This is a genomic window from Reticulibacter mediterranei (genome assembly GCF_016587455.1).
Map to the genome: position 1 here is coordinate 1 of NZ_BNJK01000001.1, position 115,343 is coordinate 115,343.

Annotated in this window: 103 protein-coding genes and 12 pseudogenes; 69 read left to right on the forward strand and 46 right to left on the reverse strand. The window is 52.6% G+C overall.

The genetic code is table 11. The features are described from left to right. The 3 genes from K3T83_RS00005 to K3T83_RS00015 all read right to left on the reverse strand — a co-directional run. A partial coding sequence (locus K3T83_RS00005) for a recombinase family protein (protein WP_220200971.1) occupies positions 1 to 290 on the reverse strand: 290 nt, incomplete at its 3' end. Between the two features lie 517 nt (positions 291 to 807). Continuing rightward, positions 808 to 1,164, reverse strand: coding sequence for a hypothetical protein (locus K3T83_RS00010; RefSeq protein ID WP_220200972.1), 357 nt, complete (start codon positions 1,162 to 1,164; stop codon positions 808 to 810). Between the two features lie 388 nt (positions 1,165 to 1,552). Next, positions 1,553 to 2,140 (reverse strand): DUF3841 domain-containing protein, encoded by a 588-nt coding sequence (locus tag K3T83_RS00015; RefSeq protein WP_220200973.1) that lies wholly within the window; start codon positions 2,138 to 2,140, stop codon positions 1,553 to 1,555. Positions 2,141 to 2,481: 341 nt separating this feature from the next. Between K3T83_RS00015 and K3T83_RS00020 the strand changes: the two genes are divergently transcribed. Further along, positions 2,482 to 4,242 carry a DDE-type integrase/transposase/recombinase gene (locus K3T83_RS00020; RefSeq protein WP_220200974.1) on the forward strand — a complete coding sequence of 587 codons (1,761 nt, stop codon included), beginning with the start codon at positions 2,482 to 2,484 and terminating at the stop codon, positions 4,240 to 4,242. An 89-nt stretch (positions 4,243 to 4,331) separates the two neighbouring features. Here K3T83_RS00020 and K3T83_RS00025 read toward each other — a convergent pair whose 3' ends face one another. Continuing rightward, positions 4,332 to 4,469 carry a hypothetical protein gene (locus K3T83_RS00025; RefSeq protein ID WP_220200975.1) on the reverse strand — a complete coding sequence of 46 codons (138 nt, stop codon included), beginning with the start codon at positions 4,467 to 4,469 and terminating at the stop codon, positions 4,332 to 4,334. Between the two features lie 41 nt (positions 4,470 to 4,510). Here K3T83_RS00025 and K3T83_RS00030 point away from each other — a divergent pair, with 41 nt between their 5' ends. The 3 genes and pseudogenes from K3T83_RS00030 (at position 4,511) to K3T83_RS00040 (ending at position 6,551) form a co-directional block, all read left to right on the forward strand. Then, positions 4,511 to 4,957 carry an RrF2 family transcriptional regulator gene (locus K3T83_RS00030; RefSeq protein WP_220200976.1) on the forward strand — a complete coding sequence of 149 codons (447 nt, stop codon included), beginning with the start codon at positions 4,511 to 4,513 and terminating at the stop codon, positions 4,955 to 4,957. Between the two features lie 222 nt (positions 4,958 to 5,179). Further along, positions 5,180 to 5,515, forward strand: a pseudogene (locus K3T83_RS00035) (pyridoxamine 5'-phosphate oxidase family protein); the annotation flags it as partial. 91 nt (positions 5,516 to 5,606) lie between these two features. After that, positions 5,607 to 6,551 carry a TIGR03621 family F420-dependent LLM class oxidoreductase gene (locus tag K3T83_RS00040; RefSeq protein ID WP_220200977.1) on the forward strand — a complete coding sequence of 315 codons (945 nt, stop codon included), beginning with the start codon at positions 5,607 to 5,609 and terminating at the stop codon, positions 6,549 to 6,551. Positions 6,552 to 7,106: 555 nt separating this feature from the next. Here the strand turns inward: K3T83_RS00040 and K3T83_RS00045 are convergent. The 4 genes from K3T83_RS00045 to K3T83_RS00060 all read right to left on the reverse strand — a co-directional run bounded on the left by K3T83_RS00045 (position 7,107) and on the right by K3T83_RS00060 (position 12,759). Continuing rightward, entirely contained in the window at positions 7,107 to 7,457 is a 351-nt protein-coding gene (locus tag K3T83_RS00045; RefSeq protein ID WP_220200978.1) for a hypothetical protein, read from the reverse strand. Positions 7,458 to 7,921: 464 nt separating this feature from the next. After that, entirely contained in the window at positions 7,922 to 9,091 is a 1,170-nt protein-coding gene (locus tag K3T83_RS00050; protein ID WP_308441704.1) for a TnsB C-terminal domain-containing protein, read from the reverse strand. Next, positions 9,003 to 9,398, reverse strand: coding sequence for a helix-turn-helix domain containing protein (locus tag K3T83_RS00055; protein ID WP_220200980.1), 396 nt, complete (start codon positions 9,396 to 9,398; stop codon positions 9,003 to 9,005). The genes K3T83_RS00050 and K3T83_RS00055 overlap by 89 nt, the downstream gene beginning before the upstream one ends. 139 nt (positions 9,399 to 9,537) lie before the next feature. Then, positions 9,538 to 12,759: a DUF6788 family protein gene (locus K3T83_RS00060; protein WP_220200981.1), complete on the reverse strand. Its 3,222-nt coding sequence runs from the start codon at positions 12,757 to 12,759 to the stop codon at positions 9,538 to 9,540. Positions 12,760 to 13,060: 301 nt separating this feature from the next. Between K3T83_RS00060 and K3T83_RS00065 the strand changes: the two genes are divergently transcribed. From K3T83_RS00065 to K3T83_RS00110, 10 genes and pseudogenes are all read left to right on the forward strand, one after another. Then, a complete protein-coding gene (locus K3T83_RS00065; protein ID WP_220200982.1) occupies positions 13,061 to 13,276 on the forward strand; it encodes a DUF8691 family protein in 216 nt (71 codons plus the stop codon). Between the two features lie 112 nt (positions 13,277 to 13,388). Further along, complete coding sequence (locus K3T83_RS00070) at positions 13,389 to 13,826, forward strand: hypothetical protein (RefSeq protein ID WP_220200983.1); 438 nt, start codon at positions 13,389 to 13,391, stop codon at positions 13,824 to 13,826. A 220-nt stretch (positions 13,827 to 14,046) separates the two neighbouring features. After that, positions 14,047 to 14,613, forward strand: a complete 567-nt coding sequence (locus K3T83_RS00075; protein ID WP_220200984.1) for a dihydrofolate reductase family protein — start codon at positions 14,047 to 14,049, stop codon at positions 14,611 to 14,613. A 1,032-nt stretch (positions 14,614 to 15,645) separates the two neighbouring features. Then, positions 15,646 to 16,360, forward strand: a pseudogene (locus tag K3T83_RS00080) (IS6 family transposase). Positions 16,361 to 16,760: 400 nt separating this feature from the next. Further along, positions 16,761 to 17,930 carry a WD40 repeat domain-containing protein gene (locus tag K3T83_RS00085; protein ID WP_220200985.1) on the forward strand — a complete coding sequence of 390 codons (1,170 nt, stop codon included), beginning with the start codon at positions 16,761 to 16,763 and terminating at the stop codon, positions 17,928 to 17,930. Positions 17,931 to 18,005: 75 nt separating this feature from the next. Then, positions 18,006 to 18,321 (forward strand): annotated as a pseudogene (locus tag K3T83_RS00090) (IS6 family transposase); the annotation flags it as partial. Positions 18,322 to 18,513: 192 nt separating this feature from the next. Then, a complete protein-coding gene (locus K3T83_RS00095) occupies positions 18,514 to 19,836 on the forward strand; it encodes a PQQ-binding-like beta-propeller repeat protein (protein WP_220200986.1) in 1,323 nt (440 codons plus the stop codon). Positions 19,837 to 19,927: 91 nt separating this feature from the next. Continuing rightward, a pseudogene (locus tag K3T83_RS00100) lies at positions 19,928 to 20,276 on the forward strand (IS6 family transposase); the annotation flags it as partial. Between the two features lie 350 nt (positions 20,277 to 20,626). After that, on the forward strand, positions 20,627 to 21,268 hold the full coding sequence (locus K3T83_RS00105; RefSeq protein ID WP_220200987.1) for a hypothetical protein: 642 nt from the start codon (positions 20,627 to 20,629) through the stop codon (positions 21,266 to 21,268). 240 nt (positions 21,269 to 21,508) lie between these two features. Then, positions 21,509 to 22,924: a hypothetical protein gene (locus tag K3T83_RS00110; protein WP_220200988.1), complete on the forward strand. Its 1,416-nt coding sequence runs from the start codon at positions 21,509 to 21,511 to the stop codon at positions 22,922 to 22,924. Positions 22,925 to 23,357: 433 nt separating this feature from the next. Here K3T83_RS00110 and K3T83_RS00115 read toward each other — a convergent pair whose 3' ends face one another. Then, positions 23,358 to 24,617 (reverse strand): beta-ketoacyl-[acyl-carrier-protein] synthase family protein, encoded by a 1,260-nt coding sequence (locus K3T83_RS00115; RefSeq protein ID WP_220200989.1) that lies wholly within the window; start codon positions 24,615 to 24,617, stop codon positions 23,358 to 23,360. 162 nt (positions 24,618 to 24,779) lie between these two features. On the opposite strand from K3T83_RS00115, the gene K3T83_RS00120 reads away from it, so the two are divergent. Next, a complete protein-coding gene (locus tag K3T83_RS00120; protein WP_220200990.1) occupies positions 24,780 to 25,835 on the forward strand; it encodes a hypothetical protein in 1,056 nt (351 codons plus the stop codon). 599 nt (positions 25,836 to 26,434) lie between these two features. Here K3T83_RS00120 and K3T83_RS00125 read toward each other — a convergent pair. The 6 genes from K3T83_RS00125 to K3T83_RS00150 form a co-directional block, all read right to left on the reverse strand. Next, complete coding sequence (locus tag K3T83_RS00125) at positions 26,435 to 27,961, reverse strand: hypothetical protein (protein ID WP_220200991.1); 1,527 nt, start codon at positions 27,959 to 27,961, stop codon at positions 26,435 to 26,437. Positions 27,962 to 27,966: 5 nt separating this feature from the next. Next, positions 27,967 to 28,512 (reverse strand): RNA polymerase sigma factor, encoded by a 546-nt coding sequence (locus K3T83_RS00130; protein WP_220200992.1) that lies wholly within the window; start codon positions 28,510 to 28,512, stop codon positions 27,967 to 27,969. An 807-nt stretch (positions 28,513 to 29,319) separates the two neighbouring features. Next, a complete protein-coding gene (locus tag K3T83_RS00135) occupies positions 29,320 to 29,619 on the reverse strand; it encodes a transposase (RefSeq protein WP_220200993.1) in 300 nt (99 codons plus the stop codon). 42 nt (positions 29,620 to 29,661) lie between these two features. Continuing rightward, a complete protein-coding gene (locus tag K3T83_RS00140) occupies positions 29,662 to 31,488 on the reverse strand; it encodes a reverse transcriptase/maturase family protein (RefSeq protein WP_220208132.1) in 1,827 nt (608 codons plus the stop codon). 392 nt (positions 31,489 to 31,880) lie between these two features. After that, a complete protein-coding gene (locus tag K3T83_RS00145) occupies positions 31,881 to 32,537 on the reverse strand; it encodes an IS110 family transposase (protein WP_308441705.1) in 657 nt (218 codons plus the stop codon). Between the two features lie 29 nt (positions 32,538 to 32,566). Beyond that, positions 32,567 to 32,872: a hypothetical protein gene (locus K3T83_RS00150; protein WP_220200995.1), complete on the reverse strand. Its 306-nt coding sequence runs from the start codon at positions 32,870 to 32,872 to the stop codon at positions 32,567 to 32,569. Positions 32,873 to 33,434: 562 nt separating this feature from the next. Here K3T83_RS00150 and K3T83_RS00155 point away from each other — a divergent pair. From K3T83_RS00155 to K3T83_RS00165, 3 genes are all read left to right on the forward strand, one after another. Next, positions 33,435 to 36,146: a winged helix-turn-helix domain-containing protein gene (locus tag K3T83_RS00155; protein WP_220200996.1), complete on the forward strand. Its 2,712-nt coding sequence runs from the start codon at positions 33,435 to 33,437 to the stop codon at positions 36,144 to 36,146. A gap of 217 nt (positions 36,147 to 36,363) precedes the next feature. Further along, positions 36,364 to 36,570: a DUF8691 family protein gene (locus K3T83_RS00160; RefSeq protein ID WP_220200997.1), complete on the forward strand. Its 207-nt coding sequence runs from the start codon at positions 36,364 to 36,366 to the stop codon at positions 36,568 to 36,570. A gap of 22 nt (positions 36,571 to 36,592) precedes the next feature. Further along, the gene (locus tag K3T83_RS00165) at positions 36,593 to 38,188 is read left to right on the forward strand and encodes a nitrilase-related carbon-nitrogen hydrolase (protein ID WP_220200998.1); all 1,596 of its coding nucleotides are present in this window, start codon (positions 36,593 to 36,595) and stop codon (positions 38,186 to 38,188) included. A gap of 170 nt (positions 38,189 to 38,358) precedes the next feature. Here the strand turns inward: K3T83_RS00165 and K3T83_RS00170 are convergent, their stop codons facing one another. Further along, entirely contained in the window at positions 38,359 to 38,775 is a 417-nt protein-coding gene (locus K3T83_RS00170) for a hypothetical protein (protein ID WP_220200999.1), read from the reverse strand. 88 nt (positions 38,776 to 38,863) lie between these two features. Between K3T83_RS00170 and K3T83_RS00175 the strand changes: the two genes are divergently transcribed. Next, on the forward strand, positions 38,864 to 39,103 hold the full coding sequence (locus K3T83_RS00175; RefSeq protein ID WP_220201000.1) for a hypothetical protein: 240 nt from the start codon (positions 38,864 to 38,866) through the stop codon (positions 39,101 to 39,103). Between the two features lie 24 nt (positions 39,104 to 39,127). Here the strand turns inward: K3T83_RS00175 and K3T83_RS00180 are convergent, their stop codons facing one another. The 5 genes from K3T83_RS00180 to K3T83_RS00200 all read right to left on the reverse strand — a co-directional run bounded on the left by K3T83_RS00180 (position 39,128) and on the right by K3T83_RS00200 (position 42,939). Further along, positions 39,128 to 39,394: a hypothetical protein gene (locus tag K3T83_RS00180; RefSeq protein WP_220201001.1), complete on the reverse strand. Its 267-nt coding sequence runs from the start codon at positions 39,392 to 39,394 to the stop codon at positions 39,128 to 39,130. Between the two features lie 487 nt (positions 39,395 to 39,881). Next, complete coding sequence (locus K3T83_RS00185; RefSeq protein ID WP_220201002.1) at positions 39,882 to 40,259, reverse strand: hypothetical protein; 378 nt, start codon at positions 40,257 to 40,259, stop codon at positions 39,882 to 39,884. Between the two features lie 13 nt (positions 40,260 to 40,272). Then, positions 40,273 to 40,584, reverse strand: a complete 312-nt coding sequence (locus K3T83_RS00190; protein ID WP_220201003.1) for a hypothetical protein — start codon at positions 40,582 to 40,584, stop codon at positions 40,273 to 40,275. Positions 40,585 to 40,842: 258 nt separating this feature from the next. Further along, on the reverse strand, positions 40,843 to 41,685 hold the full coding sequence (locus K3T83_RS00195; protein WP_220201004.1) for an alpha/beta fold hydrolase: 843 nt from the start codon (positions 41,683 to 41,685) through the stop codon (positions 40,843 to 40,845). A 3-nt stretch (positions 41,686 to 41,688) separates the two neighbouring features. Further along, positions 41,689 to 42,939: an MFS transporter gene (locus K3T83_RS00200; protein ID WP_236064756.1), complete on the reverse strand. Its 1,251-nt coding sequence runs from the start codon at positions 42,937 to 42,939 to the stop codon at positions 41,689 to 41,691. 138 nt (positions 42,940 to 43,077) lie between these two features. Between K3T83_RS00200 and K3T83_RS00205 the strand changes: the two are divergent. The 4 genes and pseudogenes from K3T83_RS00205 to K3T83_RS00220 form a co-directional block, all read left to right on the forward strand. After that, positions 43,078 to 43,620, forward strand: a pseudogene (locus K3T83_RS00205) (outer membrane protein assembly factor BamB family protein); the annotation flags it as partial. Positions 43,621 to 43,727: 107 nt separating this feature from the next. Then, complete coding sequence (locus K3T83_RS00210; RefSeq protein ID WP_220201006.1) at positions 43,728 to 43,892, forward strand: hypothetical protein; 165 nt, start codon at positions 43,728 to 43,730, stop codon at positions 43,890 to 43,892. Between the two features lie 74 nt (positions 43,893 to 43,966). Further along, positions 43,967 to 44,251 (forward strand): hypothetical protein, encoded by a 285-nt coding sequence (locus K3T83_RS00215; RefSeq protein WP_220201007.1) that lies wholly within the window; start codon positions 43,967 to 43,969, stop codon positions 44,249 to 44,251. Positions 44,252 to 45,456: 1,205 nt separating this feature from the next. Then, positions 45,457 to 46,146 (forward strand): hypothetical protein, encoded by a 690-nt coding sequence (locus K3T83_RS00220; RefSeq protein ID WP_220201008.1) that lies wholly within the window; start codon positions 45,457 to 45,459, stop codon positions 46,144 to 46,146. A gap of 776 nt (positions 46,147 to 46,922) precedes the next feature. On the opposite strand, the gene K3T83_RS00225 is transcribed toward K3T83_RS00220, so the two are convergent. Then, positions 46,923 to 47,303 (reverse strand): hypothetical protein, encoded by a 381-nt coding sequence (locus K3T83_RS00225; protein ID WP_220201009.1) that lies wholly within the window; start codon positions 47,301 to 47,303, stop codon positions 46,923 to 46,925. Positions 47,304 to 47,472: 169 nt separating this feature from the next. Here K3T83_RS00225 and K3T83_RS00230 point away from each other — a divergent pair, with 169 nt between their 5' ends. Continuing rightward, a complete protein-coding gene (locus K3T83_RS00230; RefSeq protein WP_220201010.1) occupies positions 47,473 to 47,916 on the forward strand; it encodes a ClbS/DfsB family four-helix bundle protein in 444 nt (147 codons plus the stop codon). Between the two features lie 50 nt (positions 47,917 to 47,966). On the opposite strand, the gene K3T83_RS00235 is transcribed toward K3T83_RS00230, so the two are convergent. The 3 genes from K3T83_RS00235 to K3T83_RS00245 all read right to left on the reverse strand — a co-directional run bounded on the left by K3T83_RS00235 (position 47,967) and on the right by K3T83_RS00245 (position 51,983). After that, positions 47,967 to 48,788, reverse strand: a complete 822-nt coding sequence (locus K3T83_RS00235) for a DUF6585 family protein (RefSeq protein ID WP_220201011.1) — start codon at positions 48,786 to 48,788, stop codon at positions 47,967 to 47,969. A 123-nt stretch (positions 48,789 to 48,911) separates the two neighbouring features. Then, a complete protein-coding gene (locus K3T83_RS00240; protein WP_220201012.1) occupies positions 48,912 to 50,690 on the reverse strand; it encodes a S53 family peptidase in 1,779 nt (592 codons plus the stop codon). 87 nt (positions 50,691 to 50,777) lie between these two features. Further along, entirely contained in the window at positions 50,778 to 51,983 is a 1,206-nt protein-coding gene (locus K3T83_RS00245; RefSeq protein ID WP_220201013.1) for an FHA domain-containing protein, read from the reverse strand. A 320-nt stretch (positions 51,984 to 52,303) separates the two neighbouring features. On the opposite strand from K3T83_RS00245, the gene K3T83_RS00250 reads away from it, so the two are divergent. Genes K3T83_RS00250 through K3T83_RS55995 form a run of 3 tightly spaced genes read left to right on the forward strand, consistent with a single transcriptional unit; the run spans position 52,304 to position 55,634 of the window. Continuing rightward, entirely contained in the window at positions 52,304 to 52,837 is a 534-nt protein-coding gene (locus tag K3T83_RS00250; protein ID WP_220201014.1) for a redoxin domain-containing protein, read from the forward strand. Between the two features lie 51 nt (positions 52,838 to 52,888). Continuing rightward, the gene (locus K3T83_RS55990) at positions 52,889 to 54,202 is read left to right on the forward strand and encodes an ATP-binding cassette domain-containing protein (protein WP_236064758.1); all 1,314 of its coding nucleotides are present in this window, start codon (positions 52,889 to 52,891) and stop codon (positions 54,200 to 54,202) included. Beyond that, on the forward strand, positions 54,162 to 55,634 hold the full coding sequence (locus K3T83_RS55995) for an ABC transporter permease (RefSeq protein WP_236064759.1): 1,473 nt from the start codon (positions 54,162 to 54,164) through the stop codon (positions 55,632 to 55,634). Before K3T83_RS55990 ends, K3T83_RS55995 begins: the two co-directional genes overlap by 41 nt. A gap of 47 nt (positions 55,635 to 55,681) precedes the next feature. On the opposite strand, the gene K3T83_RS00260 is transcribed toward K3T83_RS55995, so the two are convergent. Continuing rightward, the gene (locus K3T83_RS00260) at positions 55,682 to 58,054 is read right to left on the reverse strand and encodes a LuxR C-terminal-related transcriptional regulator (RefSeq protein WP_236065089.1); all 2,373 of its coding nucleotides are present in this window, start codon (positions 58,052 to 58,054) and stop codon (positions 55,682 to 55,684) included. An 82-nt stretch (positions 58,055 to 58,136) separates the two neighbouring features. Continuing rightward, complete coding sequence (locus K3T83_RS00265) at positions 58,137 to 60,584, reverse strand: LuxR C-terminal-related transcriptional regulator (protein WP_220201016.1); 2,448 nt, start codon at positions 60,582 to 60,584, stop codon at positions 58,137 to 58,139. Positions 60,585 to 61,108: 524 nt separating this feature from the next. Between K3T83_RS00265 and K3T83_RS00270 the strand changes: the two genes are divergently transcribed. The 3 genes from K3T83_RS00270 to K3T83_RS56000 all read left to right on the forward strand — a co-directional run bounded on the left by K3T83_RS00270 (position 61,109) and on the right by K3T83_RS56000 (position 63,305). Next, a complete protein-coding gene (locus K3T83_RS00270) occupies positions 61,109 to 61,678 on the forward strand; it encodes a hypothetical protein (protein ID WP_220201017.1) in 570 nt (189 codons plus the stop codon). A gap of 19 nt (positions 61,679 to 61,697) precedes the next feature. Next, a complete protein-coding gene (locus K3T83_RS00275) occupies positions 61,698 to 61,898 on the forward strand; it encodes a hypothetical protein (protein WP_220201018.1) in 201 nt (66 codons plus the stop codon). Between the two features lie 336 nt (positions 61,899 to 62,234). Next, positions 62,235 to 63,305, forward strand: a complete 1,071-nt coding sequence (locus tag K3T83_RS56000) for an IS110 family transposase (RefSeq protein ID WP_236064760.1) — start codon at positions 62,235 to 62,237, stop codon at positions 63,303 to 63,305. On the opposite strand, the pseudogene K3T83_RS57580 reads toward K3T83_RS56000, so the two are convergent. The 6 genes and pseudogenes from K3T83_RS57580 to K3T83_RS00305 form a co-directional block, all read right to left on the reverse strand. Then, positions 63,254 to 65,884 (reverse strand): annotated as a pseudogene (locus K3T83_RS57580) (winged helix-turn-helix domain-containing protein); the annotation flags it as partial. The gene K3T83_RS56000 and the pseudogene K3T83_RS57580 sit on opposite strands and share 52 nt — an antisense overlap. 416 nt (positions 65,885 to 66,300) lie before the next feature. Further along, on the reverse strand, positions 66,301 to 66,984 hold the full coding sequence (locus K3T83_RS00285) for a DUF998 domain-containing protein (protein ID WP_220201020.1): 684 nt from the start codon (positions 66,982 to 66,984) through the stop codon (positions 66,301 to 66,303). Positions 66,985 to 66,995: 11 nt separating this feature from the next. Next, a complete protein-coding gene (locus K3T83_RS00290) occupies positions 66,996 to 67,832 on the reverse strand; it encodes an alpha/beta fold hydrolase (RefSeq protein ID WP_220201021.1) in 837 nt (278 codons plus the stop codon). Positions 67,833 to 67,910: 78 nt separating this feature from the next. After that, positions 67,911 to 68,444: a dihydrofolate reductase family protein gene (locus K3T83_RS00295; protein ID WP_220201022.1), complete on the reverse strand. Its 534-nt coding sequence runs from the start codon at positions 68,442 to 68,444 to the stop codon at positions 67,911 to 67,913. A 94-nt stretch (positions 68,445 to 68,538) separates the two neighbouring features. Further along, positions 68,539 to 68,754 (reverse strand): DUF8691 family protein, encoded by a 216-nt coding sequence (locus K3T83_RS00300; RefSeq protein WP_220201023.1) that lies wholly within the window; start codon positions 68,752 to 68,754, stop codon positions 68,539 to 68,541. Positions 68,755 to 69,098: 344 nt separating this feature from the next. After that, positions 69,099 to 72,254, reverse strand: a complete 3,156-nt coding sequence (locus K3T83_RS00305; RefSeq protein ID WP_220201024.1) for a winged helix-turn-helix domain-containing protein — start codon at positions 72,252 to 72,254, stop codon at positions 69,099 to 69,101. A 12-nt stretch (positions 72,255 to 72,266) separates the two neighbouring features. Between K3T83_RS00305 and K3T83_RS00310 the strand changes: the two genes are divergently transcribed. Further along, positions 72,267 to 72,881 (forward strand): recombinase family protein, encoded by a 615-nt coding sequence (locus tag K3T83_RS00310; protein WP_236064761.1) that lies wholly within the window; start codon positions 72,267 to 72,269, stop codon positions 72,879 to 72,881. A gap of 197 nt (positions 72,882 to 73,078) precedes the next feature. Here K3T83_RS00310 and K3T83_RS00315 read toward each other — a convergent pair whose 3' ends face one another. Further along, positions 73,079 to 73,237 carry a hypothetical protein gene (locus K3T83_RS00315; protein WP_220201025.1) on the reverse strand — a complete coding sequence of 53 codons (159 nt, stop codon included), beginning with the start codon at positions 73,235 to 73,237 and terminating at the stop codon, positions 73,079 to 73,081. 610 nt (positions 73,238 to 73,847) lie between these two features. Between K3T83_RS00315 and K3T83_RS00320 the strand changes: the two genes are divergently transcribed. Next, positions 73,848 to 74,153, forward strand: coding sequence for a hypothetical protein (locus K3T83_RS00320; RefSeq protein ID WP_220201026.1), 306 nt, complete (start codon positions 73,848 to 73,850; stop codon positions 74,151 to 74,153). A gap of 333 nt (positions 74,154 to 74,486) precedes the next feature. Here K3T83_RS00320 and K3T83_RS00325 read toward each other — a convergent pair whose 3' ends face one another. Further along, positions 74,487 to 75,008: a beta clamp domain-containing protein gene (locus K3T83_RS00325; protein WP_220201027.1), complete on the reverse strand. Its 522-nt coding sequence runs from the start codon at positions 75,006 to 75,008 to the stop codon at positions 74,487 to 74,489. A gap of 38 nt (positions 75,009 to 75,046) precedes the next feature. On the opposite strand from K3T83_RS00325, the gene K3T83_RS00330 reads away from it, so the two are divergent. The 10 genes from K3T83_RS00330 (at position 75,047) to K3T83_RS00370 (ending at position 82,303) form a co-directional block, all read left to right on the forward strand. Further along, a complete protein-coding gene (locus tag K3T83_RS00330) occupies positions 75,047 to 75,208 on the forward strand; it encodes a hypothetical protein (RefSeq protein ID WP_220201028.1) in 162 nt (53 codons plus the stop codon). A 221-nt stretch (positions 75,209 to 75,429) separates the two neighbouring features. Then, complete coding sequence (locus K3T83_RS00335) at positions 75,430 to 76,008, forward strand: YfbR-like 5'-deoxynucleotidase (RefSeq protein ID WP_220201029.1); 579 nt, start codon at positions 75,430 to 75,432, stop codon at positions 76,006 to 76,008. 90 nt (positions 76,009 to 76,098) lie between these two features. After that, positions 76,099 to 76,221 (forward strand): hypothetical protein, encoded by a 123-nt coding sequence (locus K3T83_RS57050; RefSeq protein WP_268963410.1) that lies wholly within the window; start codon positions 76,099 to 76,101, stop codon positions 76,219 to 76,221. 155 nt (positions 76,222 to 76,376) lie between these two features. Next, entirely contained in the window at positions 76,377 to 77,489 is a 1,113-nt protein-coding gene (locus K3T83_RS00340) for a DSD1 family PLP-dependent enzyme (protein ID WP_220201030.1), read from the forward strand. A 667-nt stretch (positions 77,490 to 78,156) separates the two neighbouring features. Beyond that, positions 78,157 to 78,483, forward strand: a complete 327-nt coding sequence (locus K3T83_RS00345; RefSeq protein ID WP_220201031.1) for a hypothetical protein — start codon at positions 78,157 to 78,159, stop codon at positions 78,481 to 78,483. A gap of 143 nt (positions 78,484 to 78,626) precedes the next feature. Then, positions 78,627 to 78,878, forward strand: coding sequence for a helix-turn-helix domain-containing protein (locus tag K3T83_RS00350; RefSeq protein WP_220201032.1), 252 nt, complete (start codon positions 78,627 to 78,629; stop codon positions 78,876 to 78,878). A 201-nt stretch (positions 78,879 to 79,079) separates the two neighbouring features. Beyond that, positions 79,080 to 79,574: a hypothetical protein gene (locus K3T83_RS00355; RefSeq protein WP_220201033.1), complete on the forward strand. Its 495-nt coding sequence runs from the start codon at positions 79,080 to 79,082 to the stop codon at positions 79,572 to 79,574. After that, a complete protein-coding gene (locus K3T83_RS00360) occupies positions 79,498 to 80,910 on the forward strand; it encodes a hypothetical protein (protein WP_220201034.1) in 1,413 nt (470 codons plus the stop codon). Before K3T83_RS00355 ends, K3T83_RS00360 begins: the two co-directional genes overlap by 77 nt. Continuing rightward, a complete protein-coding gene (locus tag K3T83_RS00365) occupies positions 80,907 to 81,689 on the forward strand; it encodes an alpha/beta hydrolase (protein WP_220201035.1) in 783 nt (260 codons plus the stop codon). Before K3T83_RS00360 ends, K3T83_RS00365 begins: the two co-directional genes overlap by 4 nt. Positions 81,690 to 82,024: 335 nt before the next feature. Beyond that, positions 82,025 to 82,303 (forward strand): hypothetical protein, encoded by a 279-nt coding sequence (locus K3T83_RS00370; protein WP_220201036.1) that lies wholly within the window; start codon positions 82,025 to 82,027, stop codon positions 82,301 to 82,303. 85 nt (positions 82,304 to 82,388) lie between these two features. Here the strand turns inward: K3T83_RS00370 and K3T83_RS00375 are convergent, their stop codons facing one another. After that, positions 82,389 to 83,816, reverse strand: coding sequence for a transposase (locus K3T83_RS00375; protein ID WP_220201037.1), 1,428 nt, complete (start codon positions 83,814 to 83,816; stop codon positions 82,389 to 82,391). A gap of 138 nt (positions 83,817 to 83,954) precedes the next feature. On the opposite strand from K3T83_RS00375, the pseudogene K3T83_RS00380 reads away from it, so the two are divergent. The 10 genes and pseudogenes from K3T83_RS00380 to K3T83_RS00430 form a co-directional block, all read left to right on the forward strand. Beyond that, positions 83,955 to 84,483: pseudogene (locus K3T83_RS00380) on the forward strand (IS630 family transposase); the annotation flags it as partial. Between the two features lie 41 nt (positions 84,484 to 84,524). Next, the gene (locus K3T83_RS00390) at positions 84,525 to 85,019 is read left to right on the forward strand and encodes a TetR/AcrR family transcriptional regulator (RefSeq protein ID WP_220208134.1); all 495 of its coding nucleotides are present in this window, start codon (positions 84,525 to 84,527) and stop codon (positions 85,017 to 85,019) included. Next, positions 85,016 to 85,936: an LLM class flavin-dependent oxidoreductase gene (locus tag K3T83_RS00395; RefSeq protein WP_220201040.1), complete on the forward strand. Its 921-nt coding sequence runs from the start codon at positions 85,016 to 85,018 to the stop codon at positions 85,934 to 85,936. Before K3T83_RS00390 ends, K3T83_RS00395 begins: the two co-directional genes overlap by 4 nt. 200 nt (positions 85,937 to 86,136) lie before the next feature. Then, positions 86,137 to 86,832: a TetR/AcrR family transcriptional regulator gene (locus K3T83_RS00400; protein ID WP_220201041.1), complete on the forward strand. Its 696-nt coding sequence runs from the start codon at positions 86,137 to 86,139 to the stop codon at positions 86,830 to 86,832. 36 nt (positions 86,833 to 86,868) lie between these two features. Beyond that, the gene (locus K3T83_RS00405; RefSeq protein ID WP_220201042.1) at positions 86,869 to 87,789 is read left to right on the forward strand and encodes an SGNH/GDSL hydrolase family protein; all 921 of its coding nucleotides are present in this window, start codon (positions 86,869 to 86,871) and stop codon (positions 87,787 to 87,789) included. Between the two features lie 465 nt (positions 87,790 to 88,254). After that, positions 88,255 to 89,154 (forward strand): hypothetical protein, encoded by a 900-nt coding sequence (locus K3T83_RS00410; protein ID WP_220201043.1) that lies wholly within the window; start codon positions 88,255 to 88,257, stop codon positions 89,152 to 89,154. Between the two features lie 137 nt (positions 89,155 to 89,291). Next, positions 89,292 to 89,531: a hypothetical protein gene (locus tag K3T83_RS00415; RefSeq protein ID WP_220201044.1), complete on the forward strand. Its 240-nt coding sequence runs from the start codon at positions 89,292 to 89,294 to the stop codon at positions 89,529 to 89,531. 776 nt (positions 89,532 to 90,307) lie between these two features. Next, positions 90,308 to 90,739: a hypothetical protein gene (locus tag K3T83_RS00420; protein WP_373324378.1), complete on the forward strand. Its 432-nt coding sequence runs from the start codon at positions 90,308 to 90,310 to the stop codon at positions 90,737 to 90,739. A gap of 313 nt (positions 90,740 to 91,052) precedes the next feature. Then, positions 91,053 to 92,146 (forward strand): annotated as a pseudogene (locus tag K3T83_RS58565) (IS256 family transposase); the annotation flags it as partial. Positions 92,147 to 92,817: 671 nt separating this feature from the next. Then, positions 92,818 to 94,281 carry a hypothetical protein gene (locus tag K3T83_RS00430; protein ID WP_220201046.1) on the forward strand — a complete coding sequence of 488 codons (1,464 nt, stop codon included), beginning with the start codon at positions 92,818 to 92,820 and terminating at the stop codon, positions 94,279 to 94,281. 95 nt (positions 94,282 to 94,376) lie between these two features. Here K3T83_RS00430 and K3T83_RS00435 read toward each other — a convergent pair. Next, positions 94,377 to 95,904 (reverse strand): annotated as a pseudogene (locus K3T83_RS00435) (ISNCY family transposase). A gap of 127 nt (positions 95,905 to 96,031) precedes the next feature. Then, entirely contained in the window at positions 96,032 to 96,862 is an 831-nt protein-coding gene (locus K3T83_RS00440; RefSeq protein ID WP_220201047.1) for an SDR family NAD(P)-dependent oxidoreductase, read from the reverse strand. Between the two features lie 104 nt (positions 96,863 to 96,966). Between K3T83_RS00440 and K3T83_RS00445 the strand changes: the two genes are divergently transcribed. The 3 genes from K3T83_RS00445 (at position 96,967) to K3T83_RS00455 (ending at position 98,349) form a co-directional block, all read left to right on the forward strand. Next, positions 96,967 to 97,356, forward strand: coding sequence for a MerR family transcriptional regulator (locus tag K3T83_RS00445; protein ID WP_220201048.1), 390 nt, complete (start codon positions 96,967 to 96,969; stop codon positions 97,354 to 97,356). 307 nt (positions 97,357 to 97,663) lie between these two features. After that, positions 97,664 to 97,924, forward strand: a complete 261-nt coding sequence (locus tag K3T83_RS57645) for a hypothetical protein (protein WP_373324565.1) — start codon at positions 97,664 to 97,666, stop codon at positions 97,922 to 97,924. Beyond that, positions 97,843 to 98,349, forward strand: a complete 507-nt coding sequence (locus K3T83_RS00455; protein ID WP_268963416.1) for a DesA/ISL3 alpha bundle tail domain-containing protein — start codon at positions 97,843 to 97,845, stop codon at positions 98,347 to 98,349. Before K3T83_RS57645 ends, K3T83_RS00455 begins: the two co-directional genes overlap by 82 nt. Here the strand turns inward: K3T83_RS00455 and K3T83_RS00460 are convergent. Next, positions 98,282 to 98,815, reverse strand: a complete 534-nt coding sequence (locus tag K3T83_RS00460; RefSeq protein ID WP_220201050.1) for a DUF4240 domain-containing protein — start codon at positions 98,813 to 98,815, stop codon at positions 98,282 to 98,284. The genes K3T83_RS00455 and K3T83_RS00460 overlap by 68 nt on opposite strands. A gap of 618 nt (positions 98,816 to 99,433) precedes the next feature. Between K3T83_RS00460 and K3T83_RS00465 the strand changes: the two genes are divergently transcribed. The 8 genes and pseudogenes from K3T83_RS00465 to K3T83_RS57655 all read left to right on the forward strand — a co-directional run. Further along, the gene (locus tag K3T83_RS00465) at positions 99,434 to 99,643 is read left to right on the forward strand and encodes a hypothetical protein (protein ID WP_220201051.1); all 210 of its coding nucleotides are present in this window, start codon (positions 99,434 to 99,436) and stop codon (positions 99,641 to 99,643) included. Between the two features lie 121 nt (positions 99,644 to 99,764). After that, complete coding sequence (locus K3T83_RS00470; RefSeq protein WP_220201052.1) at positions 99,765 to 99,959, forward strand: hypothetical protein; 195 nt, start codon at positions 99,765 to 99,767, stop codon at positions 99,957 to 99,959. Between the two features lie 100 nt (positions 99,960 to 100,059). Next, complete coding sequence (locus K3T83_RS00475; protein ID WP_220201053.1) at positions 100,060 to 102,264, forward strand: TOMM precursor leader peptide-binding protein; 2,205 nt, start codon at positions 100,060 to 100,062, stop codon at positions 102,262 to 102,264. Between the two features lie 41 nt (positions 102,265 to 102,305). Next, complete coding sequence (locus K3T83_RS57650; protein WP_220201054.1) at positions 102,306 to 102,509, forward strand: thiopeptide-type bacteriocin; 204 nt, start codon at positions 102,306 to 102,308, stop codon at positions 102,507 to 102,509. Positions 102,510 to 102,563: 54 nt separating this feature from the next. After that, positions 102,564 to 102,794: a thiopeptide-type bacteriocin gene (locus K3T83_RS58770; protein ID WP_505912364.1), complete on the forward strand. Its 231-nt coding sequence runs from the start codon at positions 102,564 to 102,566 to the stop codon at positions 102,792 to 102,794. A 340-nt stretch (positions 102,795 to 103,134) separates the two neighbouring features. Next, positions 103,135 to 103,692: a transposase gene (locus K3T83_RS00485; protein WP_220201055.1), complete on the forward strand. Its 558-nt coding sequence runs from the start codon at positions 103,135 to 103,137 to the stop codon at positions 103,690 to 103,692. Positions 103,693 to 104,086: 394 nt separating this feature from the next. Further along, positions 104,087 to 104,935: a YwqG family protein gene (locus K3T83_RS00490; protein ID WP_220201056.1), complete on the forward strand. Its 849-nt coding sequence runs from the start codon at positions 104,087 to 104,089 to the stop codon at positions 104,933 to 104,935. A 187-nt stretch (positions 104,936 to 105,122) separates the two neighbouring features. After that, positions 105,123 to 105,233, forward strand: a pseudogene (locus tag K3T83_RS57655) (transposase); the annotation flags it as partial. 260 nt (positions 105,234 to 105,493) lie between these two features. Here K3T83_RS57655 and K3T83_RS56015 read toward each other — a convergent pair. After that, positions 105,494 to 105,679 (reverse strand): hypothetical protein, encoded by a 186-nt coding sequence (locus tag K3T83_RS56015; protein ID WP_236064762.1) that lies wholly within the window; start codon positions 105,677 to 105,679, stop codon positions 105,494 to 105,496. Here K3T83_RS56015 and K3T83_RS57660 point away from each other — a divergent pair. The 5 genes from K3T83_RS57660 (at position 105,629) to K3T83_RS00520 (ending at position 108,897) form a co-directional block, all read left to right on the forward strand. Continuing rightward, complete coding sequence (locus K3T83_RS57660) at positions 105,629 to 105,748, forward strand: transposase family protein (protein ID WP_373324566.1); 120 nt, start codon at positions 105,629 to 105,631, stop codon at positions 105,746 to 105,748. The genes K3T83_RS56015 and K3T83_RS57660 overlap by 51 nt on opposite strands. Then, a complete protein-coding gene (locus K3T83_RS00505) occupies positions 105,709 to 106,734 on the forward strand; it encodes a transposase (protein ID WP_220201059.1) in 1,026 nt (341 codons plus the stop codon). Before K3T83_RS57660 ends, K3T83_RS00505 begins: the two co-directional genes overlap by 40 nt. A gap of 5 nt (positions 106,735 to 106,739) precedes the next feature. After that, a complete protein-coding gene (locus tag K3T83_RS00510) occupies positions 106,740 to 107,027 on the forward strand; it encodes a transposase (RefSeq protein ID WP_220201060.1) in 288 nt (95 codons plus the stop codon). A gap of 393 nt (positions 107,028 to 107,420) precedes the next feature. Then, positions 107,421 to 108,149, forward strand: a complete 729-nt coding sequence (locus K3T83_RS00515) for a class I SAM-dependent methyltransferase (RefSeq protein ID WP_220201061.1) — start codon at positions 107,421 to 107,423, stop codon at positions 108,147 to 108,149. A gap of 550 nt (positions 108,150 to 108,699) precedes the next feature. Continuing rightward, the gene (locus K3T83_RS00520) at positions 108,700 to 108,897 is read left to right on the forward strand and encodes a hypothetical protein (protein WP_220201062.1); all 198 of its coding nucleotides are present in this window, start codon (positions 108,700 to 108,702) and stop codon (positions 108,895 to 108,897) included. Positions 108,898 to 108,909: 12 nt separating this feature from the next. Here the strand turns inward: K3T83_RS00520 and K3T83_RS00525 are convergent, their stop codons facing one another. From K3T83_RS00525 to K3T83_RS00550, 6 genes and pseudogenes are all read right to left on the reverse strand, one after another. Next, positions 108,910 to 109,863 carry a zinc-binding dehydrogenase gene (locus tag K3T83_RS00525; protein ID WP_220201063.1) on the reverse strand — a complete coding sequence of 318 codons (954 nt, stop codon included), beginning with the start codon at positions 109,861 to 109,863 and terminating at the stop codon, positions 108,910 to 108,912. A gap of 26 nt (positions 109,864 to 109,889) precedes the next feature. Next, positions 109,890 to 112,145, reverse strand: a complete 2,256-nt coding sequence (locus K3T83_RS00530) for an MMPL family transporter (RefSeq protein WP_220201064.1) — start codon at positions 112,143 to 112,145, stop codon at positions 109,890 to 109,892. A 76-nt stretch (positions 112,146 to 112,221) separates the two neighbouring features. Further along, positions 112,222 to 112,806: a TetR/AcrR family transcriptional regulator gene (locus tag K3T83_RS00535; protein ID WP_220201065.1), complete on the reverse strand. Its 585-nt coding sequence runs from the start codon at positions 112,804 to 112,806 to the stop codon at positions 112,222 to 112,224. A gap of 258 nt (positions 112,807 to 113,064) precedes the next feature. Further along, positions 113,065 to 113,405: pseudogene (locus K3T83_RS00540) on the reverse strand (ISNCY family transposase); the annotation flags it as partial. Positions 113,406 to 113,468: 63 nt separating this feature from the next. Next, a pseudogene (locus tag K3T83_RS00545) lies at positions 113,469 to 114,195 on the reverse strand (IS6 family transposase). A 27-nt stretch (positions 114,196 to 114,222) separates the two neighbouring features. Further along, positions 114,223 to 114,402 carry a hypothetical protein gene (locus tag K3T83_RS00550; protein ID WP_220201066.1) on the reverse strand — a complete coding sequence of 60 codons (180 nt, stop codon included), beginning with the start codon at positions 114,400 to 114,402 and terminating at the stop codon, positions 114,223 to 114,225. Positions 114,403 to 114,710: 308 nt separating this feature from the next. Here K3T83_RS00550 and K3T83_RS00555 point away from each other — a divergent pair, with 308 nt between their 5' ends. Further along, complete coding sequence (locus K3T83_RS00555; protein WP_220201067.1) at positions 114,711 to 115,313, forward strand: hypothetical protein; 603 nt, start codon at positions 114,711 to 114,713, stop codon at positions 115,311 to 115,313. The last annotated feature ends 30 nt before the right edge of the window (positions 115,314 to 115,343 follow it).

Here is a 115,343-nt window from a genome sequence, read left to right on the forward strand (position 1 = left end):
GCCGTGTCGATCTTCTCGGTGATGCTCGCAAAATCCACTTCTCGATCTTTGAGCAGGTTCAGGATCTCAATAAGATCTTTCAGCGAGCGTCGCAGTCGGTCGAGCCTCCAGACGACCACAGTATCACCTGGTCGCACAAAGGCCAGGAGTTCCTCCAGTCCCTTACGCTCAAAGTTCGCCCCGGTCATCTTATCACTGAAATACTTCTCACACTGTGCTTCTTTCAAAGCATCTCTCTGTAATGCTTCATTTTGCTCGTGTTTGGAGACTCGTATATACCCAATCTTCATACTGCTCTCTTGCCTTTGCTGGTTGTGTCTTTTACTCATGAAAGGGTGGTAGTTTTGACATTTTGATTTTGCCACGACTTTTGGCACAGGTCAACCATGCGTGCGAGGCTGAGCGGAAGGGGAAGAGGTCGTGTGCCAGAAAACGGACCAGCCTGTTGAAAAAGTCCAGATACTCACCTTTTCATCTTTTAAGTGCACATCTTGAGCGCAATAGGCCGTGCTACAATTGGATATGCTCATCCATGAATGACTTTTTCAACAGGCTGCGGACGGTTTCGAGACCCAGAAAATGGTCGATTTTGCCCCTTGTCAAGTCGCCTCACGGAGCAGTCGATGCATGCGATTGTGGAGTACGATCAACCTTGTCATCTTTCTTCTCTGCCGAGACTTAGTAAGGTGGCATTGATACCGGCCCGCAAACACTCGATCACCCCTTTACCTGTCAGGGCAACTGCTTCATAGCTAGGAACTTGATAAGGATTGAGGCATTCCTCCAGGACAGAAACCGGAAGTACATCTAGCAGGTCGCGCTTATTCCATGCATGACCAGCGGAACCTTTGCGACATCCTTCTTCAGGCAGCCGAGGAGTTCCTGTAATTCGTTCCAGCATGCGATATTGTCTTGCAGTTTCCTTGCTTGTGAATCGACGACGAAGATCACGCCATCAGCACGTTTCAGCGTTGATGTATGTACTCTCCGGTCTAAATAATAATCAGACCATCTCTCGAGATGAAAGCGAAGTGTGTAGCTATGAACGTTGCCTGGCAACTCAAACGTCACCAGGTCAATGTATGCAGGTTCGGTATCGAGAGAGGGCCTCTCTCCTCCAACTGGTGGATTGACCGCGTGATGGATATAGCGGAGATTCGTCATTCTTCCGCAACAAGCAATTCCATAATACAAGATCCTACAGGTGATCTCACGTTTCGCCATATTTACCAAGGGCATCGATATCACTCAACGCTTCATAGGCAAATGAGCGAGAATGGCGTTCGTTTCAACGTGGCTGATATTGGCTCTACTGAATTGGTGCAGTAGAGATTGGTATTGATAAGGTCGGCGTCAATAAGATTAAGTTCAATAGTAACATGCTCTTTTCGCCATTGACGCCACTCCATCTCCTCCTCTTGTTTGAAGATACCAAGATGTTCTTATCGAAAGATGATGAATTTTCTATTAAAGAAAATAATTTCGCATTCTTAAATATTGATATGTCGAATACAGAGATAGAGATGTTCTTCATTTTCTCCATTCTCTGGCTTCAGCGGCTCGTGAAGGTCTTGACCGTATACACTTGCTCAAGGTGCAGCACCCAGAACGTTCCTTGGATGCCGCTGTCAGCGCGAGGAGCATACCACTGGTCAGGGAAGACGCGATCCAGGTCAAAGACACGTTCCCAACTGGAGGTGATCCGCTTCCGAAATTGAGACACCGCTTCATCACATCCACGTGATTCACAAGCGGCATCAAACGCAGTGTGATCTTCCTCGTCCACGGAAAGATACCCGTTGTTGAGCACCGCATGCCACATGTCGAAACGAGAGAGAAGAAGATCCCGCTCGTCGATGTCACATTCGAGACGAACTCCACGCATCCCACGGGTCATATGTCCTGCGTGCTGGAGATCGGGCCGACGTTGCTTCGCGTTCTGCCATTGGTGCCAGACCCACAACGGATATCGACCCGCTTGTGGAGGCGGCCCAAGGCATTGCTCCATCTGAGCCACGATCCAGTCATAGGCTGTGAGGAACTCCGCTCCCTCAATCTCGCTGGCCTGAGGACCGGAGAGGACACCATCCCATTGCAGTTGGTGCCAGATCCATTCGGGTTGAACTGTCCAGACCTTCATCGTTTCCTCTTGATGTGAGAAGAATTACTTTGACGAGGGAGACGCTGGTTGCGCGCCTCGATCCGGCGTCGTCTCCCTGCTCACGCTCCCCCTTGGGGCCAATTGCAGCCATAAAAAAAGCCCTGCCGAATACTCCAGCACGGGCTACTCCTCGCACCTCTTTCTTGCAAAGCTGTTGCACCCCTTCTCACTCAGCAGACGACACCGACCGATATGATGGGTGACACATTTTGAAAGTATCCATTGCGATAAAAATAGAGCTTGTCTTGTTTGGGCAAGAGAATTCGTGTAATATACTCTTCAGGGAGAGGTAAAGTATTGGCATTCAATGAGGGATCTCTATGCCCAAACGACGGTATGAGCGCCGCGAACCTACGCATGATTGGCAACAGATCAACCCTCTACTCAAGGATACGGCGCAGTTTAATTACGAAGTCATTCGCCCCGTAGTACTTTGGGGGCAAACGCCAAAGGAGCGGGGCGCAGAAACAGGCGTCTCACCTCGAACCATATACTATCGTGCAAATCTCTTTGATCAGGCTGGTATGGCATCTCTGTTGCCAGCAGAACCACCGCCGCCAGTCCCGAAAGTAGATAGGCGTTCACTCCCTCCCGATATCCGGCAGGAAATCATTGATCTGCACGCTCAATATCCATCCTTCCATCCTCATGAGATTGCAACAATCTGCTTTGTGAAGTTCAATCGGAAACCTGCCCCTGCGACTATTAAGCTTATAATAGCATCTGGTCCCAAACCTACAACCACAGAGCGCCGCTATCCACGCTACTCAGAAATCGAGGATGGAGGGGTACGGCGGCGAATCATTATCCGATTACATGTAGACGGGTGGAATGCCAAATCCATCGCTGAGTATCTGGATGTGAGTAGAAAGACCGTCCACGCCATTCTCAGGCGCTTTGCTGAAGAACAGTTCGCAGGGATGCCCGACAAATCACATGCCCGCAAACAGCCGAGGAAAGTTGATATCTCAACCATTCAGGAAATCAAAAAGTTGTCAGAAAATCCTGACATTGGCGCGTATCGCGTCAGTGCAGCATTAGAGCAGATGGGCATCAAACTCTCGCGGAGCACGTGTGGGCGCTATCTTTCGATCAACAGAAAATTGTATCATCTCCAGGTACCGCGCAAGCCACGCCCAAAGGCTGATATGCCATTTAGAGCCGAGCGGAGGCATCAGTATTGGTCAGTGGACATTCGCTATCTTGATATGCATCGTCTTGGTGGAGGCATGGTTTACTGCATTAGCGTTTTGGAGAATTTTTCACGCTCCATTCTTGCTTCTGCCATTTCTCGCAAGCAAGATAACGAGGCTTTCTTTGCGGTCATGTATGATGCGATACGCCATTTCGGTGTGCCAGAGGTGCTTGTTTCAGACAACGGCACCATCTTTACCTCTCATAATACGCGCTGGATGTGTGAACAGCTTGGAATCGAGAAAAAGGAGATCAAGAAGGGAAGACCCTATCAAAATTACATTGAGGCAGCGTTCGGTGTACAAAGGCGTATGGCGGATTGGAGCTTTGAAAAAGCACAAACATGGGAAGATTTGACTTCCGCACACGATAAATGGATGAAAGATTATAATTTCCAAAAGCACCTCGCGCATGAAAAGCGCGACGACGGATGCCATAGTCCTGCTGCTGTCCTGCAATGGATCAAGGGGGTACAACCAGAGCCGGAGCTGGTGTACATGGCCTTCTCTGCCATGTGTGAGACACGACGATTGAACAAAGCTGGCTACGCACGTTTCAGAAACTTCTTGCTTTATGGTGAGCGGAACCTGGCCGGGGAAACGGTCCAGGTTGATATCTTTCAAGATGTGCTGACATTGGACTACAACCAGGAGCGGCTCTCACGATACTCGGTGGAGTGGGCACCTGATGATCGCCACTTTACTCGTGTGGGTTATCCTCGACTCTACGATCATCGTTACCAGTCTACACAATTAGAATTATGGCAACCTGGAGAAGTCGAATGGTTTGTGATCATTCGTGATGAGCCAAAGTCTCGCCGCCGACGGCGCAGAGGCCACATTCTGGTCATACAACCACCCCTCTTTTCAGATGGCACACAGGGCTAACCTCTTGAGACTGTCATGCTTTACTTGGAGCCTGTTGGGTCTTTAGCCTTCTGCGATGGCGCCTTTTACGAGGAGACCGGTTGTTCGTTCTATAAGTTCAATGCAGCGAGGAAGCTCAACGGTATTTTGCTGTGACCACAGGCGATGATGGGCATCTCAAACAGTTCAATACCGATGTTGCGCTGTTGAAGGGGCGCAAGCAGCAGTAAAGCCTGCTCTATTGTCAAACTGCACTCGTTTCGGTTACAATTAACGTGGAGGTGTTCGTATGAATTCGGCGATAAATTCGGCTATGAAATCCAGGGGTACGCCCATTTCTGGATGGTTCAGAGTAGCCGTGCGGGGGTTGGTGATCCTTGCCGAGACGGGTGATATCTGCTCAAGCGTTGTGATGGCGCGCGATCTCAATGCCCACGCGGTCTTTTTGCGCCGCGTCATGGCACAGCTTGGGCAGGCTAATATTGTGCTTGCCCGTGAGGGGCGCGATGGCGGGTATTATCTTGCGCGACCTGCCGAATGCATCACGCTGGCCGAGGTTTATCTGGCCGTTAAAGCTGCTGAGCCTCACGACGAAACAGCCTGTCCCCAGGGAGAGAACGAGCCGCTCCAGTTGGCCTTAGATGAGGTCGCCGCCGAAGCCGAGCAGAGCCTCCTGCAAACCCTCAGCAACCACACCATTGCGTCGCTAATGAAACGTGCCACCGTCGATCACTGATCCTTTGCTGTGATCTCTCTCGCTGACTTTTCAAGAAACTGTACTTGATTTTCTTACAGTTAGCTGCTAAACTGTAATACTGTTAGTTACAGTAAGTAGCGGTTCGCAACGAGCCGCTGAAATACGAGAGAACAATAATCAAGGAGAATACATCATGGTGCCTCAAGAGTTGCAAGACCTACTTGCGCAGCGCAATAATGCTATGCTGCCGTTAATCGCCGTTCTGGTGGACCTCATGTAACGCCAGTCTGGTATTTGTGGGATGGCGAGGATTTTTATTTCAGCATCACGACAGATCGTGCTAAATATACCAATATCAAGCGTGATCCGTCGATCTCGCTGATCGTCGATGAGGGTCCAGGCTATGTGGCGGCGTATGGAGAGGCCGAGATTCTCGACCGGGATCACCCCGATGTGCCAGCATTAGCAGATCAACTTGTGACCAAATACGTAGATGGGGAGCAGAGAGAACAGTTCTTGAAGGTGGTCAAGGAACCGAATCGTGTGCTTGTCCAAGACATGTTGGATATCTTACTGGATGGCATGCGGCGAAGGTAGGCTCTTTTTTTGTTCTGCCAACCTACCTAAAATTAAGGTAGATTTGGACTTATTCCACCAACAGAAATAAAAAAACAGGAGAAAAAAGATCATGGCAACAACGCGTTCTTTTCGTTTCGGTCTCAATTCCAACTTTGATAATCATGCAACCTCGCGCGAGGAGTGGGTCAACAAAGCTCGTCGTGCGGAAGAACTTGGGTATAGTACATTTTCCGCTTCAGACCATTTTCCAGTGCCCCTGTCTCCGCTGATCGCCCTCATGGCAGTGGCAGACGCGACGCAAACGCTTCGCATAGGCACGATCGTACTGGATAACGACTTCCGACACCCGGCGCTCCTTGCGAAGGAGGCTGCGACCCTCGATCTGCTTTCCAATGGGCGCTTCGAGATGGGGATAGGAGCAGGGTGGTTGCGCTCGGAATACGAGCAAGTCGGCATCCCCTTTGATGCTCCTGGCGTACGCATTCGCCGCCTGGAAGAGGGGGTACAGGTGATCAAAGCTCTCTGGACAGAAGAGAGTGTGACCTTCTCCGGGGCCCACTATACGATTGCGAATTTGCAGGGCACGCCTCAGCCACTTCAACGCCCTCATCCTCCCATTCTTATTGGTGGTGGTGGAAAACGTCTCCTCTCGTTGGCCGGACGTGTGGCTGACATTGTCAGCTTTATTCCGAGAATGGGAGAGGCTGGACCAGACATCACTGACTCAACAGAGGCAGCATTACAAGAAAAACTTGCCTGGGTGCGCGAGGCGGCTGGAGAACACTTCCCCCAATTGGAACTCAATCTCCAGATGGCGGGTGTAGCCGTGACGTCGGATCGCATTTCCGCCGCTCAGGCCATCGCAAAAGCGCAAGGGATACAGGTCGATCCAGAACTGCTTTTGAGCACTCCTTACGTGTTGATAGGAACGGTAGAGCAGATCATTGAGCGGCTGTATACCCTTCGTGAGCACTATGGGATAAATTATTTTGTCGTCCCTCTCACTCAGATGGATGAACTGTCCCCCGTCGTTGCACGCTTGGCAGGGGTCTAAACCCTGCTGTCGTTTCACCAGAGAACGACTCAGAACCCCCTACACACGCATCTACGCTGCGCGGGGTGTAAATTTGGGAATGAAACTGGTGGATTCTGGCTGAATCTTGGCAATGAAGCTGGTGGTAAAACGGGCAAGAACACACAAAATTTTTGCAACCACTGGTCCTTGCTTGAAGGGCCCTCTCTGTAGGCTCATTCATGCTGACCGCATGCTCGCCAGTTTCATTGTCAACATTCTTCATCATCCACCAACTTCATTCCCAAATTTACAGTTCCTCCATTGAAAATACTGTTTTCTTTCAGTAGAGCGACACATCAAAAGAAACTGGCTTGGAATGGCGAGGGAAGCAGGGATTTAACGTCGCTCCGCTTACCGACGCCTTTTCAAAGTTATGCATGCCCATCTACAAGGGAGGGCACAACCCAAATCATAGTATGCCTGCTTGTAAATGCAAGCTCAAGTGGTCCTCTTATTTTATTGCAATGGATACTTTCAAAATGTGTCACCCATCATATCGGTCGGTGTCCAGCAGACGCTTCACGTTTGCTTCCCTTATGCAGAGACCGCTTGCCTCTCTTGTTCGTCTCGCCACACCACATCCCACAGTTCTTCCTCTGGATGCGTCTCTGTAAAAGTAATCCAATGCGGCTTTTCTTTCGCACTAGAGGAACATGGCGAAATCGGAAAAGGGTCCCAATTGCGTCTTTCTCCTAGAACGAGTACTTTGCGCTTCGCCTCGCACCAACGACAGGTGCCACAGTGACAGGTCTTCATGGTCTCCCCTTTGTGCTTGGTTGTCTCCTCCCCGCTCAGATCAACATTGGTGTCTTTCAATTGTTTGCGCCACGCATTCCACTGGACCACACCCCGCTTGATCCGTTCAACATGTTCTCGCTTCGCCATACTCGTTCCTCCTGATGGTGTTTTGCCTTCGCTGTTGGCCCATACGTGTTTTTTTTGACGATAGGATAGAACGTGCAATAGAAGTAGCCTCTTTTCCTATGTCTTCATCAGAGCGCTCACTATTGGAGAGGTCACCACCATATTACTCGGCTGCATCGTTATCTTTGTCTCCCATTCATCTGAATAGATCCCTAACGGTATGAACTTTCCTGTATTGGCTGATGATCCTGCACGGTTCTTCCAAAGGTCCAGGCAACGGCTTCATCTGCGCGTCTCAAGGACTCCGGTAAGAAGGGTTTGAAGAGTCTCCATCGCGCGTACTGCTTGGCGGACTCGGTTTTTCCCGTGCCTGGGGGCCATAACCCAGGCCGACGACACGGGATCTCCGACAAGCATCGCACATTTCCCCAAAGCGACGATAGCTTTTTGTTGTCACAAAACGGTGAGCAGACTCTCCATCCTGATCAGTCATTGATATACCTCTTGAGCTTTGGCCGCGTTTCGACTGGCGCGGGCTCCATTACCATCGTTTTTGGTGCGGGTGGCGGGGGATGATGGATCTCAACATACTGATTGACGAGTGCCTCGCGTGTAGAGAGCTCGCTTCGAACCTGCTTGCGGCGCTCCGATCTGGCCTTTTCGATCTCTTTTAAGGTGACTTTTCGGGAGCTTCGTTCAGCGTAGGCCGCACGGCAGAGGAAACGGTCCTGGTAGAACACATGCACTTCACCCATATCGGCAGGATCATACCGTATCAAAACCTCTTCCTTCACAAAGGACGCCAGGGTGGAGTCCATATACCGATAGTTTTGGAAATGAATGCCATCTTGCTGCACTTTGCGTATCTTCGCCACCGTGAGCAGCAGGAGGTCGAGGCTCTCTAGAGACGGAGGCATCCGAGGGACAAAGCCGCCCTTTTCCCATCGTTGCTTGGGCTCCTCTCCTGTTTCGCTATGGACCCGGTGATGAAAGTCAGAGAGCAGCCAGGTCCGAAAGCGTTGCTCAAAGGCTGGCAGCGTGAGCACTGCCTCGGCATCTGGATATCCCTTTGGAGAATAGCCAGGAATATCTTGCAAAAATAACTGATCCACGCTGCGAAAGAAACGCTCGACTTTGCCTCGCCCACGAGGAACACCTTTTTCAGAAAGGACTAACTCCATCTGGATATCTACTGCGACCTGTTCCATATGCTTGCTAGCGAAATCAGATCCGTGATCAGTGTAAAAGACGCTGGGGATGCCATAGGATGACCAGCGCGGATCTTCTTTTCGCCAGATGGCTTGACGAAGAGTTAACGCGGTGGTGAGCGCTGTCGCTGTCTGGAAGCTGAGTCGGTATCCGACGATCATCCGGCTGTAATCGTCTTCAATGGCGGTAAGGTACGGTTTGGCCGGTTTGCCTGCCTCATCTAGGAGACACACGTCGAGCGTCGTATGATCCGCCTGCCACATAGCGTTCGCGTGGGTGGCTTCTCGTCGATAGAGTAAATCAAACTCCTCTCGATAGGCTGCTGCTCCTTGGTGAGCATAGGTGACAAGAGCAGGATCAATGTCCTTGATGATCTGGCGTACGCGAGCATAGCTTGGTGGTTTCCATCCTTGCTCGATGGCGATGGCACTGACTTGCCGATGAATCGAGGCTGCTGACCGTGGGGGGAGTTTGCAGAGCTAATCCCTCAATCAAGGTGATTGCATTGGCAGGCAAGCGGCGCGATTTGCCTTTATCGGAACGAGTCTTTGTGTCTGCGAGACCTGCAAGACCCTTTTTTCGATAGTTCTTGATCCAGCGTTGGATCGTCCGTGCAGAGATCTGATGAGTACGTGCTATCTCCGCTTGCGTGATCTCCTTGTCCAAAGCGGGGCGGATGATCAGAAAGCGTTCTTGTGCCTGTGCTCGTTGTGCTTCCGAAAGAGATGTCAATGGAAGTGAAGACGTGGCCATAAGCAAGAGCCTTCCGATCCTTAGTGCAAGCCGAGACGACGATCTCCCTCCGAGTATACCCGATACGACACGCAATTATCAAGAAATTACGACACGGAATTCTGTAATTTACAACGATCCCTGTGGGTCGCCCGCTGTGCTAGAGAAGTTGGGCACGTGTCACCACCGAAATAGCCTCGGCACGTCGGCTCACTCCCAACTTGCGATAAATACTGCCCACCTGGGTCTTTACCGTGTTAAGGGAGACAACGAGGGTCTCTGCAATCTCAGCGTAGGTGTGTCCAGCGACGAGCAGGGGTAGCACTTTGCGTTCCTGGAGAGAGAGGGGCTCCATCAAAAGGGCATTTTCTTCAGCCTGAGGAGCGTAGGACAGGCGCTTTTGCTGATGGTCTGAAGGCGCGTCTATGGAGGGAACGGGACGAGGCATCCGCCGCTCCTCCTGATCGAAGATTGCGAGCAGTCGTGAAACGTAGGATCTGGAAAAGGCCCCCACCGTCGCATCTGCTCCCTCGCGTGGAGCGGTAGAGAGCAGCGTTTGCAGAACCTGTTTTAGTACAGGGCCAGCATCCAGGTACACACGGATATATCCCTCCGGCTCCGTCAACGCGAGCAGACGTACAGCAGCGTGCGCTGCTTGCTCTTTCTCCCCACTCTGGTGGAGGGCCACTACGTATAGGCCCAGGAACTCAATAGCGAGAAACCTCCTGCCTGGATGGTCAAGGTGCTCTTTGAAGCGTTGCAACATCTGGACAGCCTCTGAATACTGTTGGAGCGCGAGCAGGACGCGTACCCACACCAGGAACTCTGACTTGCGTGATGGGTTCCACGCGTCGGTGGCGAAGGCGGCCTGTGCGGCCCACTGCGAGGCCAAGGAGTAGTTCTTCTGCGCCAGCCACCATTGGATACGAAGAGTACTTACCCAGGGAGCATAGTAGGTGTATTTCTCCTGCTGAATCAGCGCCTCCCCCTTCTGCAGGGCCTCATCGGCACCCGAGAGGTCTCCCCTGGCTAGCGCGATCTGTGCTGAATAGACTTGCTCTATGATCGGGAGATCCATCTGCTGCCATTGCAGCGCGATGTGTCTTAAACAGCTCACCTCTTCCGCTGCCTCCTCAAGCTTATTCCACGCGTAGTAGACGTTGAAGAGGGTGTGATGTAGGTATCCTTCTATGTGTGTATGTCCATTGCTCTGCTTTATGAGCGTCAGCGCCTGTCGACATTCCTGCTCAGCCTGGCGCAGTTGCCCGGCCTGGATAGACGCCATAGCCAGCCAGAGCATCACACGTACCGTCGCCAGGAAATCACCTTCCTGAGTCGCCTGCTGCTTGATCTCGCGAAGACGTGGGAGTAGAGAGGCTCCATCCCCCTCGGCTGAGATGATCACCCAGAAGGAGATAGAGTGCGAAATCATATTCCAGATTACCTCCTCGTCCTGAGGGAGCTTCTCTGTTTCTTGAGCAAGTAGCTGCTGATGCTCTATGTCATCATGTTTGACGAGTACTTTCAACTCGATTAATGCCAGCAGCAGGCGCATACGCCGTTCAATTAATGCCGCCTGTGCCTCTGTGATCCCCAACTCCGGTTTTCTATGCAGTCCCGCCTCCATACGGGTAAGTGTCCGTTCTACCTGGGCCTGGGTTCTGGCATATGCCGCTTCGGTGCTCTCGTGGGCAACGTTGAGCAAATGTAGCTCGGTATTGAGAGTCAGGCGTGCATGTTTCCAGAGGATCGCATCTGGCAACTCCTGTAGCCAGTTGTGGACAATTTGCGCCTCACCACGCAGCCAGAAGTGTCGGGCTTCTCTTTCCAGAAGAAGGGCCACGTATGGATAATCAGATGCAGTTATTGCGTGGACAATGGCCTCCCGCATCTCACCTTGAGCCTCGTACCAACGTGCTGCACGCTGGTGTAGCCCCGGAACCAGTTCAGGCTGGCTCACGTGCAAACGAGTGCGCAGGGCCTCGCGAAAGAGATCATGGTAGCGATACCACTGCTGCTTCGCGTCCAGTGGCACGACAAAGAGGTTGGCTCTCTCCAGTTCCTCTAGCATCTTCTGGCTTGCAAGTTCACCCGACCCGGAGGTCACTGCCTGGCATAAGGCCGCATTCATGCGCGTTAAGATCGATGTTTGGAGCAAAAAGTGCTGGAGCGGAAGCGGCAACCGTGCGAGAATATCCTGCTGGACATAGTCCAGTACAAAGCGGTGGGAGCCCGCAAAGTCCTGGACAAAGGTATTGAGATCATCCCGTTTGTGCAAAGAGAGCGCCGCCAGTTGCAGGCCCGCGACCCATCCCTCTGTTCGTTGTTGCAGGATCGCCACGGTTTCTTCTGAAAGAGAGAGGCCCATCCTTTGCAGGAGAAAGGAGGCCGTCTCCTGCTCGGTAAAGCGGAGATCCCCCTCGCGTATCTCGACCATCTGCGAACGGACACGCAATCGGGAAAGGGGAAGTTCGGGATCAGTACGTGTTGAGAGCACCAGGTGCAGAGTGTCTGGCAGATGATCAAGCAAGAAGATCAGTGACTCGTGGATAGCCAGATCCTCGATGACATGGTAGTCATCCAGGATAAGGACCATATCTCTGTCCACCTTCACCAACTCATTGAGCAGGAGTGCAAGGATGGCCGAGAGTGGAGGCGAATCCTGGGAGTGCAGCAGCTCCAGTGCCTCCCGCCCAATCGTGGGCAGACAGGTACGAAGGGCCGCGATGACTGAAGCCCAAAAGCGGGGCGGCTCATTGTCCAGCGCGTCCAGGGAGAGCCAGGCAAGGGAGGCTTCTTCCCCCTCGTCTGCCCGTCGCGCACAGTCAGCAGCCCAGGCCGCAAGCAACGTGGTCTTCCCGCTACCAGCCGAGGCTGAGATCAACGTCAAACGATACAGGGAGACGATATTCAGGTCACGGAGCAAGCGAGGCCGCTCTACCAGACCTGGCGGTAGTCGGGGGACAGAGAGCTTGGTAGAGAGTAACACCTCCGATGGCAGAGGAGGCGCGATTGGCGCCTGTGCAGGAGGGACAGGTGAAGGGCGAGCTCCGGCTTCACCTCCGGCTCTTAATATACGGGCCTCTTCTTCTAAACGAGCGGTAGTGACTCTGGCTGTGCGCCCGAGATAGCGCTTGTGGGTGCGCCTACCAACCGTATGATAGGCATACCAGTACGCGCCTCCCCTGGAACGGTTCTCTTGATAGACATTGAGGTCGCCACATCTCCCATGAAAGGTAAAGGAGGAGATCGAGCCAAGCCAGCTCTGCCATGCAGCATCATCTGCTGGATGAAAATGCTGCATGGCTTGCTCTCCTGTAGTGAGCTTATAGTAATCCTGCTCCGCCGACCAGGTGAGGACGTGAAGAGGCAATCTGGGCATCTGCTTCGCTCCATGTCTTTCTTGTTCTTCCCAATGATACACCGTACCTCCCAACATTGTTGGAGTATATCACACACCGAGCTGGACGCAAAAGGGCGCTCCTGCTGGATCGCGAAGAGACCGGCGCATGCAAACCACCGGCGGAATACCCGGCGCGAAACCGACATCTATTGCGCGCCTTCAGGCAAATCATCAATCACCTGTCTTTCACGAACACAGGTGATGTTACTTGCGCGGCCGCTGGCTATACTCGTAGCAGTAGAGAACATCCAACACACCTGTGCGAGAGGGGAGACGACAGATGTACGTTTCAATCCGCATCGAAGGGCATCTGGACCCATCGTGGCAGGAGTGGCTAGAGGGATTACAGATCAAGCATGAGAGAGACGGTACATCATTGCTGATCGGAGCCCTCAGGGATCATTCAGCACTTCATGGAGTGCTCAAAAAGATTGGTCATTTGAGCTTACCCCTGCTCTCGCTCGAAAGCAGCAAGAGGTCACAAAACGAGGGCTGAAGTCCTCTCCAGCGACATTCACAAAGAGCAAGATCGGAGAAGTTTTTGTGAATCCCTGGTTTCATACTGGTTGTACTTGCAGTTTCTAAATTTGAAAGGAGAGACAAAAGACATGCATCAAGTCAATGAAAGAAAGCGACCGGGAATCTTACGAATAGGAATCATAGTGTTCGCCGTGTATACAGCAGTGTACCACCTCTATCTGAGCATCGCTCTCTTCGGGATGCTCTCGACAGGGGCACCTCCTCCTGAAGGCGCTACCTCGGAAGGGTTGTGGATGTTTGCCATCCTGTTCCTGCTCAACTGCATTGGCTACCTATTCCTGGTCTACGCGCTCTATCAGCGCCGGTTTCAGCGGTTTCACCGCCTCACACGCTGGCTGCTTATTGGATATACAGCACTGACGATTCTGCTGTGGTATATCATGGCAAGCAGTGTGGCAAGCCTGCCGGACTATAGCGATAAGGCAGCGGAAGCCTTGCTGATCGTTCTCCTGCTCATCGAGGGCTGGCAGGCTCGGCGGTCACATTCCCTCGTCTCGGCTCTGTAGAGAAGTGATAGGAGCTTATCAAGCAGATATGGAGGGGGATTGTCAACTTCAATTTTCCTCTTGATGAGTTTTCCCACTGCTGCCTCTTTCATTGAAACAAAGGGCTCTTTCTAAGGAAGAAAATAGGGATGATGTTCCATTTTCACGAATTTCTTTTGCTATTCCCTCTACCATTTTGATTGAGTTGACAATACTCAAGAGCGAGAACACAGGAGGTCAAATGTCTCGATCAGTGCTCTCCATGTCGATGTCTCTCGACGGCTACATCGCCGGTCCCAACGATACACCGGACAACCCGGGCGGCGACCGCTTCATGCGGTTGCATGAGTGGTACGGGGAAGACTTTCATCCCCAAGGGCCGGCCAGAGAAGTGGTAGACGAAGAGAACGCTTACGGTGCGATTGTGGCGGGTCGACGGACCGTGGAGCAGGTCGATCACTGGGGCGGAGAACGGAACGGTGTCCGCATCTTCGTGGTCAGCCATCGCCCGCCCGGTCCCTCAGTAGCCAACTATCCGTTGGTGACGTATGTCACCGATATTGTCAGCGCGATGGCGCAGGCCAAGGTTGCCGCCGGGGACCGGTACGTGCTGGTCCATGGCGCCTACACGGCCCAACGGGCGCTCGAAGCCTCCGTGCTCGACGAGGTGCAGATCCATCTGATCCCGGTGCTCTTCGGTGGTGGCCGACGGCTCTTCGACGTGTTGCCGTCACGCGTCGAGTTAGAGATCGTCAGGGTGGTTGACACGCCGGAGGCCACCCATATCCGCTACCGCGTCCGTCGCTGATAAAGGCAGAAGGGCGACCACATGGCGCGTGGTTGGTCAGCTCTCGTTGATGGATCGAGAGTGGGCCAGGGCCGCGAGCTTGCCGCTTTTTTCGCAGCGCGGACAAGCTGTTTCTGCTTGCCTTTCCATTGGTTTCTTGGAACGCGCGCGTTCCAAGAAACCAACCTTTGTGGAGTCCTTGCCCGAAGTCGTTGCGCGCTCCGCTCGACAGCAAAGCGACTGAGAGCAACCCTCAAGCTGTTCACCATCGCACTCTCTGGGCGAGCAGGAGAACGGCTGCTGAAGCGGATGTGTCAGAACTGAGAACACAGGAAGGAAGCAAGAAAGAGGGTCCTGTCAGAACCGGTTAAAGGGAGTGCCTGTTCGTTCGTTGAAAGTACGTTGGCAATTTGGGCAGAAGAACACGGCCTAGCCAAGCTTGGTTTTCTTTGCTCGTTCCTTGGTGCCAGTTGCAGCACTTGGAGACGCTGTTCGATAGGAGTGCTCTCCAATTGGTCACTAGGACCAATAGAAGGTAAGCCGAAGCGGGAGAGGATCTGGAGCTCCTGGCGGCTCCACTGGTTACGATGGAGAGGGGCTACCGGACCTGCGGCATCTAGTGGCTGGGGAGAAACGGTCGGTCCTGCTTGGGGAAGCTTTTTTTGAGAGAAGCGTGTCTGCTGCGAGACACTAACGCGTCTCGCAGTATGAGCCTCTGTGCTGCGAGGCGCGTGGTCCTGCTCTTCCTGCTCCTGATGACAGCCCCAGCATTCATTCCTGGTGCGTACGCTCCCAGCACCAAATGCCATACACCAAGACTCTCGGCTCTCCTGCCAGGTTTAAAGGTGCTGTTTGGCCCAGTGGAAGAAAAGGGTAGTGTTGCAAAAATTTAAGCTCATCAGAATGAGTGATACTCGAAAATCTTATACGGACAAAACCAGGAGAAAGGATACTCTTTTTCTCTGAAAAAAGGCATGTTTACCACAAGGTTGTATTGCAAGAAATTAGCTGATCTGGTACAGTTGGGGAAAAGTAGAGCAAGGAGTTACCTTCATGAACCAGCAACATCCCTTCAAATGGCGTCATTTCCAGTCTGACATCATTTTGCTCTGTGTGCGCTGGTACTTGCGGTATTCGCTCAGCTATCGAGATTTGGAAGAGATCATGCTGGAACGTGGGCTACCGGTGGTGGATCACACCACGATCTATCGCTGGGTCCAGTGTTATGCTCCACAACTCGACCAGCGATGCCGCCCTCATCTGAAGGGAACAACGGATTCGTGGCGTGTTGACGAGACGTCTATCAAGGTCAAAAAAGTGTGGGTCTATCTCTATCGAGCCGTTGATTCACAGGGTCAAACGCTCGATTTCTGGTTCAGCCCAACGAGAGATGGACAAGCAGCATTGCGCTTCTTTCTGAAAACGCTCGTCGCCTCTCATACAAGCTTGCCACGTGTGTCGGGCGCTCGACAAAAACGCCGCCTCTCCTAAAGCGTTCAACGACCTCAAAGCGCAAGGGCATATCCCTGCACATTGTGAATTGCGGCAGGGAAAGTATCGGGGTAATGTGATTGAACAAGATCATCGCTTTATCAGACGTTTGACGAAACCAGGAATGGGCTTTTTCTCCTTTAAGGCAGCGTGGAGAACATTACAGGGATACGAGATCATGAACATGATGAGAAAAGGGCAACTGCGAGGAGTGGAAAAAGGGGACGTGAGAGGGCAGGTTGCCCTGGTCGCCAAACTCTTTGAAGGAGTCGCCTAAGAAAGCTTGAGAGGGTTACTCACGCTCAATTCTTTTCCTCGTACTTTTTGCAACACAACCGCTTGAGGTCCCGCTCTGCAAACGAGCCAACCCTGACGCCGCGTACCCTTGGCGTCCCCGTCAGCTTGACCTGTCAAGGATACCGTAGCGACGCACTCTCTGCAACTCTCATGCTAACATCCTAGCCCTACCTCTAATGGAGACGAAACAAAAAGAATCTGCAATGTCATAGGTAAACTGTGACAGGCATCTCTTATAATCTTCTACATGCATCTGTGGCTTTATCACCGCTCCTCTACCCCTGGTGACACCTTACGTAGCGGGGGCCTTATGCGATCATAACACCGGCACTACATACTGACCACATACTGATACCATCATTTGGAAAGGAATCTTTGTTGTGAATCATCACGAAACTCTCTGTATTAAAACGAACACCTCTTCTTCTTTCAATGCTCGCTATCCACTCTCGCGCCGTATGGTCTTGCTTGGCTTGGTTGGGGCAGCAATGACTGCATGCGGGCAGAATCCTAAGTCGAGCATCGGTAGCAGTACAACCGCAACGGCTATTCCCTCGACGACCACACCATCCACGAATCAGCCATTGCTGACCTATCCCAATGGCGGATGGGCAGTCTCCTGGTCGCCTGATGGCAAGCGGATTGCATCAGGCCGTCATGGTAAAAATAATAACCTAGAGATTTGGGACGCAAATACCGGGAAAACGCTTTTGACCTATACCGGCCACACCGACCCGGTAGAAGCTCTTGCCTGGTCACCCGACGGGCAGTTTTTGGCCTCAGGTAGTAGCGCCAATACTAACTCCAATACGAGCACTACATCAATTCAGATATGGCATGCTAGCACAAAGCAGAAACGGCTCACATACTCGGCGCACACATACACTATTACTCAAATTGCCTGGTCACCGGATGGTACACGTATCGCCTCGGCTGCTCTCGATGGGACAGCTCGCATCTGGGATCCCTTGACAGGAAAGACCATACATATCCTGGAAAATAATCCAGGGCAGGCATTCTTGGGCATACAAGCCCTATCCTGGTCACCAGATGGAAACTTTCTTGTTACAGGAGACTACTCCAGTGGATCTGGTGGGCCATACCCTCCCCTCACGGTAAAAGTCTGGGATACTCATTCAGGAAAGGCGTCTTTGACGCTTGATACGCCTGGAGCCGCGTTAGCCTGGTCTCCTCAAGGCAACACTATTGCGATAGGTCAGGGGCAATTCGAAGATCATTCAGAAGCAGCAATCCACTTCTGGGATGCAATCAGCGGCAAGAAACTGGGCTCGCTTCAAGCTATCTACACTGTACTGAGTCTGGCCTGGTCCCCCAATGGGAAGTATATTGCATCTGGAGGTGGTGACACTCAGGCTGAGGGTAGTGACAATCAAGTCCAAGTCTGGGATGTTTCCAGGGGGAAAAATTTGCACACATTCAAAGGTGGTCTCACCTTTGTCTCTTCTCTCTCCTGGTCACCCGATAGCACCCGCATTGTTGTTGGTTCAGCAGGTGATATGACGATTCCGGTCTGGCAGGCGATCCCGTGATCCCGAGCGCAAGAAGGTTGTGCTGCAAAAAGCTGATCCGTTAAAATCGAAAAAAGAAGAAAAAGAGAGCCCCTTATGACAGAACAGCATCCCTTCAAATGGCGTCACTTCCAGGCTGACATCATTCTCCTGTGTGTGCGTTGGTATCTTCGCTCTGCACTCAGTTCCCGCGAGTCTTCAAGAAATCATGCAGGAACGTGGACTCTCTGTCGATCATACGAGCATCTATCATTGGGTTCAACAGCATGCACCAGAAATTGAAAAGCGATGTCGTCCTCATTGAAAGTCCACGAGCGATTCGTGGCGGGTCGACGAAGCCTATGTGAAAGTGAAAAAGGAATGGGTCTACCTGTATCGAGCGGTTGATTCACACAGCCAGACGCTCGATTTCTTCTGCAAGGTGTGGAAAAAGGAGATGTGAGAGGGCAGGTCTCACTGATCGCCACACAGTTTGGAGAGTGGCAGTCTAAGAAAGGTTGAGAGGACCGCTCATGCTCAACATGGCCCTTCCTATTTCTTGTAACACAACCAGGATTTCTGCCTCGATAGACCAGAACATTTTCAACTGCAAGGAGTGAGATATATGCCATCAAATGGAACACCAACAAAGAAAAAGCGTACCTGGCACTGGCTGCTTCCCTTCCTGTCCATTTTCTTGGGTATCAGCCTCTTTTTGTGTTTTTGTACCTATTCTGGGCGGCTTGGCCCGTTCTGTGCCCTGGCTCTCTCTGCTCCCCCTCCTCCCTTCGGAGTCATTACTGATGGCAGAACGGTGTATCTCTATGGAGGACCAACAGAGCTTCTTTCTGCCAGAGAGGCAGCAACAGGGAACTTGCTTTGGGAGAAAAAGGGCTTAGCAAACACGCTGGTGGTTCACCATGGGGTGATCTATGCCCAAACGGGAGATCTCAAGCGCCTGACGGCTCTGCAAGCCAGGGACGGGAAAACGTTGTGGACCAGTTCACAGGCCATAGCCTCTCCTCCTTCTGCTCCCTACAGCCTGGCCCATTCTCCGGTGGTGGTGGGTGAGACGATTTATGGGAAATTTGGTGAGGAGCTTGGCGCAGTGCGCACCAGCGATGGCACACTCCTCTGGAAAACTCCTATTGCTGCTTCCTCCTCCTGGTGGCTCAGGGCTGTCGATGCAGGGCATGTTTATGTCACAGAAGCTCTCAGCCACAATCAGGTTCAAGTGAGGAGCCTGCGGGCCAGTGATGGACGGCTGCTCTGGAGACACGAGCAGCAAACGCTTCCCGACGCTTGGCCTCCAGATGGAATGCTTCAAATCACTCCTGTGGGTGGTCTCCTTCTGCTACAATCACCCACCTCATTGGTTGTGCTCGAGACACAGTCGGGCAAACCACGATGGACGTTCTCCGCTCACTCGGGGCAGACTTTTTCTGAGAAGTCCATCGTCGCTCGTGATACGGTCTACCTTGCCACCTTCCAGGAAGATGGAGGAGCTACCATCTCTGCTCTACGCCTTCAGAATGGAAAGCCGCAATGGAAGTTTCACGCATTCCCACAGGGCATCAATGCTCTCCTGTTCGCAGAGGGGCGCCTCTACATTGAGTCAGAGGCGCTGTATGCCCTTCGGACCGCCGATGGTAGCGTTGTCTGGAAAAATCCTCAGGTGCAATTTGGGACGATGCTTTTCGCTCGGGGCACCATCTATGGTGATGGGACTACTCTCTCAGCCGTCTCGGCAAGCACTGGAAGGCTCATTTGGAAGAGTGAGAGTGCGGCGGCAGGAGGTCTCGTAGCTATTGATGAGAGCAAAATCTACCTCTCTACTCAAGGCAGGTATTATTGTGATGAGTCCTCTTGGGATCTTCGTGTCTATGCATTGCGCACCACTGATGGGAGCCAGGCCTGGCTCTACCGCAACATCCACCCATATGACTGATAGGTTCTGTCAGAATTCAGAGAAGGGCTTGTCGTAGCGATGGTTTGCAAGGTATGCTGAGGACAACGACTGATCTGAGAGGGAGAGATACATGAACTGCCCACATTGTGCCTCAGCCAGCAGCAAAGAACAAACCCAGAAGACCACGCTCGGCTATCGCGTATTCCGTTGCTCTGCTTGCAAGCATCTCTTCAACGAACGAACAGACACGCCGTTCAACTTCCTGGAATATCCTACCGATGTCATCCTTCTGGTTGTCCGTCTTCCGGCTTCGTTACACATTGAGCCTGCGAGATCTCGCTGAGATGTTTCTCGAGCGCGGCTTTGTTTTCACGCAAGAGGCAGTCCGAGACTGGGAAGCACGGTTTGCGCCATTCCTCACCGATCAGTTACGAGCAAAGCGACGTGGACGAGGAGGAAAGTGGCCAGTTTCATGGTGGGATGTACACCTGGTGACAGCCAGCGTAGCGCTCCCCCATGGAGACGAAATAAAAAGAACCTGCAATGTCACAGGTAAACTGTGACAGGCTTCCCTTATAATGAGAAAGCTAGATCATTTCTATTTTGCCAACGGAGGGACGCCTTCATCCTGTTTCCCTCAGAGAACGTTTCGTCTGGTTGCCTCGTTTTTGAACAGCGTGAGAGTCAGCCGCGAACAGTTATGCGGGAAAGCTTGCCACGCTTGCATCTAAACCACCGTAATACCGCGTCTTTTTATTCTGAGAAGCGGGAAAAGTATCCTGAGAAACGTCACGAATTTTTACTAGGAAGGAAAGAGAGGAAAGTTCCTATGAAAACGATGGAAGGAGCTTCGTGCTTCAAGCGGCGTCTCACACTCGGCTTTGTCATCAAGATTCTGACAATTGTTGCCTGCTCACTGATGATGTTTTTTATGGCACCATCAGTGACGCAGGCGAATAAGAATGATGATACGCAAGCTTGCGTCGCGTCCAGTACCGTCTTTTGTATCGCGCCAGAGCAGCCACAGAACAATCCAGACAACAATTCTGCTTGCGGCACCGGGCAGCAATACTATACAGGAAATGATGGTGTTGCAAATATCGCCTGGACCAATACCTATGGGAATCTCCATTGCTTGACCGTTACCTGGGATCTGAGTACCTATGCCCACGGCGCTGTCGGCCCTCTTACTACTGGCTCGTGTGATGCCTCGATGTATGTCCCTATTCATCATGCCACGGCGAAGCTTATCTATGGCCTGGTTATCAATGGTCAAAGAACCGGAAATATCTTTGGGGGTGCCATCGATCAAGGTCAATATAGCGATGGGGCCTTTGTGGTTATAGGCCATCTGAATCTGCACCCAGGTGATAATGTAGGCGTCGTCCTTGAGGACGATATCGGGGGTATGTATAGTGCGCAAATGGGATGGGGTACAGATGCGTCTCACTCACTGAAGTTGACTTGCTAGGGAATTTGGCCGAAGGTTCAGACGAAGCAGGTCCAATGATTGGAAATCAGGCCGAATCGCGCGGACAAAGCAGAAATCATTACCATATATAATGAGGCGAGTGACTTATAACAACAAGACGACGTCTCGGCAAACTGTCCCCTCGTCTCCCTACTGAGCTATTCTTTCGACTATTATGCTTGCCTGGATGCTTCTTTCTCTCTGTTCTCTCTTAAAAAAACACAGAAAAGGAAACTTTGTATGAGGAAATGGTTCAAGTCTAAACTTCTGGTCATGCTCCTACCAGTGCTGGCGGCGCTGATGGTTCTGCCCTTCAGTAGCACGGCGTATGCCGCTCAGGGCATTGCTGCTCAGGGACAAGCCAAATTCTATGACAATATGGATGTGCAGCCCCACTTTCAGGTGGATGCTACCAGCAATCTCTATGTGCATGGAGATTATAGTTGTCCCGAAGGGGTCAATCCTGCTGCTTCCGTTGATCTCTGGGTGATTCGTGAGCCTGGTGGTCAGCTCGCGGCCTCCGCCTCTCTCCCCTCTTGCGATCATAGTGTTCGCCCCTATACCCTTAACGGTGGCGGTGCCAATCCTGGCTTCTATCACCTCTGGGTGAATTGTCATACTGGCGGGTGTGGACATAATGTCACCGTCAACTATGTGGTTGAAGGCAATCTGCCTGCTGCTGCTCCCCCACAGCAACCTCCTGCTGTTCCTGCTCCCCCACAGCAACCTCCTGCTGTTCCTGCTCCCCCACAGCAACCTCCTGCTCCCCCACAGCAACCTCCCTCTAATGGTGGCACTACTGCTATCCCTCTCTATCGCTTGTGGAATCCAAACACTGGTCATCATTTCTATACCACATCCGCCAGCGAACGCGACGCTGCACTGAGCAAGGATACAATTCGCGAAGGAGTTGCCGCCTACGTCTTTAGCAGCCAAGTAGCAAACAGTACGCGATTATATCGCTTGTGGAATAAAACAACTGGTGATCACCTCCATACCACAGACCAGAACGAAAGCGAACAGGCAACGCTCAAGGGTTACGCAATCGAAGGGAATCTCATCTATGTCTTTAGCAGCCAAGTAGCAAACAGTACGCGATTATATCGCTTGTGGAATAAAACAACTGGTGATCACTTCTATACCACAGACCAGAACGAAAGCGAACAGGCAACGCTCAAGGGTTACGCAATCGAAGGGAATCTCATCTATGTGTATCCCACGCCAGCAAACAGTACGCCATTATATCACTTAGCGAATAAAATAACTGGCGATCACTTCTATACCACATCCGCCAGCGAACGCGACGCTGCAAAGGGCAAGGGCTACTATATAGACGAAGGGATTGCCGCCTACGTCTTTAACAGCCAAATAGCAAACAGTACGCGATTATATCGCTTGTGGAATAAAACAACTGGTGATCACCTCTATACCACATCCGACTACGAACGCAGCAATGCAATGAATGGCGGTTATACAGACGAAGGGGTTGCCTGCTATGTGTATCCCACGCAAGTAAACAATAGCGTGCCATTATATCGCTTGTGGAACAAAGATTATCACTTCTATACCACATCCGACTACGAACGCAAGCGGGCAACCACGAATGTCGGCGGCTATACATACGAAGGGCCTGCCGCCTACGTGCTGCCTGCGTAGAGCTACCGTTGTCTTTCCCTTCAAATCCAGCTATCCTGGCCAGGATAGCTGGGGTCTATGAAAAATTGTAGGCAAGCAAAGAAAAAGAGGGTATCCTCATCTGTAGAAAATCCAACGAAGGAACAGAAAGGAACCCTGCCAGTGAAAACGAACGAGAGCCTGAAAGCGCTGCTTCTCTAAGAGGTGGAAGCAGAGATCCAGTGTCAAGTATCCGAAATTTTGGATCTCCCGCAGAAATAGTGCTCAGCCATTGACATGTTCTGCCATGAAATGTGCCCTGAAGAGGAACATACGTGTATTCCTCTTCAGATACGGCTTGCTCATAAGGACCGCCCTTCGTTCCCTTCTTACGAGAGTTCCGCGTTCATTATTCGTATTGTTGAGCACCATTTCTGCGGGAGAACCATCAAACCGGGGGAAGATCAACGAGAGATCATTGCTCAGGTTTGCTTATCAGCAGATTGCCATGCATTCCTCCTAATCCACTGGCAAAGATCAGCGCATGGTGGAGAGGAGATGTGGCGCGTTTCCCGATGCTCGCCTTCTCAGAAGAAGAGCGTACGTCATCAATGGAAGGAAGCATCTGGCGATCACAGACCAACGCTGCAATGGCGACATCGGTTGCTGTGGCAGCCCCTTGCAAGTGGCCCAGGATCGTCTTAGGCATGAGCATGGGAAGAGGACGGTCAAAAATCTTCTTGACAGCAGCCTCTTCTGCGCTATCCTCTTCTGGCAGAGCGGGACCGGCAGGCAAGAGGAGATCAACAGCTTCCGGGTGAATATCGGCCTGTGCTAAACACGCACGAATGGCCCGTATACGTCCCATTTCTGGCTGTTTGCTTGCTTCACCGAGAGGAGACGGGTCTGTGCCTCTCCTCCATCCACGAATCTCAGCCAGGATAGGAACTCCTCGCTGCTTGGCATGCTTGCGCTCTTCCAGGACAAGAAAGGTACTCCCTTCGCCAATCAGCATCCGGGAGTGGTGGTGAGCTGAGAGGTGAGTGGCCTGAGCTGCGTTCTCGCGCTGAGTCGTTGGTTGCAACATATGAGCCGAGTGATACGCCGCCCATACCAGAGGGGTGAGTGGAGCTTCCGTTCCACCAGCAATGACGATCTCTGCATCTCCCCGCTCTATCGCTTTGGCCCCTTCTATCAGCGCATGCGCACCACTGGCCCGTTCAGAGACAAATGTGCGCATGCGTCCTTGCACTCCAAAGAAGATGCTGATGTGCCCTTGAGGACCAGCCGGGAAGCTCGCCGTCATGCCATACCGATTCAGTGTCTCCACTCCTTGTGTCCACATCTTTTGCATTTCGCGCTCGGCATAGGTCCATCCTGCTGCGATGGAGGCGACGGTGAGGGAGACACGTTCTGGGGAGACTGGCGAGCTTTCTGCTCGAAAATCGCCTGGCAGCTTCGCCATATCAAGAGCATCAAGCACAGCAACTAAGGCCATTTGAGAGCAGCGATCCGTTTGTTCGAGCAGCGAGTCCGTCAGCACACGTGGCTCACTGAAGACAGGCACCTGACCAGCTACCTGACAGGCAAAGCCGGATGGATCAAAATACGTTTCCGGGTCAATGGGAGCAAGGTAGCTGTGACCGGAAGAGATGCCTTTCCAGAGGGCATCCGTTCCTCTTCCCGCCGGGGTTAGTGTTCCAATTCCGGTGATAGCAACGCTTCGTTGACTCATACAGACCTCTCTGCTTTTTGCATGACTAACGTGGCGTGGGTGCCAGAAAATCCACTAGTGATTATGCATTGACCCTCTTCTTCTCTTTGTCTTTCTGCCTTCTTCATGAGATGGCACCTCTCTCTAGCAGTGAAAAATATGTTTCAATACAGAGGTTCAAGTATGAATAACATGCCCACTTTTCCTGGGGAGGTTTCACAAGAAGAGCCACAAGCCGCTTCTTCTTTCCCTTCCCGGGAAATGAGCGACGAAGGGATCGCTCGACTGCTTCACGTGTGGTATCGGATGACCTCCCCTCCCGAGCCAGGGGAGTCGGCATCGTTTGAAGAGCGGGAGGTATTTCGTCGTGGACGAACTGGCAGTCAGATTAGTATTGTCCTGTTCATTCTGGTCTTCATTTCCTATCCGGCGGCCTTTGCTGGATCGAACTCGTTGCTGGCGATGATCCTGACTATCGATCTCTTTATCCTCGCATTGGCACTGTTCCTCAATCGCCTGGGAAGATGCAATCTGGCGGGAATCCTGGTGGTCCTTGCGTTCACTGCAAGCCCTACTGTCAATATTATCACGACTCCAGGGGGAGTGAACACGAGCGCTCTCCCTATTTTTGGCCTTCTGGTGTTTCCATTAATGTGCGCGGTTTCCTTTCTGCCGTCATGGTGGGTGTTTGTGATTGCTACGGGAAATTGCCTTTTTGCATTCTCTGTCTTGAGGTTTTTGCCGAGTTCAGGAGAGTTACACGAAGTCCTCAAAGTCGCCTTTCCTGGTATCGTCACTCCAATTGTGCTCAGCCAGGTCATTGTCTCACTAGTGGCTTTTCTGTGGGTGCATGGAGCAACACAAGCGCTGCTTCGAGCAGAGCGTGCCGAAGAGATTGCCAAACTCGAACATGATTTGGTGCTCCAGAATGCAGAAACGGTTGCGGAACAAAAGCAGCAGTTAGATCTGAGCATTCAAAGTATTGTGGAAACCCATGCACGCGTGGCAAATGGAGACTTCAATGCACGTGTTCCTCTGACCCAAGAGAATGCACTGTGGCAGATCTCAGGCTCTCTTAATAACTTGCTGTCTCGTCTCCAGCGCTTGCGGCAAGAAGCCGAAGAGATACAACGCATGCAAATAGCGCTGAAAGAGGCAAGAGAAGAGGTTGCTCTGTTGAGACGACTTGTTGGCAAGGAAGCTCCCTCAAACGAAGCAGGTTGGAACCGTGTCGAGTAACACAGACGCGCTGTCTCTCGCATTGCTATGCCATTGGGTAGGTCATGTTCTCGGCATTGAGAGGAGGCGTGCATGGTTGTTTCTCCTCGTTGTGTCCATAAACAGCTTTCTATCATTTCATGGGCGTAATGAACGAGGTGTCTATCGAGATGGGTCGTATCGTTGCCCCACAGTGGTCTTGGCCCATGTTCGTGGAGTGGCCTGCCCGACGCAGGGGGCGCACGAGACAGGATAGCTCGTGGTGGACACTGGCACAGGAGGTCACTCCAGAAAAAAACAGCAGGAAGAGCACAGAGAGCGCAAAGCGATCATCACGAAGCAAGGGGAATGCTGAGAATGGTTCCCTAGCACTGAGCACATGCTCTCGACTCGTCCCCAGCCCTCGTGCGCGACTTCCACCTGCTGCAAGCACGTAGTGAGAAGTAGTCTGTCTTGGTGAGAAGTGCTCTTGCTCACTATGGAGATGGTGTTTTCATGAGGGAGAGGTCTATCTAATCAAATCCGGGTCACCGTATCAATATGGGAAAAACCTATGGTAAGCCTTACCATAGGTTTTTCCCATATTGATACGGTGACCCGATGTTAAGATTGACACGAGGTTAGGCCACCAAGCACACTTTTACGACTGCCTTCGATGAAGATGGCTGTCCCTGTGCTCCTGTTTGTGGTGATTCGTCGACAAACGCAATGTATTTGCCGTTGGGCGACCACGTGAGCGGACTGGGCATCGTTTGATATGCTCGATAGGTATACACGGTTTTGCCGCTAGACATGTCCACGATGTTGATCCCTTTCTTCGACCATTGTGAGTAAGCCAGATAGTGACCATCGGGGGACCAAGCCAAAGGCCCATTTCCTGTGGCTGGATAGCTCTTGATCAGTTTTCCGGTCACTACATCCCAGATCTCAAGCGCTTGCGTGCTCGGGTTGAGAAAGGTCAGAGAGTCGTGACCCGGTTGGAATGCCAGCGAGATGTTGCTGCCCAAACCTATTGGCTTCTGGAAGATGATTTGATGAGTTGCAAGCTTCCAAACTCGGATCAGCGTTGGTTGGGGTGCAGCATTGCCTGGCTCCGTAAAGAACGTTGTGGCCGCCAGATAGTGACCATCATCGGACCAAGCCAGTTCAGTTGGTACATAATTCCCGTCGATTGGGAAGGTAAAAGCGGGTGTCATGGTCTGGGCGTTGATCACCTGAATGCTCCCAGAAGCACCTGCGCTCACTGCTCCCGCGATCAAGCGACCATCAGGCGACCAGGTAATAGCTCTGAATCCCGTCCCACCGCTCGCTGGTTTCAACGCTGACAAGTATGTACCAGTACTCGTCCTTTGCATGATCGCTGTAGTGGCTTGATGGGTCCGGACGATCTTCCCTGTTTGGCTATCGACGAGCAGCAGCCCAGTAAAGGACCCGATCGCAATGAGTTTGCCTGTGGGTGACCAGGCCAAACTATAGGCCTGATCGCCAGCGAGATTGACATTGATCAGGTGTCCACCAGTGGTCGCATCCCAGATCTGCACCTTTTCAAATGCAGAGGATATCACGCGCTGGCCATCCGGGGACCAGGCCAGCGCGGTGAAACCATTCTGGGTAGCAGGTGACGTGTAGACCGTTTTCCCCGAAGAAGCACCAGGGATAACCAATGGAGGGGTCGGTGTAGGAGATGGCGGTGGTGCTGCCGTCTGATCACTCGATCCGGTCAATGTGTCATGGTGCAGGAATTTCGGCATAGCCAGAAAACTTCCCACCAGCGCTATCAGTAATACCGCAACCAGGAGGCTCAACCCTCTCCAATTGCTAACATATTGCTTTTTCATACGATATAGACTTCCTTGCTCTCTATTCCGTTGCTGCTCCTGTCTCTCTTGCTTCATAGGATGTATTGGCGTTCTGGCTTGTTGATTTTGACGATGAGCCACGCTGGCGAGCAAACGCTTCTCGACCCGCTGCAATTGTTGCTGATGCTTCTGGTACTCATGATCATGCATCTGCTGCACATCCCGAATCACGCGGGCGCTCGGGTCTAAGAGGAGATGGGGCGACTCCAAAGGGTGCTTGCTGGCTGTCATCTCTTCAATTGACTCATCGACACGCTGAGGAGAAAGAGGATCAAAGTAATCGGACATCGGTTTTATGCTTCCTCCTCTTCGTGTTCATAGATATTGCGTAATAGTTTCAGTGCACGTGATAATATCACACGTACCGCTCCCTCGCTTTTGTGCAAGACCGTCGCGATTTCTGCGCTTTTCAGCCCATGGGCGAAGCGCAGCCGCACGACTTCTTGCTGGATCGTCGGCAAGCGCCGCATGTGGGCCTGCAATCGCTGATATTCTTCGCCACGCAGCGTCAGGGTCTCTGGCGTGGCGACATCCTGCTCATACTGTTCTTCCACCACGTGCTCCAACGAGATACCCCGCCGATGCACCTGTTTGCGCAAATGATCCACTGCTTTGTTGTGGGCCACCCGCCAGAGCCAAGCTTCCTGCATACTCCCGCTTAATTGCGCAAAACCCGGACGCTCCAGCGCTGCCAGAAACACTTCCAGGAGCAAATCCTCCGTGTCCTCTGGCGCATGAGCATGCCGATTCAGATAGGCAAAAAGTGCAGGCGCATGTCGCTGATAGATCGCTGTGAGATACGCCTGCTCATGTATCACAGGCACGTTCTCTTGCCGCATGTTTTCCTCATAGCCTTCTTTGAGATCTCACTTCTAACATCGTATGAGGTCGATCTTTGTTACAAAGAGGAAGTACCTTCATTGGGTCACTGGATCTGATGAGATATCTCCTTTAGGAATGCAAACGCGATCCTCTCTTTCTCTCTTCAATGTACAAGATAGTGATGGAACAAGCTATATGAGGAGCGGCTTTCAAGGAAACGTAGGCATCAGTGTTCAAGATTGAGGGCAATGTTTCACGTTTGGGATCTGTTTCACTCTTGGTGAGAAAAGCGACTCAGTTTCTGCGACGGACAAATGAGTTTTCATAGGAGGCTTTACCTGCCGTGCTACAAGGCATGGAGAACGCGTTGACGAAGGAGAGGGGAAGCCAGCCCTGCCGTAGCCCATCCTTTTGATGAGCTTCAAATTGCATCGCTGTGGTCTTGGCCCCTGTTCATGCAGTGGCCTGCGTTCGACGCGAGGCGAGCGCGAGGTAGGGTGGCTCGTGGTGGACGCCGACACAAGCCGTCACTCCAGAAAAACAGCAGGAAGAGCAGAAAGGTGAAAAACGATTATCACAAAGGAAGAGGAATGCCTACCGCTGGAAGATCACGCAAGAGATTGCTGAAGCGTGGAGCGACAGATTTAGAAATTTTCTCAATTTGTCCGGTTTCGCCTCACCATGGTGTAAATTCATCTGAAAACTGCCAGCGAGAAAGACAAATTGCCCTCCTAGAGCCAGCTCGCGCTCGCTAAAAGAAGAGGTGTTCAGGTGCTTGTGGCTCTCTTAGGCCGCAGGAGGGGTCACCTGGTAGCCCAGACGTCTCAGCCGCTGGACGAGGTGCCTCTCTCGTGAGAGGGTTGGTCAGTGGTCATCATGTGATAAAAGATGACCAGGATACTGTGCCCAACCGCCACAGCGGCTCGTTTGGCTCCCCGTCGTTTGCTCAAGCGTCGGTACTGCTCTCCTAGATACGTCTGGGTCCGAGCCGTCGTATGTGCCGCCTGAACCAGTGCAGTCTTGACATAAGGATTGGCATGACGCGTCCGACCGCTCGGGCGCTTGCCTGCACTCTCCTTCTGTCCTGGGCAGTCGGGTAGCCAGCCGACGAGGTGGTTTTGCAACTCCTTTTCCGTCTGGCCCCCGCCGAACGGAGCGTGCGACTTTCACTGCACTCCGCTCTCCAGTGATGCTTTTCGTGACTGTGGTTTTCTTTCCCCTCGATGAATGCTGTCATGACAGCAGGCACAAACCACCAGCGTTTTGCGCCTTCTTTGAGCCATTTTCTGGACCCATCGAGGCTTCTCTTTCCGTCCTTTCTCTTTCAGGTCGGCGAGCTTGCGGATATGATGCACTTCTATGTTTGTCTTTGACCCACAGAGTTCGCATGTCTCCGCGAGCAGTCGTTTGACGAGGTCATTGGGTTCATGACCTCGCTTTTGAGAGAAGTCTGGGTCAAGATCGGCGAGAATTGCTCTTTCTTGTCTTCTCAGCGGAATGCCTCCGAACTGCGCTACCAGTGGTTTCTTTCCGTTTGCTCGCTCGACAACCACCTGTAGGCAAGACAATGTTCCGTAGGGCGTCTCCGTTGTCGCCCGATATTTCTCAGACATGGCTTTCAGGCTACTCCGATGTTTGCGTGCCAGCGTCCTCAACAGTGAGGCTTGCATAGCCCAATGTAGCTTGTGAAGCCAGCAGACATTGATTGCCAACAGGTAATACTCTACGAGGCCACGATATTCAGCATGATAGCGATTGATGATGGTGAATTCATCATCTTGGATCAGCTCATTACGATGTGCAGGCACTCCTTTGTGCATGTATTTGGCACACCGCGAGGTGATGACATCAGCAGGAACTCGTAATCCCATTTTGCCATTGACAGTCCGATGTCCCGATTTCGGGTGGTGTTTGTCGTTGGCGCGTTGGGCGACAATTTCATAGCCAAGGAAGCGAGCTGCGTCTGAGCTAGCATTGGTAATCAGCGTCTTTTCGATAGAGAGGGTGAGCTTGAGATTATCCCTGAGCCAATTCGCTATCTTTTCCCTGATTTCCTCGGCTTCTGCCCGGTTGCCAATGAACCCGAAAAGCGTATCATCGGCGTAACGAACGTACTTCAGACGCCGAAAGTCAGGATCTTGTGGGTCTCTTGAGGGGAGGCGCTGAACTTGTGTCCAGAGCTTTCGTGCCTCTTTTCGTTTCCCCGCACGTTTCCTGCGTTTGGCTTGTGCCCGAAGTCGCTCGTATTCTGGGTTGAAACGTCTTTCGGTTCCGCGTGTGTATTCTGGGATGAGCATTTGCTCGACATACCTATCAAACTTGTCCAGATAGATATTTGAAAGAATTGGAGAAACCACCCCACCCTGTGGGCTTCCAGAGAGGGTTCGATGAAATTTCCACTCTTCCAGATATCCGGCTTTGAGTAGGTTGGATATCAATCTCAGAAAACGATTGTCCTTGAGTTTCTCTCCCAGTATGGCGACTAACACCGTATGATCGATGGTGTCGAAATATTGGGAGATATCGCCCTCGATAAACCATTTCGTTCCGCTCCAGTCGTCTCGTATGGCCGTGAGAGCTGTATGACATCCTCGCCCAGATCGGAAGCCGTGTGAATGGGGGCTGAACTGCGGTTCGTAATATGCCTCTAGTATGAGGCGTATGACTTCCTGCAACAGTTTGTCGCTCCAGGTGGGCAAACCCAATCCGCGGAGTTTGCCGTTCTTTTTGGCGATGTAGGTTCGTCGAACTGGCGTCCAGCGATAACGTTCATGACGGAGATCGTCTATGAGTTTCTCAATTTTCGCCATCGACATCCCATCCACGGTCTCAGGGGTTGAGCCGGGGGTCATCGCACCTGTATTCGCGTACAGGCGTCCGTAGGCCATCAGGTACAGTCCTGGATTGTAGAGTTGTCGATAAATGTCTTCCAGCGGCAATCCTTGTTTCCCACGTTCATGAATGATACTGAGCACAGTTACGGCTGATCGCATCTCGCGTACCTCCCTGTTTTCACTATCGCGTATCACCTGTTCCCCTTCGCCGTGTAGCAGGCTTTCCCTACCGCTGACTACTATGGGAACTCCGTTATCATAGGTGTCTCCACCCTTAGACAATCCTGTATTCCGTCGCTTGAATACGTGCGAGCACAACGTAGGTGGTCCACTCATTCCCTTCAAGGGACTCGCTGTCTCTCATCTCGCCCCACGAAAGGTAGGGTGTCGGAATGTGATTTCACCCTATGAGGCGACATCGCTCTTAGACGCTGTAGCGGTGGGTGTGGGCATACACCGATTGGGAATTAGACTTCGAGCAGTCTAGCTCTCACCATATTGTGCGGGTCTTGCGGGACTCATCCCTAAGCGTCTTCGGTCTTCTCCCGCTTTCAGTGGCATGCTACTGTCCCCCACGATCTTTCGATGTGAGGTAAGCCATTGACCCAAGAACCTCCTTTCGAGTTCTTCCTGGCTGTACCAGGGATATTCAAGCGCGTGATACAGCGCACCATTCCTGACCAAGAGGCGAGGCGAGCGGCATCAGGAAACCGAGAAAGATTGAGCCCGACTTCTGCACACAACAGGTGCAAGGTATGCCGACTGACCCCCGTAATCTGTTCCAAGCGCGCAAGCTTCTCCTCCTCTGGGCGCAGTCGCTGCTCGATTTCCTGCTCCACGTGTTTGATGGAGCGCTCTAACCCTTCCAGTAGACTCAGCAGTTCACAGAGCAGAAACTGATGATGGGGGCGCAGGTCTCCGGTGAGCGCCTCAACAAGCTGTACATGCTTGTGAGCGACACTTTTCTGTACCAATAAGGCCAAGCGCTCTGGATCTCGTTCTCCCGCGCAGAGAGCCTGCAAGATCGCTCTTCCTGAGACTCCCATCACATGACTGAGCACTCCAGAGAGCTTGATGCCCCCCTGCTGGAGCACTTTGAGGATGCGATTGATCAGTTGCGTGCGATCCCGGATGAGGTGGACCCGCAACCGTGTCAAGTCTCGCAGGTCCTGTTGGGACTGATCTGGCACAAAACTGGGCTTGAGCAGCCCAAGACGCGCGCAAGTCGGCTAACCAGTCAGCGCCTTGTACATCCGTTTTGTGTCCCGGCACTTGACGCGTACTGGGCCGTATTCACCAACACCAGCTCGAAATAGCCCGCCAGTCGATCATAGACGGGACGCCACAGCACACCTGTACTCTCCATGCCGACGTGGATGCAGCCTTCTTCCAGGAGCCACGTCCTCATGGTTACCAACTCTCTGGTCACGCTACGAAAGGTGCGAATCTCCTTGCGCCGCTGGCCAGCTTCGACTATCGAAAGACATGCCACCATGTTGCGATGCACATCCAGCCCCGAGCCTCGAGGATAGAGGACTTCCATGATGTTCTCTCCTTTCGGCAAGGTTTGAGGAACAATCAATCCTTGGTGAAGATTGGCAGGAGGTGTCTGTTGATAACCAGTTTCATCTGCGTGCTCGTGCGGCAATAGTTGGTGATTCGGCCAGACACCTGGGTACATCTTTGGAAGAGCAAGCTCTCAGGCATTACATTTACACACGTCCTCTCGCTGCCTCTCTTCTCCCCCACAGTCTACCTCGTTTTCATACCAGGTGGTGCGCCCAAGGGCGCATGATGTCTTTGGGAATTATCCGGTTCTCCGTCATCTTGTGTGCAGGATGAGCTTATGAGAACTTTCTCTCTTTCGCCGTCCGCTTCCAGAGCAGATCCGTTTTTTTCAGCATACTGTTGATGAGATTTTTGCACAGAAGATGACGGAGAACCATTTCATGGGAGGAATTTTGCACATTGTGTGGGAGATGCAGTATACTTGAACAGGTTCGGGTAGGACTTAGTAGAAGAACTCTTGTTGGTTGAGTTCTAGGAGAAATCTTTCTTGAAAGCGAGAAAAGAGGCTGATCATCCCAGCGGAGAAGAGAGAAAGGATGTGTACTATACCTGAGCCGCAAGTGCTGATCACCAAGTTTACTATCCCACCAGTTCGGGCCTCGCTGCTGCACCGCGAACACCTCATTGAGCGTCTCAATCAGAGCCAGCAGGTTCCCCTGGTCTTGCTCTCTGCCTCTGCTGGCTTTGGCAAAACGACGCTCCTTTCTGCCTGGGCTAGCCAGAGGGCTAACTCTATCGCCTGGCTGACGCTTGATGAACAGGATAACGATCCGACGCACTTCTGGATTGCTGTCATTGCAGCATTGCGCACTCGCCTTCCCCAGGTTGGTGAGGCGGCATTCGCTCTGCTGCACTCACTACAGCCCGCAGCGCTAACTACGGTTCTGACCGTGCTTCTCAACGACTTGGCCGCGCTATCAGAGGGAATGACACTCATTCTGGATGACTATCATGTAATCGAAGAGCCAACGATCCACTCCTCGTTCGTATTCTTGCTTGATCACCTGCCAGGCACACTTCACGTGGTGCTCTCCAGTCGTGTTGATCCTCCGATTGTCTTATCGCGGTGGCGTGCACGTGGACAGATGATCGAGATCCGCGACAACGATCTGCGTTTGAGTGAGCAAGAGACGGCCAGCTTTCTGAGGCGAACAATGGGGCTACATCTGGAAGAGGAAGATGCGATAAAGCTCTGGAGCCGTACCGAGGGCTGGATCGCGAGTCTGCAACTGGCTGCCCTCTCGCTCTCCAGGAATACTGACCCTTCCACCTCTGTGAAGAGGTTTGGTGGGAGCCACCGCTTCATTCTGGACTACGTTCAGGAAGAGATCCTGGCACGTCAGCCGCCTGCCATCCAGCAATTTCTCCTCCAGACGGCAATGCTCTCCCAGATGAATGCCTCCTTATGTCAGGCGGTGACAGGAGAGCAGGACAGCCAGGAGTTGCTAGAAGCTTTGGAGCGGGCCAATCTCTTTCTGGTCCCGCTCGACGAAGAACGGCAGTGGTATCGCTTTCACCATCTCTTCCGAGAGGCCCTGTTCTCTCGCTTGCTGGCTCGCCAGCCCAGGCTGGTTCCCCTCTTACATCGACGAGCCGCCATCTGGTATGAAGCATGCGGTCTCTTGCGCGAGGCGACTCCTCATGCGCTCGAATCTGAGGACGAGGCTCTGGCAGCCGACCTGATTGAGCGCTTTATGGATACAGAGAGTTGGCGCAACGAGTATCACACGCTGCGCCGTTGGTTAGCTCGCCTTTCCAGGGAGATGCTGCAAGCCCGCCCTGGACTGAGTTTCATGTATGCATTGGCGATGGTCTTTACCTCGCGGCGGGGACCGCAGACACTCTCCCTGGTGGAGGAACCCCTACGCTGGGCGGAACAGGGATATCGGACTGCAAACAACCAGACTGGAGTAGGCTCCGTGCTGAGTGAACGTGCATTGCTCATCGGCTTCCAGGGGGATTATCCTCGGTCAATCGCCTACGCTCGGCAAGCGCTTTCCTTGTTGCCCAAGCACGATCACCAATGGCGCTCACATTGTCTTGGCCTGCTCGGAATAGAGGCATTCCTGGCTGGTCAACTTGCTCAGGCTCGGCAGCTTTTCCAGCAGAGTCTTGTCTGCTACGAAATCTCTGGATCGCTTCCCGGCATGGTGGCCGCCATAGGCTTGCAGGGCGAGGTGTGCTTTGGTCAAGGAGAACTCCGGCAGGCCGCCCACTATTATCATCAGGCACTTTCCCTTTTAGACGAACGACAGGAACTTATCCCGCTCCAATTGACCGTTGAGGCAGGGACCCGGGATATGTTCTACGAGCAACGGCCTCTCTACGGCCTGGCCAGTGTGTTCTACGAGCAGAATCATCTCACAGAGGCTCAGCGCTATCTCAATGAGGCGCTCTCCAGGGAGCAGTTTATGTGGCTCCATATCCTGACCGCCGGTTTATTATTACAGGTACGTCTCCGCTTGGCGTGTGGTGAGGAACAACAGGCACGAGAGCACTTGAGCGAACTCGCCGTAGCAAAGCAACGACCGGAGATCTACCGGGAGATCCATATGTGCCAGGCCTATCTCGCGTTCAGGGCCGGGGACCTGGTAGCTGTCGAGCAGTGGACAGCATCTTACGCCCAGGAAGCAGAGCCTCTTTCCCAATTCCGCCGAGAAGAGGAGATCTTGCTCCTCGCTCGCCTGCGCATTGCCAGGCATCAACCCGAGATCGCCCTTGACCTGCTCGCGCCCTGGAAACAGAAGGCTCGTTCCCAGGCACGCAAGCATAGCGAATTACAGATCCTGGCTCTTGAGGCCCTTGCCTATGAGGCCACGGGCACCCACCTACAGGCCAGGGAAGTCCTGCTTGAGGTGGTGACTCAGGCCAGCCGTGAGGGCTATCAACGGCTCTTTCTGGATGAAGGCAAGGTCATGGAAAGTCTGCTAAAAAGCCTGCTGCCACACGTACGAGAGCAGTCCCTTGCTTTTTATGTGCAGACTCTCTTGCATGCCTTCGATGGGACACCAGCCAGATCAGACGCTGTGCTCGCGATGAGGACCTCATCGCCATTTGAGTCACTGACTCCCCAGGAACAGCGTGTCCTCCGTCTGCTGGCCGAGGGGGCATCCAACCAGCAGATTGCTCATCAGCTTGTGATCTCGCTTGCCACAGCGAGGAAACATGTCTCCAATATCCTCTCAAAGCTCGGAACCGAGAATAGAACGCAAGCCGTTGCACGCGCGCGGGAGTACAAACTGCTCTAACTGCTCGGCGAAACCTGTTTGTAAGACAATACCGACGACCCAGGTTGGAGCGTGAATGCCTTGCCATTGAGCGTGGTATCTTTTTGTCTACTCCCATCTCCTTTCTCTTGTTCCCTCGAAATACTCCTCGATGGTATCCTTTTGTCCACTGTGTGCGAGGGGAGTCAGAGAGTATGCTTGTCTCATCGAAAGGACACTGAAGGGAGCAACACTGTCTATGAGGTACGAGATCCGTGTCAAAGGGCATCTTGATCCATCCTGGCGGGAATGGTTTGAGGGTTTACAGATTGTCCATGAGCACACAGATACCAGCTTACTGTCAGGCTCCATCAGCGACCAGGCAGCTCTCTATGGCATTCTTCTGAAAATGCGCCATCTGGGGCTGACGCTGCTCTCGCTCGAAGCGAAGGAGCAGTCTCAGTAGAAAAAGAAAGGTGAAATGAATCATGAAAAACCGTTTTCCTGCTCAGCAGAGAGAGCCTACTGATCGTCTTCGCTTCTTGTGGCTAGCGCTCGGTCTACTCTGCTGGCTCTTTGCGGCCAACGGACGCCTGGATGTTCCTCTGGCGGCCTGGCTTAGCCCGCTCTTTTTGCTGCGCTTTACGCGCACGATGCATCCGCTCAGCGGATTTCTCTGGGTCTGGCTTGCTGCTCTGATCGTAACCATTTTCTGGCTCTATGAGTCCAACTTCTATGACACGCTCCATCCTTTCTCTCTGATTAACCTGATCATACTCATGATTTTCCTGCTCTCTTTTACGCTGATGGTGGTCCCCTACCTGCTTGATCGGCTGCTCACACGAGGCGTGAGCTTCCTGGGTGTGCTACTGGCTAGCCTGATCTTCCCTTTAGGACAGGTCACCTGTGAATACCTCAGAACGCACCTTGTCCCCTATGGGTTTTTCTTTTCGCCCGCCTATACCCAGCATGGCAATCTCCCACTCATCCAGCTCGTTTCCATTACCGGGGTCTACGGCCTCAGTTTTCTGATGACCTGGTTTACTTCTGTCTCTAACGGGATCTGGGAGCAGCATTTTTCCTGGCCCGTTGTGCGCAAGACTGCTCTAATCTTCCTGAGTGTCCTGATGCTGGTCCTGCTCTTCGGCGGCGTCCGGCTTGCCTTCTCTGTTCCCTCCACTCAGACCATTCGGGTGGCTGGTGTCAGTGCGCAACGCGCCACCTACGAACAGGCCGGGAGTGTGGATGGTGGGACTGACCGAGCGCTGGCAAGCACCATCTTTACCACCGCCACCAATGAACTGCTGGATGCTTCCAGGCAAGAGGCGCGAGGTGGGTCGAAGATCATCGTCTGGCCCGAATTGGCAACATACACCTTCCCTGAAGATGAAGCAACGCTCATCGGAAGTGGACAGTCTCTGACTCGCACGGAGCACATCTACCTGGAGATGGCCTATGGCGTATATGAGCACGGGGAGACAATTGCAAATAGGGCCGTCCTCATCGATCCAGGGGGCGATGTGGCCTGGAAGTATGACAAGGCGCATCCTGGTATGACTTTGGCAACCGTCAAAGACGGACCTGGTATCGTGCCGACCGCAGAAACTTCCTACGGGCACCTCGCCAGCGTGATTTGTATCGATGCATGGTATCCTGATCTGATGCAGCAAGTCGGCAATAAGGATATCGATCTGATGCTCGTACCTGGCCTGGAATGGCCGGGAACCTACCTCTGGCCCTCCTATGATACCAGTTTCCGTGCCATCGAATATGGCTACTCGCTGATTCGACCAGCGGGCATGGATCTGGGCATGATCTTCGATTACCAGGGGCATGTACTGGCGTCAACCGATTATTACACCACCAATCAGCAAATTACGGTTGCGTATGTCCCGACGAAGGGAACCTGGACGATCTATGGGATGATCGGCGATCTCTTCACCTGGCTCTGCATTGCGAGCCTGATTGGACTCTCAGCATTGGTGGTGAGCCTCTCTTTGAGAAAACCAAAGAGTGCCCCGACACCAATGGATTCACCGTCAACGGGGAACGCAGAAGAGGAGCAGAAGGCGGGAAAGCTCTAAGCAGTTTATTCATCAGATGGGGCAGCACGGTAGAAAACCAGGGGCCATGCTGCTCCCCTTATGTATGAGGGAGTTGAGACTGCTGATGACGATATGCACTCTCCGCCTGGAATCTCCCGCCCAACTCATCGCTTCCTTTGGCTTCTCTTACGAACTGGACTTAACCCGTTTCAAAAGAGCCACGAAATAAAGACAGAGCCGGGAGTTGACTGGTTTTGACGAAGGGAGCGTGTGAGGGCAATGCGACTCACAACGTTGCCTGTGAACGTAGCCACGATGAGGGCTTGAATCCTGGCTCGTAGAGAGTCGGCTCTGCTTAGTTGTCGTGCCACGCACGCGGCAGGGTGGACATCGACCCAGGCGGTCACTCCAGAAAAACAGCAGGAAGAGCACAGAGAGCGCAAAGCGATCAGCATGAAGCAAGAGGGATGCTCAGGAGTGCTCCCTATCGCTGCGTACGTGCTCTCGACCCGTTCTGTCACCAGCCCTCTTGTGCGACTTCCCACCTGTTGCAAGTGGCGAGATGCTCTCGATCTTGATGATGAGAAATGTTGAGATGGTGTTTTGATGAGGGACATGCGTGTCATCTGACTCGCCCCGAAATAGTTCATTACGTGGTTGAGACGACGAAGGAACTGGCTGAGCTGCTTGGGATTTCCCTCGTTGAAGAGAGAGGTGAGAGCGAAGACTGAGCCGAGAGCGAGGAGCGCGTCTCATGCGTTTCTCGCTACGTCCGGTTTGATGGTTTCCAATGGAGGGCAGAACCATCTCGCAATGCTCAAACCGATTCCCTCTCTCTTTGTCGCTCAGTCGCGAAAATCGTCACTGTCACTACATGCCTGGCTCGGCACTCATGATATGCTTGTCAATTACAATCGCTCAGCCGCGAAACAGGTCATTGCCACAACAGCGTGACCCGGAGGGCTATTTGAGAGAGCGTTACCGTTCCAATCGCTCAAACGCGAAGCTAGGTATTGCCACTGAGCTTGTCAGGCACAACAGAAGATGACCTGTTAGTTCCAATCGCTCAGTCGCGAAGCCGCCCATTGCCACTATCCATCGGTCAAGAGATTCCAGCAACTTTGCTACTTTCAATCGCTCAGTCGCGAAACCGCCCATTGCTACCCCTCGCGCTGCGACCCAGCCAAGAAAGCCGGTGGAGAAGGCGTGTTGCGAGAGGCTCGTTTTCAGAAGCAAGTAGACCACATTTCTTGGGCACCTTTTTGGCTGGTCTCTCACTCCATCGGCTCCGAAGGCCGTGCGAGAGGTGCTGCTCAACTTCTGCAGCCCAGCCTCTCGCGCCTGGATCATGTTGGCTGTTCTTGTGGCTTCGAGAAGCAGAGAGCAGGAAGCAGCGAAACCAGGACAGACAAATCCAAATCATCTCACTCGTACCGATCCCTATCTGGTCGCTCTCTCACCGTATTGCACGGAGAAAAGGCAAATGTCGGGCAGCAATGGCGGTAGCACAGAGTCTCTTGGTCATTATCTCTCATATCTTGAAGAAAAAGAAGCCCTATGAGGAACTTCAATGTGCCCGAAGCAGGCCCAGAACCAGTTCACAAGAGCGTTCATCTCGCTGCATATCTGGTGGGATATTCCACGCAGAGCCGTTTTCAGCTTGCGATCAGCTTCAAACCCTGGACGAGACGCTTCTCGCAAGATATGGAACTGACACACCTGATGGGACACATCAGGCCAGAGCTGTTCGACCGCGCGCAATTCGCTCTCTTGCGCATCGGTAATGGTCCCCAACACTTTCACCCCTAGTGTCGTCACAGGAATGAGCAAGGCTTTCATGTCCTCCGTCTGGTGAAGACTGCACATTGTCAGCCACCAGAATACGGCCTGTGAGCGCATCTCGAACCAGATAAATGGTCTCGTTGCCTCGATCCGGCTGGATACCATCAATCGAGACAATAATCCCTCCATTCTCCTGCACCTGCGCAAGCCATTGCTGATCGGCTTTTGCCTCGCTTGCAGCTTTCAGTAAGGTGCAGTAAGCGTCGAACAGATAGAGGATCTCACGACGTGAGATCGAGACCCCTAATGCTTTAAGACGCTCTTGCATCTCTTGGTGGACTTCATCGACTGTCTGACGCTTTCCCAGATGCAATTGACCTGCCAGCACTACGATATCTAATCCATAGGTGAAACCCGGCAAGGCGAGTGCGTCTGCTTCTGCGCTGCGGTAGATGCGATGCGCGTCCTGGACATGCTTGGTCAGGGCAGCGATAGCCTGCGTGGATTAGCTTGATGATGGCTTGCAAGGTCACCACCGTTCGTCGTGAGAGCGTCATGGCTTGATGCAACGTGCGGTGACAAACGGCGCACTCATGCTCAATAGGGTGATACCAACGTCGGATCACGCTTGGATAGCTTTTCGCTCTTTTCATCGGGCCGGCTCCTTCCAGTCGCACCTGCACATGTTCTTGCGATCTCTTCAGTTTACCGCCCGCTGTCCAACGTCAGTTTTGCCCTGACGGAAAAAAAGCAGTTGCCATCTTTTCGCATCAAGCACCGTAAAAATTCATTTTATTGAAAAACATCGGCATGAGTATCCGATTGGTGTGATGTGTCGTGTCTTACAGCGGTCTTCACAAAAGTTGAACCTTTCCTGTAAGCTTCATTTGGAGAGGCAATCTCAGGAAATTTCACCTATCATCATCATCTTCCCTCTGCATGGACTCTCGCACCCGGTCGAGCCATTCACCGACCAACACCTGAAAGAGGTGATGTTGCTCAATATGCGCATTGTGGCCCGCGCGATCCAGAACAGCGAAGGTTCCACGAGGATAGTTCTCCAAAATGCGCCAGGCATCCCGATAGCCTGTGACCTGATCCTGCCTTCCTGCAAGGATCACAACCGGTTTGGAGAAAGGTTGTGGAAGGACATCAACATCAAAGGTGTAACTATAGCGCTGACTGATTCTCTGGAGAAAAGCTTCATCAGCAATGCTCATTCCTGAGAGAATCTCGTCTCGAAAACGCTGCCAGTTCTCTTCATTCTGCACCACAGCCAGCGAGCTGTATTCCTCCGCATCAGCCGGGACTAGCTCAGCCAGTAAGCGGGCATTTTCGACGATCACTGTGCGTGGCGGGAGATCCCGCTGGCTCCGATCTCCGAAAATAACCGGACAAATAAGGGCCATTCCAGCAACTTGATCGAATTTGCGCCTGAGCACTCCCCGGCTGAGATATCCTCCATAGGAGGTTCCTGCAATCAGAAACGAGTGTCCGGGGATGACCGCGTCGATAAAGTCTACGACGACATCAAGCAGATCATCGGTGCTCTTGATGTGTTCGTTGCTTGGCGTCTGCCCCATGCCAGGCAAATCCAGATAGATCCGTTGCCAGCCTGATCGCTGCACAAAGAGAGGCTCCATACAGCCTTTCATCACACGATGATCGGGCATATATCCATGGATCAGAAGGATTGGCAGACCAGATCCACAGGATTCGTAATACACAGGGACATTTCGGGCCAGACATTTCATACTTTACAAAGCCCTTTCAGCCTCTTTTCTTGCCATACATTTGCTGTTGATGATGTACACCGCCAAAGCAGCAGCCAACATGAGCGAGCCGACACTGCACACGCCGTTCCACCCGGCGAGACTCCATCCCCATGTCCCCAGGAAAGAGCCAAGTGCGCCGCCGATAAAGCCAGTTACCATATAGACGGTATTGAGGCGATTGCGTGCGTCAGGATTGAGGCTGTAGATGCGCGTTTGATTGGAAACATGGACAGCTTGTGTGCCGAGGTCCAGCAGAATCACGCCGAGGATCAAGCCCCACAGCCAGTATCCGATCAGCCACATGCAGAAAAACGAGAGCAGCACGATCAGCAGCGCGATCCCTGTGGCAGAACGGACAGGGAAACGATCAGCCAGCCTGCCGACAATGGAGGCTGAGAGTGCCCCCACAACGCCTACCAGGCCGAACAGCCCGGCGACTGCGCTGCCATAATGGTATGGTGGCGTTTGCAGAAAGAACGTCAAAGTGACCCAGAAAGCGCTAAAGGCACCAAATGACAGCGCATAAAAGATTCCAGCCTCACGCAAGACCAGCTCCGTGCGAAGCAGGCTTCCGAGCGAGCGCAGGAGTTGCCCATAGCTCATCGTTGAGCGCTGCCGATCCGCTGGCAAGAAGAAACGCAGGACAAGGGCCAGTACGATCATGAGAACGGCAGCGCTCCAATAGACCGCTCGCCAGCCGAAGAGCGCCCCAATCATGCCGCTGACCACACGTGCCAGCAGAATCCCAATGAGCAGGCCACTCATCACCGTCCCGACGACTCGCCCACGCTCAAAAGGAGCTGCCTGGCTGGCTGCAAGAGGCACAAGGAGCTGCGGGACAACGGTGGCGAACCCTAAGATAAACCCAGCGGTCGAGAGCACCGAGATGGTTGGCGAAGTCGCAACCAGGAGGAGGGCAAGCGTCACGACAACGAGCAGGCTCACGATCAGGGTGCGGCGAGGATAGCGATCTCCTAAAGGCACCACCAAGAGCAGGCCAGACGCAAAGCCAAGCTGCATGAGCGTAGCCACTCCCCCGATCTGGTTCACCGAGAGACGAAAACTCTGCCCCATCAGGGCCAGGAGGGGTTGGACATAGTAGAGATTGGCGATTGAGAAAGCACAGGCGACCGCCATCATCCAGACCAGGCGGCGGTCAAGCGGTGCAGGGAGAACCTGGGCCGTTTCGGTTTCCAAAACGACCAGGGTCCGGGACTCATGACCATTTTCCACGTGACATGGACCTTTCTTGCAAAACCGGGCTCAAACGGCCCGCTTCTTTGCTTCAGTTTACCACAAACATGCCGTCCCTCGTTCCGGGAAGGAAGCCGGGCATGAAACCGAGCCAATCTATAAGGAGGTCGCACGCTCTGGCACCATCCCTTGCCCGCCTTCGAGATGAGCTTGCCTGCCATGCTGCTGGTCGAGAAGCACCTTTATGTGGCAGCAGGTTCCGTCTATGCCCTTGACAAAGAGACGGGCAGGCAGCTTTGGCAACGGCAGATCCCCCTCGTGACCGTGCTCTTTACCCAGGAGCAGATTGCCACCTCGCTTTTTTGGAAGGAGGGACGCCTCTATGTCGAGACGGACGCGCAACGGCTGCTGCGGCTTGATCCACAGACGGGAACCATCCTCTGGGAATATGCAGAAGCAGAAGCAGAGATCTCTCCCGCCTTCTCAGAGCGAGGCGACGTGATCTATGTGCTCACCCGCCAACAGATCGGCACCTCCGCCTATGAGGTGACAGCGCTGAGTGCGGAAAAGCGCCGTCTGCTCTGGCAACAGCGCTTCGTGCTCCCTGCCCAGTGGGACCATATGCAGGCTCCCACCGTGCAAGAGGAATTGCTGCTCGTGCCCCTGGGAGAGGTCGTCATGGTGCTACGCACGACCGATGGACACCGGCTTGCGACCTGAAACTGTTGAGACAAGAGGAGATGAGCGGGCAGCACATTTTTGCACTGTCCTCCAGAGAGCAGAATAAGAGCCACAGAATATCCAATGAGAAAAGGAGTGCATGATCTATGAAAACAGATGTGAGCGATCTCTTTGCTCAGGCCGCCTATGAAGCCCGCCGCCAGGCACTCATCACCGGAGCCTATCCCAAGCAAGGGCTAGGAAAAACAGCCTTTTGCAATGGCTTCAAACAAATCATTTTTCCCTCTCTGTTTACTCATTGCACTTCTTGAGCCAATCGAGAGGCTACGCTCAAGAGGTGTACAACACATGCCTCTCGCAATTGCTGAAAGGAGGTGATTTTTATATGCCCATGAAGCAAGGAAAAAGTACGTCCCGTGCTCTACAAGGTTCTCTCACCTATCAGAAGCATTTGGATACCATGACGACTGGAGAGGGCATTGCATGGCTGATCGGGATGAAAGAACGCTTAGAGCGAAAACATCAGCGAGAACGAGTCTACCTAGACCGTCAGGCGAGACGTGGCGTGTCTACACCTACAGATGAAGTCTATGAACAAGATCAGGTATTAGAAACAGAATTGCTAGCACTGCTTGATGGACTCATCAAACAGTTTGAGGGTGCGGAGTAAGTATACCGCGCCCATTAAAATACATGGAGGTGTGCGATTGGATATATTCAGTGACACCTATTGTCATACTTGCCCTATTTTGAGGGGTTTTCTTGCGACACAAGAGACTGTTATTGTGCTAATGATGTCGAACCTTCAGTGCAATTTTTGACCTGAAGGTTCGACACAATCGCCCTCAGCCTGGTCTTTTCGTTCGATGACTCAGGTCATTTACCAGGATGAGATTGGCATGAGCAGACGAGAAGATTCTGATGCATCCTGCCCTGGTGACTGGCGACAAGGCGAGTTACTATTTCCTGATACAATTCAATCCATAATTAGACAAATCGCCTGGCGCACCGGCTGTATCCAAAACAGTATCTTGACTATTAGCAATACCAGGGATCAGGTAGCAAAATGACAAATTTGTACTGAAGCACTTTAAACCATAATTGTTCAAACGCTCTTGTAGTACCGAGTCTGTTACCAGGCTTGTATCCAGACCTACATTCGCGTCACCCTTCAGAGCTACAAAGCAGGACCCTGGTTCTGGTTGGCTGACAGAGGGAGGGAGAGTGGGAGTAGTCACAATAGGCACATCTGCACTACAATTCAGGGTTGATTGGCATGATACCTGGCTTGAGTCTGCTTTAACCGCATAAAAGGCTCCACTGAGGGCAAAGAGCATTGTTATCCCAAGTAGTACGATCATTATTCTGCCCCACTTGAGAGCTTGAAGCTTCTTTTGCATAGAAATTCCTTTCAGAAAGCTTACATTCCCTGAATCTATCTACCTGATCTTTTTGGCAGTGAAGCTGATAATCGATCAGAAATGGTGTATGGTTATCCCCGTTTCCAAACATTATCAGACATCGTAAGATTTAATAAATGTATTCCAGGGAAATATACAAGAAAAATCTCTCTATTGGCTATGTTTCATCAGTAACTATGATCAACTATATAGCAGGAAAACTATTTTACGCGAGGGATATAGGGAAAGTTTTGGAATTTGGAATAAGGAAGGAATTTTCACCAGTTTTCTATCCTATTCATTTACCTGACATCTATTGTCATCAATGTCGGACACGAACGCAGTGTGAGCCAGTCGCAAAGAAAAATGAAGCTGGTGAGATCACGGTAAAAGTGTTGTGTTGTTCCTGTCAACAAGCAGGTGAAAGTACACTGGCTTTTGATGAATTGTTGGGTAACGTAAACATGCGTTGCAGATGAAGCCCTTACTGGATGAGATGACAGTCTACTATCAAGGCAATGTAGCTTCGCGTATCGGGATAGGAACGCTGTGCAGACGTGAAAGTGAAGTGGAGATAGGCGAGATTGTACAAGCCGTCCTTGAGGTGCTTCCCTACGCTCATCTGCACTTGTGGGGGGTCAAAAAGAATGGTCTTCGTCATCTCTTCCAGACCTTAGAGGTCTCCTTGTTGCGCAAGATCAAAAGTTCGGACTCAGCGGCATGGCATGACATGTTTAAAGGCAATGGCAAACGCTTGCACGCCATTGCAGCGAAAGAGGGGATGAACCGGCAGGAGTACACGATCAAGAAGAAACTTCCCGCTTATATTGCTGGCATGGAGAGAGTCACCAATCAAAGCTATAGGCTCACGGGTGTTCCTGATACCACGTGGATACACACATTGGTTGGGAGCTATGGCTATACCTTGCGGCTTCGCAGCAAACAAGGACGGACCTATGCTTATGCCGTCAAAAAACAGGGACAACGGCTTAAAGAAGTCTACCTTTCCTCTCTTTTCGACATCAGTCTGCCCATCCATCGTATTACTCACAGCTTCACCTCTTCTCAATTATCAATACATTTATACATATATACAAGAACACGTTTTTATGCCGTATTTTCCTACTACTATAATATAAAACGTGAATTTTTGCATTCTTTATAGTTATGAGAGGCCATAAATCTGTACATCTGGGAATACAATGCAACAGATTCACTCGTGGCCCTCAAGGAGAGGCAATCTCTGCCATCATCTCTTTTCCATTCCATCGCTGCTCAGTTGATGCTCATGAAACTTCTTTTGCTCCTCCACTGAAGACTGCTTTTTGAATGGAACCTGGCCTTTGTTCCGGGTTCCTTCCTCGCATCCCGTCCACCCACCCGGCACCCGAAACACGTCCAGGTGCCGACGCATGTTGCCTCTCCTGCCCACCCTGACCATCCACACCACCACCGCAGTCGATCAACACGCATCGGACTGGTCCTCTCCGCCCAGAAATGTGTTCTCACCCCATCGTGAAGCAGGAGAGGCAGGAAAAGGCCCAAAAATAAAAAAAGCGCCTGAAAGCAAAGGGGTGGGAGCCAGCAAGCGTTCTACCTCCCACCAACACGTCGGACCTTTCAGATCCTACGACTCCTTTGCTCTTTCAGGCTCTTCTCCGGTGCGTCGTTTCTCCTCTCTGCTTGGCCTGTTGCCTCCTTTCGGCCAAAACACGAGAATCAACACAATTACATTCCCTCCAATGAGAACAAAACCGAACAATATATGATCAAGATTGTGTTCTCTGAGAAACGTTTGCGTGGTGAGAATATCTATGATGATTTGAATGACCAGAAATATTCTCCACGCTCCATATAACGAGAGGATGTGTCAGGAGCGTAAAGCAACGCTTTTTCATAGATTCTCCTCATTCCTCCGTCTGCTCTCGATGAGAAGCAGGATTATTCATCGCGACGAAAGCGTCCATCCCAGCGTCGTGCTTGGCTTTCCCGCCAAGCATTCATCCGGGGACTTTTGCTTGCAAGCCAAGCGCGTCCAACGACACCACCTCCCAGCGCAATGGCAGCGAGACCGCCGCTCCATCCACGCAGGAGCCAGTCCCATCCCACTGCCAGCGTGACCGTACTGACATTCAGACAGAAGGAAAAGACTCCTGCATAGAAGCCCCATCGCACCAGTTGGATGATTATGGTATTGACTGGATGGGGAGAAGATCTTTTCCGCTGAGAAAAGGGGAACCATAGGTACAAGACGCAGAATAGCACGCCAAACAACACGAAGACCATGCAGCCTGTAAAGAGAGGGAACAATTGTGGGTTCATAACACCTCACCTTTTCTTCCTATCTTGTGGGAGCTTGCCGGAGTTGCTCCCGAAAAACTGCTTTCTTTGAACTCTTCGCTCATGTCTCGGACAACAGTTGCTTGACTGTTGCAGAGACACGCAAGTACCTCTCTGAACCAGGGAGATCCCAGAGAGCACAACGCTGCCAATGCGCTACGCAGCGTTCAATGCGCTCCTCTCTTCGCTCAGTGAGGCTCAGTTGACCGCGCCCGGCGTCAATGGTAACTGGTCGGTTAAAGACAATATTGCGCATCTTAGTGGCTGGCAGCGGAGACAGATTGCACGCAACGAAGCGGTCTTTCAGGGCATTGAGATACCCAATCCCACACCCGGCATGAGCGTGGACGAGATCAACGAAATGCTCTATCAACAAAACAAAGATCGCTCCCTCCCTGATGTGCTGAACGAATTTCATGAGACCGCGCGCCGCGTTCGAGAGGACGTTGAGCGCCTGACTGATGAGCAACTGAACACGCCGATCGCATGGCTCAACGGCCACACACTTGCTGAGTACATCGAGGGCAATAGCTACGGACATTACGAAGAGCATACAGAGATCATTCAGCACTGGCTTGCTCGTCAATCGTCATAACTGGTATATTTGTGAAATCTTGGGAGATGCCCAAATATGAGAGAGGCGGTTCACTCAGAATCTCTCTTTTTATTGGGTACAGCTGTTTTGATCTGTTCTACCAATGCCTGCAATATGAAGACATTTGGAATAGTGCTCATCAGGATACGCTCGTTTGAGTAAGACGCCTGCCCCTGTTTCTTCCAGTGGATATGCAGAAAACCAGTGACAGGCCGTATATAATGTAGTTCAGACCAGGCTACAAGTTTCTGCCCATTCTGAAGGCTGATGCCCTGAATACTGACTGCAATTTCGCCAAACTGTACAACCTGGCCTGTGTTATAGGTTGCTAATAAGCGTGGCAGCAGATAGCCGGTCATTCTTTGTTTCAGATCTTTGCCGAGCTGCTTGAATTTACCAAATGCTTTATCAATGATGATTTCGCTGCCATCAGCTCGACGCAAGGCATATGTATCGAGGGTATAGCGAGAGGCATACCAGGTCGATGCCATGAAGCTCCTTCTGGAGTGCATCCATATTTCACTAATCTCATCCCAGCGTGCTGCCTCCACTGAATTGGCGGCAATACGCATCAGGCCCTCAGTACAGATATAAATGCTGGTCCCTCTATTGCGTTGCGCCACCGAGATGCGTGAGATGGCATAGGACAGCATGATCACGCCGAAGAGAAACAGCACAAGCGTCGTGCTGCTAAAGCCACTGAAGATGGTGGCCATGCATAAAATACCCAGAAGAGCAAGTAGCATATTGCGGAATATGATGCTTCCAGTCGCACTCTTATATTGCGAGACCACTGAACCTAGACGATACGTTGTCGCTAACGTCGCGGGATTACTCTCTCCTGGCTGTACAGGTGCTTGTTGTTGGGCCATTGTGCGTCCTTTCTTCATAGATTGTAGGAGTGCGGTTCACAAGCCAGCTTTCCAGGCCATTGTAGAGGGGCAACCGGCTTGTGAACACGCTCCTATTCCGATTCTGGAGTTCCCAATAAATTCTTATTGTTGTTTGGAGAGTGCAACCAGGACGCTCATGAAATCCATCAGATTGGGAGTGCCCAGGCCGGTTGCATCATCCCATCCTCTGGTGGCCTGGTAATACAGATTCGATCCCTGCGTTACGTCGTAATAGGGAGTTTTGTCCCGGGCGTTATTCGCCACATCATAGAAGATCTCTGGCCCATTGAAGTAGGTCTGGGCTTGCGCTATAGTCCCCTGGTTGACCTGCGCCATACCTGAAGCCCAGATAGGAGCTGCTGCGCTGGTACCGCCAGTCTCAACCCACTGACCCTGGATATAAACTGGGATCTCAATTGCCCATGCCGAGACATCGGGTACCTGGCGCATCCCATGAGCATATTTGTTGTCTACACCATCCGCCTTCTGCCAGTCCGGGTGCTGATAAATTGAACTTACGCCGCCACCGCTCCCCCACGCATTGCCACACTTCGATTTATTAGATGAGTCAGACCAGACGATCTCACTTGCGCGCTTGCCATTCTGGTCTACACGTACTCTCGTTCCACCAACCGACACGCCCCACGGGCTTGTGCCAGGATAATCTACATTCGGCGTCCCGTATTGTTCAGTATCAAAGGCTCCACAATCGGCGCTGGCAACAAAGATTGTCATATGTTCCGCATCGGTCAAAATCTGCATGCTCTGGTCAATCGCAGCACGCTCGCTCTCGGTAAAACTCCCCTCATAGGTGCCGTAGCTGGTACTGACCACGCTTCCATCTGGTCCATTCTTCTCGTTATCCTTGATAATCTGGCGCAAAATATCATTGAAATGCTCCCAGACATCGCTCATGGTGCTGCCATAGGTGCTCTGGTAATCGCGGATGTTGGCGGCGGGTGCAAATGCCTGAATCATCTCGATATCCAGCAGCGCCTCCGGCTCCGCTCCTTGATCCGCCTGGCTGTTTGGATCAGGCCCTCCATCAACATCTATCACTTTCATCGAGTTCTTCGCATTGAAGCATTTAGCACTTACCTGGAAGTCCTGTTGATTTATCGGGCCTAATTCCAGAAGATTGATCGTCATGCCCTCACCATGCCAGCCCTTGTTCCAGAACTGCTGGTAGCCATAAGAACTGGCAACGGCTTGCGCTGTCTGACCAGCAACCGCGCAATCATCTTGCGGATTCGCGCCGTTGAGCGCGCGACCTCTTACATGCGGCTTCGGCGCAGCGGTATAGTTATCGAGACCTGTGATTGCCAGCACGCTGGGAGCAATAAATGTTGGAATTTTGGGATCGCTGGTTGGTGCATAGAATGTACGCCCGTTGAGTTGATGTTCCACAAACGTCGTCTGAAAGGCCAGCGCCATCGTTTTCGCTTTTCCATCAACGGTGAGATATGTATGTAATCCGTCAAGAGTGAGCTTGGCATCCGTTATACCAAACATCTGCTTGAGCTTTTGATAGGTAGCATCGCTGATTCCCAGTTGATTGGCCTGAGATTCCAGATCCTGGCTCTTTCCCGAATTCTTCAGTTTATTCATCGTCTGTTGATTCAGCTTGAAGGTGATTGCCACATGCATCGGGGTATCGTCAGGCAATGGTCCCTTTACTGGCGCATTCATTGCTGCGGCGGGCAGATTCAGTTTGAAGGTCGTGAAGTTGCCCAGGGCCGAAGTCGTTGGCGTTGGAGTGGGAACTGCCGTCTGATCGCTGCCACCACAACCGGCCAGCACGAGCCATATCGCCAGCAACCCTACCATTCCTGCCGATATCTTGCGATGAACGCGTAAGGACACTCCATCTATGATATCCATGCTATACATCCTCCGTGCACAGGTAGCCTGCCTCAGGTCAGGTCACCTGTTTGTTATTTTTATTGGTGTATTGCTCTTTCCTGAAGATTATTTGTGCTCCTGTTCGGTATTGATCTTCCAGGTTCCATTCTCATTGGCAAGCGTCTCATCATAGGAAGTCTGGGGCCCTTTAAAGGCCATCGTAACCATCCCTTTGCCCGCCGCATCATCTACATTGCTGAAGGTGCAACCGTCGGGTTTTCCATCAGGGAACGAAGCTGCAAACTTTGCTTCGCTCTGCTGGCTCTGATAAGAACTGGAGAACTGGTTATACGCGGCCTGGAAATCTCCCTGTTTAAGGGCACTGCAATATTGGTACAGCGTGTACGATGGAGTCGAACGCACCTTCTGATAATTGATTTTCCAGCTATTGTTATCCTGCACCACCTTATCGTCTTCCAAGAGCTTGAGGCCGCTGGTCAATGTATAGGTAATAACGCCGGTTCCCGCCGTATCATCCACGCTGCTCACTGCGCAATCGCTTATGCTATTACCCAGAGCTTTCATAGTATCTACTGAGGTCTGTGATTTTGTCCCGCTACTATAAAAGCCATATGCAGTATTCGCATCTTTTGCCTTAAGCGCCGCACAATATGCCTGGAAAGTCTGAGTAGGAGTGCTGCTGGGACCCTTGCCTGCAACTGCTACAAAGACAATGATAATGACCAGTAACCCACCTACCACACTCAAAGCAATCCAGAGTCCCCGGCGACTCTTCTTTTTTGGCACAGACGATCCATAGGGATCAATGCTGTAACCGCTAGTCGGTGGTGGCGGCGCGGCTGGTGTAGAGGCTACTGGCGGTGGTGGCGTCGTCGAAGATGGTAAGGAGTAAGCAGAGTTGCTCCCGGCTGCGGATGAACCGTAAACTGTTGGCGATATGCCACCAGGACTACCTGACGCCATAACGGTCGGTGGCACGCCGGAGTTGCCTGGTGAAGCATAAATGGTTGGTGGTACACCAGAACTGCTTCTCGTTTCATAAGTAAGTTGTGCCGAACCTATCGTGATGGTATCCCCATTTTGCAGTATCTGCGGCACCTGAGGATAGAGGCGTTGCCCATTGACAAGCGTACTCGTGCCGCTTCCCAGGTCAATAATGCTATGTCCCTGCCCCTCTGGGCGAATTTCTGCATGATGCGTACCCACGCCAGCATCGCTGAGCACCAGTTGATTGTCAGGAGTGGCCCCAATAGAGATTATCCCCGCCCCCAGAATCGTGCTCCCGCCAGGACTGTGTAGCATTGCTTCCATAATTTGCTCCTTATTCAATGATTGCAGGGTTCGTATGATGATGTACTCAACTGCTCACAAGTCTAAGGCATCGCAAGCAAGAGCACATCCCTAATGCTGAGGATTTCTTATGATAACTTCATCTTTTTCCCCATCCCTAAAACAGAGGAGCAGGTTGTTTTTTCTCTCATGATCTCTGACTGGAAAATCCTCAACACTGGGGATGTGCTTCATCCTTCTATTGCCGTACACTCCAAACGGAGCGCCCCCCTGGGAACACTCTTGTTACAAGCCCAAGCCCGGTAGTTGTTTCAATCAAAATGGTATCAGGAGAAAAATTTATGCATGAAAGGTGGGGAGAAGCATTTGCGCAACAGGAGCAACTTACCGTAATCGGGGAAAAATTACAGACGGGAGTCTGTGCGCCTGACTTTACCCTCGACTACGTCGATCTGCTCGATATGGCCGTTCATTGCGTACAACTGGCTGATACCACTGGAACTATACGGATTCTCTCTGTCATCAATTCGCTGGATAGGGCCATTTGCCGCCAACAAACACGGCGCTGGGAAGCTCTATGTCTTTCATCGTTGTCGCCCGATGTCTGTCTCTACACCATCAGTATGGATTCGCCACAGATGCATTTCAATTGGCAAGGAGCAGAAACAATATTTCATCAAACACTCTCCGCCCATAATCATGAGCAGTTCGGGCGCGACTACGGTCTCCTGCTCAAAGAGTGGCATCTGCTGCAACGCGCTGTTCTTGTCATTGATCGCAATGACCGTATCGCTTATGCGGAGTATGTGGCTGACCAATATAGCGAACCTGATTACGACACGGCCCTGCACGTTATTTTGCAGATACAACAATAATCTATCCAACTATGTACGATACTTTGGTCTGAAAGGAGCAATGCATATCCTATGAATATAGGAGATTCCTTACCTGTGCCTCCACAAAACCCTGGTGAGCCACACACACGGATCGCATCGTCACAGGATCTGGCTAATCTTCCTGGTCAGCCTAGTAGTGGCATGTCTATTGCGATGGGCAACGCAACGCTGGAGATCAGCACAAATACCGAACGCGGAAAAGCGACCTACCCATTAAACAGGCAGATCATCAATATTGGGCGCGATCCTTCCAACGACATCGTGATCGACCGCCCTACAGTTTCAGCCTTCCACGCTCAGATCGTGCGTGAGGGCAATCAATTGATCCTGATTCATCCTCACCCGGCTCGCGGCAGAACCCTCAACGGCCTCATCTACCAGGGCAAGAGCATAGGTGGCAGCGAAACCTTGCGTAAGCCCCTGACTCGTGGCGACGTGTTCCGTATTAGCGATGAGCATGGCACCTTTGTAACGCTCTCTTATAATGATGGAAGCGGCGCTCCTCAGGACGTGCTCCCGGAGATGCACCCTATCCCGCTGGGCGCACAACTCATCACACTAGGACGGGCCTCGGACAATACCGTCGTGCTCGATCACCCGCTCATCTCCGGCCACCACGCTCGTCTCGAACGGATGCAAAACGGCTATCGTATCGTTGATCAGAGTTCAACCAATCACGTCTTTGTCAATGCTCAACGCGTCCAGGAGCGCCTGCTGGCCCCCGGCGACGAGATTCGTATCGGCCCCTATAAGCTGACCTTCACTGGTACGCAGTTGACCCAGCAGGATGAGAGCAGTAGTGTGCGCATCGATGCTCTGAACCTCAGGAAGGTCGGCACGAAAGAAACCATTCTCATTAACGATATTTCTATAGCCATTCCCCCGCGTAAGTTTGTGGCTCTGGTCGGTGGCTCTGGCGCTGGCAAATCTACGCTGATGGATGCGCTGAATGGTCTCCGTCCCTCTCAGCAAGGCATAGTGCTCTATAATGGGCAGGATTATTATCGCAATCTGGCAGCTTTCAGCACCCGGCTTGGCTACGTTCCACAGGATGACATCATTCATCGCGACCTCACTGTTGAACAGGCTTTGTACTACGCGGCGAAGCTGCGCCTGCCCGACGACTTCAGTGAGCAGCAGATTCAGCAACGCATCAATGAAGTGCTCGACGACGTAGAAATGACCTTCCGCCGCCAACTGCTGGTCAGCAAACTCTCTGGTGGGCAACGCAAACGCGTCTCCATCGCCCTCGAATTGTTAGCAAACCCCAGTGTCTTCTTTCTGGACGAGCCGACATCAGGGCTTGGACCGCAAGATGATGTTGTTGTTGCGCAAACTGGCTGATAAAGGTCATACTATTGTCCTGGTCACTCACGCGACGAACAACATCAACGCCTGCGATTACGTCTGCTTCCTCTGTCAGGGCGGACGTCTGGCCTACTTCGGTCCACCAGATGAGGCCAAAACCTATTTCGGCAAGGCCGACTTCGCCGAGATCTATAGCTCCCTGGAGCCAACCGAGGCAAATAAAAATATTCCCGCCGAAGCTGAGGCTCGCTTCAAAGCCTCATCCGATTACCAGAAATATGTGCAGTCGCCGCTTCAACAAGGACCGGCGGAGCAGGCCAATCTTCAACAGGGAGCTGCACCTGTCACACGATCCAGACGGGGAAATGCCTTCAAACAGTTCTGGATACTTTCTCTGCGCTACATAAAACTATTGCACAATGATACCGGTAATCTGCTGATCCTGCTACTACAGGCACCCATCATCGGCATCATCCTGCTGTTCATGGCTGATGCGCACATTTTCGATCCCGATAGCGTAGCGAATTGCCCCTCACAGACGATTCCCAACATTCCACCGCAGTTGACAAATTTCCGTGGCAGTTGTCAGGCTGCCATCCAATTTCTTAGCCAGGCATCACAGAACCCACTCTCGGCAGCGGCCCTCAAACCATACGGAGGCCCCGATGGAGCACTCAACAACCTGATCAGCATTGGCTCTGGTGGCGATGCGCAGAAGATCCTCTTTATCATGGCCTTTGCCGCTGTCATGTTTGGCTGTATCAATGGCGCTCGTGAAATTGTAAAAGAAGCCGCCATCTATCGCCGTGAACGGGCAGTGAACCTGGGCATCATGCCCTATATGCTCTCCAAAATCGCGGTGCTGGGCACGCTTTGTTTGCTGCAAAGCGCTGTACTGGCGTTCTTTGTCGGCCTTCACTCGCCCTTCAAACACAGCATCCTGCTCCCTCCCATCGTGGAAATCTATATCACACTGGCACTGACGGCCATCGCTGGTTTGATGGTGGGGCTGACGGTCTCAGCTATCGCACCGAATAACGACCGGGCTACGAGCTTTATTCCGATCATTCTGATTCCACAGGTGATCTTTTCTGGCATTATCTTCCCATTAAGCAATTCCGGCTTGAAGTTCCTGGGTTCGTTCTTCGCAGCAGGCTGGGCGATGGCAGGTATGGGGAGCACGATTGGCCTGCATAGCGACAAACTTGGTGGACAGGCTGACTGTTCCTATGTCTCACCTCCCGTTCAGCCTCCTCCTCCAGGCCCGGCGCACTTCTATGGTCCAGATGCCAATCCCGCCAACTGCGCTTTTCGTGGCGATTATGCAGTGAGCGTAACCAACCAGACCGCAGCACATGCCGCCGCCGTTCAACACCTGCTGCTCATCTGGGGTGCCCTGATCATCATGAGTATCGCGTTAGCTGGACTCACCGCGTACTTTCTGAAGCGCAAGGATATTCGCGGCTAATCATAGCAATCCAGGCATGGGGATAGTTCAACCATCTCCATGTCTGTTTATATCAATTTCTGCTCAAGTGCATAGCGCGTTGCAGCACTGCGCGAAGAGATCCCTAGCTTGCCATAGATTGAACGCACATGTGAATTGACAGTGAGAACGGTAATATGTAGCTTTTGAGCAATCTGTGAACTGGTCAGGCCCTGCGCCATCAGGATCAAGACCTCGGTTTCACGCGGCGTCAGATTTTCAGAGAGAGGGGGTGATGAAAATACCAACTTTTGCCTCGCCTGAAGAGGCGTTGCAGCGGGAGCATCTATTATTTGTAAAGATGGACGCAATAACTGCTCTAGCGGCATTGCTTGCCCTTCGTTCCAGGCTTCCAGAAATTTCTGCTGCTCAAGCTGCACCTGCACAGTTTCGGCCAGCCGACCATCGTTCAAATATCCCATCAATGCCATCTTCAGCCAGTCATATGGTCCCTGTTGAGGATTCACATCAACCAGATCGTACAACGCCCTGGTTGCCCCCCACAGGCGCGCAGCCCAGATATAGTGCTTCTGCACAGCAACAATTCCTCCCAGGCTAATCAGGCACAAAGCAATAGTGGATCGGTTGCTGGCCTGTTTCTGTTCCCAAAGAATGGCGATACACTCCTCCCGGGCCGCAACGACCTCCGCACTCTTTTGCAAGGCTTGAGCAAAAAGCGCTTTCCCATAGAGTGTACGCACCCTGACATATGGCTCACCTGTCTCGCGCGCCAGCTCTACTCCCCTCTTCTCCAGGGTATAGGCACGCGTGTAATCTCCCTGAAAATACCGTCCAAGAGCCGAGAAATGCAGCGCATCCGCCTGCAACCAGCGATCCTCTATTTTTTCCAGCAGGGCCATACTCTCATCAGTTGCAGTAAAAATCGCTTCATACTTGTTAAATCTTAAAGCAACTGCTGCCATTACATGGAGCACGAGCACTGTGTTGTATATATCGCCTGCCTGTCGAAAGAGCCTCAACGCTTCCTCATAGAACGTCACAGCCGGAGCCATTGGCCGAACATAGAACGTGAGAATTCCAGCTCCATATAGCGCTCTGGCTCGCGTCCGCCCCTGTACCTGCGTGACGCTTTCCTCGCAACATGCCAGAGCTTGCTCCATCCAGTGGTATCCCTCTACTGTATGGCTCAGCGTCCAGAAAGACCAGAGCGCTCCGCAAAAGTGCAATGCCATCTCTCCGTCACGCTGCGCAATCGTCCATTGCAAGGCGGCACGCACATTATCGATCTCCTGTTCTATCGGCTGCGTCCATAATGCCGATGCAGTTTGCCTGACACGTGGCGCAATACGTTCTGTCAATGCCAGATAATATACAGCGTGTGCCTGCCGAATTGTCGCCTCCTCCTGGCTATTTTGCAGACACTCCAGCGCATACTCGCGAATCGTCTCCAGCATGACAAAGCGCAGCTCCTCATTGGCATCCTGGCGTTGCACTTGCAATAAATTATGATCTACTAGCGTCTCGACCTCTTTCAACATCTCTTCTTCATATTGCGGGCCATACTCCCCACCGCCACATACTGTTTCAATTGCCTCCAACGTACACCCACCAACGAAGACAGCCAGCCGCTGAAACAGGCACCGCTCACGGTGTGTCAGTAATTGATAGCTCCACTCCATTGTCTTACGTAATGTTTGTTGCCGTTCCGGGACATCGCGCGTGCTAGAAGTCAGAAGAGCCAGGCGACTACCAAGTTTTGCTAGCAAGACCGGAGGCGACAACAACTTTATGCGTGCCGCCGCCAGTTCTATCGCCAGTGGCAACCCATCCAGACGATTACAGATATCTGCAATCGTGCGAGCGTTGTTCTCGGTCAAACAAAAGTCTGGCTGCACCATCTGGACCCGCTGTAAGAAGAGAGCTACCGCCGCTGTTTGTGCCAACGCTTCATAGTCAGGCAGATGACTTAGATCTGGTAAGGCCAGAGGAGGCACTCGAAACTCATATTCATCACGCAGATGCAAAGTTTCCCGGCTGGTGATCACCAGTTTCAACCAGGGACAACGAGCCACTATCTCTCCCATCAAAGGTGCAGCCTCTCCTACTTGCTCAAAATTATCGAGCACCAGCAAGAGATGCTTCTCGCATAAGGCCATTGTTAACGCCTGCAGAGGTGCCTGTTGTGCTGCTTCCTTCAATCCTAACCCCTGGATGATGGCAGGTAGCACCAGTTCTTTCTCTCGGATGGCGGCCAGCGAGACAAAGCAGCAGCCATCGGCAAAAAGGGAGGCATTGGTTGCCATTTCCTTCGCCACTTGCATTGCCAGGCGCGTCTTGCCCACGCCCCCAGGCCCGGTCAATGTCAGCAAGCGTATTCTAGGTTCTTGTAACAGTGAGCAGATCTCATGCAAATCCTGCTCACGACCAATCAGCGGTTTCATTGACAATGTGGAAGCTCCTGAACTAACTTCGATTGTCTACTTTGAAAGCAGTACAACCATAAGCCATAGCTCTCCAATACATTTATTCTAAAATGTGCTGCTCAAGAGCGTAGCGCGTTGCAGCACTGCGCGAAGAGATTCCCAGTTTGCTATAGATCGAGCGCACATGGGAATTGACGGTGAGTGTGGTAATAGAAAGTTGCTGAGCAATCTTCGCGCTGGTAGCACCCTGCGCGACCAGCCGTAGCACCTGAATTTCACGAGCGGTCAGATTCCCATAAGGCAGCTTCCCACCATGCTCGCTATCAGCAGGTGCAAGCTCTTTCTTTCCAGTTACCTCTGGCGACACCATAGGCGCAACAAGCTCATGAGGATTCAGCACCAGATCAAGAGGCATATCCTGTCCTTCCTGCCAGGCGCTCAGAAATTCCTTCTCCCCAAGTGTTTTACGAGCAGTAGCAATAACTACATCGTAGCGCAAGTGTATCCGTAGCAGAGTTGCCAGATAGTCGTAGGTGCCCAACTCGCCAATAGCCCCGCCGGTAACATCATACAAAACATGAGCTGCCCCCCATAACCGCACAGCCCACACAGTTTGCTTTTGGGCCGCTGCCACGCAGCCCAATCCCACTAAACAAATAGCAATAATTGCATCACGACCAACGGTGATAGCGGAGCGTACCAGTGCAAGGCTCTCCTCATAGCAGGTCTGTGCCGTCTGGTATTTCTTCTGCACATAAGTAAATAGGCCGAGGGCATACAACACCCGGATGGTCGTGACCGGTTCACCAACCCTGCGACAGATTGTCAGGCATTCCTCGCACAGAGCCTGTGCTCTGGCATAATCGTCGACCAGATAGGCACTATAGGCACACAGGAAGAGCGCTTCGCATAAGCGCCAGAGATTGCCGGTAGGATGTATCAATGCGAGGGCCTCCTCGCTTACCGCCTGCACGGTCGCATAATCATTCGCTTCGAGCGCAAGATGACCCAGGCAGCAGAGCGCAATGGCTATTCCCTGTTTATCTCCTATTTCCCGAAAAAGTTCCAGGCTCCTGCGACAATGTATGGCCGATTGAGGCGCATCGCCTGCGTAGCGCGCCAGAACAGCAATACAATAATAGGCCAGGGCCAGGACATGCGTATCCACACCAATTCTCTGTTCATGATGAAGTGTAAGAGCCTGTTTGATCCAGCGATATCCCTCTTGAGTATGACTTTGCGCCCAGAACATCCAGAGCGCATTACATAGTCTCAGGGCCAGCTCGGCCTTCTGCTCTTCCAGCAGCCAGCTCATAGTAGCTCGCAGATTATCATGATCACGCTCCAGGAGCCTGACATAGAGCTTCTGCTCAGGACCAATTAGCTTTGAAGCACGCTCTTCTGCTATCATCAGATAATACAGAGCATGTTCTAGCCGTATCCTTTCCTGAGCATAACCCTTATCCATCCTTTCCTGAGCATACTCATGAATAGTTTCCAGCATCGTGAAATATGGCTCCTCATCCTCTTGTGTCGGTCGTACCTGGAGCAAGTTTTTATCCACCAATGAAGTCAGCAGGTCTAACAGGCTAGTGTCCACCTGCCCTTCCAGCGCAGTCCATGTCGCCTCTATTGCTCCTAATGTGGCTCCGCCAACAAAAACTGCCAATCTCTGAAAGAGGAGTCGTTCACGTGATGAGAGCAACTGGTGACTCCACTCAATGGTTCGGCGCAAGGTTTGTTGTCGCTCCGGTGCATCCTGCTTTCCTCGCGTCAGTAGTGTCAAACGACGACTGAGCCGTGCCAGCAGTGCCTGAGGCGACAGCAATTTCATACGAGCCGCAGCCAGTTCTAACGCCAGCGGCAGGCCATCCAATCGGATGCAGATTTCCGCTATTGTTCGAGCGTTCTCCTCGGTCAGAGCGATCTGTGGCACCATCTCCTGAACTCGCTCGACGAACAGAGCAACTGCAGCGTTTTGCGCTAACGTTGCCAGGTCTGGCAAACGGTTCAGATCTGGTAATGCGAGAGGGGCTACTCGAAACTCATATTCATCATGCAGATGCAAGATTTCCCGACTGGTGACGAGCAGTTTGAGAGAAGAAGCATAAGCGGACAATTCGCTAATCAGAGGTGCCGCTTCTCCCACTTGCTCAAAATTATCAAGTACCAGCAACAAATGTTTCTCGCGTAATGCCTGTTTCAACACGTGCAATGGAGCCTGTTGCGCCGCTTCTTTCAATCCCAGGTTCTGGATAATGGTCGGCAACACCAGGCCCTTATCTCGGATAGCCGCCAGCGACACATAACAACAACCATCGGCAAACAGAGCAACACGGGACGTTATCTCGGTTGCCACCTGCATCGCCAGGCGCGTCTTGCCTACGCCCCCAGGCCCGGTCAACGTGAGCAAGTGTACTGCGGGGTCTTGCAACAGTGAGCAGATCTCACGTACATCCTGCTCACGGCCAATCAGCGGTTTCATCGACAATGTGGAAGCTCCTGGACCCATCCCCTGGTAATCTTCCACGCGAAAATAATAAGGCACAGATCGCCTTGATGATATCTCTCACACCCAAATAGCGGCGGCGTCAACCCAAAAAAAGAGGCTGCATCCATGACATAGACTCTCCTGAAATTCCTTTTCTCTTTGAAGGGCCACCGCTGTATTCCAGCCAGCGGCCTACGTATAAATAAGGACTCATATTAACCCAACGAGAGAAACAGAACTTTTCGGAGTATAACATTTGTCGCATCCTCCACACCCTTTCCATGAAATATTGGATATATAAGCAATGAAAGATTTTATTCTTATTTATTATACTATACTTCCCTACCTGACCTTTCCTCCAGAGTACATATGGCAAATTTTACAGGGATTGGAAGTGATGAACATGATGGGAAAAGGGTAACTGCAAGGTATGAAAAAAGGTGATGTGAGAGGTCAGGTCGAACTGGTCGCCTGAGAACCTGCGCAAACGGTTGTACCCAAAAGCCAGGGCTAAAAAGAGAGATTCCAATCTGTGGTAGGATAAAAAAAACCTGAAATCCAAGCCCAGAAAGGAATCTCACATGCAGATACAAGTATCGCTCAGTCTAGAGATAAATGCAAACGCGACCTTCCCAGAAATGGAAGCCCAGATCCAGGAGGCGGGGCATCGCTGGATGCGTGAGGCACTCGCCAAGACGGTGAGAGCCTGGGAAGGGATGCGTCCCTTGTGCCGACGCTGTGGGGGATCTGTCAAGACAGAAGGCACGATCCTCACGCTCTTTGGGAAGGTCCAGCTGATCCGTCGTCGCTTTCGCTGCCAGTCCTGTCACCATCGCTTTTGTCCATCAGGGGAACTGTTGCAGGGGTTGCAGTTGTGCCGGATCACTGCTGCCCTGCGGGAGGCGGCGATCTTGGTGGGTGCCTCCTGGCCCTATCGACACGCAGCAGCGACGTTGCAACGGTTGAGCGGAGCCGAGATCAGCGCAGAGGAGATTCGCCTCCTGACCAACGAGCAAGGCAAGCTGGCCGCTCGCCGTCAAAGAGAGCAAGCAGAGGAATGTGTGCCGTCTGCTCCGGTAGCCCCTGACGACCCAGCACCAGCAGCGTTAACGTCTGCGGTAGCCAGAGGCGAAAGAGCGGCGGGGTACTGACAAAGAGCAGGTCATAGATGTGGTTGGTGGTGTGCATGAGGCTGGCAATGGTGCCGATCCAGATATGGGAGACCTTCCTGGTCGGGTCAGGAAACGCCCAGAGCAAACCGAGACTCACCGCCAGTTGGAAGATGCCCGCATCACCGAGGTAGTGACGATTGAAGGGTACAAACTGAACCAGAGATTGAAAGATGTGGGGCAAAAAGAGAATCACCATTGACGTTCCCACAAAAAACAGCACATTTACGGCGAGGACGATTTGAGCGAATCGCGTCCACAGAGTTGTGGCTTTCATGCAGTTCCTTCTTATCCAATAATATATTCACAGACCCGCTCGACAAAGGGTCAAAGCAAGCGGTAAACTTGCTTGTGTGATGGTCCGAACGCGCTGGAGAAAGCAGCGTTCCTTCATCAGGTTCGACCTATTAGGAAAGATTCGGCTTCTCTGGCGGCATTCTTGGGTTAACCGATCATTAGGAGATTGTGCCTTAACTGAGCACCGCAGGATAAGAACACGCTTCCCCCAAGAATTTTTTCGGACAGAAAGGAGTCGCTCATGTTCTACGCTGGTATCGATTGGAGTGATACTCACCATGATGCTCTGGTCATTGATGAGGCTGGTCGTCAAGTCAAGACACCGAGCCGTGTGACTCATAGCCCTGATGGGTTGGAAAAGCTGCATGCCTTTCTGGAGACCATTGTTGGTTCCACGGACAAAGAGAATCTGGCCTGCATCGTCGAAACTTCCCACGGCTTGCTCATCGCTTTCCTGCTGGAAAAAGGCTGGCCGGTCTATCCCGTTCATCCTACAACGGTGGATCGTCGCCGTGCTGTTTCTAGAGCAAAGACCGACCAGATTGATGCCTACTTGCTGGCCAAGACCGGTCGCGCGGACTTTGCAGAATTGCGTCGGTTGACGCCTGATAGCGAGCAAATCGCCGAACTCAAAGCACTTACGCGTGACCAGGATTCGTTGATCCAGATGCAAACCAGGCTGGTCAATCAATTGACTGCTTGTCTCAAGGCGTATTATCCAGGAGCATTGGATCTGTTTGCCAAACTTCAGCAACGTTCGACGCTGACCTTTCTGCAAACGTATCCCACTCTCCAGGCAGCTCGCGCCGCCTCGATTGAGCAGATTGAGACGGTCCTCAAAAAGGCCGGACATACCTCGGCTGCGAAAGTCGCCCCCAAGGTTGCTGAGACCTTGCAGCAGCCCCAGTTGGAGGCCAATGCGGTGACGACGCGCACGAAATCGCGTTTGGCACTGGCTCTGATCGCACAGTTGCTGCCTCTGGTTGAGCAAATCGCTATCTACGACAAGGATATTGAAGACCTTTTTTTGAGCCACGCCGACAGCGCGATTTTTGAGAGCCTGCCGCGAGCCGGACGCCGTCTGGCTCCTCGGCTGTTGGCGGAAATCGGCGATGACCGACAACGCTATACCGACATGGCGAGCTTGCAAGCCCTGGCAGACACCTCTCCAGTGGTCTTTCAGAGAAGACCGTACTCCCGCGCCAGAGCGATAGCCTGGGTTCTGTTAGCGGCACCCAGTTTATTGAGGATACTTGAGATATGCTTCCTGGCTGTCGAAAGCTGGATCACCAGCGCATTGGCTATTTCCTGATTGGAGGCTCCTTGTGCGAGTTGCTGTAACACGCGTTGTTCCTGTGAAGTTAATGAATCGAGCAATGGGGGAGTTGTGTCAATGGGAGGCGTAACCGCTGACACCTCAGCTTCGATAAAGGCGCGCAAGAGAGCACGCACATACGTGGCCAGGGTTTTGTCTCGCAGATCAGGCAAGAGGCTTTTTAACAGAGCCTCAATGGAGATACCCTCATCGAGAAAGAGGCGTTGATAGCCCTCTGGTCTGGCCCGCGTGATCGCCTCAAGCAGCGTTGCTCTCGCCTGCACTTGCTCCCCGGCTTGCTCCTGTGCGAGCGCTTCGAGCAGAAGGATCTGGAGTTCACTGTACCCACGATGCGCTTTACTGGCCTCTTGCTTCCACTCACTCAGCAGGCCGAGCGCCGCTTGTGGTTGACCTTCCGCGATCCGTAGGCGCGCAAGCAGCAAGCCCTCCTCTTCTCGACGAACGTGGGCAAAGGGTTCTGTTGTGTGCAGGTCGGATGAGGCCCACGCTTCGGTTTGAGGCAAGTCTGCCGCTTTAAGGGAGAGCCAGGCCTGCGCCATGTGGATCTCCCGCAGGATCTCTGGTCGAGACTCCTGTGAGACGTTCGCATGCAACAGGGAGCGGGCTTGTTCAGTTTCTCCCCGCGCTACCAGCATGCGAACCTGAAAAAGTAAGCCGGAAGGGAGTACGTGAATCCAGGGAGACGGCATCCCGATCAGGGCCTCATGCAAATACTGCTGTGCCTTTTCAAGATCGTTCCATTCATAGAAAAGCCGAGCCAAGCCATAGTATGCTCTTCGCTCGTAATAGCTATCTCTGCGGCCCGTCTCAAGAGTCAATTGCAATAGGGCAAGGTCTTCATGTTCGCGGGAGTGAGCCAATGCCTGCTGAAAGAAGTTCTCCGCCTGCCGCAACTCGCTCCTGCTCAAGGACACAAAGCCAAGCCAGATAATCGCGGCGATGGTTCCTGGCAGCGAGCCTGATTGTTCCGAGAGGGTCCTGGCCTGCAAGAGCAATGGTTGGGCGCGATCTGGTTGACCAGAGATGATCATCTCCAGGCCCAGAAGATGCAAGCAGTGGCCGCGCCAGAGAGCCTGCTGCTCGGAAAGCAGGGAGAGTGCCTGGTGGACCAGAGCCAGGACTTCTGCAACCCTCCCTTGCATACTGGTGAGCACTGCCCGCGCGGTCAGTACCGCGCCAAGTCCGGCCTCATCGGAGATCTGGCGATATCCTTCTTCTGCCCAACACAAGGGTTCCTCGACGAGATCCAGGGTCTGTGGCGAACGAGGGGTTGTAAACACCACCGAATCCACATATCGAAAGCTCAGATGTGGTCGCGAGCGCAGGGTTTCCGAGGAAAGACCAGCCAACCAGCGGCGCAGCATATGATAGTCATTACGAAAGCTGGCTGGGTCAACGAAGCACTCGATCAGGTCTGCGGCGTAGCCTTCATCTCCGGCGGAGAGCGCGTGAGGAATGGCCTGAGCCCAGCGCTCTTGCGTAGCATACCAGGCGGCAGCGCGTCGATGCAGGAGTGGAAGCTGTTCGGGGGTAGTTGCGCGTAGATAGGTGAGCAGCGCTTCGCGGAAGAGGGCATGATAGCGATACCAGCGCCGTTCTTCATCCAGAGGAACCACAAAGAGATTGGCCCGCTCCAACGTTTCCAGTAGTGCCTGGCATGCCTGTTCCCCCCCGGTCTCCTCGGTCAGCGCCTGGCACATGGAAGCATTCATCTCAGAAAGGATCGCCGTCTGAAGCAGAAATCGCTGGAGGGGGGCGGGTTGCCGCGCAAGAATTTCCTCTTGCACATAATCGAGGACAAAGCGATGGCTGCCACTGAAGGACCGAAACCAGGCGACCGGGTCAGTGGTTCGTTGCAGTGCGAGCCCAGCCAATTGCACCCCGGCGATCCAGCCCTCGGTTCGCTCAAAGAGTCGCCACACCTCTTCCTCTCGCAGAGAGAGGCCCATCACCTGACTGAGAAAGCTGGCCGTCTCGGCTTCACTCAAGCACAAGTCGGCATCGCGGATCTCAGCCATTCTTCCTTGCGCGCGCCACCTGGCAAGAGGAAGTGGGGGATCGACCCGGCTGGAGAGAATGACATGCAGCGAGGCGGGAGTATGATCCAGGAAAAACGCGAATGAGGAGTGGATGGCTGGCTCCTGGATGACATGATAGTCGTCCAGAATGAGGATCGTTTCCGACGCGCTCGCCACCAGATCGTTGATGAGCGAAGTCAGGACGGAAAGAAACGGAGGCTGCGTGTGTTGACTGGCTTTCGCCGTGTCCGCAGGCGCCACAGGGAAATCTGCGTGGAGTGCAGTAACCACAGAGGTCCAGAAGCGCTCTGGATCATTGTCTAGTTCATCCAGTGAGAGCCAGGAAATGGGTCGCATGCTTTGACTGGCCCAGGTAGACAGGAGTGTGGTTTTCCCAAAGCCCGCCGTGGCTGAGAGCAGGATCAGGGGAAGTCCGCAACTCTGATTGAGCCGCTCAATCAGGCGCGTTCGTGGAAGAAGTTGGGGACGCAAAAATGGAACCGTAAACTTGGTCATGAGCAGGTGTGACTCTGACATGTTCTGGTCCTCTTTCCTGAAATGGAGTGGCCTGTATGTTCGCGAGGGATGGATCAGTATAGGGAGTTCGCCACCAGTCAATCCACCTCTCGCCCAAGCCCATCATGGCCCCCTTTGAGGAGAAGTATACCAGATAAGCCGCGATTTTCCCAGGCTATTTTCCTCGCCTGAAGAGACAGGGGGAGCAATCACATTATCGTCCGTTTTCTGCGACACACGGAGGGGGTTTGGGTTACTTGATGAATGGAAGAAGCAACAAGAGCCTCTGCATCCTCATCTGGTTCGTGATAACTCACCAGGCGAGGATGTGGAGCGAAGCTCATGTATTGCGTGCGCCTCGCCCAGGCGAGGCTGCATTCCTTTGATCTCACGCGAGAGGATCGGCCCACAGGGCGTTTGAAGCTCGCGGCACGGGGTCAGGAGATCAGCAACTTCGCCGCCATTGCCGAAACCCATGCCCAGCCGATCACCACCGCAGCAGTGAAGGCCAGGATGACAACCGTCGTGATGGCTCCGACAGCATTGGACCCAACGGCGATTCCTACAAAGGCGGCGAAGAAGAGCACGCCCGTTGTCACCGAGTAGACCGCCCATCCTCGTTGTCTTTGGGCTACAAAGCGGCGCGCAAAGACGAAACACGCTGCGATCAGCCCGATGAAGCCGATACTCCCACAGATGAAATGGAGCAGCCCATGCCAACTCACCGCGTTCGCGTCAGCTGGCGTGCCAGGCGGGAAGCCGTGGGCCGGATCAGCGACAAAAAAGCCAGCGCCAATCAGACCTAATCCATACACACTCAGCAGCACCGGCCCCCAGGTTCCACCCTGGCTGCCAGGAAGGCAACGCCGCATCCCAATGGCACCTGCGATGGTGAGCAAGCCAGTCAGGATGAACAGACTGATATGAATCCATCCCAGACTGCCGTTGCTCATCAGACTGAGATCGTCACGGGTCGGATCGTAGCCAGGACGGGTGAGCATCTCGATCCCGCCCACGATGATGTAGAGGGGGCCAGCGACCACGCCGCAAGCCAGCAGCGCTCTTGTCAGCTTCGGGGTCGCAACACCAGATGGGCTATCTTTTGAAATGACGTGTTGCATCTCTCTCCTCCTCAGTCGGATTGCACAGACCTGACAGAGATGAGGTCTCTGCGCTTCATGTCGTCTTCGTCTTGAAAGAATTTCACCAGGACGGGTGCAATAGCCGCTGGATCGACATTGTGAGGCTGACCAGCAAGGGTGCAGCGCTGCGCATGGGGCAGGGCAGACGTCACCGATTGTGCGGCCTGGCTCACCCACGGCATGGTCCCTCCGTCAATCACGAGCGTGGGGATGGTGATGGTGGTGATCCGATCTGTGGGCAGCGAGAAACCGCTGGTGAGGATGGCATCGTAGATCAGGGTGTGCGCCAGAGCCTCCTGGCCCGCCCAAAATGGAGCTTGTCGCATCTGGGTCACCAATTCAGATGGCATGCCGACCGCCTTGACCAGAAACAACTCGACCATGTCGCCTCGCCTCTCCTCTTGCAACATCTGGATGAGCTGCTCTTTATAATCCTGGGGCACGGGAGGACGGCTGCCGTCTAAGATATAGGGCGGTTCCCACACCGCGAGTTTCTTCATTTTGGGAGCTAGCCCACGCGCTGCCGCCTCCAGGGACAGGATCGCCGTGCCAGACGTTCCATAGACATACGCTGATCCACCAGCCTCGGTGATGAGGGCATCGAGATCTTCGACCTCGCGCTCGACCGCATAGGGGGCTGTAAAACCACTCTCGCCATGCCCCCGCCGGTCGAAGTTGAACACGGTGAAGTGCTCGACAAGAAACTGGGCCAGGTCTGCGTTCTGGAAGTGATCGCCTAACACCCCGCCCACCAGAATCAACACTGGCCCCTGACCGATCTTCTCGAAGGCGATGAGGGTGCCGTCTTTTGATGTCACGTGTTGCATCGCATGCTCCTTCTTTTCTTAACAAGAATAAACAGAAAACGCGCACCTGATGTGAAACGGATTCCGAGGGTCGTGGCATCACTGCTTGACCGGCTCGTATCCCAGACGAACGATTCCCGTCTGGTAGGCTTTGGAGTGAACCAACCGAAGTCGCGCCTCACTCCCTTCTGGAAAGAGACGCTTTCCCTTCCCCAGGACCAGGGGCGCGACTGTCAAATAGTACTCATCAGTGAGGTCATACTGAGCGAGCAACCGCACCAGCTCAGCACTCCCGTTGACCAACAGGATTCCACCAGGCTGCGCTTTCAGCTTCGCCACTTCTTCCACAATGTTGCCTGCGATGACGTGGGAGTTATCCCAGCTCACATCCCTCAGCGTGGTAGAAACGACGTACTTGGGAGCGCGGTTAAAAATGTCAGCCATTTCACCGGTTCTGCTGGACCAGGCAGTCATTTCCAGGTAGGTCTTGCGCCCGAAGAGCATCGCATCAGTCTCGCCGAGCGCGCTCATGACATCCTGCCCGATTTCTTGATCCATGTAAGGAAACACCCACTGATCGGGCGCTTCCATGACCCCATCTAGACTCACCATCTCGGACGCTCGAAGTTTCATACAATGTCTCCTTTTCCTCTGGGTGCATTCGTCCTTGCGAATAGCAAGCGAGAGAACACTCTTTTTCGTCTCGCAGACAGCAAAAGCGGAAAGATCAGCCTTCGTCCAGCCTCGTTTCGTGGCGTTCGAGCGAGAGCAGCGTCAAACTCAAACGATCAATCTTTTGAAGCACGCCATAGAGAGCGGCCTGATCGGGAAGCACACCTGAAATCCGAGAGGTGCCATCCTCCTCGTGCACAATCGCTAATTCCTCTAGCCACTGCTGCCAACTCTGGTCAAGATGCCCCTGAATGCGGATCACCACATGCATCGCTCTGCCTACCTTTCCAAGTTGCCGGGTGGTACTCAGTCGTCACTTCTTGAGAAGAGGAGCATCGGCAGGCAGGGAACAGACATCATCTTGCGCTCGTGTTTACCGCTTCGTCGCCACTTCGTAACGCGCCACTTCTGGTTCCAATTCCAGCAAGAACTCTTGATCCCTGGCATACTTGTTTCTGCACTGCTCTTATCCGCTTGAGAAGAGTATAGCCGGAAGGTGGGAGAAGAAGCGTCACCGGTTTTCGCGATTTTCCGGGTGATTGTATTAGAGGTCCTGGGGAACACACCAGGTACGCGGTTCCCCAACTGGCAAGGACTCGCAGACGCTCCCAGCGGCTAGAAGAGAGGCAAGCGCGCCGTTACGGCGATGGCTTCGGCACGTCGGCTCACGCCCAGTTTGCGATAGATACTGCTGACCTGGGTCTTAATGGTATTCGGGGAGACGGTCAGCGTCTGCGCCATCTCCGCGTAGGTCTGTCCTGCCACTAGCAGCCGCAACACCTGCTGCTCCTGCCGGGAGAGGGGTTCGAGAAGCTTGTGCCGGGCGACACTCTTCGAGAGAGCAGAGGACGCTCCGTTTGCTTGTGTAGACCTTGGTGCTGCCTCTCCCTTCAGGGCCATGAGCATGCGCAACACGCTTGACCGGGAAAGGGTAGCCGTGCCAGCCTGGGAAATCTCCTCTGGGTGCGCTTCTAGCCAGATCGTGAGCACCTCTTTCATCAAGGGTTCACTCGTGTCAAGCTCCAGCCGGATGTAGCTCTCTGGCTCGGTGATGGTCAGCAGGTGAGTTGCAACCAGGAGTGCTTGCTCACGCTTCCCGCTTCGGGACAGAGCTACGACCGAGAGCGCCATCCACTCGAACGTAGCGTCAAGCACTTCTGGCCGATCAAAATACTGACGGAAGCGTGAGAGTGTCTCGACCGCCTGATCTGACTGCTGCTGGGCAAGCAAGACTCGCACCAGCAGCAGCATCTCCCAACGGCGCACAGGGTTCCAGGCACTTGAGGAGAACATGGTCTGGGCTGTCCAGGCCGACGCTGCTTCCAGGTTGCCCTGAGCCAGCCACACCTGCACGCGCAGGATGCTCACCCAGGGAGCACGCAAGGTAAACCTCTCGTGCGCCACGAGGACTTCGAGCTGGTGCAAGGACAACTCAGCAGCCCCGAGATCTCCTCGCATCAGTGCGAGCCGCGCTCCATAGACCTCTCCGATGCCCAGCAATTCTATTTGATGCCAGTCCTGACCGCTCTGCCGCATCAGCTTCAGCCACTCTGCCGCCTCCTCCAGCTTATTCCAGGCGTAGGAGACGTTGAACAGGGTATAATACAGGTATCCTGGCCAGGTGATGTGCCCCCCCTCCCGTTCGAGCAGGGCCAGTCCCCAAAGAGCTTCCTGATGCGCTCGATGCAACTGTCCAGCTTGTCCAGAGGCGAAAGCCAGCCAGGCGATGGCACGGATCGTTACCTGGAAGTCTGCTGCCTCCTTCGCCGTCTGCACCGCTTCCCGCAGTCGAGGGATCAAGGAAGCTCCCTTGCCCTGGAGCATCACCTCGCAGAGGAAGACGGGGCTGAGCCGGATCAGATTCCAGTTCTCCTCCTCATCGGCAGGAAGCGCTTCCATCTCCCGAACGAGAGCCCCCAGGTGCTCGATATCCCCACGCTTGAGGAGCACTCTCGACTGGATCAAAGCACGCAGCACATGTAGACGCAGCTTGATCAATGCTTCCTCTGCCTCAGAGAGCGAGAGTTCTGCCTTTCTCCGTACGATGCCTTCCATGCGCGTACAGGTCCGCTCTATCTGGACAGTCCGGTTGGCGTGGACGCTTTCCGTGTCCACACTGGCAGCGTTGAGGAAATGAAAGGCGGCATCCAGAGCCAGGCGCAGATGGGTGCGCAGGACGGCATCAGGCAAGGCCAGGACCCAGGTGTGAACAGTTCTCACTTCTCCCTGCAACCAGAAAGCTTGTGCCGCCTGCTTGATCAAGGCGGCGGCATACGAGAAGTCAGGCGCGGCCAGTGCGTGGGTAATCGCCTCTCGCCTCTCGCCTTGCATTTCATACCAGCGGGCCGCCCGCACATGCAGGAGCGGAACCAATGCTGGCAGGCTGGCCTGCAAACGAGCTTGCAACGCCTCACGAAAGAGATCATGATAGCGATACCAGTGTCGTCTAGAGTCGAGTGGCACGACAAACAGATTGGCGCGCTCCACTTCCTCCAGCATCTGCTGATTCTCTTGAAGGGTCGGGCTGGCGGTGATGGCCTGGCATAACGCTGCATTCATGCTCGTCACCACGCTCGTCTGAAGCAGGAAGTCCTGGAGCGGACCTTTCAACTGCACGAGGATGTCCTGCTGTATATAGTCCAACAGATAGCGGTGGCTGCCCCCAAAATCCGCAACGGCACTGGAGGGGTCCGACTGCCTGGAAAGCGAGAGCGCGGCCAGTTGCAACCCGGCAATCCAGCCCACGGTGCGCTGGTGCAGGATCGCCACCTCCTCTTCTGAGAGCGCCAGTCCCATGCCCTGTGTCAGGAAGCTGGCAGCCTCTTGTTGCGTGAAGCGCAGCTCCTGATCACGGATCTCAAGCAATTGGTGATGCACGCGCAGCCGCGAGAGGGGAAGCTCAGGGTCGATGCGGCTGATGAGCACCAGATGCAGCGTGGCAGGCAAATGATCGAGCACAAAGAGCACCCCTTCATGGATGCTCTGCTCAGAGACCAGATGGTAGTCATCCAGAATGAGAATGAGTTTTCGATCAAGGTACATGATATCATTGAGCAGAGCGACCAGGATCGTCGAGAGTGGGGGAGCCTCTCGCGCGTGCAGCAGAGCGAAGGCCTCTTCTCCAAGCGCGGGCCAGCATCTGCGTAGGGCTGCGATGCAGGACGCCCAGAAGCGGACGGGATCATTGTCCAACGCATCAAGCGAAAGCCAGGCGACAGGATGCTCCTGGCGGCTTCCCCAGGTTGAGAGCAGCGTCGTCTTCCCACTCCCAGCAGAGGCAGAGACCAGGACCAGCGGGTATGTCCAGAGAGCATCCAGGTCGTGAAGGAGGCGAGGACGCTCCACCAGAAAGCCAGGCACACGAGGCGGAATGAGCCTGGTAGCGAGCAGCGTTCTTCCCTGTCCATTCTGTTGTTCAGGATGCTCCTGTGCCAGAGATAGAGGAGATGGCGAGCCGCTCAGCTCTTTTGCCACCTGCTCTAAGCGTGCAAAGGTCAGCCGAGGAGTTGCTCCAAGATACCGCTTGCAGGTCTGGCTCGCCCTTTTGCGATAGGCATACCAATAACTGGTCCCGGCAGATCTTGCTTCTTTGAGCAACGAGAGCCGTCCGGACTGTCCTCTAAAGGCAAACGAGGTCTGCTCTTCCAGCCAGCGCGTGAATGCTGGCTCCTCTTCTGGAAGGAAGCACTGCATAGGCTGTCCCTGCTTCTGGAGTTCATAGCGTTGATGCACCTGGGACCAGATGAGTGTAGACAGCGATGATTTGGGCATCGTACCCTCCCTATGCCATTGGGGACCTCCCGAGATCCCCAATTCTGTCTCAAGTATAGCACACAACCGCCCAAACAAGGAAGCGAGGCACTCCAGATTGATGCGCTGAAAGCAGCAGGATGTGAGAAATGGTTTGTGGACAAGATTACGGGATCGAAGGCCGAGCGCAAAGGACTGAACGAAGCGCTAGCCTATGTCCGACCAGGCGACACCTTCATGGTGTGGAAATTGGATCGGGCAGGACGCTCCTTGAAGCTTCTGATCGAACTGCTCAAGGATCTCCAGGGGCGAGGCATTGAGTTTGTCAGCCTGACAGAGCAGATTGATACGACAACACCTGGCGGCAAACTCATCTTCCATCTCATGGGAGCACTCGCCGAATTTGAGCGTGACCTCATCCGTGAGCGAACCAATGCCGGGTTAGCAGCAGCCAGGGCCAGGTCTTTTTTTATTTGTTCTGGCCCCCACCGCGCTCCAGCGCCTCCACTCGCCCATCACTCCAGCACAATGACGACGATCAAGAACCAGCTTGATCCTTTTTATCACCCACTTCCATTTGAGCCTCTCCAGCGCTCCACAATCCCTACCGCCCTTTCGTTTACCACCACTTACTCTTCTGCAAGATGATGTCTGTTTGTAATGGGCTCGCAGGGGGCCGACGACTGCTGGTCTCTGGTCTCTCACCTGGGTGTATTGCACACCGTCACAGCCATGGTGTCCCAACAGATCGAGCAAGGTGGGAACAGTGATGCTCACTCATCATCAATGCAAAACTCCTGGGAAGCAGATCTGAACCGATCCTGACGCTCCCTCTCTCCAAACGGTCAGACGCTTGCTTGGAAGCTTCCTGGTTCCGTTGATCGATCAGCGGCTTGAACAGCAATACCTGGAACTGAGGACCAGCCCCACCAGAGGACACCAGCAAAACACTGCTCTCCGCCTGCGAAGGGCAATACCTCCCCTCTCGCTAACATGTGCGTCATTGCTCCTACCACCTCCTCCTAACTCCCCCTCAGATAGCCAAGGCATGGAATTCCTCTTTTAATCGCAGCATAATCCAAACCTCCACCACCCCAGTTCCCCACGCCACAACAGCGGCAGGAGCGGTTCCATTCCTTTTATTAATTCCCGAGCCTGCAGGCTCGGGGTTTGCCCTAGCTATCACCCTAACATTCAAGAAGGGAACGGTCCCTGTTTGGGGAACTGTGCGAGCAGGGGAGCTGAGGAAACAGCATGCAGAGGAAACCAGAAGCAGATGTCATGAAGAGGAGCACATCATGAATGGAACAGTTTAGCTCACATCGCTTCCTCACAGTGTCCTCCATTCATAGGCGAGAGCTGTTTGGACACGAACAGACCGTCAAGAGCTCACCGAGTCGAGATCTGTTCTCACCTTCCTGGGACAGCCTCAGAGGTACAAGCACTGGTCTCTTTTTTCTTTCGGGGCTCCAAGGATAGGTGCCTCAGCAGGAGCCAAGTCTCCTTCAAAGAGTGCTTGGCTAGGTGGAAGAAGCCTGCTTCCGTGGGGAAAATAGAGGACGAGAAGCGGAATTTACGTAACCTATTTTTTCTGTTGACCTCAGGGGAGGGCTCATGGACATGCTCGACCAGACGGTCGCCCAAGCCAAACAGCGGAAGGTGATACCTGCCCCACCTCAAAGGTTGCACCAATCGTCCGCCCGCTCCTGTGGAGATGATCTCGATACTGTTGGCGAATGCAAAAAAGAAGAGATAAAATTAGAGGAGACAAGAAGACATTTTTCAGTTTTTATGGGAAGAGGGAGCGAAAAAAGAGAGAGTTGTTGTCTGCCTGGTAAAAAGTCGTTCCTCTGCCATATAAAGGTTCTATTGATTTCCGTTGAAAACTCTTTCCTCCTAGTGTTACCCACAAGCAAGTAATATTCCATTCCGCTCCATAAATTGTCGTGTCTTTCGACAAACTTCATAGATGTTTGTCTCTATATATGACTCCTCTAATGCGACACTTCTTTTTGCCGTATAATCTGTCGCATTAGAGGAGTCATATCGTGTCAAGGTATCAATCCCAACAGAAAACCGGTCTTTTTCCACCAAGTGTTCTGTGAGATTGACAGGATGTGATACGAGAGCGAGGCTTGCAACCCGAGACTTCTGTTTGAAATTTTGTGGAAGCATATCATTGCCGCATGCACATTGAAATGCTTCCAGGAAAACTTGGCAATGATATGCCTCTCGTATCAGGTATCTTCTTCTCTAGCGATTCACCGTCATTGGCATAATCACATACTGGGCGTCGATAGCTCCCACCGCTCGCAAGAGGCCAGGGCGGGTCTTCGAGGCCACTTCAAGCGCCACTTGCGGAGTATCGATCACGGAGAGGACGCTGGCGAGATATTTAATGTTGAAAAGAAGCTCCTGCGCTGGTCCATCAATAGCTGCATCAATTCTGCTGACATTGGCTCCAATTTCTTCGGTGCTGGCTTCGATAATCAAGCTCCCTCTATCTGCCTGCTCATTCCCACTGATCTTGAGATGGGTGATATTCGAGTTCCCCTGGGCAAAGGGAGTGAGCGACTTGAGGGCGGCGGAGAACTCTTTCGTCTCGATGATCGCCCGTGTCATATAGCTTTTTGGCAGCATGCTAGAAATATTGGGATAGGTTCCTTCTATCAGGCGTGAGATCAGGTCAATCTGAGCAGTGTGGAAGAGGATCTGGCTACGATTGGGAGTGACGATCATTTGCACATCGCCAGTTGCTGGCAGGATACGAGCCAACTCTTGCAGCGTGTGAGCGGGAATGAGGAGATCGTCGTATGCCTGAGCATGACGGCCAGCGAGATGGCAGAGCCATGCATCCCCATAATCTGACCACGATTCTCCCCGTTGGTCGCTGCCAGGTAGATGCGCCCATTGCGGGCTCGACCAGGGCGCTGCCTAGTCCTGCGAGAGCTGCACCCGCAAGTAAGAGCGAATAGCTCGGGGCGAACCGCGCAGCCACGATCAAGGCACTGAAGAGCAGGCTGCCGATGACGATGAGCGGCCTCTTCGACAACTTCTCCGAGAGGAAAGGCTGGCTCTCTGCGTTCTGACAGAACCGTTTACGGGTGCATATACTCGCCGGAAAAATATTTTGCTTGACGTTTCCTTACCTTCTCTCTTATACTGCTAACAATACATGCATGTCAAAGAGGCAACGATGGATGAACAGATTGATTATGAAGACATTTTTACCCCTCAAGGATTATTAGGCGAGGTCTCGAAACATCCAAACTTAGATTTTCTGATGAATATCTGCAACATTCCTCGCGTCTATAGTGTTTCAGGCTTTGGAACCTGGAATGTAGGGCAACATACGTTAGCAGTGGCCTTTCTTGCTTTATATTGGTCCTCTTTTTGTGCTCATCCGGCAGAAAAACGTGATAGGTTAGTCACGCTTGCATTACTTCATGATGCGCATGAAGCTGTTGTTGGAGATATCTTGCCTTTCTTCAAGACGAGAGCCGTGCGAGAGGCTATTGATACCATTCAACAGGATATTCATAACGCCTTTGCTATCGTCGAGGATCAGGAAGCACGGCAAGAAATCAAATTGTTGGATAAAATCAGTTTTCTCTATGAAATCAGCCAATCATCGCCAGGGGGACTGGATTCCTCCAAGCGTGAGTTACTTTCGCAGATCTATCAACGGCAACGTGAGGAAGTTTTTCGCTTTGCTCACCAAATACCGATTGACCATGACCAAGTGGAACAGTTTCTTCAGTCTATGAACCTATAGTCCCCGTGACAGCTTCGGCACAGTTCCTCTGAGCGTGAGCACTGGGTCGTGTAAATGGAGAAGCGTACCTGATGCAGGAGTGTACGCTCTGTGCTCACAGATATCTCCATGCATGGTTACAACTGGCGTCGAGATACGATCAGTTCCTACCGATGCGCCTCCTCTACCGGCGGCAAGGTGAATGAAATGATCATTTACCAGCTTTTGAGTTAATTTGCGGATCGCGAGCAGAATTACAAGCAATCAAGGTACTATTGCATATCGAGCGTCCTTTGGCGTTGACACAAGGATATGAGTTGAGTATGCTACCTGTATTGAGTAAGTGCGGAATCAAGCCTCTGTACAGAAAAGGCAGAAGGGCAACAATTATGTATCAGCCACGACCAGGAGATCTGCTTGCCTCCCTCGATACTCCTGCAATGATTGTCGATGGACAACTCATGGAGGAGAATATTGCCCGGTTAATGGCTCGCTTTCGAGAAACTCCCGTGCGTGTCAGACCACACTTGAAAACTGCTAAAAGTCCAGAACTGGCTCATCGCTTGCTTGCTGCTGGAGTTATCGGCTGCTGCGTCGCGAAAGTGAGTGAGGCCGAAGTGATGGCTCTGGCGGGGATTGAAGACCTGTTGATTACTAGCGAGATCGTCGGCCCTCCAAAGGTAACACGGTTGGTCAACCTCCTGCGGCGGCATCCTCGTATTAAGGTCGTTGTCGATAGTCAGGTGGGAATACAGGTATTGAGTGCAGCTCTGGAAGTGGCTGATCTGCACCTGAACGTCCTCATCGAACTCAATGTCGGGCAAAACCGCTGTGGGGTTGCTCCTGGAGAGGATGCACTCGCGCTTGCTCAGTATATTGCATCCATGAGCCATCTCCACCTCATTGGGGTCCAGGGCTATGAAGGGCATCTGCAACACATTCACGATCTACAGGAGCGAACCAGACGCTGTCGTGAGGCGATGCACCTGCTCACAACAACTGCTGCCCAATTACGAACCGCTGGCTTTCCTATTGAGATCGTGACTACCGGGGGAACGGGAACAGCGGAAATCTGCGCGCAGTGGGAAGGCGTGACTGAAGTCCAACCTGGCTCTTTTCTCTTCATGGATACCGATTACCGCAATGCTCTCGGGCCTGTCTATGCCAATGCGCTCACTATTCTTTCCACCGTCATCAGCCTTCCTTCTCCTAATCGAGCCATCGTCGATGCAGGTCTCAAGTCCCTCTCCATTGACAGTGGAATGCCTGAACCGTTGGGCCTCCCAGGAGTGCAATATCAGCCAGCGGGTGACGAACATGGAGTCCTCTTCTGGGATAAGCAGACAAACGCTGCTCGTCTACAACTTGCAATAGGAGACCGTATTGCATTTTATCCCAGCCATATCGATACGACGATTAATTTGCATGACACCTACTATGTCTGTCGTAATGGCGTTCTTGAAGCAATCTGGCCGGTGACTGCGCGGGGTAAAGTCCAGTAAACAGGGAAAATCAGCCTCAAAAGCCACTGGATCAAGATGCGTCCTTTCAAATGATGACTGTTCTGATAGTAGTGTTGCAAAAAATTTAAAGCTCATCGTAATGAGTGATACTCGAAAATCTTATACGGACAAAACCAGTAGAAAGAGTACCCTTTTTCTCTGATAAAATGCATCTTTACCACAATTACCATCATTATTCTGATGGGCTTTAAATTTTTTGCAACACTATCCTGAATAATCCCTCTCCTTGTAATTGGTTGAAGAGGGCTTGGATGTTGGTAGGGCTTTTTACTATCCAACTGAATACGATTTTCAACCCTTCAAAAAACCAATATTCTTACCAATATTGGGATCAGGGAGGCGAATCGAGTCTCCCAGAGAGGCTTATCAGCCTGTGGGTCATCGGCGTCGAAGGCATAGACCGAGTTGTGCATCGTCGCCACATTATCAGGGAGTCACAGTATTTTGCCAACCTTTACGCAGCAAGAGTGCAATATAAGGCGTTGAGGTCCATGCCGATTTTTATACCACATTCGATATGAATGTATCCAGAAATGATATTGGACACGCGTGCGGCTCTCAGTGTATTCTTCCCAAGAAGAAACAGGGCGGTGGTGAGAAAGACACACCACCGCTCCTTGATAGCGCAGCATGAAAGGAAATAGCAATGACTGAATCCCTTCCTCCCACAGCGGTGATCCGCGTCTCACGCGGCAATTTTGATCCTGCACGTTTTGAAGAAGTTGATCGTATGGCAAAAGAAATCGGTACGTACCTTATTCCTGCGATTCAAAAACTCCCTGGCCTGCTTTCCTACTACGCTGGCACATCGCCGGATGGCTCTATGGTTCATGTCAGCCTCTGGGACAACGAGGAACATGCAAATCAGATGGGCAGCCTGAAAGAGATGATTGTCGATGCCAGGCGCGATTCGGAGGCAGTTGGCGTGACTTTTATTCCGATCGTCAACTATCCTATCTCCTGGACCATCTAACACAGCAATCGTGTGGCCGGTGTCAGGCTCACATCTGCCCATCTAGGGAAAACAATGCGAAGGTCTGTCCGTGGCTCTGAACTGCTCTTCTCGAGAAACAAACAGATCAGGCATATGTTGCTCTTGCAGCAGGAAAGAGGGGAATGATGGAAATGAGAGAGGTGATGGCACCAGATCAACGTCAAGCACGGCGGACAGCCAAGCGGGAGATTGTTCGGCAGGTGGAGTCTGGGGCAACGGTCTCACAAGCACGGAGGGGCTGCCCTATCTCTCTGCATCGTACCACTGTCTATCGGCTGCTCAAGCGAGTCGAGCATGAAGGCGAGCACGCCTTCGTTGAGAGGCGCTATGGTCATCCGATCAAACTACGCGGGAAGTGCTCACCTTCGTGCTAGATTACTGTCAGCGTCACGCGTCTGCAGCCAGCCGTGAGATCCAACATCTCGTGGCTGAACGTTTTGGGATCATGGTGAGTGTCAGCCAACTCAACCGCGTGCGTGCTACCCATGAGCTGAGCCGAAAGAACCTGCCGCGAGAAAAAAAAGCCGCAAACAGGTGTCACCATTGCATCTGGATCTCATGAACAAGCGGGTGGCTTGCTGAGGTTTTCGGCAGCCATCGAGACCGGCCTGCTCTCGCAGTTGGAACAAGCCCTGCCACCTGCTCCTAATCCAGCCCTGGCCCCACCTTCCTTTCCCCTGACAGGCAGTCCAGCGGTGCGTCAACGCCTGCTGCTCACCCTGTTGTTTCTAGGAGCCGTTGGCTTACGCCGGACGTGGGATCTGCGCGGCTATACAGCCGAGGGTCTGGCGCTGCTTACCGGACGGATGCGCGCCTATGGCTATCGGTATACTGAAGCCTTTTTGTCGCAAATCGCTCGTGCCGATGGCACCGAACGCTTTACGGGTGCCCTCGCGTGCTGGGCCACCCAGCTTTGGCATGCATTGGCGGAAGGAACCGAACAGCCCCAAGCGCTTACGTGCTATGTAGACGGGCATCGCAAGCCCGTCTACAGTGATGTGCTCATTCCGCGAGGTCATCGGGCGGCTGAGCGTGATCCTGGGCTGCCGAGCGCTCCTCTTGCTGCATGACGAGCATGGTCATCCCTTGTTTGTCACGACCCATCGAGGAGATCAGCATCTCACCGTCGGTGTCCCCGCGTTTCTGGCACGTTATGAACAGCATGTGAGAAATACCCAGATCGTGCGAATGATCGTGGATCGCGAGGGGATGGCAACCGAATTCCTGGCCAGATTGCACGCAGAAGGACGCAACGTGGTCACGATCTTACAAACCAATCAGTATCGGGATCTCACTTCCTTCTCCGACGTGGGCACCTTGATACCGTTGAGTACGGACGTTCACGGACAGGTTATCCGGGAAGTGGCTCCGGCGAGCATTACTTTGTCGCGCGAAGACCATCCTGATTCGCCGCTGTGCTTACAGGTAGCACTCATCCGCGATTTGCGCTGGACGGTTTTGGTTCGGCCTGATCCAGGGGAGGCACAGTATCCGCAACGGTGGGACAGTGACCTGCCCTTGGATGAGCGAACCTGGTGGCGTGAGGGTTGGCAAGCCACTGCCGCGCCTGCGAAAGAGACGATACCGAAACTCATCCCAATTGTGACCACCGTCCAGACCCAGCCTGTCGATGCCATCGAGCTTGCTCAGACCTATATTCAGCGTTGGCCTGCCCAGGAAAACATCATCAAGGATTATCTTCTCCCCTTGGGATTGGACACGAATCACGGCTTTGCCAAACTGGCGGTGGAGAATTCGGAAGTCGCCAAACGACGAGCACGCCTGGAGCTGCGTCTTGCCCGGCTCAAACAGTGGGCACAGAGCGCGGGCAAGCGCGAGGCACAAGCCAGCCGACGACGAGAGCGACTCCGCACTGCCTACAACCAGCGCAGTAAGGAGTTGTATCGAGTATTGTGGGAGTATCAGCTCAGCCTGGAAGAACAAAACTTGGCCGAGTCTGTGTTCCGACAGAAGCTCCAAGAAAAGTTCGGTGGACTTAGCTTGGCTGGGATACCTGAGCGTCAAAGCAAGGCCTTCGATTTTTTCGTAAGCCGCGAACCATTCCTCGTCAGCGCCTTTGCCTTCGAGCAATGTAAGCTCTTGGTCAAACAAAGGCTTCTAAGGTTCGAACGCCAGAGGAGATTGGAAACGGCAGTGATACCCGCGTCCGGTCGTAAAGTTGAATGTTGCTCAAAACAGCGAGCAATATGTCCCATTGAAGAGGATCTCAGTAGATCTACTCATGGCATCAAGAGTATAATCACCAGTGACCGGCATTCGCAACTGAGGCTATCTTCCGCAATAGTTTTTGCCGCGAACTCTGGCGTAGCTCCTGCGGGCATATCAAAGGAGCCAAGACCAACAGAATCTCGGCGGCATGATAAACGAGAAGCGAGGCATATATGAGTGAACAGTATCCACGGGCAGCCTTGTTTGGCACAGAGGAGCGAACGCTCTTCTCTCCTATCCGTGGTCGGGAATATCACCTGTCCGTCGCTCTTCCGGACAGCTACAAGACATCTACACAGGCGTATCCCGTGATTTATGTGTTAGACGGTGATTACAACTTTGGTGTGGCGGCTGGGTTGACGCGCTTTAGCAATTGGTTCAGGAAAGTACCTGAGCTTATCATTGTCGGCATTGGCTATGACATGGAAACCTCTGATGAATTCGCTGCGTTACGAGACCTTGATTTCGATATTCCCGGGGTGCCCGGCGCCTCTAGCGAGAGTGTGTCGCACCTCTTTTTAGATGCCCTTACCCAGGAGATGATCCCTTTTATTAATGCAAACTATCGCACCATTCCCTCGGATCGCTGCCTGCAAGGCTATTCGTCGGGTGGCTTCTTTGTGCTCTATGCGTTGTTCCGGCAGCCGGATGCCTTTCAGCGCTATATCTCCGGCAGCGCGATTCTGAAATCCACCTACGATTATTGGATTCACCACGACGCGCAGTTGGCTGCGCGCAATGGCAGCAATCCGATTCAGCTTTACCTTTCCGTAGGCGAGTTGGAGGAGGATGACATTCCGAACTTTCGGCGATTTGTTACCTTCTTAGAGCAGGGCAACTATCCTGGTTTGACGGTGAGCAGCGAAATCTATGCCGGTGAAGGTCACGGTGCCGAGGGGATTGCGCTTACCTACCTGCATGGAATCGCCATGGTGTACCCACAAGTTGAACGATAGCAGCTTGATGTCGAATCCGTTTGTTCACGCGAAAGGGGCTGCCTTTGGACGGCAGCCTCCTTGTAGAACCGAAGAAGATACTGCTTCACCTCGTCATAGATACCCATTCGCCTCTCCCCTAATGACTCCGATAGAGCCTCGGTAAGGAGAGATTTTGAGCAGTCTTGCTCGACACTCTCTTCCCTAACGTGTAATGCCAAGATATGCTTCCACTGTACCCATTATACAGCCAAACCAGGGAAGGAACGTGTATGAATGCTAAAGCAAGTATGTCGTGCATTTGAGCGGTGAAGAACGAGAACAGTGAGAAAATATCGTGAGTAAAGGCGGAGCAAATGTTCGTCAAATTCGACGCGCTCATACGCTCTGGGCTTCGCGATGCAGGCAAGACAGATGAGGAGATTGCGAACGTATTGCATATCACGACCGTGACAGTTGCGGAAACGAGAAAGTGCTGGTGTGCCGACCGCCTCAGCCGAATTTTGGGAGACCGACCCAAACCTGGACGCAAGCGCAAATTGGATGGTAAGCAAGAGGCGTTCTTGGTTGCTCTGGCGTGGCCGCGATGCTCCCGAAGGACGAGAACACTGGCCGGAGCGTCTGCTGTCGGATAAGTTGTTGGAGTGAGGCGTCGTTGATGCGCCGGTGTCCTACGAGACGGTGCGTAACCGCTTGCAAAAAAACGAACTCAAATATGAGTCATCCCCAATTTTTCTGAAACCTTTCGAGATCTCGAATGAGGGAAGCGACAACGAGAGGATCATCAGAAGGGGGAATGAAACAACTCAGATGAGGGCGATAATCGTTCCAGAGACGACTGAGCGCCCATCGGAGCCGATAGAGCGGTGCTTGACTGTTCAAGCACCGCTTTCCAGTGCGGTGGCATCTGAAGCGCAAAAGCGCGGCTACTAGATCTTGATAGGAGGAATCGAGCAAAGAAAGCAAGAAAGCATAGACGAGCATAACCATTCCCAGCAGTTTGAGACGAGCTTCCAACGACCACAAACGCGGACATTCCAACGCCAATTCGCATTTGGCATAGCGAAAACTCTGTTCAATTTGCCAGCGTCGTCGATAGGTGAAAAAGACCTCCCAGGCTTGTGTTTCTGTGTGAACGGTTTCATTCGTAATAAGATACATCACGCCTTTCTTCACGCGAGCTTTGACCAGAAACAGCGGTTGCCCTGACTGAGGATGGCGAACTGCACTCCACCAGAGGTCGCAAGACATCTTTTCTCCGGTGGTCGTATCCCAGATCTCTTTATGCGCTCGATATCTCTTGCCTTGCCCAATTTGCCAGAGCTTCTTTTCTTCTCCAGCCAGAGTGAGGAACACATGCTTTTTGATCCAGCGGATCACAAAACGAACACGATATTGCGAAAGGACGTGAAGCCAATATCCTGAAGCATACCCACGATCAAACACATGGACGAGCAACGGCCCCCATTTCCTGACACAGACACGTAATGCCTCTTCCTCGGCGTCCCGTAACTTGGTCGCAAAGACGCCTTTGGTCGTCCACCAACGACTCAGCGCTAGATGGGGAAGTCCTTGCATTCCCACAATCAGCGCTGCGGTCCATTGCATGCCCATGACCCGCACCGGGCGCACAGCAGGCCAGTTGAAGACCAAGCCCCGTTTCGTGCGGCTTCGTCGTTTTGCTTTACTCGAAAGAACGGGACACAATCCTTCGAGTTTTTCACTCTCGGCTTTTTCCAAGACACTTCCATCCCAAATGCAGAGAATCCGTTTTCTTTGTACTTTGAGGTTCTGTACTTCTTCATCAGCTTTTTCCAGGAGATAGTGGTCAATGACATCCACTGTCCATTTCACTGACCGCAGCAGTTTCCCAACCCGTTTCGTGCCTGCTGTCGCACTGGAGGCATATCCAGCATAGCCGTCCAGAGAGGAACCCAGTTCGCTCAACCAGAGGGCTTGCGGGTGATTGCGCAAGCTAATGATCGCCACCAGGCACTGCAACAAGGTACGCACAAGCCGTTTATCCAGGATCTCATCCAACGCTGTAAGCAAGGGGAACAAAAACGTTTCGAGCAAATGAAGCAGATGTTGTGATCCTCCCTGCGGATCTCGTTCCAGGTGTTTGAAGGTTTCAGACAGTTCTGCCATAATGACAACGGATCTCCTCGTTCAGGTGTTGATTGCTTTCATACTCAACAGTCTAAACGAGGAGATCCGTTTTGCCTAGCCTCTTTTTTTCTCTCCTGGCTACATATCAGTGTCCAGAAAAATCAGGGATGACTCATGTGTATCCCGACTGTCGGCGCCGATTTTGTATGGCGCATGGAAGATGTCTTGGATTTATATACTGAGCCGTTCAAACCGTGTTTGCCGGTTGTCTGCTTTGATGAGCGTCCCTGTATTCTCCGGGCAGATACCCGCCCGAGCTTACCGATGAAACCAGGGCGGCTCACCCGGCAGGATTACGAGTATGAACGTCGTGGAACCTGCAATTTGTTCATGTTCTTTCAGCCACTGGCAGGTTGGCGGCAAACCATAGTAACCGCTCAACGTCGAAAAGAGGACTTTGCCGAATGTATGCGGGAGTTAGTGAATGTTCACTTCCCCTCTGCCGAAAAAATTCGTGTGGTATTGGACAAGCCTCTATACCCACTCACCATCCTCACTCTATGAAACCTTCGAGCCAGCCGAAGCGCGGCGCATCCTCAACAAGCTGGAGCTTCACTTTACGCCCAAACATGGCTCTTGGCTCAATATGGTCGAAATTGAACTTTCCGTCCTGGTCAACCAGTGCCTAAAGCAGCGTATCCCCGACAGATACACTCTCACCTTCTTGCCGAGAAGGGATTTGAGGGATTGCGCCTGTGGGAAGTCGCAGAGCGGGTCGGGATTAATCATAGTACGCTGCATCACTACTTTCCCACGAAAGAGGCTTTGGTTCAAGCAGTTGTCCTCTCTATAACACAACGCCTAGCCGAAACGGCAACCCCCACAGGGGGAACGCCGCCAGAGCAGTTACGTGTCCATCTGCATGAACTTTTGCGTCGTACTCAGGAAGAGCCTGAACTCTTCGTTGCCTTACACGAAATTGGACTGCGTGCACAGCGCGATCCCGGCATTCGTGCCACCGCCGAGCTTCGGGAAGAGGAGTGGCGCATGTTCCTTGTCAACACCTTGCAAGAAGGGATCAAGCAAGGAATGTGGCCGGAGGATCTCGATGCGCACGCGGTTGCCTTTGCCATTATGGCTCTGATGAAAAGTATCAGCGTTCTGCCACCGGCAGGCGCGGAGCAAGCCGTCCAACAGCTTGAACGCTGGCTCATGAAAGAGGAAAAGGAAAGCAACAGATGACACACGTTCAATTTGGTTTCACGCTCCCCATTAGCAACTCCGGTCTTTCACCGCAGACGTTTCTTCCCCAGATTCACGTCGCGCTTGAGACGATTACGGGGCATTTTGATTCGGTCTGGCTCCCTGATCATCTTCATTTTGGCAAGCGTCCGCTCTTTGAAGGATGGGCGATGTTAACCTATCTGGCGGCACTGCATCCCGAATTCCGTTATGGACATCTGGTGCTCTGTCAGCTCTTTCGCAACCCTGCATATCTCGCGAAAATGGCGGCCACCTTTCAGTATCTGAGCCAGGGACGTTTTCTCTTTGGCATCGGTGCAGGCTGGGCGGAGGAAGAGGCAAAGGCATATGGTTTTCCCTTTCCATCATCGGGGCAGCGAGTGAGCGAACTGGAAGAGCAGTTACAGATCATCACGGCGCTGTGGTGTGAAGAGAGCGTGACCTTTCTTGGCCGATACCATCAAGTCCACCAAGCATCTTGCTTGCCCCATCCTGAGCCACTTCCTCCCGTGCTCATTACAGGCTTTCAACCGAAGATGATGCGTCTGATTGCCCGCTATGCTGATTGGTGGAATACAGGAGTGGATACGCTGGAGAAGGCTAAAGCCCAGGTGAACGCGCTGGAGGCCGCGTGCAAAGAGGTGGGAAGAGATCCGAAAACGCTGCGCCGCACCGCAATGGTGCAATGTTTTTGCGCTCCGACAGAGCACAAGGCAAAGGAAGCTCTGGCGAAACAAGGTGGGCCATTTGGACTGAATATTGTGGGGACGCCTGCCCAGGTCGTAGAGCAGTTCCAACCGTTTATTCATCTCGGTTTCGACTATTTCATGATTGCGGCTAGAGACTTCCCTCATGATCTCACGACGTTAGAGTTACTTTCTCACGAAGTGCTACCTGCACTCAATAAAGGGCTCTGACATCATTTCAACGAACTCTCCCAAAAAACCTCTCACAAACATGAGAGAAGCACTGCAAGGTTTGGCAACTGGAGATCATCACAAAGGTACCACTGAAGGCTGGAGCAGGCTTTTTTTCTTGACAGGCTTCTCTTTCTCAGCTACTATCTAAGTAAGCACTTAGATAGTAAAAGATTATGAAATGGAAAGGGAAGAAGCGCATGGCTGAACCAGGAAGCAAACGAGGGCTGGTACGTGATGCCAGGCGGGCACGTGAGGTGATTCTGGATGCGGCGGAAGCGGTCTTCGCTGAGCATGGCTTCGATGGGGCACGCATCGACGCGATTGCGAAGGCTTCAGGCTACAACATTAGCTTGCTCTTTCAATACTTTGGGGATAAGCTCGGCCTTTATACCGAGGTACTCAAACGCACTGACCAGGATTTGACCGCCCTACAGGCACAGATTCTTGCTCCCATGCTTGAGCACGCAGAAGGCTCCATACCCACCCAGAAGATGAGGAACTTTCTCGTCACCGTGGTGCAAACCCTGTTTAATTATCTGCTGGAGCATCCCCGTTTTCTGCGTATCTTAACCTGGGAGATGGCTGAGGGCTGGCAAATCTACAAACAGATCGCCACCCACTTGCAGAGTGAGGATCGAGAGCCATTCGATCGGCTTTTTCAACAGGGAGAGCAGACCAGGCTGCTCCGCTCCAGCTTCACGCCGCTCATCCAGTTGGCGATGATTACCCCGATCTGCCAGTCTTACCTGGCCTCTCTGCCCCTGTACCAGGTGATGCTCCCAGAGGAAGATCTCTCCTCCCGGGAGGCTCTTTTCCGCGCCCGCGAGCACCTGGTGACGCTCATTGTGGGCGGCATGCTCGTCGATCCACAAGCGCCAGGCTCAGATTCATGACAGAAGAGCAAGCGCCATTCACTCAGGAGAAGAACCATGAAGACATCAGAGAACGAGAGGAGAAGAGATGGCAGGAAAAACCAGCCAGGCGAGACGGCAGGAGGAACCATCTTTAGTTGGGTCTTCCGTCTGCTCCGAGCGCTCCTCAGGAGAGGTGGCCAGACAAGTGGCAGAGCGGTGGTGACGGGAACACCACCTGGTCCGGGCCAGGCCATCGTCGCCTGTCTTGGAGCCAGTGCGACCGACGCAGCAGGCAGTTACGACTGGATCGCAGATCTGGCGCGGCGGCCCGAAAACGCGTCGTTGCGCTTTTACCGCTTCGCTGAGGGAGGAGATCTGGCCTACAATGGCCTCCAGCGCATCCCCGCCATCAGCGCCAGTCAGCCAGACTACGTGATTGTGCTGCTTGGTGAGAACGATGTGCTGGCGTTGATTTCCCCGCAGGTCGCGCAGTTTGATCGCCTCACGAAGCATCTGCCCGCCCAGCCCTCGCCAGAGTGGTATCGTGAGAATATGCAAGTGATCGTACGTCGCCTGAAATGCGATACTTCGGCTCGCATTGCTCTCTGCTCGCTGATCCCCATTGGGGAAGATCCAGTTGCACAACATCCCTTCCAGGCTGCGGCCAACCGGCGCATTGAGGAGTACAGCGCCATCCTCAAGGATCTCGCGTGTCAGGAGGAGGTGAGCTATCTTCCTCTCTACGAGCGCCTGCGCGATCTTATCCGCGCGTCTCCCGGTCGTGCCTTTACCAGCTTCGACTTTCGCGCGTTCTATCGCGATGCGTTCCGGCAGTTTGTTCTACGCAAGAACAATGATGAGATTGGACAGCTCAATGGCTGGCGTTTTCATCGCGACGGCATTCACCTGAACAGTCGTAGCGGCACACTGCTGGCTGATCTCGCTCAGGAGTTTCTCAACACGACCACCAGCGGAGACAACTGCGAGAAGGGGTGAGCGCGCTCACCCCTCCCTTGACACCCGCACGACGGTCAGTTCGTTGCCAACACCTCTCATGGAGGAGCGGTTTTCTGTCTCAGGAAACGGATGGGTAGGAGACAATGTATCCAGAACGCAATGGAAAAAATGCGTCTCCTTGATATTGGAAAAAGGCGGCTTTCGCCTCCACAAGGAAGGAGGACGGATTGGTAGTATAACGCATGCTTCTGTCACGATCCAGATTACGCCGGACTCAAAGCCCTCCATGCCCTCCTGGATGGGAGAAGTGGCAGCCTTTCAGGAGGCTACTCACCCACCAGAACCTCCTGAAAACCATTCAGGAGGTTCTGGTGGGTTTCGCGCGCCCGCTTCGGGAAGTCAGATCTCATCGATTTTGTCGTCTTGCTGATCGGTTATGTCGTGTCTGGTGAACCGACATTGTTGACCTTTTACGAACGGCTCGGCCCACGGAGCGAGCCGTTCATGGCTCTGTTTGGGCGACATCGCTTGCCTCATCGCTCGACCCTTTCCCGATTTCTGGCTGCCCTCGACCAATCCACGGTGGAGGCCCTGCGCTCGCTCTTTCAGAAAGATTTGCTAGCCCGCAAGCCATTTCCTTCTCTCGGCGATGTGTTGGACCGAAGAGGCGGACAGTGGGCAGTGATCGATGCGGACGGAATCCGGCAAGCGGCTCGCCAACGCGCGCTGCCGCAAACGGACGCCTTGCCTGCACCCCATCGCCGATTTGACCAGGTGTGCGCATCGGGCTATCATGGGAGGAAGCAGGGAGAGATGGTGCGCACTCGTACTGTTTGTTGTGCTTCAGACGCATACGCATCAGTTTCTCGGCACGTTTGGCGGTCCTGGCAATGGGGATTATCGGGGGAGTTGCGACGAGCCATCGCAGTCATCACGGGCTATGCGGCTCAGTTTGGCTTTCCCCCTACCTCTATGCTCGTGCGATTAGATGGGTTATATGGCGACGCAGCGCCTCTGCTTGATGTGCTCTCGGCTGGCCTCGGCGTCATTACCAGAAGTCGCGCCTATCACCTGCTGGATCTTCCAATGGTCAAGCAGCGACTTCTTCGTCCTCCGGATCACATGAGCACCCATCCAGAGAGTCACATGCAGCGCTCGCTCTACGACTGCGCGTCCGTGCCCTTGACGCCGACTGGACCTGAGATGCGCCTGGTCATTGCGACTCATGCAGGGGCATCCGCTGACCCCGCCATTGGCGTCGAGCGCGGCGGGGTGGTCTACGAACTGTTTGTCAGCACCCTTCCCTCCCTGGCGTTTACGGCTTCGGATGTCCTTGACTTGTACCTGCATCGTGGCTCGTTTGAGACGGTGCTGGCCGAACTATGCTCAAACCACGACGGGTGAGTGCGGTTTTGTGGCCGCTTTCCTCTTCTCACTCGGATTCCTCTCCACCTCCTAATCCAGCCAGCGAACTGCCTGCCTCTGCTCCAGTGCTCTGGCGTGACTGGCCACGCTATAACATCCGGCGAACCTGACTCAAAGTGGTTCGCAGCCAAACCATCGAGCCTCCAAAGCTCCGCTCTCGCTACCACGCGCACAAGCGCCCACCGAGAAGGTCTGGACCCGAGCGGAGCGCGCGCATTGGCGGCTTTCTTTCCTGGGACCAGCGCCTGGCGCGCAATGCTCGTCCGACGGATGCGCCCCGACTGATCATCACGCTTCACGGACTCCCAGCTACTTTTGCTTCTTCCTTTGGCTTTGCCCTCCTTACCACGGCCTAACCGATCGTTACAGATGGCATTTCTTGCTTCAATGTTGATTATCCTCCACATTTCGCCTCTTCTCATCCCTGTCAGTTTGATGCCTGTCTCCTCTCAGCCAGGGTGTCTATTTTCGGGCGACACGAAAGACGACCCTCTTGGAATGTGGCAAGGATTGCTTCCCGGCACAGTCATCTAGACCACAAAAGTCTTTACTGTTGTGAGGATGAGAATATACTTCTACACTCTATTTACCCACTATACTCTTTTTATATCGTTTTCCCCTGCGTGAAGAGTGATCAGGAGTGTGGGGATTCATCAAATATGGTTGCGCCAGCAGGCAGACGCCGAAACAAGCAGGAAGCAGGGACGATCCCCACGTGCAGAAGAGGATCTGGAAGGTGGAGGCGTAGCCGTTGTCGTTGTTTCTCGGCTCGCCTTTCCCTTCCTCCTCTCAGTTGGATACCATGCCGAGTTGTGTGTAAAGAAGAGGCTTTGCAAAGAGGTGTTTTTGAGGTAATACTACAAGTATAGACTGTTCTTTTAGATACTTCACACATTTTCCCAAAAGGAGAGTGCTACGCGACGCTCATACAAACGTTACCACACTGGATTTGTACTAGAACAGATCAGCCTCTGTATGATTTACGCACCCCGTAACACTTGCTGAGAGGCAGCACTCTCCTTTAAAAATGCACTTAAAGACCAGAAGCCACGCACACGGGCCCTTCTGCATCCATCTTCTCCATGCTAGAATGAAAAGGCAGAAGAAACGAAAAGGAGTAACAAGAACATTTATGCTTGAACAAGTATTCAGCAAGATGCTGCTTTTCTGGCTGTTATGGATCGTGTGCACGTGTACAGGAGCGGTGTTCCTGAGCATGCTCTATCTCGTGATCGGTCCATACCTCCTGGAGCATGCTCTCCCGATATTCCTCATCGTCATTCCTTTATTAAGCGCGATCATTGGCATCGCCCAATGGCTGCTGCGCAGGTGGCTGCCAAACGCCCTCTGGTGGATTCCCGCCAGCATCCCAGGTGGTCTTATTCTTGTCGCGGTGATGATAGATGATCGAACGAATCTCTTTACCTGGCAGGATCTCCCTCACTTCTTTTCTCCTCTGGCTCCTTACCCCATCTTCCTCACCTGGGGTGTGGGCTTTTTGGCCGGTTGTTGCCAGTCAGTGTCCTGTGCCTGGGAGTTGGCTGGCCGTTTGGTGAGGCCTTAGGGGAAGCAATGAGTGCCGTGGGTCTGCCTTGGCCTTTCTTCATGGGTTGGGCGATCACCGCTCTCCTCTCGGGAATGCCCCTGGCTTGGCTGCTCATGAGTGGCAGACGCACGCAAGCAGAGGAAGCCACCTAGAGGACATTGCGCATCTTTCTCGGTTGACGACTCTTGCAGGAGGGATGTTCATGGGCGCATCAACAGTATGCCGAAAGTTGTGTGGAGGGAAGCCAATTCAGAGAAGGGGGAGAAAAGAAGATATACAGGCATAGATCGTTCCTTTGAACAACTCAGTCAATTTCAAAGAGAAGAGAACTATGCCAGCAAACAAGAAACAGCATACCACATCAAGCTCCGATCTGGGAGCAGGCGAGCCGTCCTCGCCCCCTCAAGAAATGGTCCAACAGGGCTTTCATCAGGCTCTGCGTGAAAAGATCCGAGGTGCCGTTCGCATCGTCATAGAAGAAATGATGGATGAAGAACTCACGCTGTTCCTGGGAGCCGCTTGGGGCGAGTGTTCCCCTGAACGCAAGGGATACCGCAATGGAACTTACACTCGTGATCTTGCGACCACCGCTGGTCTCGTTGAGGATCTCAGCGTGCCCAGAGATCGAGAAGGGGCCTTTCGTACCCAAGTGTTTGAGCGCTATCAGCGCTATGAACCACACACAGGTCGCCGAAGGGCTGACGCAAATGTTTGTGGCAGGAGAAAGTCACGCAAAAAGTGGGAGAAGTGGCCCAAACCCTGATGGGAATTGCCCCCAGTGCCAGTACCGTCAGCCGACTGAATCAGACCTTAACCGAACAATTTGAGACGTGGCGGGAGCGTCCTTTGCAAGAGCACTGGCGTATTCTCTACCTGGACGGCGTCCACTTTGACATCCGTCACGGCGACCAGGTGGATTCAACGATCATCTTGACTGACGCTCGGGGTCGATCTGGAGGGAAACAAAGAGGTCCTTGCGTTACGTGCATGCGCCGAAGAAGACAAAGATGGATGGAGTTGCGTGTTACACGATCTGCGGCAGCGTAGAGCCACACAGCTCGACTTGATCGTGACAGACGGGCATGAAGAACTCCTGGCAGCCATTGCCGCACCTTTTCCCGCCACCCCACGTCAACGTTGTGTGGTGCATAAACAACGCAATGTGATGAACGCCATTCCTAAGCGCGAACGTGGTCCCATCGCAGTTGAACTGACAGGGATCTGGAAAGACGTGAGCCACGCGAGGAGGCACTGGTTCACCTGGCGGCGTTTCAAGGCAAATACCAGAAACGCTATCCTGAAGCGGTACGAAGCCTGATAGAGGATAAAGAACATCTCCTCACGTTTTACAACTTTCCCCAGGTCATGCATCGCTACATTCGGACCACCAATGCCATTGAAAGCTTCTTTAGCAATGTGCGACAATAGTAGAGCCGTTCATGAATAGCATCGCTGCCCACTTTGAGAAGATAGACAATAGGAGCTTTTCGCCGCTGCTCCCAATCCTGGGCAGTTGAACCAATAGAGAGTGCTGCCCCAATCCAGTAGCTCAGTCCTCCTTTGGAATAAGTGCAGACCTCCTTTGAGCTTTTTTTTGCCTTCTCTCCCAGTCTCAGTCATGGCCACAGAAGAAGATTTTCGGCGGAAACGTTTTAGAAGAAGGACCTTTACACAACTCTCGACTCCATATCTCTTCCTTACACACAACTCGGTATGGTGTCAGTTGCGCCATGAAGCCAGAGCTACTTCCCCATGTGGAAATGGCAATTGCTTGACGAGGGGAATCCACACTGACCCCTTTTTCCCCTTCCCCTGATTTGGGGTGGAGCCGTGTGAAACTGGACAGAAACTGTCGGGCTTTGTCCTGTTTGGAAAGCACAAGAGATCGTAGAATAGCAACAGCAGCATTCACTCAGCTCGATGCTGCGACTCAATCTTTCTGAAGAGTGCTGTAAGCTTCAAAGTAACGTTGGAAATTTCCGATCATTGGCGGCCTTCTTTGGGCACTGCTTAAACGGATTTGATATAAGAAGCCGATCTGATCGTATTAGCAACGAGTGATTGGCATGAAATAGTGGTTCATGTAAGGAATTCGTATGTTTGTATCGCTCCTCTATTTTCTCGCTGTTCAAATCATCTTCGGTGTCATTTTTAGCTGCATTGGGCTGCTCAAGGTCAGGCAGCGCATGCTGGGGCTGCGATCTCCTCTCGCAGCAGGAGATACTTCAGTGCAGACCTATCAACGCTTTGCCGCGGCTCGTCGGCGCATCACTTATCCTTCATTGAAGATCTCCCGAATCCTCCTTTTCGGGGTGATCACGTCCATCACCGTGCTTCCCGTGGTCTTTTCGCGCACGTTCGATCTTACTATCATCCTGGCTTCCCTTGACGTATTCTGGCCGTGGGTTCTCTCCTGCCAGGTTCTCTTCATCCTCCTCTCTCTGGCGCTCGGCATCGGGCACATAATCGGTGGGCTGGTCTTTTCTCTCGTGGGGGCATTCGTCGTTGATGCCGAAGCGGTGCGCTTTTTCTGCATCAGTCACCTGCAACGCCGTGAGATTATGACCCTTTCTCTCCGCTCTGCGCTCCTCAACACGCTGCCAGTAATCCTATTCTTTGAGGCAATAGCGCTTCCCTTCCTCTATTTTCCCCCGGCTTCTGTTTCCGCCTTTTTACTCTCCAAGAACCCACTTCCTGTTCAGATGCCTTTTGCTCTCCTGTTACTACTCTTCTTCTCTGCCCTCTGTGTTGTTGGCACCATTGGAGTGGTCGTATACGCGGTGTTTGACGCTCACCTATATGCCTTCACCAACGCATTACAACCGATGACGCAGACGCCATGGGCCCATCTGGCACCACGCATCGCTGCATACGCACGCTTGGCTGGAGTAGAGTTCTCCTCCATTCAGGTTCAGCAGGATCTGCTAGGCACATTCAATGTCGGCTGCTTGGGTCTACGTAAACCAATGCTCTTTATCAGTGAGTTCTTTCTGCGCCACTCTGAGTGGCGTCAGCAAGATGCTATCGTGAGTCTGGTTATCGGTTTAGCCAAGAAGCAAGTGAATCGTTATATGCTTCTGAGCAAGCTTGCATCAAGTGTCGTTGCAATCGCTTGTATCGTGATCGTGCCACTACTGGGAAATGTCGCTTTTTTACAAGGATTAGAACCGATAAGATTTATCACGTTCTTTCTCTTGTCGTTAATCGGTGTATTGGCATTGTGCATTGGAACTAGTTCCTATCTCTGGCGACTCCAGACCAGGAACTACCGTGAGGCAGATCGCATCGCATCCTATCTCACAGGTGATCCGGCCGCTCTGATGGTTGCCCTTGATGTCCTATATGCCTTCGACGGGAAGAGGCTTGATTATTACTCTGAACAGACATGCAAGCTGGACGAACTGGCGCACCAATCCTGGCCTCATGCTCCGCAGGCATCATTGCCCGTTCCCGCGGTCTTCGCTCTCGGCTTTGGCTCCCGCTATCTGAGTACCTCGTTGGATCAAGCCACCAGTCCCGATCCTGTGCCAACCACACCGTATCAAAACCTCCCCGACTGAGTGTAAATCCCAAGATTCTGTGGGCCATCGTAAGCTAAGGAGCCTTCCTTTTGCCTATTTAACGTGAGTTCGATACCGTTCGCGAACAAAAAAAACTAGGACCGCATTGGTTGCTGGCACAGCTTCTCCTCCAAGGCTGAGAGATACTCCACAGGAGCCTTTCTGAAACGGTATTGCTCGCGGCGAGCTTCATGACGATTCTCCACTTGGAGACGCAATGTTCGCCACTGTGTGAGATTGCAAGGTTGAAGTTCTGGGCCTTTGAAGATGTAACGCTGACTGGCGACAGATGCCACTGTTCGTACAGCACCTCGTATGACAAGGCCAGGGGACGCCTGTTTTCGACCGGTAGAGCGTCGTTCGTGGTAGCGCACGGAACCAAAGGTGTGTTCTAGATCGTTGTTGGTTCGAGGGAGATCAGGCACGTCATAACAAGAGAAAAGCCCTGCCCAATAGCTCTCAGTCACCTTGAGAAAGGTTGTGAGCATCTTCTGAAGCAACTCGCAGGCGTCTGTTTCCAGCCGCATCTCGTCAAGCAAAGATTGATAGTGCTGTCGCGCCTCTTCGGCAGATTGTTGTTCAGCATTGGTGAGAAGATGTGCCGCTCGACGCACCCGCTCATATCCAGCTTGCACGTCGGGCCATAAGGCAGCGGTTGCGGCTAATCCCTTTTTTAGAAGGCTGTGCAGACGCTCAAATTCCGTTGGGAGGCCCCCTTTTTTGCAACCCGCTCAAGGGAAGTTGCAATGAGGGTCTGCCGCTCATGCAACTTCAGCCCAGAGGCAGTCAGTGGGGGACGCCCATCATCGGTGAGAGCACTGCGCACAGCCAAACAATAGTGACGAATGACTGTGGCTATCTCATCATTGCGCATCTCAATCGCGCGCTCAATGGGACGAACGCCGCGCACCTGCTTTTTCAATTCTTTCTTGGCATGATGGTCTGCCTCATAGATCGGTTTCGCCGCTTCTCGGAGATAGTGAAAGTGACACAGTTGATGGGGCACGTCCGGCAGTGCAGAGGCGACCGCCTTGCGAATGGAGTGTTGTCCATCAGAAATCACTCCCTGAATCGGTACAGGCAAAGTGGCTTGCACTTCTGTAATTAATGCTGCTAGGTCTACTTCACATTCACTGAGCAGAGGGCGTGCCAGCAGAATTTCACCAGACACGGTTTCCCGAAAGACCCACAATACCTCATGACCAACGTCGGGGCGTAGCCCATCGAGCGCTACATAGCAGCAGTTCGGTTCGCAAAGATCTTCTGGAGATGGGACTTTTCGGACAGATGGAGAGACGCTAGTTCCTCATAGCGAGCCAGCAGATTGAGCACGGTTCGTTCTCCAAGAATCATCCCACGATCACGCAATGCTTGGTGCAGTTCGGCCAGACTGTGATGATGACGATATCGTAACATCCCGACAAGAGCAATCACATCCAGGCCATATTCTCCGTACGGAAGTGTCCACTGCCCTTCTTCTTCAGGTCGGTAGGGCCGGTGATAACGTAGACAAGATTCCTGATGACACCGCCGTATTATCAGCGAGAGACAGAAATGACCTTGCAAAGTCGTCACATGCCGCTGGGTGTGATAGACGACCCGCGCTGTGTTGCCGCATGCCAGGCATTTCGTCGAGAGTGGTTGCAAGGAGATAATGGTTTCCGTATCGAGCACTCGCGTGGGGCGCCCCATATCATCCTCCTTCTCAATTTGTAGGCTGAAAGTCTTGTGATGCGCTACACGCAGAAACTTAGTCCATCGAATACATCCGTGCAACCAACCGATCCCACATGACTTCTGGCAGGAGATCACGAACACGAGGCAGCATCTTTGCCAACATCCCGACCTGATATCTCTTGCGGGGACGAGGAACAGTAGCCGCTTTGAGGATCACCTGAGCGACCTGTTCAGGTTTGAGAATGAGCGGGTTGTCACTGGCTCCCTGGTGCAGCGTTTTGAAGACATTTTCCCGAAATGTGGCGTAGGGACTGTTCTGGTCACCCTGACAGAACAAGGCCTCTTCCACAGAGGTAAAATTCGTCGAGACGCCTCCTGGCTGGATGGTGATTACCTTGACGCCGAATGGCTTGACCTCATAGCGCAAGACATCGGAAAAGCACTCAACGGCATGTTTGCTCATGGTATAGGCACCTGTCCCCATCATCGTCACCACACCTGCGAGGGAGCTGATGGTAATGATGCGTCCCCCACCTTTGTTGCGCATGCCAGGCAACACCAGTTGCAAGAGACGCAGCGGACCAAACACATTCGTTTCAAATTGCTGGCGCAGTGCGGAGAGCGGCAGTTCTTCCAACGGACCAGCTTGAGAATAGCCAGCGTTGTTCACCAGGACATCGACAGCACCATGCTTCGCTTCAATCTCCTGGACAGCGGCCACCATTGAGGCTTCGTCGGTCAGGTCAACAGAGAGGGGATGGCAAGCCTGGGCTTGCAGTTCCGGGAACGTTTGCAGGCTCCGAGCGGTTGCATAAGTGATGTGGCCGTGTTCAGCAAACAATGTGGCTGTGGCCTTGCCAATCCCGCTCGATGCGCCGGTGATGAGGACAACAAGCTGTTTCATGGGAGACTCCTTCTTTTCTTGTCTTCGTGATTCCTTTTCGGATGCTCAGAGTGTAAACTATCGAGTATACCCGAAGGTCAAGGGTTTCTCGGAAGGAGGCATGCGTGTTCATCAGTGAACTGGCAAAAAAGACCGGCTTAACGGTTCATACCATTCGCTTTTATGAGGAGGAAGGGCTCCTGGATCAGCGTCATATCCGACGCGGAACCAACAACTACCGCTACTATTCTGAAGAGGCCGTCGAGCGCCTCAAGCTCATCAAACAGGCCCAGGCGACCGGTTTCACCATAGCAGAACTCAAAGAGTTGGCAGAAGCGTACGACGCAGGTAAGCTCTCGAAAGAGCAGCAAGTGGTTTCTCTTCGACGAAAAGTGGAGGCAATTGGGAGGCACATCGCAGAATTGGAGTTGCTTCAAACAACCCTTCTCAACAAATTGGCACAGCTTGTGCAGAAAGAAGTGGTCTCTGCTCGTCAAGACGACAACACGGATTGAGAGAGACGTGTGCGCAAGCCTTGTCTCCAGATGGAAATGAGCACTCATCATGAGCAAGGAAGGAGAGAAAGGTCTCGCAGGGAAGATGCTGCTGCAAGCATCTTCCCTGCGACATGCTGTCCGCCGCACGAACCCTCACATGCCTTCTGCCAGCAACTAATGCGGTCCTAGGAAAAAAACGTCTGCCCCTGTCTCGTCAGAGGAGCCTCCAGCACCCATCTTAACAACTGATGGAAAACCGTACTCAGCGCATCAAGCCGAGCGCTATGATCGCTATCAGCAGGTAGTAGCACTACGAGAGCAGGGCATCAAGATCAAGGAGATCGCCAAGCGGGTCGGCCTGGGAACGCGAACGGTTCAGGGATGGCTTAAAGCCGGAGCCTATGTGGAAACGAACTACCATCATCGCCATCGGAATCAGTTTGATGCATATGAGGCGTATGTAAGAAAGCGCTGGGACGAGGGGTGCCATAACGTTCAACAAATTTGGCGCGAAGGATATCCCCACTCCGACCGGGCACTACGAGCCCATTTAGAAGCCGTGCGTGGAAAAAAGCCCCCGAGCTAGCAGAAGCTGGCGTCCTGGACCATTTTTTAGCCAAGAAGGCTGTTTGGCTCTTCGTGCCCCCTTTTGAGAAGCTGTCGGAGAAAGAGCAGGAAGAACTGCAGGCTCTGCGCCAAGCAAGCGAGACAGTAGAGACGATGTACCAACTTGTACAGGAGTTTTTTTGCCTCGTGCGCTCTCGCCAAGGAACCCAGCTCGATTTATGGATGAGCAAGGTGGAAGCCAGTGGTATTCAGGAACTCCAGAGCTTCGCCAACGGTCTTGAGCGAGACAAAGAGGCTGTTCTGGCCGGATTAACGCTCATTAAGCGGATGATGTTTGGCCAGGCCGGATTTGTCCCCTTCTACGCCAGCGCGTGCTTCATGCTTTGTAGTGAAAAAGAGCCCACAATCTGGGACAAGCTTGCGCGACAGCAACGTCATCGGTGATCAGGTGTATCTCTTCCCTTGTCAAACTCGGATACTTCAGACGATGAGGAGAGGGCATCTCTTCGCCAGTCTTTTCGTGATAGACGTGCTGCGCGAGAAACAGGATCTCTTCGCATTCAAAATCGCTCTCAGGAAGATCTCTCTGATGAGATGGGATCACGTCAGCCAGGGTGTCGGGATCATTCACCGCCTGTGAGAAAACGGTGGCACCCTGAGCAATGAGCCAGCCGCGAAAATACTCAAAGCCGTCGTCAGAACATCCCCCATTCATCAAGTACGCAGCTGCCCACAGCAGGGGACGGTAGGATTCGGAACACAATTCGTCAACGATGTGAGCAAAGCTTTGAAGTTCTTCTAAAGACAGGTGCAAGAGCTGTTCCCTGAGAAGCGCGATCTGTTTTTCTTGATCGCCGTGCTTCTCCTCTTGTGTTCTCTCAATCAAATGCCAAAATGTTGAGCGGTTCATCTGTTTCTCTCCATCTTCTGAAAACGTTTCTTTTTTACTTTGAGTTGCTCTTCTTTCTCCAGTGACATTTTCTGGAAACAGAGGAGCAAGCAAGCAGCACCAGGATCGTGGAAGAGCCGATTTCTTGCAAGTAATTGAACCAGATGATCTCTCTTCCCTTGCTGGGCGGCTTACACCATGACTACCAAAGAACTGCATAAACCAGAGAGAGAAGGTGGATACAGCAGGGCTGAGTGAAGAAAATCAGGTGGAATGCAGTGATTATATCAACGCTATTTCCTTTTTCTCTATTCTTTGCCCCAAATCCCTTCTACGGACGAAGAGAACACGCCATCCTTTTGCCTGGTTACAAGAGAGGCCCACTCCTGTTCATCAGGCCGCGACTTGCCTGGTCTCGATCTTCTCGGTTGGAGCTCCGCTTCATAAAGGCAAGATGAGAAGCGAGAGCCAACCGTACTGATGTATGCTTGCAGTTTTGAGATCAGATGTCCCAAGTAGCCAGCGCAGCCTGGAGCACCGGCATGATGAACGTCTTATGAAGAGAGTACTTAATAGAACCTTGTTGAAGCCATTGGAGCCAAAGCATAGGGATATGCTCACAGCTCAGGAGTGCAAGCCATGCCTTTGAAACCGCCAGAAAGAATGCCCAACGGCGTCAAACTGCTTGAGCAGCCTTTTCGGACACGCTCTAGTCTAGACAAACAGACACTTATCGTGCATCAAGTAAAGCTGTATGGTCAGAAGTATCGCCGTCGCCTACAACAGAAAAACCAGACAGAAAGTGTCCGATCTTGTCGTGGCATTCTAGCATTGTGGAACGTAGAATAGCAATCGCGGCACACAGAAACAGAGGTGAAGGTTGGCGAGAGAAGGAAAAGTATAGCGTGCAGTTAAGCGAGGAGCAGCGTCAAGCATTAAAACACCTGATCTGCAGCGGGATCGCTTCGGCGTGCAAGATTATGATGCTCAGATTTTGTTAAAGGCCGATAGCAGCGAAGCAGGTCCTGCCCGGTCGGATGAACAGATCCAGCAAACCTTTGAGGTGGGACTCTCCACCGTCGAGCGGGTGCGCAAACACTTTGTGGAAAAGGGCTTCGACGATGCGCTCAATCGCCGCCTGAGGGGTCTGAGAAGCGCATCTTGAATGGGAGGCACGAAGCCTATTTGGTGGCGCTCTCCTGCTCAGAGAAACCCGCAGGGTACGACCGCTGGAGTGTTAGGAATAATAATTAAAGAGGTGAAATATGAATGATACAACGGTCATGCGCCCAAAACTGAAACAAGACTCAGTCTTCTTTCAAGTGCAAGATGGAGTATTTCTTCGCAGTGATACGACAGCATTTCTGTTGAAAGGTAAGTCTATCTACCGTTGGCTTTCAGTTCTCACCCCCTATATGACAGGAGAACATACATTAGAGGCAATATATAATGGGCTTGGACCTGGACAACAGAAGATGGTAGCCCAACTGGTAGATACTCTCTTCCAAAGAGGAGTCATAAAAAACCACATTCCTGAAGCTCCTGATCTACTAGTAAAGACAATACAAAAATACTTCAAATCGCAAATCGAATTTATAGATCATTTTGTTGATCGTCCATTAGAGCGCTTTAAAGCTTTTCGTGAGAGCCGTTTGTTGCTTGTTGGCTCGGGAGAATCCCTGCTTTCTCTTGCGATCTCTCTGCTGCGTAACGGGATACAAGAGATTATGCTGGCCGACTCTGATAGAACTTCTGCTCAGAACATCTTAGAAAAAGAGATTGAAACATTACGTCAGCACGACGTTGAGGCAAAAGTTGTACCGGTCGATGTTCCAACTCTTCGGGCCTCTGCTCCCCTGGGTAATTTTGACGTGGTTGTCTACTGCTCAGATGATGGCAGCTTGCCCGATGTTCTCACCTGGCAGCAACTATGCCTCCGCGATGGTCTCCCCTTTCTGCCAGCCGTCGTTTTTGGCGGACAGGCTCTTTTAGGTCCTCTGGTTGAGGCTCCGGGCAAGCCATGTTGGCTTTGTGCGCAGATGCGGCTGGCAGCCAATGACGAAGAGAGGCAAAGTAGCGCAAGGTGGAGAGAGTTGGCATTAGGTCGGAATATAAACAGCGATAATCGCAATTTTTTTATTCCGCAAGCGCGAAGAATTGGGAACGGATTAGCATTTGAGCTATTCAAAATGAGCACCCAGGCACTACCATCCGAAACCAAAGAGGGTATTATTTTACAAGATAGCGAGACTTTGGAGTCATACTCTGCCCCTCTAGTTCCTCATCCCCTCTGCCCATCTTGTTCCCGAGCCGATGTTGACACTGCTATCCAACAACTGCAAGAAATCATAACAGGAAAACATGATCAGGAATTCGCTCCTAAAGAGGAGATGCTACCTCTGGCTGATCCACTGAGCAATAAGTGGACAGGCATTTTCAAAGATTTCATTGATGACAAGTTGACACAAGTACCTTTGAAAATGAGCCATATCACAGCAGGTCCTCCTGCATCACCGCTTGCTGGAAACATTGCAGTCACCACATTTAGCACCGAGACGCTGCTTGAAGCTCGTTTATCCGCTCTGCTGGAAGCCAGCACCCGCTATGTGCAGAGTTTACCGGATAAGCGAGCTATGCTCACCAGCAGTTTGCAAAAACTAGAAGATCGTGGACTCCATGCAATTTCGGCTCCACAACTGATGACCTGGTCTGGCATCTCGTCTTTCAAGCGCGATACCGTCTGCGAGTGGTCCCCGGCCTTTGCATTGTTCTCACAACGTCTCTGCTACGTGCCTGCGGCGGCAGTCTATCCCTTATCATGGCTCAACCAGGCCCATCTTTTTGAGAAAACGACAGCGGGGTCAGGGACAGCCACAAGCTTTCATGATTTGTTGGTCAATGGCATGCTGTCTGCACTCACTTATGAGGAGATGCTCTCAGTCATGCAGGAACGCAATACAGTTATCAGGCTCGCCCCTGAGTCACTGGAAGATATTGATCCTACAATCACATTCTTGGCCCATTGTGCACCACACTTTGAGCGACCCTTTACGCTGCTAGAGGTCCAGTCGGAAACGCCACTACATATCATCCTGGCTTACACGACAGATCACACTGAGCAACAGGTTACAGCTATCGGCTTTGCGCTTTCTGCCAGCGAAGCCATAAAGAGAGTACTGACGAACCTGGTTGGACAATTACAACATCTCAAATACGAGGGAAGCTTACCTGAGCTGGATGAAAATCTCTTTCCGAGACTTTCGCTTTCTGCTGACCCGATCAATGGCGAAGGTGCGTCAAACAGGCGCAGTAAACCCGATGTCACATTTGAGCAACTGAAACACTACCTGCAAGAGAATGGAAGAGAGGCTCTCTTTATCAATTTGACTACGAATGATATCTGGGAGAAGGAAACCTATATGAGTGGAACCGTTCTACTTACGCGAAGCACATCCCAGATACGCTCATAGTGAGTTTTTCATGTATCAATTTTCGTGAAAGGAGTATTTTCATGTTACCCGAGGAGCTTCAGGAAAAAATCGGTCAATTAGACACGGAAATAGGAGAAGAGCTTCACCAGTTAGAGGCGGAAACTTTTGAAGTTTTAGATTTTATCGATGCAGGGCAAAATACCCCTCCATCCATGTGCACGTCAACAAGCTGTACGAGCACTAGCAGCACCAGCACTACTAGCAGTACCACTTCTTGTTCCTAAATTGTTGATAGGATCCTTTTCAAAAGTTTTTCGCCCCACGTAAGGAGATTTTTCATGATAATACAGGAATCAAAGGAAAAATCTGGTCTGGTAGAGACAGAGCTGCAAGAAGATCTCAATCAATTAGAGATGGAAACGTTCGAGATCGAAGATCTTCTTATTAATGGCGAAAATGCCACTCCTCAGTCTTGTGCCACCAGCGACTGCAGCTGCATCTGTAGTACTAGTATGCGGTGCGAAATGCATAAACCCGCCTGTAGAGGGGCTTTACGGCATATAAACTGAACAATATCAACCCGCCTGAGAAGCGGACCGAAACATTCGGTCAGAAATCTCCAAAGGCACTTGGCTTGTAGAGCGGGTCGAAGAGGTCCATTTCGCACCGCATACTAGTACTAGGCTATCATACGCATCATGTCGTCGACGGGGGCAAACGGCGCGTCATTCTGACAATGTTGGTCACCCCTGCCGAAGTAACCGACAACCTGCCTATCCTCGATCTCATCTTCCATACACGCTATCGCTGGCATGTGAAGACGAAGCCGGGTGATAGACGATACCAAATACGCAACGATCGAGAAGATCAAAGCCCTTCTGCGATCAAGGCATCCACGCCTACGTCCCTTTGCCAAATTGGGAAGACCAGTATGAGGTCTGGTCGTCCTCCCACTTCCACTATGAACCGGAGACGGATCAGTATCGCTGGACGCCTCGCCAGATCTTGAACCGGGTGGGAGAGGTCGGTCCCGACGGACGTCAGCTCTATCGCGCTTTTGCCTCCACCTGTAATGCCTACCCAGTCAAAGGGCAATGTACGACCAGTAAAGTGCAGGGTCGTCGTGTCTATCGTCACGTGGGAGAGGAGTATCTAGAGCGGGTTCGCACCTATGAGCAGACTCTGGCTTATCAAAAAGCCCTGCGCGAACGTCAAGTGTGGGTGGAACCGCTGTTTGCGGAAGCCAAGGAGTGGCATGGCATGAGGCACTTCCGCTTGCGGCGGCTCTGGCGCGTCAACTGTGAGGCACTCATCATCGCTGCCGGTCACAATCTGCAACAATTGCTGAAAAAGCGAGGCTGGGGTCACCATCCATTCCCAACAGATGCCCTCTGTGCCTCTTTTTGGATCTTTTGGGTGATCTTCTCAATGACCTTTGAAGTTGAAAACGCTTCTTGTATCGAGTAGTTCAGCTTTTTCAAGCAAAATGAAACACGAGTTGCTTTCTGCTGATGGGCTTCCCAAAGACTTTTTCAACACGCTGGTTCGTTTGCTGTGACAGACGGCACCTTGTGATGGCCCTGCAAGACAGCAGGAGTGCACGGCTCCTCATCTCTCGCCACACTTGCCTCCTCGCAGGGGGCGTGCAGGGACGGCTGCCTTCCCTCTGGGATACGAAGGGCCACCCTCGCACTGCCCCTGGCTCTGGAAACCAAAGGTCCTGGTTGCGGGTGGATCGTTTTTCATTTTGCTGCATGACTGGCAGAATAAAAGTGCAGCACACCACTCGCCAAGCGGAAAACCCTTAATACCCTTTCCCCTGGTGGAAAGGACATGTGCTATGAAAGGAAACACGACACGTATGGACACAACAGAGACGATGATTTCCAAGATCAGGGCGTTTATCCAGGCTGGCTCCTTCGCGCCCCTGACTGACGAGCTGCTCACGTTGCTGCGCCCCGCCATCCGTCTCATTGAGAAGGAGGAGGCGGACGATGGCGATCTCGCCATCGGAGCCTCCAAATTAGGCGGGTTGCCGGATCTGCCCCCCGAGCAAGCATGGCCGACGACAGATGACGGAACGCCGCTCTCGCTGGCGGCGCAGATTCGCCTGAGTGATGTGGCCCCCTTTGACCTCCAACATGAATTGCCGCCGACCGGCTTGCTCTCCTTTTTCCTCGACCGTCCAGAATCGGGGGAGGGAGTTCCCTACATATACTCGGATACGAACCGGGTCATCGCCGTTGAGGAGGCTCTCTCCCAGCTGGCGCGTCGGAGCGCCCCCACCGCCGATCTGGAGGTCCTCCCCGCTCGCGCGCTGATCTGCTCCTCTCAGCTCATGCTCCCGCCCTTCGGCTGGGGACATCCAATCCTCGACAAGCTGCTGAAGAGGGCTGTCGAGAAACAGGAGGTCGAGATGAGCGAAGACCAGTTGTCGCATCAGTATGAGCAACTCAGGCAGCAGATCGAAGCGCTCTTTGCCATCTCTCCTCCTCTGCTCCAGATGCTCGGGTACGCTTTTCCCATTCAGGGCGAAGCCGCTGCCATATCCTATGACGAGAGTGTGCGGCTGCTCTTCCAGCTCGATGACAGCCATATAAACTTCGGCGATTGTGGCATGGGCTACTTTTTCATCGAGAAAGGAGAGCTGCTCGCAGATACCCCCTTCTCCTCAGAGGTCCCAGTCTCGATGGAATTTGAGTGCTACTAAGATAGTGTTTGAATGCAACCCCTTAGCCGATAAAGAGGAGAAAGGAGACGTTTAAAAAAAGCAATAAAAGCTAAGAAAAGGCGCAGAAACGTATGAGAATGACACTGGGAAGGTGAGCCTATCCCTCCGAGCCTCCCGGATGCGCAATGGGAGCTGCTGGAAACGCTGATCCCTTAACCTTCTCGTGCCTCGCCGCAGGCCGTTTGTCTCGCGACGCGAGGTCGTCAATGCCATTCTCTACGTGTTGCGCAGTGGATGTCCCTGGTGCATGCTCCCCTATGAGTTTCCCAAGTGGCAAAAAAGAGTGATTGTCAGATAAACTGCCGACCCTTTTTCACCGTTGAGAACACAGGCGGTGCCACATAATCTGGTGAGGCGGCCTATTGTTCTCCGCGTTTCCTTATGCGCTGGGTGATGGTCTTGACTGTCTTTCCTTGCGGCAATATATTTGGCAAAGACGCCAAGAAATGGGTCTCGGACAGGCTTGGTGGAGTGGTAAATATGGTATAATGAGGAATAAGAAGTTTTTCGATGTCCCCGTTACCATTGTTTCCCCACTTACAAAATTTTCGTCTCCTGCACATTTCCAACGATGGTACGTCCATTCGGATTGAATGCGAACGAACAACTATCGCAGCATCTTGCCCGAAGTGCCAGACCACGACGAATCATATCCATAGTCGCTATCAACGAGTGGTACGTGACTTGCCCATCAACGGGAAAGCGGTCGTGTTGCTTTTGCACGTTCGGAAATTCTACTGCAAGGAGTCGAGTTGCCCACGTCGAGTCTTTGCGGAACGACTCCTGAACTGACTTCTCCTCATGGACAGTTCACGACAGGCCTTCGTGCGTTCCTTTCCACATTAAGACGTGAAGCTGGTGATGCAGGAGGTGCTCGCATCGCCGCAAGTCTAGGTCTGCAGGCGACCGCACGAATGCTCCTCAGAGTACTTCATGCTCAACTGCTCTCTGAGCCAGAGCCTCCACGCATCATTGGAGTTGACGATTGGGCATGGAAGAAGCGGTCCCGCTATGGAGCGATCATCGTCGATTTGGAACGTCGTCGCCCGATTGCCTTGCTTGAGCAACGATCTGTCGCGGTTGTAGCTGCCTGGTTGGGCAAGCATCCAACCATTGAAATCGTCGCTCGTGATCGTTCTGAAGAGTTTGCCGCCGCTATCAGAGAGGCACTTCCACAAGCAGTGCAAGTCGCTGATCGTTTTCACCTCGTCGGCAATCTCGCCCCATATCTGGATCGTTTCATCACCCGCCGATGGAAGGAATTGCATCGAGCGATTGTTCCCCCGATATCACTTGAACAAGGGGAGGCGCTAGCCAGTTACAGCCCAACACGACTGCAAAGGCGGTTAGCTAATGCCGAAGAAGGAGCAACGCTCTATCAGCAAGCACGCGCTTTGCGAGAGGCGGGACTCTTGCATAAAGAGATCGGTCAACGACTAGGGGTGAGCGCACGCACTCTTGGTAGGTGGTTGAGTCAAGGGTATGGCCCAGCTACACAACGTCGGCGCAAAAAGCCCAGTCACTTGGATCGGTTTGTGCTCTATCTCCTGAATCGGTGGGCGGACGGCTGCCGCAATGGAAGGATTTTACATCAAGAAGTATGTGATCGCGGGTATCGGGGTGGGGCACGAACGGTCTACAAATTCCTGCAAAGCTTACGCGCATCTCCACCTCCCTCCCCCCGTCCAAAGACAGCGCCAGTGTTGGCTTGTGCAGGCAGCATCGGAGCGGGAGAGCAGAACGACAGAGATCTTACACCTTATCGGTCAAGCCAATAGCGAAGTTGCTCAAGCGCAAATCCTGGTTGAAGAGTTTCCTTGCAATGATCCGAACACTTCAAGGCAACAAATTGGAGCCTTGGTTGGAGCGCGTCCAGGCCACGGGGGTCAAAGAACTTCAGCAATTTGCCCATGGCCTGGAACGGGACAAGGCAGCTGTGGTCGCAGGGTTGACGCTGCCCTACAGTACCAGCCCTGTCGCAGGGCATATCAATCGCCTCAAGCTCCTCAAACGACAAAGCTACGGACGAGCAGGCCTCGCCCATCTATCTCGAAGACTGCTTGCAGCCTAGACCGAGTACTTCTGAGAGAGTGGCTGGATCAATATGAGGGAATGGGCATGTAAGCATTATCGTACTTGTCGTAATTGGGCACGTGATCCGCTCATTCCTCTTGTGAGGAAGGCGAGGACTAGTTCTGCTCATGATGTGGTTGGACTTTTGGCTTCCGCTGCGGTCTTTCCACCGAACCTATCTGAGAAACGATATAAATTTACAAATAGTGTAAAATTAATAGTCCGCTCCCATTGAAAAACTCAAATTTCTTGTATTAATTGTATCATGTTTGTCAAGGGAACTGCATCGTTCTTTCGGCTGGTTTTTTTTCGTCACACCTCCTGTATACTTCTTCTCGAAGCTTTTGATAAGTGTGAAGAAGCTACAATAAGAGAAGAAAGAGGTATTGATATGAGTACCCCCGACATCACATCTGTCTCCTCCAGTTATGATGCGCTGGCTTTGGACTTCGAACGTCACGCCTCTCAGAGTGTATACAACGCTTACTATGATCGACCAGCAGTGCTAAGTCTGCTTCCCTCCATACAAGGGAAACGGGTCCTGGACATTGGATGTGGGCCTGGATTGTATGCTGCCTGGTTCATCGAACATGGGGCACAGGTGGTTGGCTTCGATATCAGCGGTGAGATGGTTGAACGAGCCAGGCTGCGCGTTGGAGATCGAGGAACGTTCTATCAGCATGACATATCCCAGCCGCTTACTTTCGCTGCTGATGCGTCTTTCGACATCGCTGTAGCTCCACTTATGATTCATCACGTGAATGCACGCGTAACAGCACTACGTGAGGTGGCACGCGTTCTGACGGCTGACGGTTACTTGATCGTGTCCACGTCGCATCCCTTTGCGGATTGGAAGCAACATGGTGGATCGTACTTTGCGACCGAACTTGTCCAAGACACGTGGTACAGTAGCTCATCCGAAGCCTTCCAGATGCCCTACTGGCGAGTTTCCCTGACCACACTTTGCGATGAGTTTTCTCAGGCAGGTTTCTTTATCGACCGACTGCTTGAGCCGCAACCCGAAGCAGCGGCGGCAGAGATCGATCCCAAGATCTATCACGAACTGATGGAGCAACCTGGATTTATCGTCTTCCGCTTACAGAAACGAAGGGGAGTGTGACGTTTCCTGGGTCAGGCGCATAGAGAGCTTGCTGCCGAGGCATCGCCACTCCAACTCTGGAGCCTCCAATCTTTGGTTTGACACATCTGTTGTTCATACATAACCGGGTTCACACAACTGCATAAACAGGGTCGTCGAACCCGGTTACAGAAGTATGTTGCCAGCTCGAAAATGGGCTGTGCAGATCGCGCATTCCGAGGCAACCAGGACACGTCGGCTTTTACTCCAGTCTTTCCACCAAACCTGTCCGAGATCCATGATATGAGACAGTCTCAGACAGAGCATCGGTTTTGGGTCTCAAAGCTGAAGAATCCTCTCCGTTCGACATCCGCATTAAGCAAGGTTGGGAGTCGATTACGCTTCTGCATCTTGATCAGAGAGAGGCAAATCGACGAGATGGAGATGGGCGCGCAGGGCTATCTGACTCCTTGCCTCGGCTCCCACAGCTAGATCAATTGTCAAGTATGAAGTGTTTCCGTCTGCCGATGCCCGCAGGCTCGCCCGCAAACTGGAGATCCACTCCACTCCCAAGCATGGAAGGTGGTTGAATATGGCCGAGATTGAACCCAGCGTGCTCAGTCGTCAATGTCTTTCTCAGCGCTTGAGGTCATTGGAGGAAGCCACACGACAGGTCGAAGCTTGGCAGGTCCATTGCAACCAGGATCGAGCGAAGGTCAATTGGTGCTTTACCACGACGACGCTCGTATCAAACTTAGGCAGCTTTACCCATCACAAGATGTTTGAATGAGCACTACCAGGATTAGTGTGTGATGTGCAGGACCGCCTTGCCAGCTATCTGACGATTCAGAAGACGCTGAACAACCACTGCAATATCGTCCCAGGGAGCCTCCACACTGATCTGCGGATGAAGCCGTCCATCAGCAACCATACAGGCCAGGTGTCTCAGATCTGCCGCGGCGTTCGGACTGCATCCTATTTCATAAGGAAGGAACAACCTATACAGGTTGAAACCTCCTGTCATTACAGAGTGATACCTGATCTGTAACGTCGCTTCAGGGCTTTCTGCACCACCCAGATTAACGCAGAGGCCCCCAGAGGCAAGTAGCGTCAGGGCTGTGACCAGAGACTTTCCTCCAAGCACATCAATGATTAGATGATAGGGACCGGAGCGCCAGGCCAGAGAGAGATCTTCGCCAACAATTACCTCGTCTGCTCCTGCGTCCTTAGCGCCCGCTGCCCGCTCTACTCGTCTCACACAGGCAACAACATGTGCCCCCGCTCTATGGGCGAGTTGACAGGCGAAGTGCCCCACACCTCCTGATGCTCCAGTGATCAGCACCTTACGATTGAGCAGGAAGCCCCCTTTTTCCAGTGCGTAGAGAGCGGTCAGACCTGCTACAGGCAGCGTGGCAGCCTGGGGAAAGGTAACGGCGTCAGGAATTTCTGCCAGAACAGTGGTAGGAATCGCAACAAGCTCGGCCCACGCTCCGGCGGTTAGCATACCAACAACCCTGGCTCCGACTTTTGGCCCTGATCCATCAGTTGCAGCCTGTTCGACGACTCCAGCCAGGTCCCATCCAGGTCGCCAACCTGCTTCCACATCTGCTATGTTGCGCACTTCACCCAGATTGAGCGAAATGGCGGAGGCGCGAACCAGCGCCTCAGATTGAGAGGGAGATGGCAGGTCAACTTCGCGGATAGCCAGTCGTCCTGTAGCATTGTGATCAACTATGATTGCATGATTTGTACTCATCAGCGTATTCCATCCTTCCGTTGCAGTTATTGAATAGTTTCCATATCGCTGAGTCCGATTCGTTGTTGCAAACGCTGAAGCACTGGAGGTGCCCACCAGTTAGTCCGTCCCATCAAGCGCATAAAAGCAGGAACCAGCAGCGCTCGAATAATGGTAGCATCCAGAAGCACTGCCAGCGTCATACCTATACCTAACAACTTGAAAAGCACGATATCAGAGGTGCTGAGCGCAACAAAAGCAACCGCCAGGAGAGCCGCAGCAGCGGTGACGAGGGGTCCGCTTCGCTCCATACCAACAGCAACGGAATGAATGGTATCTCCTGTCTTCTCATACTCTTCCTTAATGCGCCCCAGAATGAACACCTCATAGTCCATCGAAAGACCAAAGGCGATACAGAATACAAGCACAACCGTTCTGATCTCCAATCCACCGGTTGCTGTAAAACCGAGGAGATGAGAGAGATTGCCGTCCTGAAACACCCAGACCAGAACTCCAAAGGTGGCGGAGAGGCTCAGTAAGTTGAGCAGGGTGGCTTTCAGCGGCATTACCAGGCTTCCAGTCATCAGAAACAAAATCACAAACGTTGCCAGAACAACGAGTCCTATCACAAATGGCACCTGTTGTATAACCGAGTTTTGCAAATCTAGCGATTCCGCTATATGTCCGCCCACATCGACCGGGAATGGAGCAGGCAGCATGCGCACATCACGAACAAGACCATATGCGTCTTTATCAACCCGCTCCTGTGAGGGAACCACTGATAACCTTATTCCACGCTCTGCCATAAAACAGGTAGAGCAGTCTAGAGGACGTTCTATCTTTACACCATGTACATATGAACCGGTGAAAGTATCAACCTGAACAACACCAGGGGTGCGTGACAGAGCCATCGCATAATGCTCAATAGCGGTTCTCTGGGTTGCTGGTTCTGCGATATCAGCTGCTACCAGATGGAGGGCATGGGCTTCATCGGCGGTAAAGTTGGAACGCATCAATTCTTGAACCTGACGACTGGATGCGCTGACGGGCAGGATACGGTCATCAACGATGCTAAAGGTGATGTGCAGGAAGGGCAAGCCTAGAATGACCAGCAAAGCAAGCACAACAACACTGACAGGTACTGGGAAACGCATCACAAACAGAGCAGTTCTATGCCAGAAACCCTCCTCGTTGGCAATTATGCGCTGCTCTCCTATCGTCCAGCGGTCGATATGATGTCCTAAAATGGCAAGAACTGCTGGCAAGGTCAACAGAGCACAAACAGCTCCAACTACGATGACTGCCATGCCTGCATAAGCGAAGGAGCGCAAAAAGAAGTTGGGAGAGACCAGCAGGGCAGCAAGAGAGACACCGAATGTCAGGGCACTAAAAGCAATGATCCGCCCCGCCGTTTCAACGGCTCTGACCACCGCCGCCTGGACTTCTTTTCCACTACGAACCTCTTCTCGGAAGCGTGAAACAATGAACAGGCTGTAGTCAACGCCAAGACCAAGACCCAATGCCGTTGCCATATTGAGCGTGAAGTTGGAGACCTGAGTAAATGACACAATGACTCTTAACGTTAAGAGTGTTCCCGTGATGGCTAATATGCTCATGAGAAGCGGCAGTATAGTTGCCAGGGGACTGCGAAATGCGAAGAAAAGTAGAACGAGCAGAATTGGCAGGGTAATGCTCTCTGAGCGGATAAGATCTTGCTGGCTCTGTAAACCAGACTGTTGTAAAACAGCATCGTCGCCACCAACTTTGACGCTCATCATCGCATCGTCCCTGATAAACCGAGGGGCGAGAGCGCCGATCCGATTACGTGCCTCGGTAGTATTGCCACTGACTCTTGCCAGGACAAGCGCCTGGGTGCCGTCGCGGCTGCGTAAAGTTGGCGCAGACGCACTTGTCCAGTACGAGATAGTTTCAGCTATTCCCGCCTGAGTAGCCAGTTGCTTTGTCAGGTCCACTCCGACTCTGGCAATCTCAGGATCATCGATATTCCCCTGCTTCGCTGTTATCAGAAGGACCAGATTATAGTCGCCTGTATGGAACTGTTTGTCCAGGGTCGTATCAGCACGGTCGGATTCCGAACCAGGAACTATAAAGCCACCACTATCTAACCTGCTGCCAAGGCCCGCACTTCCTATCGCTGATACCACCGCAAATGCCAGAGTGGCAACAAGCACCCACCAGCGATGCCGAACAGAAAAGTGCCCGATACGACTGAAGAGAGACACAGTAACCCCTGGCTCTGATGTGCTTCTCCGATTTTCGCGCACTCCACTTGTTGAAGACACAAGAACACCTCCTTGTACTCATGACTATTGCAATACGTGTCTACCTAAAATAAGGTAGGTTGTCAAAACAAAAAAATTAGCGACGACGCAAGCCATCGAGAAGAACATCGATGATATCACGTGCCACCACGTCTCCAGGTGCATGAGCATAGTTATCCAGAGCATGGATAGAATCGATCAACGCCAGGAAAGAGGTTGCGATGACTCTCTCATCCACCAGACGGATCTCTCCCCGGCGATAGGCAGCAACGATGACTTCCTTGATAGGAGCTATCAGCGCCTTCGTAGCGAGGGAGAGCAAGCGATCTGCATGCTCTTTTTCCAGTGCTGGTAGATCTGAACGTAGAAAGCGAGTAAAATCGACAGGAGGTTGCGAGAGAAGCCAGAACGCTAATGCACGTAGCTGAGAGGCTAAGTCAGGCTCGCTGTGCGCAAGGACCTCTTCAATGCCCTTGCGATGACGTTGGAGGCTTTCCTGAATAACCTCCACAAAGAGTTGTTCTTTGCCCTGTGGAACGTGATAATACAGCGACGCCTGGCGTATGCCAAGCTCCTCGGCGATATCACGCATTGTCACTGCTGCATAGCCTCGCTCGCTAAACAGGCGCTCAGCCGCAGAGAGCACTTGCCTGCGGGCATTGCTGATACCCTCCTCTGTCAAACCAATTCTCCCTCACTCATCCAGAAATCATCTAATTTATAGTAGGTAGTATAAGTATGTTCTCGCATATTGTCAAGATGCTGTTGGTTTCTTGCGCATAGTGGTTGGAGGCGAGTCGCGCAATAATATAGGTGTAAATCGAGGATCTAGGTGGGGGTGAAATTGCGGAGGTAACTGAGCGGTAGGGGAGATAGAAAAGAGGGAAAAGGAGTAGGAGAAGTAACAAAAAAGGGGATTCCCTCAGAGATCGCAAAAAAACTACGGCGGTAATCTTTCCTTGCTGAGTTTTTCTTCAAGGGCGGCCAGATACCGTTCAGGAGACTTGCGGAAGCGGTATTGCATGCGCCGAGGGTTCAATTCGCTGCGTAAGGCGCGCCATCGGGTCAGATCAGTCGGACAAAGCTCAGGTCGAGAAAAGGATGCAAGCGAGAAGCAACGGAGGCGACTACTCGCACAGGGCCCCGAACGACGACGCCTGGTGATGTCTGTTTTCGCCCGGTCGCTCGTCGTTCATGGTAGCGGGCTGAGCCGAAATACTGCTCCAACGCATTGTTGGTGCGTGGAAGATCAGGAACATCATAGCAGTGAAAGAGGATTGGAGGAGAAAGCTTCAGAGAGTTCCTCTCTCGCAAACCTGTCTTTTTAGATTGCTTGTTCTCTAGTTATACCGATTGCTCCCACAGAATCCTGGATGTACACCATTTTATCTCATTCCAGGTCTGAAATCGACCCTGTAAAGTGGCACGGTATTCCTTGGCACTCAGATGGTGTCTTCGTGGTTGGAAATGTCCCGAGATCGGACCGAAGGCTGAAAGAAAGCGTTGTGCGTGTTTCGCCGCATCTTCTTTTCACGCAGCCGTGTGGGTTGGTGCGAGTTTTCCGCTCGATTGTTTAAGCCTTTGTGCTGTCGATGTGCTACGCCAGGCAGAATCTCACGTTTGGCTGCTCCATAGCTCTTGAGTTTATCAGTAATAATCACGCGTAGGACGTAGTGCACCCTATACGCGCAGTTGGCGAAAAAAACGTTTGGGCGCCGTTTTGTTGCGTCAACTCTGTATCAGAATATCCAGCACGGTCCCATCCTGATCGACCGCTCGCCACAGGGAGTGCGTTTTTCCATTAATCTTCAGGGAGACGCACATCCATGTACCATTTGTCGCCACAACGAGGATGGCGATGGCGTCGTTCATTGGCGTAGGTCTGTCCAAGCTTCAAACACCATTGACGCACCGTTTCATAGCTCACAACAATCCCTCGGTGCGCGTCGTCCGCTCTTCCACATCACGCGCAACTGAGCGAAAAACGAACATACAGCCACACCGCGTGGCTGATGATTTCAGGCGGGAAGCGGAACCCTTTGTAATCCGGAGCAATACAGTTTGTTTTCATAAAGCTCTTCTAGCATATTGTTCAGCTCTATTGCCAAGTTGACAATATCTCATTGCCGCGTCCATAGCGAAACAGGGTGACAGACCCCGCGCTGGGCGATTTGCGGCCACGACGGAAGCCGAGACGGTTGACCTGAGGTGAGAGGGGAGAACTGCCAGTCCCTGCCAGGTCACAAGAGGTTCCTCCAGACAGAATGCGACCAGACACTTTCTGTCTGCTCCTGTCCTAGCAGTAGAGTCCCAGAGGGCTTAGAATAGCTACAGCGGCATACACAGAAACAAGGCCGTTTCAATGGTTCTGTTTTTTTGAATATTGATGTGCTTCATTTTTCATGACAAAACAACACAAACCACTGAAAAAGATAGGGATGCTTGTCTAGAAGCATTGCAAATGATGACCCACGGCAATACTTCGACTTCTGGCGAGCGAAGCAATGTCCTCAATCAATACAGAGGATGATTGTTCCTGGCCTGTCATGTCGCTCTATTCACCACAAAAAAGACGGAGTTTTACGTATGGATCACTCATCGGAGCGCGTTTTCTTCGACCAGAAGCACAAGCTTGCTCGGCGGCAATTCTTCATTAGGACATCTGTTATTGCAGTAGCAGCGGCTCTCGGTATTGTAGGGGCAGAAGCTGCCCTGGAAACGACACACGCGTCGGGGGGCGTTCAGGCACTTCCTCTGTATCGCCTGGTCAAGAATGACACCGGCAACCACTTCTATACGACCAGTGCCAAAGAGAGGGATGACGCTATTCACCATAATGGCTATCGCTATGAATTCGTGGCTGGTTATATCCTTCCCAAACAAGAGAATGGCACCGTTCCTTTGTATCGTCTGGTCAAGGGTTCGTCCACCTACATTGATCACTTCTATACGACCAGTGCCAAAGAGAGAGATGACGCTATTCACCATAATGGCTATCGCTATGAATTCGTGGCTGGTTATATCCTTCCCAAACAAGAGAATGGCACCGTTCCTTTGTATCGTCTGGTCAAGGGTTCGTCCACCTACATTGATCACTTCTATACGACCAGTGCCAAAGAGAGAGATGACGCTATTCACCACAATGGCTATCGCTATGAATTCGTGGCTGGCTACGTCTTCCTTAGCTAATACGACTCTGTGAGTTTTGGTGATGGGAGC

Bases quoted from the DNA above. Each gene is read 5' to 3' on its own strand.
- K3T83_RS00010 (WP_220200972.1), bottom strand. From the start codon at position 1,164: ATGACGAATCTCCGCTATATCCATCACGCGGTCAATCCACCAGTTGGA.
- K3T83_RS00015 (WP_220200973.1), bottom strand. From the start codon at position 2,140: ATGAAGGTCTGGACAGTTCAACCCGAATGGATCTGGCACCAACTGCAA.
- K3T83_RS00020 (WP_220200974.1), top strand. From the start codon at position 2,482: ATGCCCAAACGACGGTATGAGCGCCGCGAACCTACGCATGATTGGCAA.
- K3T83_RS00030 (WP_220200976.1), top strand. From the start codon at position 4,511: ATGAATTCGGCGATAAATTCGGCTATGAAATCCAGGGGTACGCCCATT.
- K3T83_RS00040 (WP_220200977.1), top strand. From the start codon at position 5,607: ATGGCAACAACGCGTTCTTTTCGTTTCGGTCTCAATTCCAACTTTGAT.
- K3T83_RS00045 (WP_220200978.1), bottom strand. From the start codon at position 7,457: ATGGCGAAGCGAGAACATGTTGAACGGATCAAGCGGGGTGTGGTCCAG.
- K3T83_RS00055 (WP_220200980.1), bottom strand. From the start codon at position 9,398: ATGGCCACGTCTTCACTTCCATTGACATCTCTTTCGGAAGCACAACGA.
- K3T83_RS00060 (WP_220200981.1), bottom strand. From the start codon at position 12,759: ATGCCCAGATTGCCTCTTCACGTCCTCACCTGGTCGGCGGAGCAGGAT.
- K3T83_RS00065 (WP_220200982.1), top strand. From the start codon at position 13,061: ATGTACGTTTCAATCCGCATCGAAGGGCATCTGGACCCATCGTGGCAG.
- K3T83_RS00070 (WP_220200983.1), top strand. From the start codon at position 13,389: ATGCATCAAGTCAATGAAAGAAAGCGACCGGGAATCTTACGAATAGGA.
- K3T83_RS00075 (WP_220200984.1), top strand. From the start codon at position 14,047: ATGTCTCGATCAGTGCTCTCCATGTCGATGTCTCTCGACGGCTACATC.
- K3T83_RS00095 (WP_220200986.1), top strand. From the start codon at position 18,514: ATGCCATCAAATGGAACACCAACAAAGAAAAAGCGTACCTGGCACTGG.
- K3T83_RS00105 (WP_220200987.1), top strand. From the start codon at position 20,627: ATGAAAACGATGGAAGGAGCTTCGTGCTTCAAGCGGCGTCTCACACTC.
- K3T83_RS00110 (WP_220200988.1), top strand. From the start codon at position 21,509: ATGAGGAAATGGTTCAAGTCTAAACTTCTGGTCATGCTCCTACCAGTG.
- K3T83_RS00115 (WP_220200989.1), bottom strand. From the start codon at position 24,617: ATGAGTCAACGAAGCGTTGCTATCACCGGAATTGGAACACTAACCCCG.
- K3T83_RS00120 (WP_220200990.1), top strand. From the start codon at position 24,780: ATGAATAACATGCCCACTTTTCCTGGGGAGGTTTCACAAGAAGAGCCA.
- K3T83_RS00125 (WP_220200991.1), bottom strand. From the start codon at position 27,961: ATGTCCGATTACTTTGATCCTCTTTCTCCTCAGCGTGTCGATGAGTCA.
- K3T83_RS00130 (WP_220200992.1), bottom strand. From the start codon at position 28,512: ATGCGGCAAGAGAACGTGCCTGTGATACATGAGCAGGCGTATCTCACA.
- K3T83_RS00140 (WP_220208132.1), bottom strand. From the start codon at position 31,488: ATGCGATCAGCCGTAACTGTGCTCAGTATCATTCATGAACGTGGGAAA.
- K3T83_RS00150 (WP_220200995.1), bottom strand. From the start codon at position 32,872: ATGGAAGTCCTCTATCCTCGAGGCTCGGGGCTGGATGTGCATCGCAAC.
- K3T83_RS00155 (WP_220200996.1), top strand. From the start codon at position 33,435: ATGTGTACTATACCTGAGCCGCAAGTGCTGATCACCAAGTTTACTATC.
- K3T83_RS00160 (WP_220200997.1), top strand. From the start codon at position 36,364: ATGAGGTACGAGATCCGTGTCAAAGGGCATCTTGATCCATCCTGGCGG.
- K3T83_RS00165 (WP_220200998.1), top strand. From the start codon at position 36,593: ATGAAAAACCGTTTTCCTGCTCAGCAGAGAGAGCCTACTGATCGTCTT.
- K3T83_RS00170 (WP_220200999.1), bottom strand. From the start codon at position 38,775: ATGACACGCATGTCCCTCATCAAAACACCATCTCAACATTTCTCATCA.
- K3T83_RS00185 (WP_220201002.1), bottom strand. From the start codon at position 40,259: ATGCAAGAGCGTCTTAAAGCATTAGGGGTCTCGATCTCACGTCGTGAG.
- K3T83_RS00190 (WP_220201003.1), bottom strand. From the start codon at position 40,584: ATGAAAAGAGCGAAAAGCTATCCAAGCGTGATCCGACGTTGGTATCAC.
- K3T83_RS00195 (WP_220201004.1), bottom strand. From the start codon at position 41,685: ATGAAATGTCTGGCCCGAAATGTCCCTGTGTATTACGAATCCTGTGGA.
- K3T83_RS00210 (WP_220201006.1), top strand. From the start codon at position 43,728: ATGAAAACAGATGTGAGCGATCTCTTTGCTCAGGCCGCCTATGAAGCC.
- K3T83_RS00215 (WP_220201007.1), top strand. From the start codon at position 43,967: ATGCCCATGAAGCAAGGAAAAAGTACGTCCCGTGCTCTACAAGGTTCT.
- K3T83_RS00220 (WP_220201008.1), top strand. From the start codon at position 45,457: ATGAAGCCCTTACTGGATGAGATGACAGTCTACTATCAAGGCAATGTA.
- K3T83_RS00225 (WP_220201009.1), bottom strand. From the start codon at position 47,303: ATGAACCCACAATTGTTCCCTCTCTTTACAGGCTGCATGGTCTTCGTG.
- K3T83_RS00230 (WP_220201010.1), top strand. From the start codon at position 47,473: ATGCGCTACGCAGCGTTCAATGCGCTCCTCTCTTCGCTCAGTGAGGCT.
- K3T83_RS00235 (WP_220201011.1), bottom strand. From the start codon at position 48,788: ATGGCCCAACAACAAGCACCTGTACAGCCAGGAGAGAGTAATCCCGCG.
- K3T83_RS00240 (WP_220201012.1), bottom strand. From the start codon at position 50,690: ATGGATATCATAGATGGAGTGTCCTTACGCGTTCATCGCAAGATATCG.
- K3T83_RS00245 (WP_220201013.1), bottom strand. From the start codon at position 51,983: ATGGAAGCAATGCTACACAGTCCTGGCGGGAGCACGATTCTGGGGGCG.
- K3T83_RS00250 (WP_220201014.1), top strand. From the start codon at position 52,304: ATGCATGAAAGGTGGGGAGAAGCATTTGCGCAACAGGAGCAACTTACC.
- K3T83_RS55990 (WP_236064758.1), top strand. From the start codon at position 52,889: ATGAATATAGGAGATTCCTTACCTGTGCCTCCACAAAACCCTGGTGAG.
- K3T83_RS00260 (WP_236065089.1), bottom strand. From the start codon at position 58,054: ATGAAACCGCTGATTGGTCGTGAGCAGGATTTGCATGAGATCTGCTCA.
- K3T83_RS00270 (WP_220201017.1), top strand. From the start codon at position 61,109: ATGCAGATACAAGTATCGCTCAGTCTAGAGATAAATGCAAACGCGACC.
- K3T83_RS56000 (WP_236064760.1), top strand. From the start codon at position 62,235: ATGTTCTACGCTGGTATCGATTGGAGTGATACTCACCATGATGCTCTG.
- K3T83_RS00285 (WP_220201020.1), bottom strand. From the start codon at position 66,984: ATGCAACACGTCATTTCAAAAGATAGCCCATCTGGTGTTGCGACCCCG.
- K3T83_RS00290 (WP_220201021.1), bottom strand. From the start codon at position 67,832: ATGCAACACGTGACATCAAAAGACGGCACCCTCATCGCCTTCGAGAAG.
- K3T83_RS00295 (WP_220201022.1), bottom strand. From the start codon at position 68,444: ATGAAACTTCGAGCGTCCGAGATGGTGAGTCTAGATGGGGTCATGGAA.
- K3T83_RS00300 (WP_220201023.1), bottom strand. From the start codon at position 68,754: ATGCATGTGGTGATCCGCATTCAGGGGCATCTTGACCAGAGTTGGCAG.
- K3T83_RS00305 (WP_220201024.1), bottom strand. From the start codon at position 72,254: ATGCCCAAATCATCGCTGTCTACACTCATCTGGTCCCAGGTGCATCAA.
- K3T83_RS00310 (WP_236064761.1), top strand. From the start codon at position 72,267: ATGCCATTGGGGACCTCCCGAGATCCCCAATTCTGTCTCAAGTATAGC.
- K3T83_RS00315 (WP_220201025.1), bottom strand. From the start codon at position 73,237: ATGACGCACATGTTAGCGAGAGGGGAGGTATTGCCCTTCGCAGGCGGA.
- K3T83_RS00320 (WP_220201026.1), top strand. From the start codon at position 73,848: ATGGACATGCTCGACCAGACGGTCGCCCAAGCCAAACAGCGGAAGGTG.
- K3T83_RS00330 (WP_220201028.1), top strand. From the start codon at position 75,047: ATGCCTGAGCATGACGGCCAGCGAGATGGCAGAGCCATGCATCCCCAT.
- K3T83_RS00335 (WP_220201029.1), top strand. From the start codon at position 75,430: ATGGATGAACAGATTGATTATGAAGACATTTTTACCCCTCAAGGATTA.
- K3T83_RS00340 (WP_220201030.1), top strand. From the start codon at position 76,377: ATGTATCAGCCACGACCAGGAGATCTGCTTGCCTCCCTCGATACTCCT.
- K3T83_RS00345 (WP_220201031.1), top strand. From the start codon at position 78,157: ATGACTGAATCCCTTCCTCCCACAGCGGTGATCCGCGTCTCACGCGGC.
- K3T83_RS00350 (WP_220201032.1), top strand. From the start codon at position 78,627: ATGATGGAAATGAGAGAGGTGATGGCACCAGATCAACGTCAAGCACGG.
- K3T83_RS00365 (WP_220201035.1), top strand. From the start codon at position 80,907: ATGAGTGAACAGTATCCACGGGCAGCCTTGTTTGGCACAGAGGAGCGA.
- K3T83_RS00370 (WP_220201036.1), top strand. From the start codon at position 82,025: ATGTTCGTCAAATTCGACGCGCTCATACGCTCTGGGCTTCGCGATGCA.
- K3T83_RS00375 (WP_220201037.1), bottom strand. From the start codon at position 83,816: ATGGCAGAACTGTCTGAAACCTTCAAACACCTGGAACGAGATCCGCAG.
- K3T83_RS00395 (WP_220201040.1), top strand. From the start codon at position 85,016: ATGACACACGTTCAATTTGGTTTCACGCTCCCCATTAGCAACTCCGGT.
- K3T83_RS00400 (WP_220201041.1), top strand. From the start codon at position 86,137: ATGGCTGAACCAGGAAGCAAACGAGGGCTGGTACGTGATGCCAGGCGG.
- K3T83_RS00405 (WP_220201042.1), top strand. From the start codon at position 86,869: ATGAAGACATCAGAGAACGAGAGGAGAAGAGATGGCAGGAAAAACCAG.
- K3T83_RS00410 (WP_220201043.1), top strand. From the start codon at position 88,255: ATGGCTCTGTTTGGGCGACATCGCTTGCCTCATCGCTCGACCCTTTCC.
- K3T83_RS00420 (WP_373324378.1), top strand. From the start codon at position 90,308: ATGCTTGAACAAGTATTCAGCAAGATGCTGCTTTTCTGGCTGTTATGG.
- K3T83_RS00430 (WP_220201046.1), top strand. From the start codon at position 92,818: ATGTTTGTATCGCTCCTCTATTTTCTCGCTGTTCAAATCATCTTCGGT.
- K3T83_RS00440 (WP_220201047.1), bottom strand. From the start codon at position 96,862: ATGAAACAGCTTGTTGTCCTCATCACCGGCGCATCGAGCGGGATTGGC.
- K3T83_RS00460 (WP_220201050.1), bottom strand. From the start codon at position 98,815: ATGAACCGCTCAACATTTTGGCATTTGATTGAGAGAACACAAGAGGAG.
- K3T83_RS00465 (WP_220201051.1), top strand. From the start codon at position 99,434: ATGCCTTTGAAACCGCCAGAAAGAATGCCCAACGGCGTCAAACTGCTT.
- K3T83_RS00475 (WP_220201053.1), top strand. From the start codon at position 100,060: ATGAATGATACAACGGTCATGCGCCCAAAACTGAAACAAGACTCAGTC.
- K3T83_RS57650 (WP_220201054.1), top strand. From the start codon at position 102,306: ATGTTACCCGAGGAGCTTCAGGAAAAAATCGGTCAATTAGACACGGAA.
- K3T83_RS58770 (WP_505912364.1), top strand. From the start codon at position 102,564: ATGATAATACAGGAATCAAAGGAAAAATCTGGTCTGGTAGAGACAGAG.
- K3T83_RS00490 (WP_220201056.1), top strand. From the start codon at position 104,087: ATGGACACAACAGAGACGATGATTTCCAAGATCAGGGCGTTTATCCAG.
- K3T83_RS00515 (WP_220201061.1), top strand. From the start codon at position 107,421: ATGAGTACCCCCGACATCACATCTGTCTCCTCCAGTTATGATGCGCTG.
- K3T83_RS00520 (WP_220201062.1), top strand. From the start codon at position 108,700: ATGGCCGAGATTGAACCCAGCGTGCTCAGTCGTCAATGTCTTTCTCAG.
- K3T83_RS00525 (WP_220201063.1), bottom strand. From the start codon at position 109,863: ATGAGTACAAATCATGCAATCATAGTTGATCACAATGCTACAGGACGA.
- K3T83_RS00555 (WP_220201067.1), top strand. From the start codon at position 114,711: ATGGATCACTCATCGGAGCGCGTTTTCTTCGACCAGAAGCACAAGCTT.